Raw genomic sequence first — 113,946 nt, forward strand, 5'->3', positions numbered from 1 at the left:
CCCAACCGCTCCATCACGCTCAACGTGGACGACGCCACTCTCGTTGCGCGCCGCGCCGCGCAGGACGCCGCGGGGTGGGCGCCGCAGGCCCGCGAACGCGAGGTCTCCACGGCCCTGAAGATCTACGGCATGCTGGCGCAGTCCGCGGACAAGGGCGCGGCCCGCAAGCTCTCCTGAGGGCTGTGGAGGAGAGCGCTACAGCCAGCCCTTCAGCTTGAACACCGTGTACATCCCCACGCCGGTGACCAGCATCAGCGCCAAGGCGAACGGGTAGCCCCACACCCAGGCGAGCTCCGGCATGGTGTGGAAGTTCATGCCGTAGGTGCCGGTGACCAGGCTCGGCACGAAGAGCACACCCGCCCAGGCGGCGATCCGGCGCGTCTCCTCCGCCTGCTTGAGGCTGGCGGCGGTCATGTTGCTGATCTCCTCGTTCTGCCGCTGGGCCTGGAGCGAGATGTTGAGGTCCAGCGTGCCCTTCAGGGTCTCGCGGAGGGCGTCGATCCGCTCGATCATGGCGATGGCGTGGTCCTCGATGTCGCGGAGCTCCTGGCGTCTGCGCTCGCCGGCTGAGGCGAAGACCCGATCTCCCCGGACTCCCTCGATGATCTGTTTGAGGGGCCGAACCGCGCGCTGGAAGTCGATCACCTCGCGGGAGAGCTGATAGATGCGCCGCGACACCCGCGAGCTGCCCGTGAACACCTGCGTCTCGATCTCGTCGATGTCGTTCTCGATGCCCATCGCGACGGGGGTGTAGTCGTCGACGATCCCGTCCAGCAGCCGGAGCAGCACCACGCTGGGACCTTTGGCCAGCACCGACGGCGTGCCCTCCAGTTCCTGACGGACGCGGGTGAGGTCCGGGGTCTCCGAGTGCCGCACCGTGACCACGAACCGGTCGCCGACGAAGGCGTGGACCTCACCGAAGTCCACCGTCTCGCTGCGGTCGATGTACTGCGCGGCTCTCAGGACCAGGAACAGCACGTCCTCGTAGCGCTCGAACTTGGGCCGCTGATGCGCGGTGATGGTGTCTTCCACGGCCAGGGGGCTGAGCCGGAACTCCTCGGCCAGCAGCGACATGTCGGAGTGGCGCGGGCGGTAGAGCCCCATCCAGGCGAATCCCTCGGGATGCTCGTCGAGCAGGCGGAACGCCTCCTCGAACGTGCCCGGCGTGGCGATCCGCCGACCCGACACGTAGATCCCCGCGTCGACGATGCAGCTGGCCGCCGTGCGGGGCGCAGTATCGGGGGCGACCGGCTCCGGGGTGGGTCCGTCAGGGGACGGGACGGTGGGCCGCAGGCGCAGCGAGCGCAGGAGCCGATCCGTGCGACCCTGGTCCGCCATGACGCCTCCTGCCGCAGTGGTTCAACGGGGTGAGACTACTCCGCGGGAACCGCAGCCGGGACGCGATCGCGACGGGCGAGCGCCCAGATGATCCCCGCCGCGGCCAAGGCCACGAGGGCGAGCGTCAGCGCAGGGGAGCGACCCCACAGCGCTTCGATGGCCAGCCATCCGATGAACCCCACGGTGCCGTACATGAACGCCCACAGCACGCAGCCGACGGTGACCGCGGGAAGGTAGCGCCGCAGCGGCATCTGGGCCACCCCGGCGGCGAGGTTGACCATGGTCTGGATGCCGATGGTGAGGAACGACAGCGACACCGCCGGCGCGCCCCACCTGTTGAGCCACCGTGCCCCGGTGGCGTAGTGCTTCGATTCGAGGAGCCTCTCCCACCGGCTGCGCCGGGCCCCGGCCGCCAGCGCCCGCCCCAACCAGTAGGTGCCGTTGGCGCGCAGCATCACGATCACGAAGAGCGCCAAAACCACGACGGCGAACGGTGCATCCCATGTGGTGGGATCGAACATGGTGCTCCCAGGAGAATGGCCGGCGGAGCCGCCAGTCTACCGGCTCACCGCAAGAGGGCCCCGGCCGCGACGATCACGGGCACGCTGAGCAGCATGGACCAGAGCGTCGTGGCCTGCACAAGGCGCACTCCCACCCCGTAGCGCACGGCGTGCACGAAGACCACCTGTGCCGTGGGGAGCGCCGCCAACACGACGGCGGCACGCAGCGGGGTGCCAGACAGCCCGAGGGCGAGTCCGAGCAGCAACGCCACGGCGGGGACCACGAAGGACTTGGTGAGGATCGCCGCCACCGCTCTGCGTGACAGCTGACGCGGCAGCGGGCTCGAATGCAGCGACATGCCGAACGCCAACAGCATCGCCGGGATGCCGAGATCGGCCAACAGGCCCACGGGCGCCCACACCATGGCGGGAGGCTGCAGGCCGCTGAGGTTGAGGGCCAGCCCGCCTACGCCGCCGAGGACCAGTGGATGGGTGACGAAGCTGCGCACCACGGAGCGTCCCCGCCCTGAGGGGGACGACTCCAGCACGGCCACGGCGGTCGGCTGCAGCACCAACACCTGGAGCAGCATGGCGGGCGCCGCCCACGCCGGGTCGCCCAGGACGAAGGCGGCGATGGGGATGCCGAGATTGCCCGCGTTGACGTAGCTGGTGGCGAGGTACCCCATGGTGGCTTCGGCGCGGCCCGTGCGCCACCGTCGGGCCATGACAAGCGCGAACGTGAGCCCGGTGGCGATGCAGGCCCCGCCGAACGTCACCACGTGCCATCCGAACAGGAGCTCCAGGTCAGCCTCCGCGACCGCGACCAGCACCAGGGCGGGCTGGCCCACGAAGAATGCCACGTCCCCCAGGGCCCGCTGGGCCGAGCGTCCCACCAGGCGGGCGCGTGCCAGCACGAACCCCACGGCCATCACCAGGCCGATCGTGCTGAATCCCTCGAGCGCTGCCCACATGCCGCTCAGCCTAGGCACCAGCGCGGACGCTGGTGTTTGCTAGGTTGACGCAGGAGGAGGTGGAGTGACCACCATGGCCGACTATCAGGACTTCGATTTCGACGTCACCCAGAGGCACGCCTGGGCGGAGTTCACCCTCCGCCTCGACGAGGTGCTCTCGGTGATGGACGCCAGCGCAGACCTCACCATCTCCGTGGCCAACACCGACGCCGCCGCGCTGCGCCCCGGCCTGCGTTTTTCGATGACCTCACCCCTGGTGGTGACTGCTTACGTGATCGGCGCAGACGACGGTGCGCCCTCTCCGGCGGAGGCCGCCGCCCTGCGGGAGCTGGGTTGGGGCGCGCCGGATGAGAGCTCGGACAGCTACCACACGGAGGCGGACCAGGAGTCGTCCTCCACCCTCGCGGAACTGGCCACCCAGACGCTCACGGGGGTGTTCGGGGTGCTGCACCCCGTCTTCCTCGAACCGGACCAACTCGCCGAGATCCTTCAGGGCAACACCGCATGGGCGCCGCTGTCCCCACGGAAGCTGTCGCGGGAGGAGACCGCCGTCATGCCGGGGTCGCGGGCGGAGCTGGACTCGCTGGTCGACGAGGAGCTCCGTCGGACCTACCGGCACCCCACGCTGCGCAACGAGCTGGGCGACGTGGCCATCCGCGTGGGCTCCACCATGGTGTTCCTGCGCTCCACCCCCGACGGCGCCGAGCTGGTCCTCTTCTCGGCGCTGGTCCACGACGTCACGGGCCGGTCGAGGGCCTGCGAGGTGCTCAACGACCTCAACGTCGAGTCCCGGTACGGGCGGTTCGCGCTGCACCGGGACCGGGTCTTCGTCCAGCTGTCGGTGGCGGCCCAACCCTTCGTGCCGGCTCATCTCCACCAGGCCCTCTCCGCCCTGAGTCAGATCGCCGACGGCATCGACGACGAACTGGCCACCAAGCTGGGTGGCCGCACCACGTTCTGACGGCCGCAGCCGCCTCTGGTGAGCACTAGAGTGGAGTCATGACGACGGACCCCCAGGCAGTGACCTACTTCTCCCGGCTCGACGCCGATGAGTGCTGGGCGCTGGTCTCGGACGCGGTGGTCGGGCGCGTCGCGTGGAGCTCCCCCGAGGGGATCTCCGTGGTGCCGGTCAACTTCCGTGTCGTCGAGGGCGTCATCGTCTTCCACACCACGCACGAGTCGTTCCTTGCGGGCCTGGCGGCGCCCACGGAGGTGGCCTTCCAGGTCGACGAGATCGACCAGGAGACCGCAACGGGATGGTCCGTGCTCGTGCGCGGGATCAGCGGGCCGGCGGACGCCGCGGTCTCCAGCATCAGCTGGCTCGAGGGCGGCCTGACCGTAGGGCTGGCCATCACGGCAAGCACGATCGCCGGCCGCGTCGTCTCGGGAACCTTCAAGAGTTAGGAGTCCACCATGACTGAACGCACCTCACCGCTGGTGGTGGTCGGAGTCGACGGAAGCGACGACGGTCTGCGCGCCGTCCGGTTCGGCACCGGCACCGTGCTGCGTTACGGCGGGGAACTCCTGCTCGTCAACGCTGTCGACGACACCCTGATGGCAGGCGCCTGGGGCGTGGTCTACGACCCGGAGATCCTGCAGTCCGCCGGCGCCACCGCCAACGAACAGGCCAAGGATGTCGCCATGGAGATGGGCCTCGCCGAGGACAAGATCAAGACCGAGGTGGTGATGGGCTCGCCGGGCGGCGTGATGTCGCGGCTGAGCGAGGTCGCGGACCTCGTCGTGGTGGGCCGCCGGGCCGCCACCGGCCTGGAGCGCATGTTCGTGGGCTCCACCTCCGTGGCCGTGGTGGCTAACGCGGCATGCCCGGTCGTTGTCATCTCGGCAGCGGCCCACCCGAATCCGGTGGGCGGTAAGGGAGTCGTGGGCGTGGGCCTGCAGACGGATCCCGGCTCGGAGACGATCCTCGAGGCAGGCTTCCTTCAGGCCGAGCGGCTCGGCGCGAAGCTGGAGATCGTGCACGCCGTCCAGCCCCCCGTCGGCCTGTTCGCCCGCAAGCTGAGCCCCAACCAGCTCGACGAGCAGGTGCGCTTCGCGAAGGGCGGCATCGAGGCCATCGCCAAGACTGTCGCGGAGAAGCACCCCGGCGTCGCCTACGAGGTACTCGTGGCGGCGGACAGCCCCATCAACGAGCTCGTCAGCCGCAGCGCCGGCTACGACCTGCTGGTGCTCGGGGTGGGGGAGTCCCACATTCCGGGCTTCAGCCTCGGTGGGCTGATGCGAGGGCTGATGGCCCACGCTGAATGCCCGCTCTTCATCACTCGATGACGCTGCCGCCACCCACGGACCAGCCCGTCATCGAAGTCGTCGCGTCGCTGCCGATCGCGGCGGAGGCCGAACGCATCGCGGGGCTCATCCGCGACCATCAGGTGGTGGTGGTGGCCGGGGAGACCGGCTCCGGCAAGACCACTCAGCTGCCCAAGATCTGCCTCCTGGCGGGGAGGGAGCGGATCGCCCACACCCAGCCGAGGCGGATCGCGGCCCGCACCGTGGCGCAGCGGATCGCGGTGGAGTGCGGCGTCGAGCTGGGCGATTTCGTCGGCTACCAGGTGCGTTTCACCCGGAAGGTGACGGCGCAGACCAGGGTCAAGGTGATGACCGACGGCATCCTGCTCTCCGAGCTCACCCACGACCGCCTCCTCAGTCGCTACGACACGATCATCATCGACGAGGCCCACGAGCGCAGCCTCAACATCGACTTCCTGCTCGGCTACCTCAAGCAGCTGCTGCCGCGGCGGCCCGAGCTGAGAATCATCGTGACCTCGGCCACCATCGACACGGCCCGCTTCTCGGAGCATTTCGACGGCGCGCCCGTGGTCGAGGTGTCGGGGCGCACCTTCCCCGTCGAGACGCGCTACCGGCCGCTCGAGGAGGACCAGGACGAGATCGACGCGATCGCCTCCGCTGTGGAGGAGATCGTCACCGAGTCCGCGGTGGGCGACATCCTCGTCTTCCTCAGTGGGGAGCGGGAGATCCGCGACACCGCCGAGGCCATCGACAAGCTGGGCACCGGCCTCGACGTGTTGCCGCTGTACGCCCGGCTCTCGTCCGCCGAGCAGCAGCGCGTGTTCCACCCGCACAGCGGCCGGCGGGTGGTGCTCGCCACCAATGTGGCCGAGACCTCCATCACGGTGCCCGGTATCCGCTACGTGGTCGACGTCGGCACGGCCCGCATCTCGCGCTACTCCGCGCGCACGAAGGTTCAGCGGCTGCCCATCGAGCCGGTCTCGCAGGCCTCCGCCAACCAGCGCGCCGGCCGCTGCGGTCGCCTCGGCCCGGGCATCGCGATCAGGCTCTACAGCGAGGAGGACTACGAGTCGAGGCCGCTGTACTCGGAACCGGAGATCCTGCGCACCAACCTCGCCACCGTCATCCTCCTCATGGCGCAGGCCGGTCTGGGCGATGTCGAGTCGTTCCCGTTCGTCGAGGCGCCGGTGGTCTCCCAGATCAACGACGGTGTTCGGGTGCTCACCGAACTGGGCGCGCTCCATCCCCGCAAACGTCACGACCACGTCCGGCTCACCCGCACCGGACGCATGCTGGCCCGGCTGCCGGTGGACCCGCGCCTGGGCAGGATGCTGATCGAGGGGTCCAGGCGCCACACCCTCGGCACGGTCCTCGTGGTGGTGGCCGGTCTGACGGTCCCGGACGTCCGTGAGCGTCCCGCGGCCTTCCAGGCGCAGGCGGACCAGTCCCACCGTCGTTTCTGGGGCGTCGAGGACGCCGCCCAGCCGGCCACGGACGGCGCGCCCCTGCGCCACACCGCCCACAGCGGCACCCGCAAGGACAGCCCCGCCAAGCCCACCCTGGAGGGCGGCGACTTCGAGGTGCTGCTCAACATCTGGACCTATTTGAGAAAGCGTCGCCACGAGCTCTCCGGCAACGCGTTCCGGCGGATGTGCCGCGAGGAGTACCTCAGCTTCATCCGGTTCCGCGAATGGGAGGATCTGGTCTCGCAGCTGCGGGAGGCCGTCAAGGAGCTGGACCTGGACGCCTCAGGCCGGGGCCCGATGCCGGACGTGCTCACCTGCCTGCTGACCGGGCTGTTGTCCAACGTGGGGCTGGTGGAGCAGGAGAAGGCCAAGCCGCAGCCGGGCAAGCGCCGCCCGCTCACGCTGTATCAGGGCGCACGGGGGGCGCGGTTCGCCATCCAGCCCGGCTCGTCGCTGGCCCGCTCCACCCCGGCGCTGGTGATGGCCTTCGAGTTGGTGGAGACGTCTCAGCTCTGGGCGCGCACGGTGGCGGAGGTGCGGCCGGAGTGGATCGAGGAGGTGGGCGGGCACGTGCTCACCCGCACCCTGTCCGAGCCCCGATGGTCCTCTCGCTCCGCGAGCGTGGTGGCCAGCGAGCGGGTGACGCTGTTCGGGGTGCCGATCGTCGCGGGCCGTCGCGCGGACTACGCCTCCGAGCACCCGGTCGAGGCGCGTGAGATCTTCCTGCGCAGCGCCCTGGTCGAGGGGGACTGGGAGACGCGCCAGCCGCTGGTGGCGGCCAACAGGGCAGTCCTGGACGAGGCCACGAAGATGACCGACAGGATGCGGCGCCCGGACCTCCTCATCTCCGACGAGGCGCTCTACGAGTTCTACGACGCCCGCATCCCGCCAGACGTGGTCTCGGGCGCCACGCTGGACAAGTGGCTGCGCGGGATCCCGCGCGAGCAGTGGCCCACCCTCATGATCGACGACGCGGTGGTGGACGCCACCCAGCTTCGGCCATCGGACTTCCCGGACAGGTGGACCGTCGGTCAGCACAAGCTACCCATCCAGTACGTCTTCGATCCGGGAGCAGGCGGCGACGGTGTCACCATCACCGTGCGGCTGGAGCTCCTCAACCAGCTCGACGGCGCCCGCTTCAGCTGGCAGGTCTCCGGACTGAGAAGGGAGCTGGCCACCGAGCTGATCCGCTCCCTGCCCAAGGCCCTGCGGACCAGTTTCGTGCCCGCCCCGGACTTCGCGGCCAAGGCGCTGGCCTGGCTCGCCGGGCGCGAGGAGGTCGGACAGGGGAGCTTCACCGACGCGCTCGGGCGGGCCCTCACCGCCCTCACGGGCACCGTCGTCGACGGCGCGAACTTCCACCCGGAGCTGCTCGGCAGCCACCTGCGCCCCACGTTCGTGGTGATCGACAACGGCCGCGAGGTCACCCGCGGCGACGACCTGGACGCGTTGGCGGCCCGGCTGGCACCGAAGGTCGCGGCCAAGCTGACCGCCTCCGCGGGGGAGCGGGCCAGCACCGGCCAGCGGGCCTGGACCTTCGGGGCCATCTCCAAGGAGACCGCCGTGGGGAGGGGGGTGGTGGGGTACCCGGCCCTCGTCGATGAGGGCACCACCGTGGGGCTGCAGGTCCTGGACTCCCCGCAGAAGGCCGCACGCTCGCACACGCTGGGCGTCCGCCGGCTCCTCACCCTCACCAATCCTGACCCCACGAAGTGGGTGGTGGGACACCTGGGCAGGCAGGAGAAGCTGTCCCTGGCGGACTCGGCCTACCCGACGGTGCCCGAGCTTCTCGCCGACGCCTGGTTGAAGGCGGGGGAACAGCTCGCCGCGGAGCAGGGCCCCATCGTCGAGGTCCGGACCGAGGCGGACTACGCGCGGGTCGCCTTGGCTGTGCGTCAGGAGTGCCCCGGGCGCACCCGCCAGGTGGTCTCCACCGCAGCGCAGGCCTTGGCTGCGGCCACGCAGGCCCGGCTGCTGCTGCCAGGTTTCCCTGAGCAGGCCCCGGTGCGCCGCGATGTCGCCGCGCAGCTGGACAACCTCCTGTTCAACCGCTTCATCTCAGCCACACCGGACCCATGGTTTGCCCACCTTCCCCGCTACGCGCAGGCCGCGGTCGCCAGGCTGCGCGCGGCGGCCGAGCAACCGGAGCGCGACGCCCGGCTCCAGGCGGAGATCGACGAGGTGGAGGACGCCTACGCCGAGCTGACCGACTCCCTGCCCAGCGGCCCGCTGCCCCCGGCCGTCGAGGAGATCGCCTTCCTCCTGGAGGAGTTCCGGGTGAGCCTGTTCGCGCAGCAGCTGCGCACCGCGGTGCCCGTCTCCGCCAAACGCATCAGACAGGCCATCCGCCAGGCCCGATGAGTGGCACTCACGACTCCTGGCGGCCCCAGAATCCCTCACTTGAGAACAGGCCTTCCACTATTGCGTCGAGAAGACCGGCCTCGAAGACCACATCCAGGACCGTGTAGCGCTTCCGAATGGTCTGGGCGCGAAGGTACGTCTGGCGAAAGCGATCCCAGTCCAGGCCGATGTCTGCAGGATGAGCCGGCGCTCCGGCTGCCCTGAGCCGACGCTGCAACTCGTCAGCTGGCAGAAGTTGCTCGCGCAGCCGTGGCACGATCCGGTCCCAGCTCTCGACCAGCTTGATCAGCCGGGCCCTCAACTCGACCGGTGAGATCCACTTGGAGAGCGTCTGTTCCACCGTTTCGTCGACCAGTTTCGGGTTCGGGTTCAAGGTCCGCACGTACTCTTCGAGGTCACCGTGCGAACGCCACGCCGCCACCGCCGAGTCCACATCGAACTGTGACATGTCGAATCTGAGCAGCTCCTCGTAGAGGGCCGCGATCGCCACGGTTCCCAGGCCGACCTTGAAGCCGTGCGACAGCCGCGGCACCTGGTCGACGCCGTGCCCCTCCATCTCCCACAGATGGCTGAACTGGTGTTCGGCGCCGGAGGCCGGCCGTGAGGACTGGTGCGCCTGCATCGCAAGCCCGGACATGATCAGCCCCTCAGCCAGGCGGCCAACGGCGTCCGGTTCACCCATGGCCAGCGCCGCCGGTTGGGCGACGGCTGTTCGGAGGCTGCCCTGGACCTTCTCCCAGACAGCGGGATCAATCTGCTCAACCTCGAGGGCGTCGGCCAGAATCCAGTCTGCTCCCGAGGTCACCTTTCCCAGCAGGTCGCCGTAGCCAGAGGCCGTCATGACGCGGGGCGCCGCCGCCATGACGTCCAGATCGGCGATGCACGCTTGGGGCGCGGGGCAGGCCAGGGTCTGCTTGAACCCGTCGACGGCGATCGACGCGCCGAAGGCCGTGTACCCGTCCATCGACGCCGCGGTGCCGACGATGATGTAGCCACGCTGGAGCTCGAAAGTGGCCCGCTTCACGATGTCGTTGAGGGTTCCTGCACCCACCGCGATCGGAACCGCATCGACCTCGGCAAGACGGCCACGCAGGGCGGCGATGTTCTCATACTGGGCATAGAGCTCGGGCTCACCGGGGAACACGTGGGGTTCACGGCAGTCGATCCCGGATTTGGCGAGCACGCGAGCGACGGCTTCGCCGGCCACAGACATTGTCCGCTCGTCTGCGATGATGACGGCCGCACGTCCAGGGAAGAGGTCGGTGAAGACCTCCGCCACGCGGTCGATTGCGTTCGCGCCCAGAACGACACGCTTGGTGTCGTCAGCGTCAGCGAGGGCAGCCTGGATCAGATCGGACATGTGTTTCTCCTCTACTTCGAAGCTTCGTGGTCGACGACCTGGTGGGTGAGGTCGGCCAGTTGGGGGTACGACTCGCAATACCGGTCGACGTAGAACTGGTACTCCTCGTGACGCTCAAGGTCCGGCTCCAACCGTTCGACCTCGTGCACCATGTGATCGGACGCGTCCTGGATGTCGCGGTAGATCCCAGCGCCGACGGCGGCCAGCATGCACGTGCCAAGGACCACAGCGTCGCCGACCTCCGTGAGGGTGACCGGCACGCCGGTCACGTCCGCGTGCATCTGCATCCACTCCCGCGAGTTCGTGGCCCCGCCGCACGCGACGATCTCCGACACCTCGAATCCCTGGCTCTTCATGGCCCGAAGGTTGTGCGCCGTGCCGTAACACACCGACTCCTGGATGGCGTGGTAGAAGTGGGCCGGTGTGTGGTGCAGGGAGAGTCCCCACACGATGCCGCGTGCCTTCGAGTCCGTGTACGGGGTGCGGTTGCCCTGGAAGTACTCATTGATGATGAGCCCGTCAGAGCCAATAGGGATGTCGCGGGACTTGCGGTTGAGGATGTCGTAGGCGTTGAGACCGCTGGTCTCCGCGGCGGCGACCACGTCCTTTGCGAAGTTGTCCTTGAACCACTTCAACACAGAGCCGGTGGAGACCTGACCTCCTTCGACCGTGTATTGGCCCTTGATGACCCCATCGGTGTAGGCGCCGAAGAAGCCGGCCCCGTGGATCTCGGTGTCTGTCTGGCCGGTCAGCACATGGGACGATCCGGTGATCAGCGCCATCTTGCCCGGCGTCACCACGCCCAAGCCGATCTGGCCGGCCCAGGCGTCCGCCGGACCTTGCGCGACGGGGATCCCGGGCACGAGGCCGAGCGCCGAGGCGGCTGCGGGGGTGAGGCCTCCGACCGGAGTGCCGAGGTCAAGCACGCGATCCGGAATCTTGTCGAAGACATCCCCGCATCCGATGGTGTCGTAGAAGTCCTCAGGCCATCCGTTGTGAGCGCGGTTGTGGTACATGCGCAGGGCTGCGGAGTTGATGTTGACGCTCCACTCGCCTGTCAACTTGTGCGTGACCCAATCGGGTGCGTCTACCAAGCGGTGGGCCGCCCGGTAGATCTCCGGCTCGTTCTCCTTGATCCAGGCTGCCTTGAACGGGTACCACTCTGCGGTGGCCGGGGCTGTGCCCGCCCCGTTGTATAGACGGGCCACGGAGTCGGACAACTCTGCGCGGGCTGCCTGCTCAGTAGCGCGGACGTCCATCCACATGATCGCGGGCCGCAGCGCATCTCCGCGGGCGTCCATCGCCACCACGGTCATGGTGGTGGCGTCACAGGAGATGCCCGCGATGGATGCGGCCGGGATCCCGGAGTTGGCGAGCGCCTTTCGGGAGGATGCCTGAAGGGCCTCCCACCAGACATCGGGGTGCTGCTCAGCCCATCCCGGGCGGGGATGGTGGGTTCGGTAGGCGGTCGCGGCGAACGTCACGGGCCGCCCCGCCAGGTCGAAGATGGCGACCCGGCAGCTTTCGGTGCCGAAGTCGATACCCATCAGGTAGGGGCCGTCAGTGCTCATGGTCAAGAACCTTCCTCGTTGAGTGTTCAGGGTCAGTTGTGGTCGTTGTCCTCGGTCCACCCGAGCTCATCCCAGAGTTGGGCTGGAATGAGTCGGTCGATGCGGTCCAGGACGTAGGTGGGTCGTGTCGTCAAGGGGAGTGCCGCGACATCGTCGGCCGTGGCCTCTCCCGTCAGTACAAGGGCTGAGGGCATGCCGGCATCAAGGGCCATCTGGATGTCGGTGCCGAGTCGGTCGCCCACCATCACGGCGTCGGACAGGTCGACTCGCAGCCCGGCCATCGCCTCGTGCAGCATGATGGGCGACGGCTTGCCGAGGCTGACGGCGCATGTCACCCCGGTGCAGGCCTCGATGGCCGCCGTGATCGCGGCGCAATCGGGCTCCCCGCGTCCCTCGGGAAACGGACAGTACCGATCGGGGTTTGTCTGGATGAGGAAGGCGCGTTTGTGGTACCAGATGGCGTCGAACGCGATCTGGAGCTTGCGGTAGTCGAACGATCGATCGTAGGAGGCGATCACGATGTCGATCTCGGCTGGGTCTTCACTCAGCCGAAATCCCGCCTCCAACAGCGCTGCCCTCAGCGGCTCCTCACCGATACAGAAGAGAACGGCGAAGGGATGGTTCTCGGTCAACCAGCGGACCGTGGTGATCACCGTGTTGGCGATATCCTCGAGGGGTGTCTGGAGCCCGAGCCGGGCAAGCTTGCGCTGGTATTGCGTCGGGTCCTTCGTCGGATTGTTCGAGAGGAAACGAACCGGGATGCTTCGTCGACGTAGCTCACGGATCATCCGTGCGGCACCTGGCAGCAGGTGATCGCCGAGATAGATGGTCCCGTCGAGATCGAAGATGTAGGCACCCTTCAATGTCGTCGGAGTGGTGACACCTGTTGGCACTTCGGCCATGACTCTTTCCCCGTTCCGCTCAGCTGAAGATGCTGGCGAGCGTCAGCACGATCGTCGTGGAGACCCAGATCGCCATGGCGGGAGGGTCAATGTGGGTCGTGCCACGGACGTGCACGAGATTGGATTGGAACTCGGCGAGAAACGCCGACAGCATGCCGAACAGCGCTGCGACAAGCAGTGCGGCCACGGCAATCCAGCTGAGGCTCTCGCCCCACTCACCCCACTCGAATCCGGCACCGGCGAGGATGGGCATGAACCTCACTGCGGCGAGGCCACCGATGATGGTGATGTGGTGCTGTACCGGCATCTCGTGTCCCAGGATCAGAAACAGGATCACCACTGCCGAGAATCCGAAGGCGAAGGTGTGGGCCCATGCCTCTGCGCCGGGGAAGAACGTGGCCAGGGCGATGGACGAGCCCCCGCCCAGGATGCCGAAGAAGGCTCCGATCGTCAGGTACTGCGAGGGACGCTGCTGCCATTTCAGCCAGAAGTGCTCGTCGTTGGAGGCGATCCTTCCCCACAGGCCGGACGCGGTCCGGTTCATGCCTTCGGGGTTCACCAGGCTGCCGCCGCCGAAGATGAGACGAGCCGTGACGGCCGACACGACGACGGTCAATGCGACCGAGTCCGTGTGGGTGCCGAACCATGGCAGCTTGGAGATGCCGATCTGGGTGAGGTAGCCCAGAAGGCCGAAGGCCGCCCCCACCAGGAGCACGCTGGGTCGACCCAGGCGGGCAAGCGGTTCGGAGACGTCCCGGCCGTTGGCGTATCCGCGCTTGTGCGCGAAGGCCGCTGCGGCGACGCCACCGGCAAATGCGATGTGCGGACCCATGAATGGCCCGAAGGCGAGGAAGTCAAAGCCTGCGCCAGAACCCGTGGCGGCGAACAGGCCCCATGCGACGAAGACGCAGATACCAGTAACGGCGAACGCGTAGTTGGCCCCGATGGCCGCGCCGGCGAAACCTCCGGCGAGGGCGACCACCAGTCCGAGGAGGAAGACCCCCAGAGTTGCAGTGAACATCGTTGTTCTCCTAGAAGACCTGAAGTGACGTGGTGGACGAGGGTCAGGGGGCGGGCGGCTCGTAGGAGCACAGGGCGTCGACCTTGTCGGCAGAGGCCGATGTGGGGTCGAACTGGTAGCCGAGGAATTCGTTCGCCAGCCGCAGCGCCAGCTGCTCGCCGATGACGCGTTGCCCCAGGCAGAGGACCTGCCCGTTGTTGGAGAGCACTAGACGCTCCACAGAGAATGAATCGTGCGCAGTACTGGCGCGCACCCCGGGAACCTTGTTGGCAGCCATGGCGACACCCATGCCGGTCCCGCAGACGAAGATGCCCCGGTCGGCTTCACCATTGGCGATCTTCCTCGCCCCGGCCACGCCGAGATGGGGGTACGCCGTCGGGTCGGTATCGGCATTCACGCCTACGTCGATGACCTCATCGACGCGCGGGTCGTTGTGCAACATGTCTTTGATGGCGTCCTTGTAGGAGACGCCCGCCTGGTCGGCGGCCAGCACCACTCGCAGTCCCATAATCCAGCTCCTCAATCCCGCAGCTGCTCTGCCGCGTCTTTGAGAAGAGTATCACCAAAGATGATAGAAATACCACCCCGCGTGGTAAAATTTTCACAAGTGGTGTGAAGTGTGGGTTCAGCCCGCCTATGGGCTCGCGATCGTGACCTGAGCCCCCCACTCCGTAAGCCGTTGAAGGTCGGTGGGCTCGATTCCGGGGTCCACGATCACGTGGTCGAACTCGTCCAGGCGCGCGAACGTGTGCAGCGCCTTTCGCTGCAGCTTGGTGTGGTCGAGCGCCAACACTTTCGTCCGGGCCGACCGCATCATCGCCTTCTTCACCTGGACGACTGACTCGTAGGGATGGAAGCATCGGCCGTCGGATATCCCGGAGGCGGACAGCACGCAGAAGTCGACGTCGAGACCCGCAAGGGTGGAGATCGCTGTTGGGCCCAGGAGTGCGTCCGCCCAGCCCTCGTATGTGCCGCCTGTGACGAAGAGGTGCAGGTCCTGGGTCTGAGCGGCCTCGCGGGCCACCAACAGCGAGTTGGTGATCACCGTCATCGGGGCGGACCTGGCCAACTCCCGGATCACATAGACCCCGCTGGTTGAGTCATCGAGTGCCACCGAACTGCCAGTGGGGATGAGCTCCGCGACGCGTCGGGCAATCTTCGCCTTGCTCTCCGGCTCCTGGTCGAGCCTGAACACGGCGCTGGCCTCCTGCAGCCCGCTGGCGGCCGCCGAGACCTGGCCTCGATGCAGCTGCAACAACCCGGCCTCCTCGAGGGCCCGAACGTCGCGATAGGCGGTCATCGTGCTGACCCCGGTGTGTTTGACGATGTCGTCAATCGTGACCGATCCGTGCTTGATCACAAGCTCGGCGATCACGAGGTGACGGGCACGTTGTGGCGCGGAGCCCGGCTGCTTTGCTCTGCTGTCATCGACCATGGTGGGGCACTCCTGCGTAGGCACGCCTCGTGTGTATTGGGCAGTTGCACCCTACTCCGGGTGGCACGATGGTGACCGTGCCTAAGGACGTTGCCGAACTCATCGCGTTGTTCGACCTGCAGACCACCGGCGAGAACCGGTTCCGCGGGCCGCACCCCACCACGTTGCTGCAACGGCTCTTCGGCGGGCAGGTGCTGGGGCAGACGCTGGTGGCCGCCGCCCACACCGTGCCGCCGGACCGGCTCGTGCACTCCCTGAACGCCTACTTCCTACGCCCAGGGGCCATCGACCAGCCCCTGGACTTCGAGGTGGAGGTGATGCGCGACGGCAGCACCTTCAGCAACCGGCGCGTGGTGACCCGTCAGGGGGATTCGGTGATCTTCCAGATGACCGCCTCGTTCCAGAAGCCCGAGGAGGGCCTCAGCCATTCGGCGTCCCCGCCCGGCGACGTCGGCGTGCCGGAGTCCTGTCCCTCGCTGCACGAGGTGCTGGAGCGTCGCTTCGGTGCCAGCGTGCGGCTGGTCTCGGAGTGGGACGCCCTCGACGTGCGGCTCGCGGCCAGGCCGGACCTGGTTGAGGGCGGCGGCAATATGAAGGCGTGGATCCGGACGAAGGAGCCGATGCCGGAGGATCCGCTGCTGCACGCGGCGGTGCTGGCCTACCTCTCCGACATCACTCTGCTCAGCGTCTCGACCGTTCCCCATGCGGTGGAGTTCCTGTCCCCGTCGATGCAGGCCGCTTCGATCGACCACGCCATGTGGTTCCACCGCCCGGTGCGCGTCGACGAGTGGCTGCTCTACGACATGACCTCGCCGTCTGCGTCCCACGCGCGCGGCTTCGCGATGGGGCGGTTGTTTCAGGACGGGCAGGCGGTGGCGTCGTGCGCCCAGGAGGGGCTCATCCGGGTCCTGTCCTGAGCCCGGACGAACCGTGGCCCGCACCCCGGGGGAGGGGGTACGGGCCACGGCGTCTGGAGGAACCAGCTAGCGCAGGGTCAGGCAGCGAGTCCCTGGCCGGCGCGCAGGGTGGCCAGCGCCTGCCGCTCGATCTGTCGGACCCGCTCGGCGGTGATGCCCCAATGCACACCGATGTCGGCGAGCTTGGCTTGGCGGCCGTCGAGGAGGCCGTAGCGGCGGCGCACCACATCCTGGGACCGTTCGTCGAGGCTGGAGAGCATGCCCTCGAGCCGGGCACGGTCCTCGGCGTCCAGCACCATCTCGTCCGGACCGGGCGAGGTCTCGCGGGCGATCAGGTCTCCCAGAGCCGTGTCGCCGTCGGCCTCGACGGGGGCGTCGAGGGAGACGTGATCCCGCGAGTAGCGGATCAGGTCCACGATCTTGGACTCCTCGAGGCCCAGCTCATCGGCGATCTCAGCCAGCTCCGGCTCGCGGCCCAACTGGCGTTCGAGGTTGCGGCGCACGGCGGAGACCTGGTTGACCTGCTCGGCCACATGCACGGGAAGCCGCACGATCCGGCCCTGCTGGGCGATGCCCCGCGAGATGGCCTGACGCACCCACCATGTGGCGTAGGTGGAGAACTTGAAGCCCTTGGCGTAGTCGAACTTCTCCACAGCACGGATCAGGCCGGTGTTTCCCTCCTGGACAAGGTCCAGCATGGGCATCTGGGAGCGCCCGTACTTGCGGGCGACGGAGACCACGAGCCGCAGGTTGGCCTGGATGAAGCGCTGCATGGCGCGCTCGCCGAGCACGGCAAGCTCCTGCAGCTCGTCATCGGTGGCCTGCACCTCGGAGGTGGCAACCCCGTCGAGGATCTGCTGGGCATAGAGCCCCGCCTCGATCTCGCGGGCCAGGTCTACTTCCTCGAGGGCGTTGAGCAGGGGAGTCTTGGCGATGGCGTCGAGGTAGAGGCCCACCGCATCCTTGCCGTCGATGCCGTCGTTGGTTCGTGTACGCGCAGTCGTGATCATATCTCTGGTTACCTTTCGCACAGTCGTCACCCGGAACAACGCGCGAGAGGCCCCGAGGGTTCCCGCGCCGGGTAGTCGAACGAAGAACTGCGACCTGGGTCTGACCCGCGGGGGCCCGGACCCTGACCAGGGACGGGGGTTTCCCTGGTCGATCCGTTTGAGTGGCCGGTTTTCGCGTGCAAGAATGGAGCGCGTCACCCTTGACCAAAGCGGGGCGACGCACGCGCTGAAATCCCTAGTGGCCCGCGAGAGGACCAATGTGACCCAGGACGCTGAAGGAACCGGCAAGCCTACCCGCACACGCAGGCCCGCCGAAAGCGCGACGTCCGCAGTTCCGGCCACCCCTCGTCGCACACGGGCCGCTGCCAAGCCGGCCACCGCGGGCCAGGCCGCACCCAAGACCGCTACTCGCCGCGGGAGAACCGCGAAGGCCGAGGAGCCCACCATCGCCCAGGCCTCCACTGGTGAGGTCGAGGTCCAGTTCAAGCGCGAGGGGGAGGACGTGGTTCTCACGGTCGGCGGCAAGAAGCGTTCCCTCGACGAGGTGGACGACTCGTCGTTCAACGAAGCCAGCGAGGCGCCGCTCGTCAAGGAACTCGTCGAGGAGGAGGGCTTCGCGCTCTCTGATTCCGACGACGCCGACGAGCCCGAACAGCAGGTCGTGTCCGCGGGCGCCACGGCTGACCCCGTCAAGGACTACCTCAAGCAGATCGGCAAGGTGGCGCTCCTCAACGCCGTCGAGGAGGTGGAGCTCGCCAAGCGCATCGAGGCCGGCCTCTTCGCCGACGAGCGTCTGCACTCCGCCGAGACGAAGGTCAGCCCCGGAGACGTCGAGGATCTGGAATGGATCGCCGAAGACGGGCGCCGCGCCAAGAATCACCTCCTCGAGGCCAACCTCCGCCTCGTCGTCTCCCTCGCCAAGCGCTACACCGGCCGCGGGATGCTGTTCCTGGATCTCATCCAGGAGGGCAACCTCGGCCTCATCCGTGCGGTCGAGAAGTTCGATTACACCAAGGGCTACAAGTTCTCCACCTACGCCACCTGGTGGATCAAGCAGGCCATCACCCGCGCCATGGCGGACCAGGCCCGCACCATCCGCATCCCGGTGCACATGGTTGAGGTCATCAACAAGCTGGCGCGCGTGCAGCGGCAGATGCTGCAGGACCTCGGCCGCGAACCCACCCCCGAAGAGCTCGCCGTCGAGCTGGACATGACGCCCGAGAAGGTCGTCGAGGTGCAGAAGTACGGCCGCGAACCCATCTCGCTGCACACGCCCCTGGGCGAGGACGGGGACTCGGAGTTCGGCGACCTCATCGAGGACTCCGAGGCCGTGGTGCCCGCAGACGCGGTCAACTTCACGCTGCTCCAGGAGCAGCTCAACGACGTGCTGGACACGCTCAGCGAGCGGGAGGCCGGCGTGGTCTCGATGCGCTTCGGGCTGACCGACGGTCAGCCGAAGACCCTCGACGAGATCGGCAAGGTCTACGGCGTCACGCGCGAGCGCATCCGCCAGATCGAATCCAAGACCATGTCGAAACTGCGCCACCCGTCGCGCTCGCAGGTCCTCCGGGACTACCTGGACTGAGCCGCCAGCTCCACGAAGTTGCGCAGCATGCCGTGCACGGCGTGGGTGATCGTCGAGGACTCGGCGAACGCCACCAACTGCTCGGTGTCGGCCGGGTCGAAGTACCCCGCGTCGCGGTAGATGCGGATCCGGGCGGCAAGGCCGGCCGAATCCAGCTCCGGATGGAACTGGGTGGCATAGACCCGCCGCCCGATCCGGAACGCCTGGATCGGGCACGCCGCGCCGGTGGCGAGCACGGTGGATCCCGCAGCCGGGACCCGGCAACCCTCCTTGTGCGCGGTGAACGCATGAAAGGAGTGGGGGACGCCCTCGAAGAGGGGATCCTCGCGGCCGTGGGCGGTGAGTGTCGCGGTGACCACGCCCACGTCCTCGCCGACGCTGCGGTCCACCACGCCGCCCAGCTGCGCGGTGATCGCCCCGACGCCGTAGCAGAGGCCGAGGAACGGGAAGTCCCGCTCCACCACCTCGGCAATGACGCGGCTGAGGTCTGCTTCGACGCGCTGCTGCAGCGGTGACTTGTCGGTGTCGCTGGCGTTGTAGGGTCCACCGCCGAGGAACACCCCCGAGAACTCGTCCAGCCGCGGCGGCGCCATCGGGGCTTCCTCCACGCGGATCTGGAGCAGTTGGTCATCCCGGAGGCCGGCGAGGCGAGCGATGGCCTCCCACTCGCCCAGGGCGGCGTCGTCCTCCGGGCGGGTGCTGAGCAGCAGGAAGGGCTTCATGTGGGCTCCTTGAATGAGGGAGCGCCGGCGCGTAGCTCCTCTATGACCGCCCGGGTCACGGCCACAGGGTCGCCGCCGTTGGCCGCGGCGACCCGGCGCTGGCGCAGGTAGCTCGGGCCGAGACGGACCAGGTCAGCCACGTGGGCGAGGTTCTCGGCGCAACCCAGCTGGTCCGCGATCGGGGTCAGCTCCTCCACCCAGCGCAGGATGCCGTCGCTGATGTGGATGAGGTATTCATCCTTGCGGGGCGTGATGATGTCTGCCGCAAGGCCGTACCGGGCCGCGCGCCACTTGTTCTCGCGCATGAACCAGAACGGCAGGCGGTCGATGGGCTCGCCCGAGGCTATGGCCCGGGACATGCGCTCCACCAGGCACTGGTTGAAGGCGGTCAGCGCGCCGAGCTCCATCAGGGTGGGCACCGAGTCCATCGTGCGGTTCTCGACAGTGCCCCAGGTGGAGGGCCGCACGTCCCACCTGATTTCAGAGGGGTTCTGGATGAGGCCCACACCCTCGAGCTGCGAGGCGTACCGCTCCAACTCCTCCCAGTCGCTCATGTGGTAAGGAAGGCCGTTGGTGGGCAGCTGCTGGAAGACCATCGTGCGCTGGGACGCGAACCTGGTGTCCTCGCCGATCCAGAACGGCGACGAGGCGGACAGCGCGATGAAGTAGGGCGCGAACCGTGCCATGCCGTAGACGATGGGCAGCGCCTTGGCCCGCTGGTCGATGCCGGTGTGGATGTGGAGCCCGTTGATGGCCATCTGCCGGCCCCACCACGCGTTGCGCTCGGTCACCCGCCGGTACTGGGCCTTGTCTCCCGGCAGCTGTCGAGTGGGATCGCCGAACGGATGCGCACCCGCGCCCAGGAGCGTCAGCCCCTTCGGCTCCAGCAGCTCCAGCGCGAAGTCCAGGTGCTGGCGCATCTCACGCACCGCTGAGGGCACGGTCTCGTGCACTCCCGAGACCAGCTCGATCATGCTCGTGAGGTACTCGGAGCGGATCGGCCCGTCGACCGCGTCCTCGACCTTGGACAGCACCACATCAGCGGCCGGCACCTGCTCCATCGTGTGCGCGTCGACGACGGCGAGCTCCCATTCGATGCCGATCGTCGACTGCTTGGACTGCCCGAACTTGATCCTCATTGAGCCCCTCCTCGCTGCAGGCGCTGGTTGCAGCGACAGTCAGAGCCCCAAGTCTGACACCTCGGGCCCCCTCGCGGCGGGCGGTGTGCGGGGATCTGGACAGCAGGCCAGTTGCATTAGGCTGGCCACCGAGGAAAGAGGTGCCCACCATGAAGCTGTTCGATCGTGTCGAACTTGCCCCCGCTGACCCCATTCTCGGACTCACCGAGGCCTTCGTCGCCGATCAGCGCCCGGAGAAGGTCAACCTCGGGGTGGGTGTCTACCTCGACGAGACGGGCAAGATTCCGCTACTGGAGTGCGTGCGCACAGCCGAGCAGCGGATCGCGGCAGAGTCCAAGCCGAAGGGGTACCTGGGGATCGACGGGATGCCCGCGTACCGCGAGGCCGTCAGGTCGCTGGTGTTCGGCCCAGGGGCTGAGGCCGTGGCTGAGGGGCGCATCGCCACCGCGCAGACCCTGGGCGGGACGGGCGCGTTGAAGGTGGGCGCGGATCTCCTCAAGCAGATCGAGCCGTCGGCCACCGTCCTGATCTCCAACCCCAGCTGGGAGAACCATCGCGCCCTCTTCACGCGCGCCGGGTTCAGGGTGGACTCCTACCGCTACTACGAGGAGGCCCTGCACGGCATCGACTTCGACGGCATGCTGAACGATCTGCGCCTGGCGGACCCCGGCACCGTCGTGTTGCTCCACGCGTGCTGCCACAACCCCACCGGATACGACCTCTCAGCGGAGCAGTGGGACCAGGTCATCGAGGTGCTGCGCGAGCGAAACCTGATGCCCTTCCTGGACATGGCGTACCAGGGCTTCGGCTTCGGCATCGAGGAGGACGGCGCCGTCGTCGCCAAGTTCGTGGCCTCGGGGTTGGAGTTCTTCCTCGCCACGTCCTTCTCGAAGTCGTTCAGCCTGTACGGAGAGCGGATCGGATCGCTGTCGGTGATCACGTCCTCGCCGGACACGGCCCGCCGGGTCCTGTCGCAGCTGAAGATCTGCATCCGCACCAACTACTCCAACCCGGCCACCCACGGCGCCGCGTTGGTCACCACCGTGCTGGAGGACCCGGAGCTGCGGCGCGGATGGGAACACGAGCTGGCCGGGATGCGGGACCGCATCAAGCAACTGCGGCGCGGACTGGTGGGCGCGCTCGAGGCGCGCGGCGTCAACGACATGGGGTTCATCGCGGCACAGCTCGGCATGTTCAGCTACTCGGGCCTGACCAAGCCCCAGATGGTTGCCCTGCGCTCCGAGTACGGGATCTACGGCACCGACGCCGGGCGCATGTGCGTGGCCGCGCTCAACGACGGCAACCTCGCCTACGTTGCCGACGCCATCGCGGCGGTGCGCACTTCCGGGCGCTGATCGGTCCAGGCGGGTCAGTGTCGGGCCAGCCCGCTGGCCCGCCGCACCGGGGTGGCGATCGCCTCCTCGAGGCGTTCCCAACTGCCGTAGAGGCGGACCCGTCCCCGCGCCCTGGTGACCGCCGTGTAGAGCAGCTCGCGGGTCAGCAGGGCGGAGCCCGACGGCGGGATCACCACCGACACCGTACCGAACTGGCTGCCCTGAGACTTGTGGATGGTCATCGCGTGCAGGTCTGCCGCGTCGTCCAGCAGGGCCGGTGCCACCCACAGCGGCCCGTCCGGCCGGTCCACCACGGCCACGAGGTCGCCGTCGGCTCCCTGGAGCACCACCGCCGTGTCGCCGTTGTGGTAGAGGTCCGTGTTGCGCTGGATGAGCAACGGTTGCCCCCCGTAGGGCCTGCCGTCGAAGCCGTAGTCCGGCAGCTGGGTGGCGAGCCACGCCCGGGCGGAGCGCGCCCAGTGCCCCACGCCGAACGGGCCCTCGCGATGTCCACACAGGACCCGGTGGGTGCCGAGCGCCGTGAGTGCGCCCACCGCCTCGCCTCGGACGGCCGCGGCCACCACACCGGAGGCGGTGGCCAGCACGTCCTCGCGCACGGTGGGCAGGGAGACGGGGTCCGCCGTGCCGTCGAAGCCGATCAGCTCGATGCTGTGGGACTCCTGGATCACCTGACGGGCAGCCGCGGGGTCGCCGGCGAGAATGGCCTCCGCGAGGCGGTTGATCTCCTGGTTGGAGCGGAAATTCGTGCGCAGGCGGGCGATGTGGCCGCCGGGCTCTGTCACCAGCGTGCCGGCCTGTTCGATGTCTGCCAGGACAGCCCCGGCCTCAACCGAGCGCAGCTGGTGCGGATCCCCCAGCAGGATCAGGCGCGTCTCGGGGGCCAGTGCCGCCACCAGGTGCCCCATCAGCTCCAGCGACACCATCGAGGTCTCGTCGACCACCACCACGTCGAACGGCAGTGGGCTGGCCGGCCCGTACTCGAGATGCATGGAGCGGGGCCGCGCCCCGAGGAGTTTGTGCAGTGTGCCGCCCCAGAGGCGCAGGCTGCCCGTGAGCCGCTCCGCGACGGCCGACTGCAGCCTGGCCGCAGCCTTGCCGGTGGGGGCTGCCAGGGCCACCCGCGGATCTGAGGGGGCGAGCGAGTCCAGGATCCTGGCCACGATGCTGGTCTTGCCGGTGCCGGGCCCGCCGGTGATCACAGTGGTGCCGTGGGAGAGGGCGGCCGCGACGGCCGCCTCCTGGTACTCATCGGGGGTTTCGCCGGCCGCCGCCGCAACTGCGGCACAGGGGACCGCGGGGGCCTCCATCGAGCTCCGCAGCCTCAGCGCCCGCGACAATCGACGCTCCTGCTTCCAGTACCGGTCCAGGTAGAGGAGGGAGCCGTCCAGCCGGAACGGGCGCGTCTCGGCTTCCGGGACCCCGACGGCGGGGGAGGCCGCCACGCGGGTGACCCACCCGCCCGGTTCGGGCCAGGCCAGCACGGGGAGATCCCCAGGGGTGGCCTGACCGTCGAGGTCTGCCTCGGGGAGCAGGGCGAGCGATGCCGTGGACAGATCCACGCACACCGACCCCAGCCGCAGCTCGCGCGCGGCCATCGCGAAGGCCAGCTGCACCTCGGGGTCGGTCTCGCCGGCCAGCGTCGCGAGCCGGCGCGCCAGATGGAAGTCGATGGGTTTGAGCATGCCGGCGGCGCAGAAGCTGGCGAGCAGGCCGGTGGCCGCGACGGGAACCTCATGCATGAGTGCCTCCCAGCAGCTCCGAGGCGGCCACCACCAGGTCCGCCGACGGTCGCCACGCCATCACGCCGCAGGCCGTGCCGTCCACCACAGGGGTGGTCGGGCCGGCCATGCCACGTACGAACAGGTAGCCGACGCCGCCCAGGTGTCGCTCAGGGGTGTAGCCCGGAAGGCGGGTGGACAGGTAGCGGTGCAACGCCACGCAGTAGAGGATGGCCTGCAGCGGGTAGTGGGCCTGCATCATCGCCTCCGCCATCGCCGGGGCCACGTAGTGGCCCACCGTCACCTCGGCCTCGCCGGCGGGGGCGAGTCTGTTGGTCTTGTAGTCCACCACCAGGAAACGGCCGTCGGCGAGCTGGAGGACGGCGTCGATGGAGCCGGTGAGGAACCCGTTGAGCACGGAGTCCGCGGCGTCTGATGAGCGCAGGCGCTGCGGATACTCCGCCAGGGGGTCCGCGTTCGGAAGATGGACCGCCATGAGGTCCGCGAGCATGCGCAGCGTGGCGGGCGCGCCCCGGTCTGCCAGCGGAAGATCGAAGTCCAGCTCGGGGAGCCGTTGATCGGTGGGGATGTTTGCCAGCGCTGCGGCGCTCAGCGGCAGGAGCGGGGTGCGGCACACCGCCACCAAAGCGGCGCTGAGCGTGTTCTGCAGCCCCGGGTCCAGGGCGTGCTGCGGGCCGAGCTCCGCCACGACGGCGGCGGCAGAGGACTCCAGGGACTCCGGCCCCCAGTCCAGGCGTTCCAGGGCCTCGTGCGTCAGAGTGCCGAACGCGGCACCAGCTGGGAGCCCGTTCATGGGCGAGGGGGCGGCGAGCGTCTGCCCCGCGGGGGTGGGCAGCGCGACATCGACCACAGCAGCCTCATCCATCAGGACGTGCGCCGCCGCCTGCTCGTGGAGCCCCTGGGTCAGCCCCGAGTAGGACGTGCGCCGCCAGGTGGTGTCGATGTCGCGCTCGAGCACCGCAAGCTCCAAGGGAGGCGCAGAGCGCGGTGCCGGCGGGGATGACCGGGGCGTCTCCGGCAGTAGATCCATGTCGGTGCGGGACACCGCGGTGCCCGTCACTGCCCCGCGGCGCCGTCGTTCCCAGGCCCGCAGCAGAGTGCCCAGGGGCCCGCCCCGCTGTTTCCCGGAGGTCTCGACATGCCAGGCGACGCAGAAGTGCTGCGCCCTGGTGAAGCCGACGTAGAGGAGTCGTAGCTCCTCCGTCAGGCTCTGGTCGTCCAGGGTCCGCGCCAGGGGGTCGTCGAAGCGGGGCACCGGGCCGACGTAGAGATGACGGCGGCCCTCGTGCACGAGCGTGAACGGCTTGGACCGGCTCGCCTTCACCCCGTCGGTCTCCGGCAGGAGAACGATGGGGAACTCGAGGCCCTTCGCGGCGTGGATGGTCATCACACGCACGGCTTCCTCATCTGAGGCCACCCGAATCGCGTCCCCCGAGTCCTCATCGGCGGCCCGCTCGTCCAATACCGCCAGGAGGCCACTGAGCGACGTCGCGCCCTCCGCATCGAGTAGTTCGGCCACGTGGAGCAGGTCAGTCAACTCGCGTTCGCCGTCCGGCTCGGCCAGGAGACGCCCGTCGAGACCCTCCGCTGTGCGCAGGTGGCCCAGCACCGACGAGATGCCACCCTCGGCGAACCGTAGGCCGAGCGTGCGCACCAGGGTGGAGACGCGGGCCGGCTCTGAGGAAGCCGGGTCCAGCAGCGCACCCAGGTGCGAGCCGATGAGCGCGGTCAGGGCAGCCAGCCGGATCGTGGCCTGGGCCGGATCCGACATAGCGGTGAGGAGTGCTGCCCAGTCGCGGGCCGCGGGCTGGGTCCAGACTGACTGGCTCCCGGTCAACACGGCCGGGATCCCGGCATTCTCCAGCACGGCGCGAAGTTCGCGGGCGCGTGCCCCGCGGCGCACGAGGATGGCTATGTCGGAGTACCTGACCCGGGGCTCCGCCCGGCTCGTGAACTCCGCTCGGGAGATCAGGTTCTGCACCGTGACGACCAGATCCTGGTCGATGGCTGCCCCGGAGGAGTGCGTCCCGAGCTGCCGAGGGGTGGCGGTGCGTAGCCAAAGGCGGTGCGGTCCGGGCACCTGGAGCCGGGGTTGGGCCTCATGCGCGCTCACGGGGCCGACGGCGACCGACTCATGACCCAGGCTGACCCCCTCGAACAGCTCAAGGACGCCGTCGACGAGCGCCTTGTCGCTGCGGCGGTTGACCGCCAGGCTGTGCACGTCCGCCGCCTCCTTGGCATCGAGATAGCTCTGCAGGTCGGCACCGCGGAAGGCGTAGATGGACTGTTTGGGGTCCCCGATGAGGATGGTGGCGCGGCCATCGCTGACGAACGCCTGCTCGACGATGGCCCACTGCTCTGGATCCGTGTCCTGGAACTCGTCGATCAGCACCACGCTGAACCTGCGCCTCAACTCCGCGACGACGGCCTGCCCGCTGCCCTCCGCGCGGGTCAGCCGCAGAAGACGGGTGATGACGTCGTTGTAGGTGCACACGCCCTCGGCGGTCTTGCGCTCCTCGTACAGCCCGCGGACGGCCTGGGCGAAGTGGTGGTGGGGGCCCTCGGGGGGGAGCAGGTCCAGAGTGGTGGTGCAGGCTGCCTCACCGATCCGCAGCGCAGCCTGGGGGGGCAGCGGGGGCTGCGGATCTGTGCGATGCAGCCGCAGGTAGGTGTCTGCCGCGCACTGTCGCACGAGGTCCATCGGGTCTGCGCCCACATCTTCGGCCGGGTCCCAGTCCCCGAGTATGCCGAGCTCGTGCAGCATCGCCTGACAGAAGGAGTGGGTGGTGAGGATGGTCAGTTCGTTGAACCGCGCGACTGCATCCGCGAGACGGGAGCGGTGCAGCGCGACATCCCAGGAGGCCAGGTGCGCTGCGACGGCGTCCGTCGGGTCTGGGAGCCGGCCGCCCGCGAGGACCTCATCGAGGGCCCGCACGGTGCCGGTGAGGCGTTCGAACACGCGGGAGCGCAGCTCGCCGGTGGCGTGCCGGCCGAACGTGATGAGGAGCAGCTGCCCCGCGTCGAGTCCGTCCTCAGCGAGGTAGCGCGCCGCGAGAGCGGCGATGGCGTAGGTCTTGCCGGTCCCGGCGCTGGCCTCCAGCAAGGTGGTGCGCCGGGGGAGCGGCCCGGTGAGGGCGAAGGGTGATCCGCTCATGACTGTGTCCTCACGAGAGGGGTGTAGAGGGCGAGCGCCCATGAGGCGAAGGCCGAGGGGTGCGTGCCGGGATCCTGGGGCAGCGGGGGATCCTGGGGCAGCGGCGGGTCCTTGAACAGCTCGGACACGTCTGAGTCGAAGAAGAGGGTCCAGGACGGCCCCGGCCAACTCCACTTCTTGTGGTAGCTGCGGAACGGCCCGGCCCATTCAGCCTTGTTGAACGCGCCCTGGTGGACGTCCCGGGCGTAGGCGAGCGCGGCGGCGGCCGGCACCGCCAGGAGCCGCTGCTGACCGAGGACGTAGGCACCGGTGATCACCCCGAGATGGGCGAGGGCCTCCTCCGGATCCGTCGGCGCGAAGTCCTGCGACCGCGGCTTCAGCTGCCCGAAGTCTCGCTCCAAGCGGTGCAGCCGCGCGGGGGCGGTGTGTCCGGCTGCGGCGAGGGCGAGCGACTCCAGCCAGGGCCGGATGACCTGTTCCTCGCCGGTGCTCGCGCTGACGGTGACCGCGGTCCCGCCGCGGGTGCGGACCTCGTCGACCAGACGCAGCGTGCCCAGACCGGGGGCCTCCACCGGCAGGGAGATGGCGTGTTCGGTGAGCTCGGCGTCCCAGTCCTGCTGCGCGCAGGCCCACAGCGCGGCGGCATCGGTCCGGGCGGCTTGGAACGCGAGGCGACCGACCTCCAGCGGCGGGTGTAGCTCCCGCTGCCTGAGCTCCACTTCCACGGACTCCCCGCTGAGGCCGGACTTCCAGGCGTCAAGGAGGTTGTTGACGATGCCCCACCGGTCCAGGCCGCGCGTCTCCAACGGGATGTCGTCGGTCAGCTCCGGCGGCTGCCGGAAGTTGATCCCCGCCGCCGACTGGAGGAAGGCGCGCGCCGGGTCGGCGAGGAAACGGGCGAGCTGGGTCAGGCTCACCTGGGCCGGGATGGCGCCGACGGGCCGGCTGCGGGCCTCAGCTCGCCGTCGCTCATGGCGCCGGGGCAGCGGCTGGCGGCGGCGCCGGGCCAACGCCCCGGCGTAGGCGGCTGAGTCGAAGCTGGGCTCGGTGACGAAGTTGCCGGCCGAGGTGGCGGTGGGCGGGTGCTGCCGCGGCTCCGGGGTGGTTCCCACCCGCTCCAGCAGCCAGTCGACGGCCACCGGCAGGGCGGACGGGCCGTTCGTGCGCTCCGACCGGGCCTGGCGAACGATGAGGAGGCGTTCGGCGGACCGGGCGTGGCTGAGCAGCTGCTCGCGTCGCTGTGCCCGCGGATCAGGCATGTCCTCCGCGAGGTCCAGGCAGTCCGCCGGGGCGCCCGCCCGGCCGGGGACGGCGTCGTCGGTGACGCCGAGCAGCGCCACCACCCTGAACTCGACGTGTGGCAACTCCCCGAGCGGAACCACCGCCAGTGACCCGTTCCCGGCCGCCGGACGCCGCCGGTAGCCGGCCGCGTCGTCCGCCAGCAGGAGCGAGAACTCGTGGCGCGTCAAGGTGGTGTCATCCGCCGCGTGGTTGGTTTCCAGCCTCGTCAGCGCCCGCGCGGCGGCGGTCAGCTGCCACTCCTCGGTGCGCGGGAGGCCCACCAACGAGTCCAAAGCGGCCCGGCAACGCGCCACCCAGCCGGGGATGGTGGCCGGAGCTGTGGTGCCTGCGACGAGGAGACGGAGGCGCGACACGATCTCGCAGAGGGACCCCACCGTGTCCATGTCTGAGGCGGTGACCACCTCCGTGCCGCTGAGACCCACGCCGGCGTCCTCTCCGGGCGCCACGGCGAGCCCGACGAGCAGGCGGTCCAGGCCGCGGATCCACGTGTTCTGGCTGACGTCGCCGAGCCCGAACTGCGCGCGGTGCGCCGCGTCCATACCCCACCGGACGCCGGCGCCGCCGATCAGCTCGACCATCGTGGCCCGGTCTGTCAGCCGCCAGCGGTGGGCGATGGGCGGGCGGAGCAGCAGCTCGACCAGCCCGTTGGCGGTGGCGCGCGAGCCCCCCAACCGCATGAGGTCCACCAGGAGCAGGACCAGGGGATTGGGTGGGGTGAGGCCGACGGAGTGGACGCGGAGTGACCGTCCGGGATGGGACGCGCCCCGCACTCCGGGCGCGAAGGCGGCATCCAGCAGCGGGGCGAAACGCTCCGGCTGTGGACACACCACCACCACGTCCCGAGGCTCCAGCGTGGGATCCGCGGCGAACAACCGGGTGAGCTCGTCGCGCAGCACTTCCACCTGACGGGCCTCGCCGTGGGAATCGTGGAGCGCAACCAGAGGCGCAGGGGCTTCGTCACCGGGGAGTTGCAGCGTGCGGGTGGCAAGCGAGGCGGCCCAGTGAGCCCCGGGGGTACCGGCCTTCTGGATGAGCCGCACCTCCCGCCGCGAGGCCAGCGATTCGATGACGCGCAGCTCGGAGGCGCTCACGTGGTCGATGCCCACCAGCATCGTGGGCGTGGTGTCGCGACCCGCCGCGTCCCCGACTGCCGCCAGCACCGCGAGGGGATCCAGCTCCAGCCGGGCCACAGCCGCCCGCATCAGCTCAGGCTGCCATGCGGCCACCTCAGGCAGTTCGGCTCCGCCCGGACCCGTGGCACCGCCGTCGAGCCACGAGGCGACGAGCTCCGGCGCCAGCTCGACGTAGCTGCGCAGCAGCCGTGCGAGGCGGATGGCGGTGGCGCGCCGCCGGCCGGGGCGCCGGGCGTCTGCCTCGAGGGCCCCACGCAGCAGCGGATACCCGTCAGCCACTTCGTCGAGGGCCTTCTGGACCGCCAGGTCAAGCGGCGTGCCGAGCCACCTCCCGCGTTCGCGGTGAACCCCCGCGGCGTCGGCCAGCTGCCGGGTGAGATCCGCTGGCGTCAGGTAGTCGATGCCCGCGGAGATGCCCACTCGGGCCGCCACCTCCTGGCCGACGAGGCGGCCCGTCTCATGGGTGGCCACGAGGACGCGCGCAGCGTCGAACGGGCCGAGCGCCAGACCGTGCAGCGTCTCGACGAGATGGTCCATCAGCGCACCCCACCGAGCGCCCAGCACCGCCGTCACCGCCATCCCGAACTCCCCCTCATCCACCTCGCCAGTCACCTTAGCTGGCCCCACCGACAAGACCGGATCGGTGCCTCGACGCCATCGATGAAGTGCGGTTTGTCGGCGGCGCCCGCCAGAATGGGGGGATGCGCGACCATATCCTCGAAGCCCTGGACCCGGAGCAGCGCCGCGTGGCCACCCTCCTCGACGCTCCTGTGGTGGTGCTCGCAGGCGCGGGCACCGGGAAGACCCGCGCCATCACGCACCGGATCGCGCACGCCGTCAGCCAGGGCCGCTACCAGCCCTCCGCCACCCTGGCGGTGACCTTCACCACGCGCGCCGCGGGCGAGATGCGAGCCAGGCTCGCCTCGCTGGGGGTCCGCGGGGCCCAGGCCCGCACCATCCACTCGGCGGCGCTGCGCCAATGCCAGTTCTTCTGGCCCCAGGCGTACGGGGTGGAGTTCCCCCGCGTGGCGGAGAACACGTTCGGTCTCGTGGCACGCGCCGCCCATCAGGTGCTCGGCAAGTCGGACACGCCACTGGTCAGGGACCTGGACAGCGAAATCTCCTGGGCCAAGACCAGCAACGTCTCGGCGTCCCGGTACCCGGACGTGGCGCAGAGGCGCTCGGTGGCGGGCGCCTCCGCCGCCCAGGTGTCCGCCGTCATGGCTCTCTACGAGAAGCAGAAGGTTGCGGAGGGCAGCGTCGACTTCAACGACATCCTCATGTGCAACGCGGTCCTGCTGACCGAGCACGAGGAGATCGGCGCCACCATCCGCCAGACCTACCGCCACTTCGTCGTCGACGAGTACCAGGACGTCTCCGCCCTGCAACACCGCCTCATCACGCTCTGGGTCGACGGCAGGCAGGACGTGTGTGTGGTGGGGGATCCCAACCAGGCCATCCACTCCTTCGCCGGCGCGGATGCCTCGTACCTCCTCGGGTTCGCGGCGGGCATCGAGGGCGCCGAGACGCTCCGGCTGTTCCGTAACTACCGCTCCACGCCTGAGGTCATCTCCTCCGCCAACAAGGTGCTGCGCGTGCGGCCCGGCGGCCCGGGCGCGCTGACCCCGACGCGCGCCTCCGGACCGAAGCCCACCTTCAGCGGACACCCGGACGAGGCGTCTGAGGCAGCGGCAGTGGCGGACTGGCTCAAGCAGCGGCACGCGGCCGGCACCTCCTGGTCCGAGCTCGCCGTGCTCTACCGGATCAACGCGCAGTCCCCGGCGCTCGAGGCCGCCCTGAGTGAGAGGGCCATTCCCTACTCGGTGCGCGGCACGGAGAAGTTCTACGACCGGGCGGAGGTGCGCCAGGCGCTGCTGGAGTTCGGCAGGGCCGTCGAGCGTGGGGGTGAGGCCGCGGCTCCCGACGTGCTGGAGGCCGTGCTCGGCTCGCTGGGGTGGCGTCCCGAGGCGCCGGCCGGCCAGGGCCGGCAGCGCGAGCGCTGGGAGTCGCTGTCCGCCCTGAGGGGCATGGTCGTCGACGAGGCCGCCGCCAGGGGCACTTGGCCCGCCTCGGAGGCTGCGGAGTGGCTGCGCGAGCGCTCCGCCTGGCAGGCCGGCCCGGTGGCCGAGGCGGTGACGTTGGCCACCCTGCACGCCGCCAAGGGACTCGAGTGGGACGGTGTGGCCATCGTCGGCGTGCGCGAGGGCATGATCCCGTTCGTGTTGAGCCAGGAGGAGCCGAGCCTCTCCGAGGAACGAAGGTTGCTCTACGTCGGCTTCACGCGGGCGAAGCGCGAGCTGCGGGTCAGCTGGGCCGCCGGGAAGGGAAGCGCCACCCGATCGCGATTCATCGCCGATCAGGTCTCGGGACCCTCCACCGTCGCCCGGAAGCCCAAGGAGAAGGCCACCTCGGCCCGCTCCCGGACCTGTCGGGTCTGCGGCCTCCACCTCCATACCGCCGCGGAACGGAAGCTGAGCCGGCACCCGGACTGTGAGGTCAGCTACGACGAGGGTCTGTTCGAGGCGCTGCGGGCCTGGCGCAAAGCGGCCGCGGACGAAGCGTCCGTGCCGGCTTTCGTGGTGTTCACCGACGCCACACTGCAAGCCATCGCCGAGGCCGCCCCCGCCACGGAGGCGGATCTGCTGCGTCTTCCCGGCATCGGGCGGGTGAAGGTTGAGCGCTACGGGGGCGGCGCGCTGCAGGTGGTGCGCAGCCATCAGGGCTGAGCGCAGCCCACCGTCGGGCACCCCGCCTTCCTGGTCCACGCGGTGAGGCTCAGCCCCGGGTGCTCGAGCCGCCAGACCCAGCCGACCCCCACCAGGTCCGTGCTGCCGCGGAGTACGTCACGGACCTGGAGCGCGGCCAGGGAGCTGGCCCAGCTCACCAGCGCCCGGTGGGTTCCACCGCCCGCCGGTGAGCCGCCCTGGGCCAGGCAGCTCGGGCATGGGCCGTGGCCGGGGGCGACGAACGGCCCGACGAGCGCGCCAGAGGCATCCCAGGCGACATGCAGCGCGCCGACCTCCGCGGCGTAGACCTCCGCCTCAAGGGTGGGCTGCGTTCCGGGCGGGGAGCAGAAGACCGTGAGCGCGCAGCCGGAGATCAATCCGGGGGAGCGGAGAGCGGCCGCAGGCTCGACGGGGATACTCCGGAGCTGCGCCCGACGCAGGGCGGCCTCCAGTGGACGGGTGGCGGTGGGGATCCCCACGACGGCGATCTGCTGGGTGTGCATGGGCCAAGCCTCGCCGTCGAGGCTTCTCAGCAGCAGGCACCGCGGGGCGACGGACAACACATCGTCTGAGTCGGACAACACCGGGCCGGTTCCGGACAACACCGCGGCCGTTCGGGACAACACCTCGGGAGGGCCTGGGCCCGGAGGTGTGAGGGCAGCACAATGGGGCGGTGCCGACGGCTGCCGCCCCATTGAGTGCCCGCATCGGGCTCGATCCGGCCTTGCTCAGGCCTTACCGAGGATGCGGTTGAGGTTGGTGCCGCACTCGGGGCACTTGCCCTTAGCCATCTTGGTGCCCTTGGCGTTGACCACAACCTCGCCCTTGGCGTCGCGCTTTTCCTTGCACTTGACGCAGTAGAAAGAGCCTTCCCAGATCTCCGCCGTCATTTTTTCCTCCTTGTTTTGGGTGGTTGCTGCGGTCAGCAACCCCGTTCACTCTAGGCGCCGCCCGGAGCGCTCACAATGAGACACACCGTCCGGACGTGGTGGAGCCCGGCAGCTCGATCCGCCTTCCCCTGCGTAACGAGCTACCGGGACTCTCCCTGCAAGTTAAGCGTCACCGGATCCGCCACGTCAAGGTTGGGCGAGACACTCAGGCCCCTGAGCCTCCGAGGAGCTTGCGCAGCTCAGCGTCAAGGGCGTCCTCAACTGGCTCCGCGGGCGAGACTCCGGCGGCGAACGAGAGGGGATCCGCCAGGTGCGCCCGACTGGGAAGCAGGTCCGGGTGGCCCCAGACCTCGTCGCGGCCGTCAATCCCGCGGTGGTGCTCGACGGCGGCCCACAGGTTCTTCGCGTCTCGCACGAGCCGGGGCCGCAGGTCGAGGCCGAGCAGCTCCGCGAAGACGCTGGTGACCGGAGTGGCGGAGGCGCGGCGGCGGTGGATGACCTCCTCCAACTGAGGGGAGTTGGGCATCCATGGGGCCGTGGCCCGACCGACCACGTGGTCCACCCACCCTTCCACCAGGGCAAGCAGGACCTCAAGGCGCTGCAGGATCTCCACCTGGGTGGGGGTGCTCGCAGGCTGGAAGAACGAGCCCCGCACCGTCTCGCCGACCGCCACCACCTGCTCGATGGACAGGTTCTGCAGGTTCTCGGGCTGAAACTGGCTCGCGATGGCGTCGAAGTCGATGGTGATCTCGCGGGCGAAGTGGCCGAGCAGTGCGCTGAGCTGGGGAGAGAGCCAGGCGACGTGATGGAAGAGCCGCTGCCTGGCCGCCTCGCGCAGGAGGAGGAACAGGGTCACATCGCGGTCGCCGGCGGCCAGATCCTCGGTGAAGTGCGCCACGTTGGCGGGAATCATCACCACGTCAGCCGAGCCCAGCAGGTTGAATCCGATCTCGGTCCCGGTGAGGATGTCACCGGCCACCTTGGACAGTTCACGCTTGAGCCGGTCCCGGTAGATCAGCGACGCCGACTGCTTCATCATCGGCGCAAGGAACTTGCCCATCGGTTCCAGCTCACCGCCCGAGTCGTCGACGGTGCCGCGCTTGAGTGCCTCCGCCAGGCCGTCGATGATCGGTTCGATCACCGCTCGCCACCCGTCCCCCGTCTCGTCGAGCCATGCTCCGCGGGTGATGGCACGCGCAGGCCGACCGGTCTCGGGGAAGGCTGTCTGCGGGGTGAGCCACGCCTGGGCGAGCCGCTCGGCATCGACGATGGCGGCCTTCTCTTCCGGCTTGAGCAGCGGATCAGCGCCGGCGGCCGACGCGAGTTGCTTGGCCGCGGTCAACGTGGTGCGCCACGCGGCGTCCGGGTCCAGATCGGCGTTGGTCATCCCGAACATTCCGGATCCCGACTGCTGCATCCGCTGGACGTGGGCGAGCAACTCCTCAAGGTTCAGCTGGTCTGCGTCGGCGAATCCCATCGACTCCAGCATTTTGCGTAGTTGCTCGAAGTCGAACGCTCCGAACGGGTCAGGGTTTGACATCAGGAGACCTCCTTGATGCCCATTCTTCCCCATCGTGCAAGCGCCGCGCGACGGCTTGCCGCCGGTTGCTAGGGTGAAGCGGAAGACGATGAAGGGAGTCTCGGTGTCGCGCAACGCAATGGCGATCGTTTCCTCCCTGCTTTTCGTGATGCTGGCGGCGGCTCTGGTCGTGATTCCGGTCCCCTATGTGGCGTGGCGCCCGGGGCAGACCGTCGACGTCCTGGAGACCACCGAGGAGGGTGGCGCCGTCATCGAGATCTCCGGCCTTCCCACGTTCGACACCGCCGGTCAACTGCTCATGACCACCGTGTCCACCACCCGGGTGGACTCCACTCTCAGCCTTCCCGAGGTTGTCTTCGTTTTCACAGCCAACGATTCGGACGCGATGCCCAGGGAGGTCATCTACCCGCCTGGCAAGTCGTCGTCGCAGGTGCAGGACGAGGCGGTGGCGATGATGGACAAGTCGCGCATCAACGCCACCGTCGCGGCACTGCGGGCGGCCGGCGTAGCCGTGACCGAACTGCCCCGGGTGGAAAGCGTGGTGCTCTCGGGCCCCAGTGTCGACCGTCTTCAGCCCGGGGATCTGATCACCGCCGTTGACGACATCGAGATGAAGACCCGCGAGAATGTGATCGCCCAGGTGGCCACTCACGCCGTCGGCGACGTGATCGTCTTCACGCTGCTCCGCGACGGGCAGGAACTCACAGAGAGCGTCACCTCCAGCGCCAGCAACACCGACGCCCGCCGTCCAGTGGTGGGGATCTCCCTGGACACGGGCTTCCAGTACGCGCCCCAGGTGGACTTCGGCGTGGACCAGGGCGTCACCGGCCCGAGTGCGGGGCTGGTGTTCGCGTTGGGTCTCTATGACCGGATCACCGAAGGACACCTGATCGCCGACGGGGTGGTGGCCGGCACCGGAGAGATCGATCCCGATGGGCGGGTCTCGAGGATCGGGGCCGTGCGGGAAAAGATCAAGGGGGCGGAGCGCGACGGAGCCACCATCTTCCTCGTGCCCGAGGACAACTGCTCGGACGTCGGCAACCTGGCCACAGACGTCATGCTGGTCAGGGTAGGCACCCTGAAGGACTCCATTGCGGCGCTCCAGCTCATCAACGAAGGAAAGACTGCGGAGGTGCCCACCTGTGGCTGACTCGTCGAAGCTCATCGCCGCCCTCATGGACGTGGAGCGACACGTCTCATCTTCAGGGTGGGACCAGCCGGCCCGCCTGTTCGCCCTGGTCACCACCCGCACGCTGCTCGATGTCGAGCCGCAGCTGCGCGGCCGGGTGCCGGAGAGCAGCCCAGACGCGCTCACCGCCATCGAGCAGGACGAGTTCCACGCCACGGAGAACGTCGTCGAGCGCCTGGCCGGCATCTTCTGGCCGGACACGGTCGAGGGCTGCGCGCTGGCGATGGAACGCGCCTTCCTTCCCCCCGAGCACGAGGCCGAGCTGCCTCAGGAGCCTGAGGCTGCTGCCGAGTTCGTGGCCGCCCATCCGGAGAAGACTGATGTACGCATCGTCGTCGGGGTCCTCCGCGATGGCACCCGCCACGGCCTGGCCCGGCTGGTGAGCAACCCCGATGATCTGCTGGGAGCCGAGGACCTCGTCCCCGGCCTGGCAGACGCCCTCGTCAATACCTTCAGGAGTGAGTTGTGAGCGCCACCACCGCCAACCCCGAGGCCCCGGCCGGGCGCGGGCCCATCCTGTGGACCGTCATGATCGTGGGCGGCCTACTGCTGGTGGCCGTCATCGCCTCCCGGGCCGTCACCGACTATCTGTGGTTCCGCAGCATCAACTTCCAGACGGTTTTCACCACCCAACTTGCGGCGCGGGCCGGTTTGTTCGCCGTGTTCGGGCTGCTGATGTTCTCGGTGGTCTTCTTCAACATGGTGATCGCCTACCGGCTGCGCCCCAAGGTGCGGCGGGCGAACCTGGACTCGGAGTTCCTCATCCAGTTGAGGGACGCGTTGGACCGCAGGTCGAAGGTCCTCATGGCCGTGCCCTCCGTGGTGCTCGGGCTCCTCGGTGGGATGGCGGCCGCCGGCGTGATCGAGGTGTTCCTCGCCTGGTGGAACGCGACCCCGTTCGGATGGGCCGATCCCTACTTCGATCTGGACGCCAGCTTCTACGTCTTCACGCTGCCCTGGCTGGGGTTCGTGGTCGGGTTCCTCCTGTTCACCATGATCGTCGGGATGGTCGCGGCGGCCGCCGTGCACTTCATGACCGGGGCGCTCACCTCGTCGGCACTGAGGGGCCGGGGCAACACCGCCGCCGGGCTGGGCGCCCAGCGGCACCTGTCCATCCTCCTGGGCATCGTCATGCTGCTCATCGCCGCCAGCACACTGCTGGACCGCTACGCGCTGAGCATCACCGCCAATAGGATCTTCACCGGGCTCTCCTACACCGACGTGACCACGCGCGTGCCTGTGGCCGCCATCATCGCCGCCATCTGCGTGATCACGGCGATCCTGGCGTTCATCAACGCCTGGAAGGTCAGGTGGAGTGTTCCTGGCGCCTCAATCGCGCTGCTGGTGGTGTCCACTCTTCTGCTCTCCATGCTGTACCCGTGGATCGTGCAGAGCTTCGAAGTGATCCCGGACGAGCAGGAGAAGGAGCGCCCCTATATCGCCAACAACCTCGCGGCCACCAGGTACGCCTACGGCATCGAGGACGTGGAGATCGAGGACTACGAGGCCACCACCACGGCCGGCGCGGGGCAGCTGCGGCAGGACGCCGAGGCGCTGCCCGCCATCCGCCTCATCGACCCCGCGGTGGTGCCGGCAGCGTTCGAGCAGCTCCAGCAGGTGCGCGGCTACTACACCTTCCCCGACACCCTGGATATCGACCGCTACGTCATCGACGGCAAGGCAACGGACTCGGTGGTGGCCGTCCGGGAACTGGACCTCGACTCCGTCGAGTCCGGCGACACGTGGAACAACCGTCGCACCGTCTACACCCACGGCTACGGCATGGTGGCGGCGTACGGCAACCAGCGCGAGGCCAACGGCGAGCCGGTGTTCTTCTCCGGCGGGATCCCCACTGTGGGGACGCTGCCGGAGCACGAGCCCCGCATCTACTTCGGCGAGAAGACCGACTACTACGTTGTGGTCGGAGCGCCGGAGGGCATGGACCCGGTTGAGCTGGACACCCCGTCGGGCGGAGAGGGCCGCACGGAATCGCTCTACACCTACAGCGGCGACGGAGGCGTGGGCATCGGCAACATCGCGGTGCGCGCTGCCTACGCGCTGCGGTTCGGCGACATCAACCTCATGCTCTCGGACCGGGTCAACGAGGAGTCGAAGATCCTCTACGACCGCCTGCCGGTGCAGCGCGTCCAGGAGGCGGCGCCGTGGCTGACGGTGGACTCGGATCCCTTCCCCAGCGTGGTCGACGGGCGGGTGGTCTGGATCATCGACGCCTACACCACCACGGACAACTTCCCCAACTCGATGCGCAGCGACTGGACCCAGTCCATCTCGGACTCGCGCACCTCGGCCGACAGGCTGCTGATGGGTCAGCAGGTCAACTACGTGCGCAACTCGATCAAGGCCACCGTGGACGCCTACGACGGCACCGTCACGTTGTACGAGTGGGACGAGACAGATCCCATCCTGAAGACCTGGGAGAAGGTCTACCCGGGTGTGGTCACGCCGAAGTCGGAGATCTCGCAGGAGCTCCTTGAACACCTCCGCTATCCTCAGGACCTGTTCAAGGCGCAGCGCGAGATCCTGGGGCGCTACCACACCATCAGCCCAGACACGTGGTACCGGCAGACCGACATCTGGCAGGTGCCCAACGACCCGGTCCGTGCCGGGCAGCAGGGCCTCAAGGAGCCGCCGTACTTCCTCACGATCCGTTGGCCCGGCGACGAATCACCCCACTTCGCCAACACCACCGTGTTCGTGCCGAAGGACCGCGAGAACCTCAGCGTCTACATGTCGGTCAACGCGGACGCCACGACCGAGGATTACGGCCGGATGAGGGTGCTGAAGCTCTCGGACGCCGAACAGATCGCCGGCCCCGGACAGACGTACAACTTCATCGCCACCAACCCGTTGGTCGCGGACAAGCTGTTGCCCTTCAACCGTCAGGGAGCCTCGGCCGCCGCCATTTACGGCAATCTGCTGACCCTGCCACTGGGCGGCGGGCTGCTGTACGTGCAGCCCATCTTCACCCAGACCACCGGGACAACCGGCGCCTACCCGGCGCTGCGATTCATCGTGGTGCGCTTCGGTGAGCAGATCGGTATCGGCGAGACGTTGCAGTCGGCGCTTGATCAGGTCTTCCAAGGAGACGCAGGTGCGGACACCGGCGAACAGCCCACGGAGGAGCAACCCACCGTCGATCCGTCACAACCGACGGTTCCCGCGGACGTCCAACAGCGCGCCCGGAATATGCTGGATGAGGCTCAGTCCCTGTTCGAGGCGGCGGAGCAGGCGCTCCGCGACGGCGACCTCGCCGACTATCAGGCCCAGGTCAAGGCCGCGGAGGCGAAGATCGCGGAGGCCGCGGAGGCGCTCGGCTGAGCCGGCGCCTCAGCGGCGCAGGTCTACAACCTCCGCGACCAACCCGACGGCGGCAAGGGCCGGAAGCAACGCGGAGGCGTCTCCCATCACCGCGACAGTCACGTTCCGCGGCGACACCAGCGTCCTGAAGGCGGCCGTCGCGTCGGCGGGAGTGACCGCCGCCAGGTCTGAGAAGTGGCGGTTCATGTAGCCGGGGTCCAGACCCGCCGCGGCCAGGGCGGAGGCCTGCGCGACGATGTCGGCGGAGGTTTCGGTGGCAAGGGGTGCCACGCCGATCAGGTACCTCCGCGCGTCGTCGATCTCGTCGTCGCCGAACGCCTCTGGCAGCGCAACGCCCTCCAGCAGTCGGGCGACGGCGTCGGCCGCGACCTCGGTGCGGACGCTGCCGCCGACGGTGAAGAGTCCCTCGTCCGGGCCGGGGGAGAAGCCGCCACCGATGCCGTAGCTGTAGCCGAGGCGCTCCCGGAGTTCGAGATTGAGCCTGCTCGCGAAGGCCCCCGCGACCGCGTGGCCGGCCAGCCGCAGGGAGGCCCAGCGCGGGTCGGATCGGGTGACGGTCCGTCGGCCCACCACCACCGTCGCCTGAACTGCCCCCGGCTGGTCCACCACGACGATCCGGGGCTCCCGCGCCGGGGCTGCCGCCAGCAGGGTGGGCTGAGGTGGCGGAGCCGTCCAGGGTCCAAGCGCGGCCTCGGCCTGCGTCACCGTGAGGTTCCCCGCGACCACCAGGGTCGCCCCTTGGGGGGAGAAGTGCGCCCGGTGCCAGCCGTGGGCATCTGCCGGTGTCACGGCGGCGAGGGTGGCCGGGGTGCCTGCGGCGGGGCGCCCACCGCGATCCCCGGTCCCGAACAGCTCGCGGCGAAGCGCCATCCTCACCGCGGAGGAGGGGGAGGCGAGCGTGGACTCGTAGCCGGCCACCTGCGCCTCGACGTGGTGGGCCACGTCGCGATCGTCGAAGGTGGGCTCGCTGAGCACCTCCGTGAAGAGCGGCAGCACCTGGGGGAGCCGACGGGATGGTGCCTGCCCGCCGAGGGTGGTGTAGCGCTGGCGGGCGGTGCCGTGCAGGGTGGCGCCCTGGTCCTCGAGCAGCTCGCCGATGGCGCCGTCCGGATGGGTGCGGGTGCCCTCGTCGATGGCGTGCAGCGCCACGGTGCCCACGCCCTCCCGATCGGCGGGTTCCGCGGCCAGCGGTGCAGGAATCATCACCTCGAAGGTGGCGATGTGCTGCCCGGGGAGCTCGAAGTGCCACATCGTGAGCCCCGAGCCGAGCGTGCTGACGGTGGGGGTGGGGAAGTGCCAGGGAATGCCGAGGGTGACGTCGGGGCGGTTCATCGGGTTTCCTCGGCTGCGTAGTGGAGCTGGTGGGCCGACGATGGTGCCAGCCAACGTCCGGCGGCGGTGGCGATGTGTTCCGGGGTGAGCGCCAGCACGTCCGCGAGGTGGGTGTTGATCTGGTGCGGCGATCCGTGCATCAGCCAGGCCTCGTTGATGGCGTCGGCCCGGCCGCTGGTGGTGGCCAGTTCCCAGAGCCAGTCGCTCTCGTACTGGGCGACGGCGCGGGCCAACTCTGCATCGGTGGGGCCATCGGCGGCGAGACGGCCCACGCCCTCGAGGATGGCCGCCGACATTGCCTCGAGCGAGATTCCGTCGGCGGGGCGGCCCAGGATGGCGGCGATCGACGCCGCCGAGCGGTGGGTGAGCGAGGCGCTGTGCACCTCGTTGGCCACGTCGGCGTGTTTGACCAGGGCGCGGTGCAGCCGGGAGGAGTGGCCGTCGGCGAGGATCGACAGGGCCAGGTCGATGGCGGGCTGATCCGCGTGTGAGGCGGGGGGAGTGGGCCAGGAGAGGTAGGCAAGGGAGTGGGGGACCTGCCGGCTCACCGCGACAGTCGAGGCCTGCGCGACGGGGCGCTCCGTCATGGGCAGGCGCTCCGGCTTGGGGAGGGCGGGAAGGTCTGCGAAGTAGCGCCCGGCGAGATCGAGCGCCTCGTCCGGGCCGACCGGGCCACACACCACCAGGCGCAGGTTGCACGCCCGGTACCAGGCGTCGAAGAACTCGGACACGTCCTGCAGTGAGGCGGCATCCAGGTCCGCCATCGACCCGATGGTGAGGTGCCCGTAGGGGTGGGTCTCCGGGAAGTGCTGCGCAGTCAGCAGCTGCAGGAGGTCGCCGTAGGGCTGATTGTCGTAGCGCTGGCGCTTCTCCTCCTTCACCACCTGGCGCTGAGCCTCGAAGTTCTCCGGGGTGATGGCCAGGGACGAGAACCGGTCCGCTTCCATCCAGAGCGCGAGCTCCAGCGCGCCGCGGGGGACCGTCTCGAAGTAGTTGGTGCGGTCCGTGGAGGTCGTGGCGTTCACGGTGCCGCCGAGGGACTCGACGGTGGCCATGTGCTCGCCGCTGGCCAGGTGGGCCGAGCCCTGGAACATGAGGTGTTCGAAGAGGTGCGCGAACCCGGTCCGGCCGGGGGCCTCGTCGGCCGATCCCACCTCCACCCACAGGTTCACCGCGACACCCGGCGCGTCCGGATCAGGCGCCACCACCACTTGGAGGCCGTTGTCGAGGCGCGCTTGGGTGAGCTCGTACTGGAGGGCCTCGGTCATGCGCGCAAGGGTAGCCGACGCCGTCGAGGGGTCAGTGCAGCGTGGAATCGGCTGGTCCCGTGGTCCATTCGTGGAATCGGACGACAAGCCCGGAACGCGTGGGGGCGCAGGTGAACGGCCCTGCGGCGGCGCGTGCGTCGCGGGGGAACGGGGCGAGGCGGACGAGGCTGAGGGGGTCGCCGTCGAGGCCGGCGCGGATGGTGAGCGCGTCGCCGGAGCGCGAGACGCGCACCCGGACCCGGCGTCCGTGCCAGGCGTCGACGGGGGCGGATGACCAGTCGGAGAGCGGGTTGGTCACCACCGCACCCAGCTGCGGATGGCCGTCGGCGAACTCGACGCCCGCCTTGACCCAGCAGTCGGCCGCGGACACGACGAACAGGCCGGCCTGATCGAACTGCTCGGAGTATCCGGCGGTGAACACCACCTCCATGGCGCTGTCCGTCGGGAAGGGGGCGACGAGAGCGTGCTCCGTGTCGTGGGTGAAGCCGTAGGACGTGACACGCCACGCATCCGAGCCCTCCTCGGCGGTGACCACGAGATCGGGTCCGTCCTCGTGGACGTCGACGGGTTGGGTGGTCCAGGTGCCGGAGGTCCACGGCAGTGGCAAGGTGTCCATGGCGATGACGCTATCGGTGGGCTGGCCGACCGGAGTAGGTTTTGTTGTATGAAGTATCGCTATCTGGGCAATTCTGGACTCAAGATCACCGAACTCACCTACGGGAACTGGCTGACCCACGGCTCGCAGGTGGAGGCCGACACCGCGACAGCCTGCGTGCGCGCGGCGCTGGACCACGGCATCACGTCGTTCGACACGGCTGACGTCTACGCCAACACCGCCGCCGAGGTGGTGCTGGGGGAGGCTCTCAAGGGTGAGCGTCGGGAATCCTTGGAAATCTTCACCAAGGTCTACTGGCCGGTCGGGCCCAAGGGCGCCAACGACGTCGGGCTCTCACGCAAGCACATCATGGAGGGCATCAACGGCTCGCTGCAACGGCTGCAGACGGACTACGTGGACCTGTACCAGGCCCATCGCTACGACGTCGAGACGCCGCTGGAGGAGACGATGGTGGCCTTCGCCGACGTCGTCCGGCAGGGCAAGGCCCTCTACATCGGCGTGTCGGAGTGGCCGGCTGACAAGATCCGCGAGGCTGCGCGCTACGCCAAGGAGCTCAGGATCCCGTTCGTGTCCAACCAGCCGCAGTACTCCATGCTGTGGCGGGTGATCGAGGACCAGGTGGTGCCCGCATCCGAGGAGGTGGGCGTCTCGCAGATCGTGTGGTCGCCCGTCGCGCAGGGCGTGCTCACCGGCAAGTACCTGCCGGGGCAGCCGGCGCCGGAGGGGTCGCGGGCCACCGACACCAAGGGCGGCCAGGGCATGATCAGCCGCTGGATGCGCGACGACGTGCTGACCAAGGTGCAGAACCTGAGCCCGATCGCCGACGAGCTGGGCCTCACCATGGCGCAACTGGCTGTGGCGTGGGTGCTGCAGAACGACAATGTCGCGGCGGCCATCATCGGGGCCTCGCGCCCGGAGCAGATCGCCGAGAACGTCAAGGCCAGCGGGGTGGAGATCCCCGATGAGCTGATGGCGCGCATCGACGAGGCGCTTGAGGGCATCGTCGAGCGCGATCCCGCGAAGACCACCGTGCCGGAGGGGCGCCCCTGATCCCCCCCCGCGTCGCTCGTCGATTTGGATTGTCCGCGGACAATCCCTATAGTTATCAGAGCGACGCGGGGTGGAGCAGCTCGGTAGCTCGCTGGGCTCATAACCCAGAGGTCACAGGTTCAAATCCTGTCCCCGCTACGAAAAGTGGCCCTGACAAGCAGAAATGCTGTCAGGGCCACTGGCTTTTCCAGGCTTGTTCCCTACTTGTTCCCCACCGGCGACGCGAAGACGCCCTCCGGCTGGCACGGACCTGGAGTCCGGGCGTGAGCGTGCCGACGGCGGCAAGGCCAGTAGCGGCAACCGGACACGGCTTCTCCTTCCTCGCGCCATCGCTCCATGCCTCGTCGGGCAGGGCTACGCTCCCCGCAAGGTGCGGAAACAATCTCAGCAAAGAAGCAGAGGTGACTTCATGTCAGAGGCCAGCAACAGGGCCAGCGAATACCCGCCCGTCGTCACGATGTTCGAGTTGTACGGCGCGGGCGCCGTCACGATCGGCGAGAGGGTCTCCCAGAGACTCGGCCTGCCGTTCCACGGGCAGGCGTTCACCTCCGGTGCGATCGCCGGACAGGCAACCGGCGACGACGAGGAGAACCGTGCGGTGCTCGCGAATGTGCTCGCCCTCCTCGGGGGTGCCTACAGTGCGCTGGAGGACCGCGAGATCGTGCGCACCCAAGGTGACAAGTACTCGCTCATCGAGGACAACACCCGGAACGTGAAGCAGTTCGCCCAGGAGGGCGGAGTCATCGTGGGTCGCAACGCCACCGTGATCCTGGCCGACCGTCCCAATACCCTGCACGTCCTGCTCACCGGCGACGTCGCGGACCGGGTCAAGCGGGCTGCCCAGAGCCTGGGCATCTCGGAGGCCGAGTCAGCGAAGCGCCGAGCCCACGAGGAGGACCTTCGTCGGCAGATGTCAAGGACCCTGTACGGCTGGGACCCTGCGCTCCCAGACCGCTACGACATGCTGCTCAACACCAGCCGTGTCTCCGTCGATGCAGCAGTGAACGCCATCGTCGACGCGATCCAGCACCAGACCGCCTGACCGGCGCCTGAACAGAACGGAATCGACACCATGTCTGCAAGCTCAGTCTCGGCGCCGGCTGTCACGGCCCAGCCCCTCAGCATGAAGAACTACCTCGCCTACGCGGCGGGTGACGCGGCCAACAACGTGTCTTTCACCATGGCGGGCATGTTCCTCATCCTCTACTACACCAACGTGGTCGGTATCGAGGGTGGCGTCATCGGCACCATGTTCCTGGTGCTGCGCTTCATCGACGCCATCACGGATGTCTTCATGGGCCGCATCATCGACATGAAGAAGCCCGGCAGACTCGGCAAGTTCCGTCCGATCATCCTGTGGTTCTCGGTCCCGCTGCTTGTCTCGAGCTGGATGCTCTACGCCGCGAAGTGGATCATGCCCGACGCGAGCACCACGGCCTACACCATCTACATGTACGCCTTCTACATCCTGATGGGTTCGGTGTTCTATACCGCCGTCAACATCGCGTACGGCTCCATGGCCCCCTCGTTGACGCAGGTCCCCACGGAGCGGGCGAAGCTGGCCAGCTTCCGGATGTACGGCGCGGCCCTCATGATCCTGGCGCTGTCCTGGGTCATCGCACCGCAGATCCGGGCGAACGTGGGCAACGCCGACGCGCTGCAGAACTCGATCGCGATCTCCGTCGGCATCCTGTCGATCATCGGCGCCGGGCTGTACCTGTTCACGGTGTGGGGGACGAAGGAGCAGGTCGCCCGCGACCCGCGTCCGGTGACGATGAAGGAGAGCTTCGGCTCCCTCGCCGTCAACCGTCCGCTGCAGGTCCTCTCCGTCGCCGCGGTCTTCTTCCTGCTCGGGACCACCGTGATGGGCACCCTGGGCGCCTACATCGCGATCTACGTGCAGAACGACGCCAACTACATCGCCATCAACCAGACGGCCCAGGTGGCGGCGCTGTTCCTTGTCGGCCCCATCATCCCGGTGCTCGTCCGCACCATGGGCAAGCGCCTGGGCTACGTCGTCCTCGCGTCCTTCATGTACATCGGCGCCCTCATCCTGTGGCTCGCCCCCCTCGGTACCTACCCGTGGCTCGGGTCGGTGGCGTTCTTCGTTATGGGCATCGCCATGTTCGGCGTCAACACGCTCATGTGGGCTCTCGAGGCGGACTGTGTGGAGTTCGGCGAGTGGAAGATCGGGCAGCGCACCGAGGGCACCACCTACGCGGTGTTCTCATTCACCCGCAAGATGGGCCAGGCGCTGGGTGGATTCGTCGGCGGCTGGGCGCTCGGGTGGGCGGGCTTCGTCGCAGCCGAGGTCGCGGCGGGTGGCGAGGTCTCCGACGAGGTGGCCGGCAACATCCGCATGTGGGCCGCGGTCTTCCTGATCGGCTCCACCCTCCTGACCCAGCTCGCGATGTTCTTCTATCCGTTGACGGAGAAGAAGTACCTCGAGATCGTCGGCGAGATCGCCGCGCGGCGCGCGGCCAGGGTCGACGCGTAGGGCTGACCCCTCGGCGAGCGTCCTCCACTGCGGGAGCAGCCATGTGCAAAGTGTCGGCGCAGGATGGGAGGGTGGTGGCATGACGCAGCCGCCCGCATGGTTGGACGAGCCACCACCAGACCCGGAGACCCTCCCGCCGGACGACCTCGACGAGGCGTGGGCGCGTGAGCCCGTGGCGCCCACCCGACGGCGGCCTGACACGGTTCGCAGGGAGCCCGCCCGGGCGGTGCAACGATCGGCGGCCGGTCTTCGTGACGAGGCTCTGCAGATCCTGAAGGCCCTCACCGGGAGCGCGGAGGCCGATTTCCACCCCGGGCAGTACGAGGCGATCGAAGCCCTGGTGGCGGATCACCGTCGGGCCTTAGTGGTCCAGCGCACGGGATGGGGCAAGTCGGCGGTCTACTTCATCTCCGCCCTGCTGCAGCGCAGGGCCGGGTCGGGGCCGGCGCTGATCGTGTCTCCCCTCCTGGCGCTGATGCGTGACCAGGTCGCGGCCGCTGAACGGGCCGGCGTCCGAGCCTCGGCGATCAACTCGGCCAACGTGACCGAGTGGCGCGACATCGAGGAGTTGCTGGCCGCAGACTCGATCGACGTGCTCTTCGTCTCACCCGAGCGCCTCGTCAACCCGATTTTCCGGGCGGAACAGCTGCCCCGGCTCGTCGCGACCTGTGGCCTTCTGGTGATCGACGAGGCACACTGCATCAGCGACTGGGGTCACGACTTCAGGCCGGACTACCGGCGCATCCGCGACCTCATCGCCGACCTGCCCGATGGCGTCCCCGTCCTGGCCACCACCGCGACAGCCAACGCCCGGGTTGTCGACGATGTGGCCGAGCAGATGGCCGCCGGTGGGCGGGAGGTGTTCACCCTCCGTGGCGCGCTGGGCCGCGACTCGCTGCGGCTCGGCGTCCTCGATCTCGGCACGCCCTGGCGCCGCCTGGCCTGGCTCAGCGAGCATCTCGCGGCGCTCCCGGGGAGCGGGATCGTGTACTGCCTCACCGTCGCTGCCGCCGAGGACACGGCCGCGCTGCTCGCGAAGGCAGGCCACCGCGTCCTCGCCTACACCGGTCGGACGGATCCGGCTGAGCGACTGGTTGCCGAGGAGGCGTTGAAGCGCAACGAGGTCAAGGCGCTGATCGCCACCTCGGCCCTCGGGATGGGCTTCGACAAGCCTGATCTCGGCTTCGTCGTCCACCTCGGCGCTCCGAGCTCGCCTGTGGCGTACTACCAACAGGTCGGCCGGGCCGGCCGCGCCACCGAGAGCGCTGACGTGCTGCTGCTGCCTGGCGCCGAGGATCAGGCGATCTGGCACTACTTCGCGACGAACGCGATGCCAACCCAGCGCAAGGCCGACGCGGCACTGGCGGCCCTCGCCGACGCTGACCGCCCGCTGTCAGTGGCTGCCCTGGAGGCCCGCGTGGACATCAAGCGGGGTCCGCTCGAGCTGCTGCTCAAGGTGCTGGCGGTCGACGGTGCGGTGGAATCGGTCAAGGGCGGGTGGGTCTCGACGGGGGCCCCGTGGACCTACGATGCCGACCGCTACGGGCGCATCGCCGCGGCCCGCCAGCAGGAGCAACGCGCCATGCTCGCCTACGAGCAGCTCGACGAATGCCGGATGGCGTTCCTGACCGCGGAGCTGGATGACCCGCACGCCGCGGCCTGCGGTCGCTGCGACTCCTGTGCCGGTCCGTGGTACCCGACGGGGGTGACGCTGGCCGCCGGCCAGGGCGCCCAGACGGCACTGGACCGGGTCGGAGTCCCGCTGGCGCCGCGCGTGCTGTGGCCCACCGGGCTCGACAGGCTGAGCGTCCGCATCGACGGTCGTCCGGTCAAGGGCAAGATCCCGCCCGAGGAGCAGCTCGCGGCGGGGCGGGCGGTCGCGCGTCTCTCGGATCTGGGATGGGGCGGGCCGCTGCGTGAGCTGTTCGCGGCCGACCGCGACGGCAACCCTATGGACGCCGAGGTGCCGCCCGAGCTGGGCAGGGCGTGTCTTCGCGTCCTCAAGGAGTGGGGATGGGACGCGCGTCCGGTTGCGGTGGCGTGGGTGCCGAGCCTCGGGCGTCCTCGTCTGGTTGAGTCGGTCGCCACGGGCATCGCGGCAGCCGGACGTCTGGAGGTCCTCGGCCCGCTCGGGCTCAGCCCAGGCGCTGAACGGCTTCGGGGCTCCACCAACAGTGCCTACCGCGTCCGCGATCTCTGGGACCGCTTCGTCGTGCCTCCGGCCATGACAGAGCGGCTCGCGAGTCTCGACGGCCCGATCCTCCTGGTGGACGACCTCGTCGATTCGCGCTGGACCATGACGGTGGCCGGGCGGCTCCTTCGCCGGGCGGGGGCCACTGCGGTGCTCCCGCTGGCGCTCGGGTCGGTGGGCTGACGGAAGGGCTGATCCCACGCTGAGCCCGCCCAGTGGTTCCGGGGCGGCCCGGCAGAGACGGATCGACGGCCCCATCGGGGCCGCGCCGGCGAACTTGCCAAGGCCGGACCGGAGCCGTGGCGATGGTCGTACGCTGGAAGGATCCCGACTTCAGGAGGATCCATGGACCTACTCAACCGCTCGGACATCCAGTCGCTCGTCGCGTCCGAGGCCGACGGAATCCACGTGTCGCTGATGCTGCCCACCCACCGCTTCGGCAGTGGAATCCAAGCTGATCAGGTGCAGTGGAAGAACCTCGTGCACGGTGCTGAGGCCGTCTTGCTCGAGGAGATGCGTCGGCCAGACGTCGAGGCCCTCCTGGCCCCAGCGCGCGAACTGCTCAACAACAACCTGGCCTGGCAGTACATGAGCGACGGCCTGGCGATGTTCCTCACCCCGGCCGGTTCCCAGATGGTCCGTATCCCGGCGTCCCTACCCACCCTCGCCGCCGTCGGTGAGCACTTCGTGACCGCCCCCCTGATGCGGCTGCTCTCCGGCGACGCGCACTTCCTGCTGCTGGCCATCAGCCAGGGCTCCGTGCGACTCATGGACGGCAGCCGGCACACTGTGCGCCAGATCGAACTCGACGACGTTCCCACGAGCCTCAGAGACGTGGTGGAGCCCAGCGGACGCTCAGACTCCATGGCCCGGTCGTTGACCGCTGGGCGCGGGGGCAGGGCCGTCTTCTACGGCCACGGCGTGGGCGCGGACGAAGCGAAGAAGGACGATGTGATGCGGTTCTTCCGCGAGGTGGAGGCAGGCCTCCGCGAGGTGCTCGCCGGCCAGACGGCCCCGCTGGTGCTAGTTGGCCTGGAACAGAACGTGTCCGCCTACCGGGAGCTCAACACCTATGCCGAGGTGCTCGACGAGGCAGTGCTCCGCAGCCCCGACGAGCTGTCGGCCGACGAGCTGCACCAGGTGGCGTGGCCGCTGGTCGAGGGCCGGCTTCGAGCCGATCGGACCCGGCTCATTTCGCGCTTCCACGACCTGAAGGGCACCGGCGGCCAGGTGTCCAGTGATGTGGATGCCGTGAGCGACGCTGCGGAGCAGGGCCGGGTCGAGACGCTGTTCATCCGCTCGGATCCGTGGTGCTGGGAGCGGGTCGAGGACGGTGGCGACCCTCCCGTCGTCCGTCTCGGGACCGACGACCGCTTCGCCGCGTGCGAGGAGGTGGAGTCCGCGGCCAGGCACACGCTCGCGTACGGGGGCATGGTCCACGCCACGTCGCAGGAGGTGGTGGCCGACAGCGAGTTGGCCGCGATCCTGCGCTACTGAGCCCGGCGGGTCACTCCTCGCGCCCGTCGGCCATGAGGGCCGCCCTGGCGAGCCGGAAACCTGAGGGTCCCGTCGCCAGGCCCGAAATGCGCTGACGGAGCGTGGGGGAGTCACCCAAGTTCAGCAGCACCGGTGAGAGCTCCTGGTAGAGGTGGTGACCCAGGATGGGTCCATGGTCACCGATCTGCCAGCCCAGCCGGGTCAGCATCGAGGCGACCTTGTCGACGGGGACGGCGCCCATCTCATCGGTGGCCGCGTAGGCCAACATGAGGAGGGCCGCGTCGCGTTCGAAGCCCTCGGCCGACGGGATGACCAGTCCCGCCAGGCCCGCCCACAGTGCGGCCGGGTCCTTCTGAAGCTTCTTCCCCAGCCTCGTGGACTTCAGCCTGCCGTTGTGCACCCTCAGCAGCCCCAGGCGCTGCAGCGTGAGACGGAAGCGCAACAGGGGGAGGGCCGAGCCCTCCCGGTTCACCGCACCGATCCATCCACTCATGCCGGGAAGCATGGCCGCGGCCTCCGAGACGCGCGCCGGCTTCAGGTAGCCGGCGCTCGTCATCTCCAACCCGTTGCCCGCCGCGGCGTCGAGGAACCACTGGATCGGGGCCAACGCCTCGACCGGGACCGGGTCGTCGTCCATCTCCGGCAGATCGATGAGGCGTTCGAGCAATTGAAGCGCCGCCTCGTCGTGCGACAAGCTCATCAGCATGATCACCAACCGGTGCGGCAGCGAGGTCATCGTGGCCCTGAATCCGGGATCGAGCAGCCAGGCGTTGAGTTCGGCGGCGTCGAAGAGTTCGGGGTCGTAGAGAAACTCGGCCAGCGCCTCAGCGTCGCGCAGCCCGCCGCAGTCCTCGGGCGGGGCTGCTCGCGCACCGTCGACCACCAGCGCGGGGGCATCGCCCGGCAGCATCGGCAGAACCTGCTCCAGGCGGAGGGTGATGTCCCAGTGGTCGCCGTAGTCGTACACGTAGTTCAGGACGTCGCCCGGCTGCTGGAGGACCTCGTCCAACCTGACGTCGGCGGCGGCCGCGGATTCGCCGTCGGCCGGATCCTCCTCCTCAACGTCGAACTCGCACAGGAAGATCTGGGCCGAGCGATCGAAAGGATCGCCGCCGAGCGAGAACCGATACAGGTGGGCGCCACTCCACACAAACGCCATCTGCAGCGTGTGATGGACCATCTCAAGAGGCAGATCTGAGCGGAGCGCGAGGGTTCGCCAGATCGGCGGGTTCGAATCGCGAAGCTCGGCGCGGACGTGATAGATCATTGGCCCCGCGAGCCGCGGCCGCCGGAGTTCCGGGCGCACAGGCGTGGCGAGATCGCTGGTCAGGACCGTGGCGAGCCGTCGTAGGTCGGCCAGCTCGGTTCCTGAGACCGCCTGCTCGAATCGACGGCGAAACTCGGCTTCTGCTGGGTCGGTTCCGGTCATGGCTCAACGCTAGCGGCTCGTGGAAGCTCCTCCGATCCGGAATGGGCAGCCACCAGCGCCCTGAAGCCCACGTGGGGCCTCTTCTCGGCCGACGCTCAGCGAGAGACCGTCGTCTCGCCCGACGAACCGAGGTGGTGCTACCTCACGTGCGTAGGCTACTGATGTGAGAGCAGGAAGGGACGCTTCAGCGATGATGGCGCCTGCACGATCTCACGCGTGGGCCGTGGCGGCAATCGGCTCAGCTCTGCTGGGCGCGGCAATCGTCGCGGCATGCCTCTTGGCCGTAAGGCTGGAGCTGACAGGGCTCGGGCGCCCGCGGGACACTGCGCCGCGGCTCGGATATCTCCTCCTTCTGGGCATGGGAATCGCCAGCAGTCTTGGGATCCCCGCGTGGCTGGCCTGGAGAGGCCTGGGGAAATGGTGGCCGATCGTCCCAGTGGTCATGATCCTGGCCACCACCGCCACCTGGCGGGTTCTGGGCGTGTGAAGTACGCGACGGGTGGTCCCCGTCGCCGTGCTGGTGGTTGCTCGTGGCCGAGCGAGTCGTCCCGCCGTTAGGCGAGCATGCGGGTGCCGCTGGGGGTGACTTCGTAGCGGTAGCCCAGGGGACTGGACCAGTAGAGCTGACCTGGTCTGGGTTGGTCGGCGCGCCAGGTGCGGGCGGTGCCGGTGAGGTGGCCGAGGGCGTCGGTGTGGAGGTGGACGGCGAGCTCCAGCTTTTCTAGTGGCCGGTCCTTTCCCGGTCCCTGACCGGTCCTTTCCCGGTCCCTGAGGAGGGCCGCCCGCGGAGCGGCGTGGCCCGTCTCGAAGGGTCGTGACTACCACCTTCACGGGATCTGGTGGTCGGGTGCGGTGAGCCGGGAGACGATGCCCGGTCGGCCGTGATCCAGAGTCTGGTTGTGGGCTACTGGTCACACCGTGGTCGGGTGGTTGAGGCCGACCGGGCATCGTCTCCCGTCTCCCCGCACTCGTCGTGCCTGTGGCGTGGTCTTGTCCGGGTGCGGGCCGGAAGGGCGGCGTTGGGGTTGGGTCTGCTTGAGCGGGATGCCAGCGGGGTGATCGTCGGGTTGGGCACCGCGGCGCGGTGCCGCCCTGCCGTCCCTCACCCTTGCGTTTGGCCGCGGGTTCTCGATCCTTGGAGACGTCCTGCGGTTGCTTCGCGACGCGGGCGAGGGCCGTCCCCTCTCCAGTTGCCTCAGGTGACGGCGTCGGCCCCCTCGGCGGGTAGCTCGCGGCACAGGTCGGCCGCCTTACAGGCCCTGGCCGCCTCGATCCGGCCCTCCTGCACCGCCCCATACAGCCGCGGGTGACGATGCTTCAAGCTCAAAGCATCAGCCAGCTTCGAGGCAGCCACGATCGGTGGGCAGCGCAGCAACCCGGCCAGTTCCAAGCCGATGAACTCCGACACCGCCGGGGTCCCGATACCCCCGACCACCACCCTGCGCTCAGCGAGCACCTCCAGCACCTGGTCGTAGTCCACCTCGTAGTGTTCCGCCAGATCACACAGCAGGGTCAGGGTCTGGGCCTCGGCGAAACGACGCAACTCGTCGGCGGAGCGCAACTGCTCCGCGATCTGACGCGCCTTGTCCTTCATGGGTTCCACGCTATGTCCGACCACTGACATTTTCTGCTCCCAGCAGGGGCGCCGGGCAGAAATTCTTTGAGAAGTTTTTCTGGGGGTTGCGGTGGGGTCGGCGACGGTGTCGAGGCCTCGACGCGTCGGGCGAGTTGGCTTGCCAGCTAGCGTTTCTTAGGCTTCGAGGCCGCTGCGCGGCACCTCAGCCAACGGTGAATGCCCTCGCCGCCGATCGGCGGCTCCTCAGCCAGCGGGAAGGGCTCCAGCCCGCTTCGCGGCACCTCAGCCGTCGGGGAGGGCTCGAGCCCGCTTCGCGGCACCTCAGCCGTCGGGGAGGGCTCGAGGCCGCTGCGCGGCTCCTCAGCCAACGGGAAGGGTTCCAGTTCCTTCGCGGCACCTCAGCCAACGGTTGATCGCCACCTTCTCGGCCAGCAGTGCGTGACGGTCACTGCGAGTGTGGGGTGGCAGGACCAGGTGCCTGACGGCATCGTCGGTGGGTGTCAGAACGGTAACGATTCGGCCGTTGTCGTTGACACCCGAGCGGCGGGGGTTGGAGCATGGCGGCACCTTGAACGATCAACGGAGGCCCAATGAAGAAGCCGACGCTCGCCAGCCTGGCCGCGGAGCTGAGGGTCTCACGCCAGACCATCTCGAACGTCATCAACTTCCCTGACCGAGTCAGGGCCGAAACCAGGGCCCGGGTCCAGGCCGCGATCGACAACTCCGGCTACCGGCCCTCCGCCGCCGCCCGAGCGCTGCGCAACCAGCGCGCCATGGCCGTGGGCATCCGGCTCAGCCCGCCCCGCAACGGCATCTCGGGTGCCTTCATGGACGACTTCCTCCGCGCACTCGTCACCGTCGCGGACGAGCGCGGTTACCGCGTCGTCGTGTTTCCGGCCGAGTCCAGGGACGAGGAGGTGGAGCGGCTGGTGGAGTTGCGCGCCAGCCTCGCCATCGACGGGGGGATCCTCACCGACACCTGGACAGGCGACGATCGCCCCGCCTGCCTGGCCGAGGCCGGTGTGGCGTTCGTGGCGTTCGGACGGCCGTGGGGCGCAGAGGACCACGGCCAGTGGGTGGACGTCGACGGTCGCGCCGGGGCGGAGGAGGCCGTGCGCTTCCTGCAGGCCCGCGGGCACGAGCGGATCGGATTCATCGGCTGGTCCGACGGGTCGCCGGTGGGGGCCGATCGCCACGCCGGCTGGCAGGCGGCCATGGAGCTGAGCGACGACGAAGCCCGTCAGCTCACCGTCGAGGGCGAGGATTCGGTGGATGCGGGGGGCGCGGGCATGGCCGAGCTGCTGGCACGCGGGGCAACTGCCGCGGTGTGCGCCTCGGACGCGCTGGCGCTGGGGGCCTTCATCGCGAATCAGGGCGTGACGCGGACGCACGTGGTGGGCTTCGACGACAGCCCTGTGGCTCGGGCAATCGGAATCCCGAGCCTTCGGCAGCCCGTCGACGAACTGGCCCGGCTGGTCTTCGAGAGGGCCTTGGCGCAGATGACCGGGGTGGATGGCGAGGCGGGCGGGGTCCTGCTCAAGCCGGTCCTGGAGACCCGCGGGAACTGAGGCGAAGCTGCGTCAGTCCATGTCAGGGACGGCGTCCCTGGCGTCGGTGTAGTCCTCCCCACACAACTCCAAGAGGTCCACCAGCATCGAGCGGACCTGGGCCAGCACCACGGTGGAGGAGAGCTTCGGCAGGATCGGCACGTGGGCCGACCGCTCGGCCAGCGCGCGCAGCGCGTCCAGCTTGGCTGTGGGGAGCCTGCGGGCGAACAGCTCTGCCGCGCACTCGTCGATCACCTGCGCGAACTCGGCCAAGAGCTCCAGGTATTCCTCCGGCACGGTCTCACCCCGGTGCGCGGCCACCGCACACCGGCGCGCCAGCACCCGCAGGTTGCGGATGAACCGGTCCAGCGGGACGACGAGGTCCGCCACCTGCAGCGCGGCGTCACGATGCCGCCGGAGGAAGGGTGAGGTGCGGACCACGGCCATGCCCTCCGACGACGCGGCAAGCAGCGCGGACAGCTCACCCTCCGTGGCGCGTGCCCGGGTCAGAAGCTGCTCCGCCGCGTCGACGTCGTGCCTCTGCAGGGCGCCCACCATCGCGCGCACCGTGATGGCCGCCTCGTGGAGCACCTTGGCCGCGATCATCCTCGGACGATCGATCGGTGAGGTGGGCGCCACCGTGGCGAACAGGAGCGCCACGGCGCATCCCACCAGAGCGTCCTGCCACCGGGAGATGCCGGCGTCGACGCCGGGGAGCACCGTGAGGACCGCCGCCGCCTGGACCGCCGACTGCGTCACCATCAGGGTGCGCGCCCCCAGCCAGGTGGTGATGGACATCGCTACGGCTACCACCAGGATGATCTGCCAGACGCCGGTGCCGAAGTAGTGCACGAACACGTCGCCCACGAACACCCCGATGGTGACCCCAACGGCCACCTCGACCACGCGGCCCAGACGCTGGCCGAAGGAGAAACCCAGACATATGATGGCGGCCACCGTGGCGAGGAACGGTTCCTCATGGCCCAGAAGACGCCGGGCGATCCACCACGATGCTCCGGCCGCCAGCGAGATCTGCAGGATCATGAACAGCCGCGACCGCCACCGTCCCACGCGCCGCTGCTGAGAGCGCCACCCCCGCCTGGCGGTGCGCTCCGACACGTCGAAGGCCCTGATCGAGGCCCGTTGCAGCGCGCGCCCCGTGTCATGCCACGAGAACCCGTGCCCCTGCTCCTCCGCCATGGCGCCTATCCTGCCGTCTCGGCCATGTTTGCGCCCGTGGAGAGCGTCGCGGGTGTGAGAGGTGCCCGGTGGGTAGACTGAACCAGCCGTTGACCGTTGCCGGAAGGGAACCCAAGAAATGCGCCGAGCCCGCACCCTGGGGATCGTCATGGTCCTTCTGCTGTCGACGGCACTGGGGGCCTGCACGCGCCCGCCCATCGAGGAAGAGGAGGAGGCGCGCACCCTCACCATCGGGGCCACCGGTGAGCCCGCCGGTCTGGACATGATCACCGTCTCGGGCGCGGGCACGCCCTTCGTGCTCCTCTACAACGTCTACGAGACCCTGGTGAAGCTCGACGGCGAGGGAACGATCCGGCCGCTGCTCGCCTCAGAGTGGCTCACCTCCGAGGACAACACGGTCTACACCTTCACCATCGACTCGGGCGCCCGCTTCGCCTCCGGCACGGACGTCACCGCTGAGGCGGTCGTCGAGAGCTTCGAACGAAACCGGGGCGCCGCGGCCACCGACCAGATCAAGGGCAAGTGGGCCGCAGTGGACACCATCGAAGCCCTCGACGAGGACACCGTCGAGGTCACGCTCAACCAGCCGTCGAACCAGTGGCTCTACGAGATGACCGGCCCGGCCGGGATCGTCACGGACCCCACCGGCGCCGCCAACCTGGACACCACCCCCGCCGGCTCCGGCCCGTTCCAGTTCGTGGCGTGGGAGGAGGGATCCTCTGTGGAGCTCAAGGCCAACCCCAGCTACTGGGCCACACCCAGCAGGTTCGGATCGGTCATCTTCCGCTACTACGCAGACCCCAATGCCATGAACACCGCGATGCTCGCCGGGCAGCTGGACATCATCTCCAACCTGACGGTGCCCCAGGCCATCGGCCAGTTCGACGACGAGGAGCGCTTCACCGTCCACGAGGGCACCACCGACGGCGAGGTGGTGCTCGGGTTCAACCACCGCACCCCCGCGCTGCAGGACCTCAAGGTGCGCCAGGCCATCAACCACGCCATCGACCGTGAGGCCCTCATCGACGCCGCATGGGGCGGCAAGGGCACCCTGATCGGCTCCATGGTGCCGCCCACGGACCCCTGGTTCGAGGACCTGTCCGACACCTACCCCTTCGACCAGGCCAAGGCGCGCGAGCTCCTCGCAGAGGCGGGCTACGCCACCGGCCTCACCCTGCGGCTGCGGGTGCCGAACCTTCCCTACGGGCCCCCGGCCGGCCGCTACATCGCGGCCAAGCTGCAGGAGGTGGGGATCACCGTCGAGCTCGACGAGCTGGAGTTCCCCGCCCGCTGGCTGGATCTGGTCTACACCGCGCACGACTACGACATGACCATCGTGGCCCATGTCGAACCCCGCGACATCGGCGCCTTCGCCAACCCCGAGTACTACTGGGGCTACGACAACCCTGAGTTCCAGGAACTCGTCACCGAGGCGGACGCCGGCACACCCGAGGAGCAGGTGGCCAAGCTCAGGCAGGCCGCCCGCATTCTCGCCGACGACGCGGCGGCAAGCTGGCTGTTCCTGCTGCCGAACCTCATCATCACCACCCCCGAGATCTCCGGCATCCAGGCCAACCAGATCAGCCTCGCCTTCGATCTCACCACGATTGCCGCCAGGAGCTAGCCCATGGCCCTTCGCCGGGCGGCCACGCGGGTGGCGTGGCTGCTCGCGAGCCTCCTGCTCGCCTCCCTGCTGATCTTCGCCGCCACCAACGCGCTGCCCGGCGACATCGCCCAGGTGATCCTCGGCACCAACGCCTCACCCGGCGAGGCGGAGCGGCTGCGGGCCGAGTTGGGCCTCGACCGCCCCTTCCTCACCAGGTATCTCGAGTGGCTCTGGGGGGCGGTGCGGTTCGACTTCGGGGTGTCCTACTTCAGCCGCCGACCCATTGCACCGCTGATCGCGTCGCGACTGGAGGTGTCGGCGTGGCTGATCCTCTTCGGCATGCTGGCGGCCATCCTCATCGCGCTCCCCGTGGGCGCCTATGCCGCCGTCCGTCGCCGCCACGCCGACGGGGTGGTGGTCTCGGCCCTCTCCCAGGTGGGTCTCGCGGTGCCCGCCTTCTGGGCCGGTATCTGGCTCGTGGTCCTCTTCGCGGTACAACTCCGCTGGCTCCCGGCCGGCGGATACGTCTCCTACTGGGATTCGGTGGGGGAGTGGATCCGGCACCTGATCCTGCCCGTCACATCCCTGGCCATCGTGCAGGCCAGCGTCATCTCCCGCTACGTCCGCAGCTCGGTCCTGGAGGTGATCCATGAGGACTACTTCCGCACGGCCCGCGCCGTCGGGTGGTCATACACCGGAGCGCTGTGGCGCCACGGGCTGCGCAACGCGGCCATCTCGCTACTGACCGTCATCGGGCTGCAACTCGCGACACTCCTGGTGGGAGCGATCATCATCGAGCAGGTGTTCGCGCTGCCCGGGCTTGGATCCTCCCTCCTGTTGGCGGTCTCGCAGCGCGACCTCGGCGTGGTTCAGGCAATCGTCCTGCTGCTGGTCTGGGCGGTACTGGTGATCAACTTCCTCGTCGACATCGCCTACCAGATCATCGACCCGCGGCTGCGGCGAAGCGGTGACGCCCGATGAAGCGCGGCACGCTCTACCTGGGGGCCATGCTCATCGGGATCGTGGTCGTGATGGCCGCCGTCGGCCTGGTCTGGACCCCGTTCCCACCCGACGCGGTGGTGTCCACGGGGCTGCAGCCCCCCGGCTGGCCGTACTTGCTGGGCACCGACGGCCTGGGTGGGGACATCCTCTCCCGGCTCCTCAGCGGCGCCAAGATATGCCTGCTCGTCGGCATCGTCTCTGTGGCGGTGGCGGCCGGGATCGGCGTGCCGTTGGGCATCGTCTCCGGCATGGTCCGCGGCTGGCAGGGAGAGATCCCCGCGCGCCTCGCCGACATCCTGTACGGGTTCCCCGCACTGCTGCTGGCCATCCTCTTCGCCGCGGCGCTGGGGGGCTCCACCTGGACCGCGATGATGGCCATCGCGCTCGCCTCCGTCCCCGCATTCGTGCGCATCGCGCGGGCGGCCACGCTGCAGGTGATGAGCCAGGGCTACGTGGAGGCGGCCAGGCTCAGCGGCACCCCGCACCTCGCCGTCGCGTGGCGGCACGTGCTGCCCAACATCGCCCCCATCGTCGGCGTGCAGGTCTCGGTGAGCATCGGCATCGCGATCCTCGCCGAGGCGGGCCTGTCCTACCTCGGTCTCGGCTCAGGTCCCGAGGCCCCCACCTGGGGGCGGATGCTGCGGGAGGCGCAGGGCTACATCTTCAACGCCCCGCTGCTGGCGCTGTGGCCAGGGCTGGCCATCGCGGTGGCCACCATGGGGTTCAACCTGCTGGGAGACGGGCTGCGGGACCTGCTGGACCCGAGGCTGAGGGAGATCCGATGAGCTACCTCGAGGTCACAGACCTCCGCGTCGAATTCGGCGGAAGCCGGCAGCCGGCGCTGCGTGGGATCAGCTTCGCCGTCGACGAGCGTGAGCGGCTGGGCATCATCGGCCAGTCGGGCTCCGGGAAGTCCGTGACGGCGCTCGCCATCATGGGCCTGCTGCCAGCCCACGCCCGGATCACCGGCAGCATCAAGCTCGACGGGCGCGAGCTCGTGGGCCTCCCCGAGCGCGAGCTCCAGAAGCTGCGCGGCGACGAGATCTCCATGATCTTCCAGGAACCGATGACGGCGCTGGACCCCACCATGAAGGTGGGTCGTCAGGTGGGCGAGGTGGTGGCGCTGCACCACGGCGAGCGTCGCGGCGCCATCCACGACGAGGTGCTCACCTGGCTGGGCCGCGTCGGCATCACCGAGCCCGACCGCATCGCCGACTCCTATCCTCACGAGCTCTCCGGAGGGCAGCGGCAACGGGCGCTGATCGCGATGGCGCTGGCCAACCAGCCCGGCCTGGTGCTCTGCGACGAGCCCACCACAGCCCTCGACGTGCTGGTGCAGCGCCAGATCCTGCTCCTCCTCGCCGAGCAGCTCGCGGACCGGGCCGCGGTGTTCGTCTCGCACGACCTGGCCGTGGTGCGGCAGGTGTGCCAACGGGTGGCGGTAATGCTGCAGGGCGAGATCGTGGAGCAGGGCACCATCGACGAGGTCATCGCCCAGCCCCGTCACCCCTACACGCAGGGGCTCATCGCGTCGGCGAGAATAGACCGGGTGCAGCCGGGGCAGCCGCTGCCCAACGTCGAGGACTACTACCCTGGAGTCACCTCATGAGCCTGGTGGAGCTGCGTGACGCCGAGGTCACCTACCGCAGGGCGGGCAGGCCGTTCGTCGCGCTCCACGGCATCGACCTCGAGGTCGGTCGGGGGGAGCGCATCGGCATCGTCGGCGGCTCCGGATCCGGCAAGACGACAATGGCGCGCCTGATGCTGGGGTTGCAGCCGCCGTCGCACGGCGACGTTCTGTTCGACGGCCGATCCATCGTCGGGTTGAAGGAGAGGGACCGTGGCTTCATGCGGTCGGCGGCGTCGATGGTGTTCCAGGACCCGAACTCCTCCCTGAACCCGAGGATGCGCCTGGGCGACATCGTGGCCGAACCGCTGCGGTCTCCCGTCCTCCGCGGTCGCGGCGACGTGCCGGAGCCCACCCGGGACGTCGTCGCTGGGGCGCTGCTCGGCGTGGGGCTGACGGAGGAGATGATGGACCGTTTCCCACACCAGCTCTCCGGCGGGCAGCGGCAGCGGGTGGCCATCGCGCGGGCATTGATCAGCGACCCGTCACTCCTGGTGGCCGACGAGCCGGTCTCGGCGCTCGACGTCTCGGTCCGGGCGCAGGTGCTGAACCTGCTCACCGCGGAGGTCCAGGAGCGCTCGCTCACTTTGGTGCTCGTCTCCCACGATCTGTCGATCGTGCGGCACCTGTGCGAGCGGGTGGTGGTGGTCAACGCTGGACGGATCGTCGAGCAGGGCACCGTCGCCGATGTGCTGGGCGCGCCCAGGCACCCCTACACCGCGGCCCTGGTGGACGCCACCCTGACCCTCTGACTTCAGGGAACCACTGATCAATCATGTCCTGGCTGCGGCGCACCGGATCGGGCGATCTGGCGCCCCTCCACCTGGATATGGACGTCAAGTACACGCACCAGCCGGAGTGGTGCCACCTCATCCCGCCCGGCACGTCCTCGCCGAGAACAGCATTGACCAGTGCTTCCCTACGCCGCGAGCGGACGGGTTCGGGGCACCGGGGCGCGCGGGCCTAGAATGCCCAGCGTGAAGGCACTGCTACTTGAGAACATCCACGCCGACGCCGTCAAGGCTCTCCAGGCCAAGGGCTACGAGGTCGACTCCCGGCCCGGGGCGCTGGCCGAGCGGGACCTGATGGCCGCCCTCAAGGGGGTGGACTACCTCGGCATCCGATCGCGCACCTACGTCACGCGCGCCGCCCTCGAGTCGGCGCCGCAGCTCAGCGCCATCGGCGCCTTCTGCATCGGCACCAACCAGATCGACCTGGAGGCGGCCACGGACCATGGTGTCGCGGTGTTCAACGCGCCCTACTCCAACACGCGCTCCGTCGTGGAGCTGGCCATCGCCGAGATCATCTCCATGGCCCGCCGGCTCACGGACCGCAACCGCGATATGCACGCAGGGATCTGGGACAAGTCCGCAGTCGGCTCGCACGAGGTGCGCGGCCGTACCCTCGGCATCATCGGGTACGGCAACATCGGCTCCCAGCTGTCTGTGGTGGCGGAGTCGCTGGGGATGCGCGTGATCTTCTACGACCTGGTGGACCGTCTGGCGCTCGGCAATGCGCGCCGCGTCGATACCCTCGAGGAGCTGCTCGGAGAGGCGGAGACGGTGTCTCTGCACGTGGACGGTCGCCCGGAGAACAAGGACATGTTCGGCGCCGAGCAGTTCGCCGCCATGCGGCCACGGTCGCTCTTCCTCAACCTGTGTCGCGGGGCCGTGGTGGACCTTGACGCGCTCTACGACAACCTCGTCTCCGGCCACGTCGCCGGCGCCGCGATCGACGTGTTCCCCTCGGAGCCGAAGGCCAAGGACGAGCCGTTCGTCTCCAAGCTGCAGGGACTCAGCAACGTGATCCTCACCCCTCACGTTGGAGGCTCGACGCAGGAGGCCCAGGTGGATATCGGCCGCTTCGTCGCAGGCAAGCTCAACGACTACGAGACCCTCGGATCGACATCGATGAGCGTCAACCTCCCCGAGGTGCCGGCCGGCCCCACGTCGACGGCGCGCGTGGTGCACCTGCACCACAACGTGCCCGGCGTCCTGGCGCGGCTGAACCAGCTGTTCGCCACGCACAACATGAACATCGGTTCCCAGACGCTGGCCACCCGCGGCCAGTTGGGCTACGTGGTCACCGACGTGCAGGGCGAGAAGTACGACGGGCTGCTGGCGGACCTTGAGGCGCTCGACGAGACGGTGCGCGTCCGCGTCCTCTGACGCCTCTGGGTCGCTTGTCAGGTTGCGATTCGACCCTTCGAGACGGCCGACGGTCGCTTCGCGACGTAGGCCTCCTCAGGGATCGGTGGACTGAGCTGCGGGGCTCGTGCCTTCGTTCCCGAGGAGAGCCGTCCGCGGAGCGGCGGGGCTCGTGCCTTTCGTTCCCTGAGGAGAGCCGCCCGCGGAGCGGCGGGGCTCGTGCCTTTCGTTCCCTGAGGAGAGCCGCCCGCGGAGCGGCGGGGCTCGTCTCGAAGGGTTGTGACGCGACCGTCCAGCGGAGCGCATGGGTTATCCACAGCCACCCGTTGACCCCTTGAAGACTCGCGGGGCCGCTGGTCTGATCGCTACATGGCATGGACATACATCCTCGAGTGCGCCGACGGGTTCTTCTACGTCGGGTCGACGCGCAATATCGAACAGCGCGCCTGGGAGCACGGCTTCGGCGGGTCCCGATTCACATCGAAGCGGCTACCGGTGAAGATGGTGTGGGCGCAGGAGTTCGAGAACATCGGTGAGGCCTATGACATGGAACGTAGGCTCCACGGCTGGAGTCGAGCGAAGAAGCAGGCGCTGATCGACGGGCGATTCGAGGATCTGCCGCGGCTGGCGCGTCGAGGAGGTCCGGCCGACAGTGGCCCCGCCGGAACAACTGCGAGCTGACATTTCTCACGGGGCTCGTGCCTTTCGTTCCCTGAGGAGAGCCGTCCGCGGAGCGGCGGGGCTCGTGCCTTTCGTTCCCTGAGGAGAGCCGTCCGCGGAGCGGCGGGGCTCGTGCCTTTCGTTCCCTGAGGAGAGCCGTCCGCGGAGCGGCGGGGCTCGTGCCTTCGTTCCCTGAGGAGAGCCGTCCGCGGAGCGGCGGGGCTCGTGCCTTCGTTCCCTGAGGAGAGCCGTCCGCGGAGCGGCGGGGCTCGTCTCGAAGGGTTGTGTCTGGCCCTTGGGTGGGGTCGCTTGCCAGGTTGCGATTCGACCCTTCGAGACGGCCGACGGTCGCTTCGCGACGTGGGCCTCCTCAGGGAGCGAGGGGGAGGGGCCGAGGGGTCGCTTCGCGACGTGGGCCCTCAGGAGTCGGTGGACTAAGCGACGGGAGCGCGCAGGAACTCCATGGCGGCGTGGTGGAGCAGACCGTTGGTGGCCAGAGCCCCCGGGCCGCCCACGCCGTCGACGCCGTCGAGGTTGCTGAACCGGCCGCCCGCCTCGCGGACGATGACCTCGAGCGCAGCCATGTCGTACAACTCCAGGTCCGGCTCGCACGCCACGTCCACGGAGCCTTCGGCCACCAGCATGTAGCTCCAGAAATCGCCGTAGGCCCGCGTCCGCCACGAGCTGCGCATCAGGTCGATGAAGCCCTGGCCGCGGCCGGTGTCCACCCATTCAGCGATGTCCGAGTAGGACAGCGACGCGTCACCGATGGTTTCGACGCGGCTCACCCGAAGCTCGGTTGAGCTGAGCAGGGAGCGTCCCGTGTAGGCGCCGCCGCCGGTGCTCGCCCACCACCGCCTGTTCAGCGCGGGGGCCGACACCACGGAGGCGGCGATCTCACCATCCACCTCCAGGGCGATCAGCGTGGCCCAGACCGGCACGCCCCTCAGATAGTTCTTGGTGCCGTCGATGGGGTCGATGATCCAGCGCCGCGACGACTTTCCGGTGTCACTGAACTCCTCGCCGTGGACCGCATCGCGGGGGCGGGTGCGGGCAAGGGTGCGGCGGATGGACTCCTCGACGGCGGTGTCGGCCTCCGTCACCGGGGTGTTGTCCGGCTTGCTGGTGAACCTCAGATCCTGAGCCTTGAACTTGCTCATCGACAGCGAATCCGCGTCGTCTGCCATGAGGTGCGCCAGGCGCAGATCGTCCGTGAGGTCCTTCGAGACAGCCATGCGCCAAACCTAGCGCGTCGGGCGCTCGATTCAGGTGAACGCCCGGCCCATCCTGCGGAACGAGGCGAGCCGCTCGGGGGCCAGCGTCCCCGCCGCGACCGCGTCGTCGAGAGCGCACTCGATCACGCCGGTGAGGTGGCTGCAGCCACGGGGGCAGTCCTCGGCGAACTCCGCCAGGTCCGGGAAGGCGCCCAGGATCGAGGCGGTCTGCACGTGGCTGATCCCGAACGAGCGCACCCCGGGGGTGTCGATGATCCAGCCGCCGCCTGGAAGCTCCATCGCGATGGCCGACGTGGAGGTGTGCCGACCCTTGCCGGTCAGCTCGCTCACCTCCGCTGTTGCCCGCCCCGCCCCGGGGATCAGGCGGTTGACCAGCGTGGACTTGCCCACCCCGGAGTGACCGACGAACACCGTCACCCGGTCCTTGAGCGCCTCCCTCACGGCGCTCAGGTCTGCCTCCGGGTCGGTCACCAGGATGGGGACCCCCAACGGCTCGTAGGCGTGCCGCAGCTCGACGGGGCTGGCCAGGTCCGCTTTGGTGAGGCACAGCACAGGCGCGATGCGGGCGTCGAAGGCCGCCACCAGGATCCGGTCGATCATGCCCATCCGTGGGGGAGGATCCGCGAGGGCCGTCACGATGAACAGTTGATCCGCGTTGGCGACGATGGGCCGTTCGAAGGTGTCGGCGTCGTCTGCCGAGCGGCGAAGTACCGTGGTGCGCTCCAGCACCTCCACGATGCGCGACAGCGTGCCCTCCTCGCCGGTGGAGTCCCCGTCCAGCCGGACGTTGTCTCCGACGAGCACGCCGCCCTTGCGGTCGATCAGCCGTCCACGCACCGCCGTGACGTCGTTGCCGTTGAGGGTGCAGCGGTAGCGGCCGCGGTCCACGGAGATGACGCGGGCCACGGGGAGCTCCGAGTAGTCAGGCCGTTCCTTGGTACGGGGCCTCGAGCGACGGCGGGGCCGGTCGAAGCCGCTGTGGTCGTCCTCCCGCAGGGACTTCACCGCTGCCTCACGCGTGGACCAGCCCGTTCCAGTCCCGCGCGAAGTGCGGCATCGTCTTGGAGACGCACTCGATGTCCGTGACCTCGATCCCGCGCACCGTGAGGGCCAGGAGCGCGGCGAAGTGCGCCATCCTATGGTCGGCGTAGGTGTGCAGCACGGCCGGCCGAAGCTCACCGCCGCCGACGATCCTGAGCCCGTCCTCGGTCTCCTCAGCCTGGGCGCCCAACCGGCGCAGCTCGGTGACCAGGGCCGCGAGCCGGTCCGTCTCGTGCCCACGGATGTGGGCGACCCCGCGGATGGTGGTGGTGCCCTCGGCGAGCGCCCCCAGCGCCGCCACCACGGGGGTGAGCTCGGAGGCGGTGGTGAGGTCCACGTCGATGCCCGTGAGCCGACCCGTCCCGGCGACCGTCGCGGTGCCCGCGGAGCGTTCGACCGTCGCACCCATCGCCGTGATCACGTCGAGGAACACGGCACCCGGCTGCAGGCTGCGCCTCGGCCAGCCGGGGACGGTGACCCTTCCTCCGGTGACCGCAGCGGCCGCGAGGAACACCGCGGCATTGGTGAGATCCGGCTCGATGGTGCGACTGCGGGCCGCGATCCTGCCGGGGAACACCTGCCAGGTCCGGTCGTCCTGCTCCACGACCTGCACCCCGACGTCGCGCAGCATGCTGGCCGTCATCTCGATGTGCGGCCGCGACGGCAACCGGTCTCCCGTGTGTCTCAGCGTCAGGCCGCGGGGAAGCCGGGCGCCGACGAGCAGCAGACCGGAGATGAACTGGCTGGAACCTGAGGCGTCGATGTTGGCCGTCGAACGCGGCTCAACGGGGGGGCTGAGGGTGAAGGGAAGGGCATCGCCGGAGATCACCGCGCCCAACTGCCGCAGCCCGTCCAGGAGCGGGCCCATGGGGCGCTGGCTGGCGTGCGGGTCACCGACGAAGGATGACGGGCCCTCTGCCAGCAGGGCCAACGGCGGCACGAATCTCATCACAGTGCCGGCGAGCCCGCAGTCGATGAGCGCTGCGCCCTTGAACCGCTGAGGAGGTGACACGACCAACGTCTCCCCACGGTCCTCGACGCGCACGCCCAGGGCCCGGAGCGCCCCGATCATCAGCGCGGAGTCCCGCGACTCCAACGCTCCGGTGAGGGTGCTGGACCCGTCCGCGAGGGCGGCCAGCACGAGGGCCCGGTTGGTCTCCGACTTCGAGCCGGGCACGAGCACCTCCCCCTCGACGGGGGTCAGGGCACGGGGGAGCGGGTACGTCATCAGCTGACGGTGGCCTCGATCTTCCTGCTGAACGCCTTGGCCGACCTGCGGGCCCGCTTCGCGAGCTGCTTCGCCCGCTTCTCCGCGCGATCGGCGGCCTTCTGGGCGGACCGGCTCACGTCACCGCCGAGGGCGGCGGCTTTCTTCTCGGTGACCTTCGCGGCGTGATCAGCCCGCCACGACAGGCTGGGCTTGCCCTCGGTGTCCTGTGCGGCGAGCACAGCGGCGCCCAGGAGTGCAGCGTTGCGCAGCACCTCCGGCCGGGCGGCGTCCTTGGCCACCTTCGTGGCGTCCTTGTCCGGCAGGGCGATGGCGAGATTGAGCACCGACGCCTTGGCCAGAAGCAGCGCCCCCAGACGGCGGCCGATCCCAGTGGCGTACATCGCGCCGCCGGCGATCTGAGCCATGCCCGCGAGGCGCACCCACGTCTCAGCCTTCTCGGGCACGTACGAGGCGACGTCTGCCGGCACCACACGCTGGAGGAGCGGCGAGACGGCGGAGGTGAAGCGTTCGGCGTCCGGCGCGAGCTCAGCGGGCCTGGTGACAGCCTTCACCCCCTCGGCGATGAAGTAGCTGGCGAACAGACTCCGGGCAACAAATCGCAGCAGACTCATGCGGCCACACTACTACTAGGCTTCGAGCATGTGCGGACGTTACGCGGCCACCGCGAATCCCGACGAGCTGGTCGAGGAGTTCGAGATCTCCTTCGTGGCCGACGAGATGGCGGAGGTGTGCGCCCCCCGCTACAACATCGCCCCCACGGACCTGGTGCCGGGCGTCCTGGACCGGGCCTCCGACGGGCAGGTGACGCGCAAGCTGGTGCCGCTCCGATGGGGGCTGGTGCCCAGCTGGGCCAAGGCTCCGGGCTCCACCATGATCAACGCCCGCGTGGAGACCGTCACCGAGAAGCCGGCCTACCGCAAGGCGGCGGCGGCCCGCCGCTGCCTGCTGCCCGCCGTCGGCTACTACGAGTGGCGCTCTGAGACGCCCGAGGGCGCAGCCAAGCCGGTCAAGCAGCCATACTTCCTGCGTCCGTCGTCAGGCCTTCTGGTGATGGCCGGCCTCTATGAGTTCTGGAGGGGGCCCGACGGATGGCTGACCTCCACCACCATCCTCACGACGGAGGCCACCGACGAGCTCGGCTGGGTGCACGACCGGATGCCCATGACGGTTCCTCGCGAGGCCTGGGAGCACTGGTTGGATCCAGGGCTGACGGACGCGCGGACGGCGGTGTCGCTGTTGCGGGCGCCGACGTCGCTGGCCCATCTGAAGGTGTCGCGGGCGGTCAACACGGTGGGTACCGACGGCCCGCAGCTGATCGAGGCACTGCCCGACTGACCTGATTGGCACCGCCGGGAATAGACCCCCGGGGGTGTGCGTTGTGGTGCTACATGAACGTCAAGCCCCTGGTGCCCCGTCGCGCCCGGCCCGCAGCCGGCGCCGTTGTGGTGGCTGAGGCGGAGGCGATTGTCGCGGGGGCGCTATTCTCTCTTCTGATGGACAGCGAGCTCGCCGCGGCCCCCGGGGACGCAGACACCCTCGACGCCGAAGCAGAGGCGTTCGAGGAGGAAGCGCTGAGCCATGTTGACCGGCTCTACGCCGCCGCGATGCGGATGACCCGCAACCCTGCCGACGCCGAGGACATCGTCCAGGAGACCTACGCCAAGGCGTTCGCTTCGCGCCGCACCTTCACGCCGGGCACCAACCTCAAGGCCTGGCTGTACAGGATCCTGACCAACACCTACATCAACGCCTACCGCAAGGCGCAGCGATCCCCACAATCCAGCAGCGACGAGGCGGTCTCGGACTGGCAACTCGCCCGCGCAGCCTCGCATGATTCGGCCGGACTGCGCAGCGCCGAGATGGAGGCCCTGGATCAAACCCCGGACGGGGCCGTGGCCGAGGCCATCGCACAGCTGCCTGAGAACTTCCGGATGGCGGTGCTGCTCAGCGATGTGGAGGGCTTCTCCTACAAGGAGATCGCCGAGATCATGGGCACACCCATCGGCACGGTGATGAGCAGGCTCAACAGGGGTCGCTCACAGCTGCGGGATCTGCTGGCAGATTACGCGCGCGACAACGGCATCGGGCGCAGGAGCGGGGGACGGTGATGGCGGATCCGGACATGTACTCGCACGAGCACGACGAGATGGACGAGTGCGTGCAGGCGCTCTCGCAGGTCCATTCGTTCCTGCGCAACGAACTCCTCGAGGGTGACGCAGACCTGATCCGGCTGCACCTGCACGCCTGTGAGCGATGTATGGAGAACTTCGAGATCGAATCCACGATCACCGAGATGATCCAGCGCAGTCAGCTGGCGGCCAAGGCGCCGGCCACGCTGAGTGCGCGGATCCAGACGATGCGAGCGACCCGCAGCCACTGACGGCAAGGATGACGCAACAGCCCCCGCAGGGATCCGCGGGGGCTTATTGGTTTTTCGGGCCTCGGCTCAGGTGTTGGGACGCTTGCCGTGGTTGGCCTTGTTCTTGCGGCGAGCGCGACGCTTGCGTCCGGTCTTACCCATGAGAGTCTCCTTGTATTTCAGTAGCTGTAGGACACCACATTGTGCCAGATCGACCCCCGCGCATGCTAAAGCCCATCCATGGCAAGCTGGGTCCGTGATGCGAGACCTGGGACAGTTGACCGACGACGAGTGGCTGGACGCCTTCGTCTCCCAGTGGCATCTGCTGGCAGACCTCAGTTTCTCGGACCTGGTGCTGTGGAAGCCCCTCACCGAGGAGGGCGACGTGTTCTCGTGCACCGCGCAGGTGCGGCCGGTGACCGGGCCGACCGCCCTGGAGGAGGACATCGTCGGGGAGACGATCGAGTTCGAGCCCGATCATCAGGTGACGGTCGCGTTCATGACGCACGCCATCGCCGAGACCAGCGACAACGAGCTGGGCGCCGGGATCCCGGTGGACGTGTGGGCCATCCCCGTGCTGCGGCACGACCGCCCCATCGCGGTCATCGAACGCCACACCAACCAGATGGGGATGCGCGCCACCGGCGCGCTGGAGGAGAACTTCATCGAGGCCGCTGAGATCCTCACCCAGATGCTGATGCGCGGCGAGTTCCCGCTGGTCACGCCGTCGGACAAGGCGTTGGCGCCGCGCGCGGCCGACGGTGTCCTCAGGGTGATGCCGGACGGCGTGATCTCGTACGCCAGCCCCAACGCCGTGACCGGCTTCCGTCGCCTCGGTGCCGTCGGCGACATCGAGGGGGAGCACTTCCGCGACCTGACGCGCCAGCTGCGCGACCGCGTCGAATCGATGGGGCAGACCGTGGACGCCGACCTCGACGGCCGGCTCACGCTGGAGTTCGATGTCGAGTCGCGGGGCGCCTCGATGCGCTTCGTGCTGCTCCCGCTGTGGCTCGAATACACCTCCGCCGGCATGCTGGTGCTCTGCCGTGACACGACAGACCTCCGCCGCCGCGACCGGATGCTCGTCACCAAGGACGCCACCATCCGCGAGATCCACCACCGCGTGAAGAACAACCTGCAGACTGTAGCCGCGCTGCTGCGGATGCAGTCGCGCCGGCTGTCGTCGCCGGAGGGCAAGGAGGCGCTGCGCGACGCGATGCGGAGGGTGTCCTCCATCGCGATGGTGCACGAGACGCTGAGCTACAGCCTGGGCGAGGCGGTGGCCTTCGACGAGGTGTGCGACAAGATCCTGGACATGGTGGGGGACCTGGCTGCCTCCCACGGCATCGTCAAGGCCGTGCGGCGTGGATCGTTCGGGGTGATCCCGGCGGAGATGGCCACCTCGCTGTCCATGGTGGTGACCGAGCTCTGCCAGAATGCCGTCGAGCACGGCCTGGACGGCGCTTCCGGTTACGTCGAGGTGCTCCCCGAGCGGGTCGGTGGTGCTCTGACGATCCGGATCGTCGATGCGGGCCATGGACTGCCTGAGGGCTTCATCCTGGGCAATCAGACGTCGCTCGGGTTGGCGATCATCTCCACCCTGATCAAGGACCTGCACGGCACGCTGACCATCGAGAACCGGCACGACACGCAGGGGGCGGTGGCCACGATCGCCCTTCAGGTGCCCGCCGTCGTCGCCTGACCGGTCAGCGCAGAGGAACGAAGCTGAACAGGCCCTTGGCCCGACGCCGACGGACGGCCCCGTCGGGGCGCCTGTGCACCACCACCATCTCCCGGTCCGCCGGGAGGACCATGCGCCCGCCGGGCGCGAGCTGGTCCTCGAGTTCGGCGGGGACCCGGCCCCCATCGGCCGACACCAGGATCCGGTCGAACGGCGCCTCAGCGGGCCACCCCAGCACACTTGGTTGCGCCAGCTCGACGCGGGCCCACGGCCGCCCGCCGCCCAGGTTCGTGCGGCCCATCGACACCAGCTCAGGGGTAATGTCGACGCCGATCACCAGCCCATCGGCGCCCACGAGCTCCGCGAGCAGCGCGGTGGTCCACCCGGAACCGCTGCCGACGTCAAGCACGCGTTGCCCGGGCTGCGCGTCCAGGAGTTCGAGCATGAAGCGCACTGTGGACGGCTGCGAGTTGGTGGCTCCGTGGCCGATGGCCAGCGGGGCGTCGAGGTCACTGAGGTGGCGCTGATCCGCAGGGAGGAACTGCCTCCGAGGGGCTGCGTCGAAGGCTTTCTGAAGCCTGTCGGTCATCCCACAAGTGTGCCGCGCAGCGACGGCTCAGGAGTTACGCAACCGCGAGCGTGCGGCGCGCCGCTTGATGGCTCGACGCTCGTCCTCGCTCAGACCGCCCCACACCCCGTGATCCTGACCCGCCTCCAGCGCCCATGAGAGGCACTGTTCCCGGACGACGCAACGCATGCAGATCTTCTTGGCTTCCTCGATCTGCTGGAGCGCCGGGCCCGTGTTTCCGACGGGAAAGAACAACTCCGGATCCTCCGTGAGGCAGGCGGCCTTGTGGCGCCAATCCATAGTGGGGGCTCCTTCGTGTTGGGGATGATCGAGGGCAAGGATAGCCGTCAAGCTCAAGCAGGCTACCCCCGCGACCTACGATAGGCAATAGCTGCTGGCCACGCGGTGATCCACACCCAATGGCCGGGCAACTTGTGGTATTTCGTCCGAGTCGGGCAGGCTCGGGGCGTGAACTCCGTCTTCCGAAGCCCCCTGCTCGCGATCTGCGTGATCCTGACCGCCGCGGCGGGGGTGGCCACCATCGGCATCGGGGTGGCCACCGTGGCGGCCAACGCGAGGCTGTTCGGCGTCGGGATCGCGGCGGTGCTGATCGCCTACGGGGCGGGGCTGCTGCTGATCGCCTGGCTGGTGGTCAAGCGTGTTCCGTGGGCGCTCGGACTGATCGTGGCCTCGTCGCTGCTGCACCTGATGGTGGTGGGCAGCTTCCTCACCACCGCGGACCGGGCCCAGTTCGTCGGCAGCCTGATCGTGGCCCCGTTCGTGCTCGCGACGGCGGTCACAGCGGTGCTCGCCGTGGGCCGTCGAGAGCTTGAACGGCGCCCCTGACCTGGTGTGAGGCCCCTGTCAGTGGCCCGGGAGCCGCCCGGCTCCGGGCGCCGGGGTGGCTGAGAACCACTCCGGGGTCCCGTAGCCGGCCTCGGCGAAGGCCCCCGCGACAGCCCTGCCGATCCCATCGGCCTCGCCCGCGTGCGTCAGGGCGATGATGCAGCCACCGAAGCCGCCACCGGTCATCCGGGCTCCGAGGGCGCCGGCGGCCCGTGCCGCCTCCACGGCGAGGTCGACGGTGGGCACCGTGATCTCGTAGTCGTCGCGCATCGAGGCGTGGGAGGCGTCCAGGAGGGGCGCGAGGCCGGGCAGGTCTCCGCGCTTGGCCAGCTCGAAGGCCTGCAGCACCCGCTCGTTCTCCGTGACGACGTGGCGGACGCGCTTGCGCAGCGTCTCATCCTCCAGCTGGGACAGGGCCTCCTCGAGGTCCGTCACGTCCCGCAGGGCGGGGACCCCGAGGATGGCCGAGGCCTCCTCGCAGGAGGCACGACGGGACCCGTACTCGCCGTCGACGTGGCTGTGCGGGGTCTTGGTGTCCAACACGAGGATCTCGTAGCCCTGCTCTGCCATCGGCAGCGGAACGTGCTGGGTCTCCAGCGTCCGGCAGTCCAGGAACAGGCCGGAATCCGCCTCGCACAAGGTGCTGGCCGCCTGATCCAGCAGGCCGGTGGGGGCGCCGACGTAGGCGTTCTCCGCCACCCGGGCGAGCTTGGCCCGGTCCATCTTGGGGATGTCGAGCCCGTACAGGTCCGCCAGGGTGGCGACGGTGGCGCACTCGATGGCGGCAGAGCTGGAGAGGCCCGCACCCAGGGGCACGTCCGAGGTCATCACCAGGGTGGCCCCGCCCACGTCGTGGCCCGCCTCGCGAAGGGCCCACGCCACGCCGGCCAGGTAGGAGGCCCACCCCTCGGTGCCGGGGGCCAGGTCAGCGAGCGCGACACCCACCTCGTCGTCGAGCTCGAGGGAGACCATCACCAGGCGGTCGTCGTCGCGGCGTCCGCCGGCGATGACGGCTTTGCGCTCCAGGGCGAACGGCAGCACGAATCCGTCGTTGTAGTCGGTGTGCTCGCCGATCAGGTTCACCCTGCCCGGGGCGAACCACAGGCCCTCGGGATCCGCCCCGGCCACGGTGCGGTAGCGCGCGATGAGCGCTTCCAGGTTCAACATCAGTCGTCCTCCTCGTCGTCCAGCCTTGCCAGCCAGGAGGCCAGGCGCTCAACCGGAGTCTCGAACTCCGGGTTCAGATCCACGAATGTGCGCAGCTGGTCGGCGAGCCACTCGAAGGTGAACTCCTCGTGGCCGCGCCGATGAGCGAGCTCCTCGAGCCCGCGGTCGGTGAAGTACACCGGATCAGCCTAGCGCCGCGTCCAGGAGTATTTCCTCCTGGGCCTTGTGGACCTTCAGCGACCCCACCGACGGTGCCGATGACCACTCCCGCGACACCAGCTGCATCCGCAGCTCGTAGTCCGGCAGGTGCCGTTTGACGCCCCTCGGGAGGTGCGCGGACAGGAACGGCCAGCCGCCCTGGTTCTCCGGCTCGTCCTGCACGAAGCGGACGTCCTCCACATGCCGGTAGCGCTGCAGCACGGCCGCCAGCTCTTCGCTGGGCAGCGGGTAGAGCCGCTCCAGCGCGACGATGGCCACCTTCCCCTGGAGGCCCATCTTGTCGCGACGAGCCACGAGGTCCCAGCGGACCTTGCCCGAGCAGAGGACGACCCGTTGTACGCCGGCGGGATCCTCGACGGTGGGATCGTCCAGGACGGGGTGCCAGGCGCCTGAGGTGAAGTCCTCCGGCATCGAGGTGGCCAGCTTGCTGCGCAGCATGGACTTCGGCGTGGCGATCACCACGGGCCGGTGGAAGTTGACGTAGGCGTGCTGGCGCAGCAGGTGGAAGTAGCTGGCGGGCGTCGACGGCTGACACACGGCAAGCGCGTTCTCGGCGCAGAGCTGGAGCCACCTCTCGAGCCGCGCCGAGCTGTGATCCGGTCCCTGGCCCTCGAAGCCGTGGGGGAGCAGGAGCACGACGCCGGACTTCTGGGTCCACTTCGCGTTGCCGGAGGCGACGAACTCGTCCGAGATGATCTGCGCGCCGTTGACGAAATCACCGAACTGCGCCTCCCACAGGACCAGCGCATCCGGGCGCGCCACCGAATAGCCGTACTCGAAACCGAGCGCGGCGTACTCGCTGAGCAGGGAATCGAACACATCGAAGGTGCCCTGGTCCCCGGTGAGGTGCTTCAGGGGCACCCATGCCTCGTTGGTGACCCGGTCCACGATGGCGGCGAACCGCTGCGAGAACGTGCCACGCCGCGAGTCCTGGCCAGCCAACCGAACGGGTCGGCGCTCCATCAGGAGCGAGCCGATGGCGATCATCTCCGCGGTGGCCCAGTCGATGGGGCCCTCCAGGATGGCCTGCGCCCTCCGCTCCAGCTGGGGCATCACCTTCGGGTGCACCATGAACCCGTCCGGGAACTGGGTGTGCACGTCTGCGATGGTCCGCAGCATCTCGGGGGTGATCTCCGTGAGCCGGGCATCGGGCTTTGTGGGGTAGTAGGGCACCTTGCGGTAGTCGTCGTCGGTCTCGGTGCTCTCGCGCACCTCGCGGAACACGTTCTCCAACCGGGAGCGGAACCGGTTCATGACGTCCTCGGCGTCGGCGAGGGAGATGTCGCCACGGCCGATCAGCGACTCGGTGTAGAGGCGCCTGGTGGAGCGCTTCTGCTCGATCAGGTCGTACATGTTGGGCTGCGTGAAGCTGGGGTCGTCGCCCTCGTTGTGACCACGCCGACGGTAGGACACGAGGTCGATGACCACGTCCCTGTTGAACTTCTGACGGTAATCGAACGCCACCCGCGCAGCCCGGATGCAGGAGTCCGGATCGTCGCCGTTGACATGCAGCACGGGCGCCGAGATGGACTTGGCGACATCGGTGCAGTACGTGGAGCTGCGGGACTCGGTGGGAGCCGTGGTGAACCCGACCTGGTTGTTGACCACCACGTGGATGGTGCCGCCCGTCTTGTAGCCGCGCAACTGACTCATCTGCAGGGTCTCGAAGACCACCCCCTGGCCCGCGAACGACGCGTCGCCGTGCAGGGTCAACGGGAGCACCGGGTAGTCGTCGGCGTCCAGGGTGTCCTGCTTCGCGCGGGCGATGCCCTGCAGCACGGGATTGACCGCCTCCAGGTGAGACGGGTTGGCGGCGACGGAGGCCTTGATGGTGGCGCCGTTGGCCGCGACGAACGTGCCCTCGGCGCCTAGGTGGTACTTCACGTCGCCCGTGCCGCTGCGGTCCACCTGGCCGTCGAACTCCTTGAAGATCGACGCGTACTTCTTGCCCACGACGTTGGCCAGCACGTTGAGCCGCCCGCGGTGGGGCATGCCGATGCAGACTTCGTCCAGCGAGTCGTTGGCGGCCTGCTGGGCGATCTCGTCGAGCAGCACGATCAGCGACTCGCCGCCCTCCAGCGAGAAGCGCTTCTGGCCCACGAACTTCGTCTGGAGGAACGTCTCGAAGACCTCGGCCTCGTTCAGCTTGTCCAGGGCGTGCATGTGTTCCTCGTGCGCCAGCGGCGTGTGCGGCCGCTCGGTGCGTTGCTGGAACCATGCCCGCTGGCGAGGATCGGCGATGTGCATGTACTCCACGCCGATCGTGCGGCAGTAGGAGTCCTGCAGGATTCCGATGATGTCGCGCAGCGGGAGGTACGCACGGTCCTGACCGCCGAACACCCCGACGGCGAACTCCCGATCCAGGTCCCAGATGGAGAGGCCGTGGGTCTCGAGACGCAGGTCCTCGTGGGAGCGCTGCCGGTACTCCAGGGGGTCGGTGTCTGCCACGAGGTGGCCGAAGGTGCGGTAGGCGTTGACCAGCTCCAGCACGCGGGCGGTCTTGCTGACCTGAGAGTCGCGGTGCGCCGACACATCCGGTGACCAGCGCAGCGGCTCGTAGGGGATGCGCAGGGCCTCGAAGATCTCGTCGTAGAAGCGGTCCTGCCCCAGCAGCAGCTCGTGCATCTTCTTGAGGAACTCGCCCGAGGTGGCGCCCTGGATGACACGGTGGTCGTAGGTGCTGGTGAGGGTGGTCACCTTGGACACGCCCAGGTCCGTCAGCCGGGAGGGGCTCATCCCCTGGAACTCGGCCGGGTAGTCGATGTTGCCGACACCCAGGATCACGCCCTGCCCGCTCATCAGGCGCGGCACGGAGTGGTTGGTGCCGATGCCTCCGGGGTTGGTCAAGGAGGCGGTGGTCCCGGCGAAGTCGCTGACCTGAAGGTCACCGGCGCGGGTCTTCTGCACCACCTGCTCGTAGGCGGACCAGAACTGGAAGAAGTTGAGGTTCTCGCAGCCCTTGATGTTGGGCACCAGGAGTTGGCGGGTCTCGCCCTTCCTGACGTCGATGGCGATGCCCAGGTTGATCCCGGGATTCTCGATCAGCGTGGGCTTGCCGTCGACCACGTCGTAGGCGTTGTTCATGTCCGGCAGCGCGCGCAGGGCCTTGATCATGGCGTAGCCGACGAGATGGGTGAAGGAGACCTTCCCGCCCTTGGAGGTGCGCAGGAAGTTGTTGATGACGGTGCGCTGGTCGATGACCAGCTTCATCGGCACCGAACGCACCGACGTGGCCGTGGGGACGGCCAGCGACGACTCCATATTCTTGGCGGTGCGCATGGGCGCCCCGCGCAGCACCGTGTACTTGGGCTCCACCACCGACGGCGCCGGGCGCAGCGCCGGGTTGGGCGCGTTGGCAGACAGCGTGGAGCCGGTACCCGGATTCGCGGGGGAGCCGGTGCCCTTGCGGACCTGTTCGACCTGACTCTTGGAGGACTTCGACGGCGCGGGGGCGGCGGCCGGCGTTGCTGGAGCGGGCGTCGTTGCCGGTGCCGGGGCCGGCTTGGGGGTGGGGTCCGGCGGTGTTGAGGGGGGCGCCTGAGGTGCGGGAGCCTCGTCTGCGGCGAAGAGCTCGCGCCATTCGGCGGCCACCGAGTGGGGATCAGCCTCGTAGGCCTCCCGCATCTCGTCGATCAGCCAAGAATTTGCCCCGAAAGCGTCCAGTGAGTCAGGTGCTGACATGTGTGAGTGGCCGTGGCCACGATCCCCTCTGTGAGTCCTGGTGGCCGCAGACGTCTGCGGCTGCTGCTTACGGGCAGCTTACCCACATCAGAGGGGCGTTGCGGATCTCTGACCAGCGGGGAGGATGGACGCGCCCGGTGCTTCGGAGACGTCCGGAGCAGGCCGGCTGGCCATGATGGTGAGGGCGAACGAGTACCCGGTCAACACCACAAGGGCGAGGTTGCGCAGCAGCAGGATGGAGGTCTCCGGCCCTGACCCCAGGGGGATCGCCATGATCCCGTAGGCGCCCCACGGGTACGTCAGCTGGGTGAGCAGGCCCACGATCACCAACGAGACGGCCAACACGATGAGGGGACGACGCAGCCAGTGACTCGTCCGGGCCACCAGGAGCGCGGCCACCGGACCGCCCAGCCACAGGATGTACTGCGGAGAGAGCGTCTTGTTGGCCACGATCGTGGCGAGCACGATGGTGAGGATGGCCAGCAGGATGGCCTCATGCAGGCGCTCGTCGTCGTCGTGCATGTGACGCATCAGCCGGTAGCTCAGGTAGCCGGCGAGGATCAACGACAGTGCGGTCAACACCGTGGACACGGTGAGGAGGCCCCCCACGTATGGACCCTGGAGCTCAAGGGCGTTGTAGGGGGACAGGAAGATGTTCCACGACGGGTTGTCGGTGAAGGTTCTGAGGAACATCAGCGGCGAGGCGGGTACCGACTCGATCTGCAGACCGCGCTCGCCCTGCCACGTGACAGGGGAGGCGGAGCGGGCCCACCCGCTGGTGAGCAACGACGCCAGCGCAAGCCCGAAGCCCACGACGGCGAAGCCGATCACCCTGCCGCGCGCCCGGGCCGACCGCCAGGGGTGCGGGGCCAGCATCGGTCCGATGAGGAGCGCCGGCCACAGCTTGATCGCCGCCCCCAGACCCACGAGGCCGCCGGCCAGCCTCGGGAACCGGGTCACGAAGACGCACGCCCAGGCCACCAGCGCCGCTGGGATCAGGTCGAAACGGAACCACACGATGGGTCCCTGGATGCCGGTGAACAGGATCCAGAAGAGCGCTCCGGCAGCGTTGTCGCGGCGGTACAGCGTCAGCGCGACGGCGGCGTCCAGCAGGACGAACACACCCACGTAGACCGCCGTCCAGGTCTGCCACCCTCCGCCCAGTCGGTAGACGGCCTGCAGTATCCACACCGCGGGCACGGGGTACTCGGTCATCACCCCCGACTCGCCCTCATCCAGGCGGAAGAGGTGGTAGCCGTAGTAGGAGACGTCGTTGGCGACGAAAGCAACAGCGTCCAGGCCCAGCAGGAGGTGTGAAACGAAGCGGGTGAGGATGAACGTCGCGATGAGCGCGAGGGCCACCGGCCACCTGGTGAACGGGCCGGCGGGTGCCGGCGACCGCGTGTGGGTCATCTCGGAACTCCTGCCAGCCGGCGCTGAGCGCCCCCGCGAGGATTCGAACCTCGGCTCCCGCCTCCGGAGGGCGGTGCTCTATCCCCTGAGCTACGGGGGCTGGACCACGAAAGGTTAGCACCTCCTCAGTGGGGCTGTAAGTTCCGGCTACGGTGGCCGGGTGCGCACGATCCTCTCCGTATCCTTGACGGTCCTGATCCTGACCGCGTGCGTGGCGCGCCCAGACCCTGCCCCGGCGGTGCTCCGGGAGACGGCTCCGCCGTGGGACGCCCCGCGTGACGCCGTCTCCTACATCCGTGCGGCCGGCCTCCCGGAACAACCGTTGGGCACTGACACAGACCCGTGGGTGCTCGACCTCACGGTCACCGTGGACGGCGAGCCGGTGGACATCCCGGCCTTCATCGGAGCCGACCGGCTGCGCGCGGTCCAGGCGCCCGTCCACACCCACGACCCCGGCGGCGAGGTGTGGCTCGAAGGCGACGGCAACCGCGACATCACGCTGGGGGAGTTCTTCACGCTCTGGGGGGTGCGGTTCGACGACGAGTGCCTGGGCGCCGCGTGCGGAGACCTCATGGTGACCGCGGACGGTCGCCGGGTGGAGGCCCCCGCGGAGCTGGTGCTCCGCGGCCTCACGAGCGTCTCAGTCACGGCCTGAGGCGCGCGGATGGCGGCGGGGCGCGGCGCTCTGGCAGGCTTGGCGCCATGACGCACATGCACATCGCCGGGTCCATCCACGCGGACGCCGCGCACGGGGGGCCGCAATGGCTCGACGTGCCCGCGGATCTCAACGCGTTGGAGACCAAGCTCTGGCCGCGCGGGACCCACCGCGACGACCGGGGCCGCATCGTCGTCGCCGGCGTGGCCCTGACGGAGGTGGCCGAGGAGCACGGCACGCCCGTCTACGTCATCGACGAGGCGGACTTCCGCTCCCGCGCCGCGGACTTTCGCACCGCGTTCCCAGGGTGGGACGTCTACTACGCGGGCAAGGCCCTGCTCACCCGCACGGTGGCGCGCTGGGCGGCCGAGGAGGGCCTCAACCTGGACGTCACGACGATGGGCGAGATGCGCATCGCGCTGGCCGGCGGCATGCCGGCGGCCCGCCTGGGCCTGCACGGCAACAACAAGTCCGACGAGGAGATCGTGTTCGCCCTCGCCCAAGGCGTGGGCCGCATCATCGTGGACTCCTTCGACGAGATCGCCCGCCTGGAACGCGCCTGCGCCGACGGTGGTCACCGGGCGAAGGTGATGGTCCGGGTCACCACGGGCGTGGAGGCACACACGCACGAGTACATCGCCACCGCCCACGAGGACCAGAAGTTCGGCCTCTCGATCACCGGGGGCCAGGCCCTCACCGCGCTGGTGCGCTGCCACAGCTCGCAGTACCTGGATCTGGCCGGCATCCACAGCCACATCGGGTCGCAGATCTTCGACACCCACGGCTTCGAGGTGGCGATCCGCCGCACCATGCGGCTCGCCTCCCAGTTCCGCACCGCCACCGGCGTCGAACTGGCCGAGCTGGACCTGGGTGGCGGGTTCGGCATCGCCTACACCTCCGCCGACACCCCCGCGGCGACGGCGGACATCGCCGCCGGATTCGAAGAGATGATCGACCTCGAATGCCGGGGATTCGGGTTGAAGCGCCCCCACCTGTCCATCGAGCCGGGGCGCGCGATCTGCGGCCCGGCAGGGGTGGCGGTCTACCGTGTCGGCACCGTCAAGGTGGTGGATCTGGAGGGCGGCCGGTCCCGCGTCTACGTCAGCGTCGACGGCGGGATGAGCGACAACATCCGCCCGGCCCTCTACGCGGCCGAATACTCCGCGGCGATCGCCAACCGCACCTCCAGCGCGGGGCCGGTGCTGAGCCGGGTGGTCGGGAAGCACTGCGAGGGCGGCGACATCCTGATCCGCGACGTCTTCCTTCCCTCAGATGTCTCCATCGGCGACCTCATCGCGGTCCCGGGCTCGGGCGCCTACGCGCGCAGCATGGCCAGTAACTACAATCAGATCCCGAAGCCCCCCGTCGTCTCGGCACTGGACGGCGTCACCCGGGTGATGCTGCGTCGCGAGACACTTGAGGACCTGATGAGATTGGACGTGGGAGAGTGAGCAAGCCGCTCAAGGTGGCGCTGTTGGGCGCCGGCGTGGTGGGGTCCCAGGTGGCCCGCATCATCCTCAGCGAGGGCGCCACGTTGGAGTCCCGGATCGGGCGTCGGCTGGAACTGGTCGGCATCGGCGTGCGGCGGCTGGACGCGGAGCGTCCCGGCATCGACCCCGCGCTGCTCACCACAGACCTCGAGTCGCTGGTTGCGCGCACGGATCTCGACATCGTCATCGAGTTGATCGGCGGGATCGAGCCCGCCCGCTCCCTGCTGCTGACCGCGATCTCCAACGGAGCCTCGGTGGTCTCGGCCAACAAGGCGCTGCTCGCCGACGACCTGGGGGAGCTCTCCCGCGCGGCCGAGGCCAAGGGCGTGGACCTGTACTACGAGGCCGCTGTCGCTGGGGCCATCCCGATCGTGCGGCCGCTGCGTGAGTCGCTCGTGGGGGACGACATCACGGCCGTGATGGGGATCGTCAACGGCACCACCAACTTCATCCTGGACAAGATGGTCACCGACGGCAGCAGCTTCGAGGCGGCGCTCGCGGAGGCCCAGGCGCTCGGATACGCGGAGGCGGACCCGACGGCGGACGTGGAGGGCCACGACGCCGCGGCCAAAGCGGCGATCCTGGCCGGGCTCGCCTTCCACACGGAGGTCAAGCGCGACGAGGTGTTCTGCGAGGGGATCGCGGACGTCACCGAGGCTGACATCGCGGCAGCGGAGCAGATGGGCTGCACCATCAAGCTGCTCGCCATCGCCAAGCTCACCGACGACGATCGCGTGATCGTCAAGGTCCATCCCGCGATGGTGGCCAACAAGCACCCCCTCGCCAGCGTGTCCGGCGCCTACAACGCCATCTTCGTCAAGTCACGCGAGGCGGGCGAGTTGATGTTCCTCGGCCAGGGCGCCGGCGGCGCCCCCACCGCCAGCGCCGTCATGGGCGACGTGGTCACGGCGGCCCGCAACCGGCACCGCGGCACCGCCGCCCACGGAGGCTCCAGGTACGCCCGCCGCCCCGTCGCGCCGATCGGCGAGTCCCAGGCACAGTTCTACGTCAGCTTCGACGTGGTGGACCGGCCCGGGGTCCTCGCCCGGTGCGCCGCCATCTTCGGCGAGCACGACGTGTCGCTGCGCATCGTGCAGCAGAGCTACCGCGAGGGGGGAGACCACGAGGCCGGCTTCGCGGCGAGCCTCGGGGTGATGACGCACCTCACCAGGGAGAGCGACCTCGCCGTCGTCACCGACGAGCTGCGGAGGGCGGACTTCGTCGGCTCGGACGTGCGCGTGATGCGCGTCGAGGGCTTCTGATCCATGACACGGCTCACCGTCCGGGTCCCGGCCACCACCGCGAACCTCGGCTCGGGGTTCGACTGCGTCGGCATGGCCTTCGACTGGTTCGACGAGCTCACGCTCGACCTGGTGGAGAGCCCGGTCCTGGAGGTGGTCGTCACCGGTGAGGGCGCCGACGGCGTGCCCCTGGACGACAGCCACCTGGTGATCAGCTCCCTGCTCGACGGGTTGGCGGAGTTCGGTGTCGAGCGCCCCGCGGGGATGCGTCTGACCTGCCGCAACACCATCCCCCATTCGCGCGGGCTCGGTTCCTCCGCCGCTGCGATCGTGGCCGGGCTCACCCTGGCGTGGGGGATCGCCCGTCCGGGCGAGCCGGTGGACCGCGCGGCGATCACCAGGCTGGCCACCTTCGCGGAGGGGCACCCGGACAACGCCGGGGCCGCCGTGTGGGGCGGGGCGATCCTGGCCTGGGCGCGGGAGGGTCGGGTGTCGCTGGTGCAGCTTCCGCTGCCGGAGGGGTTCGAGGCGGTGGCCTTCGTGCCAGACTTCGAGTGCCGCACCGACGACGCGCGCCGGGTCCTGCCCGAGACCGTGGCCCGGGCGGACGCCGTCGCCCAGGCCATCGCGGCGGCGGCGCTGCCGCTGGCGCTCACCCTCCGGCCGGACCTGCTGCTGGACGCCACCGCGGACCTGTTGCATCAGCAGTACCGGGCCGATCTGATGCGCCCCGCCCACGAGCTGATGCTCCGGTTGCGCGCCGCCGGAGTGCCGGCGGCCATCTCCGGGGCGGGGCCCACCGTCATCGCCGTGGGTCTGCCCGAACAGTTGGCGGGCATCGCGGGGGTCGCGGCGGACGGGTTCGAGGTTCGTCGACTGGTGCCGGCGGGCGGCGTCGAGCTCACCACCGGGTGAGGCCGCACGCCGCAGATCCCGGGTTTCTTTGGTTGTGGCCCTCGCAGTTGCTAGGCTGAGGAACGGTTTACCCGAAGGCGCCGCCGTGGACTTCTTTTCACACCGGCTCGTTGGCGCCCAGTACTCCACCACTTTGACGCTGTCGGCGCGCCTCCTCAGGTGCCCCCACGGCTCCATGGAAGGAACCATTCGTTGAGCGAATCCAATGACCTTGCCGCTTTGAAGCTGGTCGAGCTCAAATCCGTCGCCGCAGGCCTGGGGATCAAGGGCGTCTCCGCCATGCGGAAGGGGGACCTTGTCAACGCCATCCAGACCGCCGGCGGACAGGGTGCTCCCGCCGCCCAGGGCGCCCCCTCGGACGCGCCAGCCGCGCCCAGTCAACGTCGCCCCCGCAACGAGAAGCCGGCCGAGCAGCCGGAGGCCGCGCCCCAGCAGCGCGAGCCCCAAGCCCAGACCCAGGCGCCCGTCGAGGCGTCCAGTCAGCAGGGCGAGCAGCAGGAGGGCGGACGGAACCGCCGTCGTCGTAACCGCGAACGAGGGCCCCAGCAGGAGACCCTCAACGAGGTGGGCGAGCTGTTGGAGGCCGCCATGGGGGGCGGAAAGCCGGCCACCGCGCCCCAGCAGCAGGCCCCGGCCCCTGCGTCGACCTCGGTCACCATCGAGCCAGGTGGCTACGACGAGGATCAGGGCGGATCGCGCCGCAGCAGCCGCCGTCGCCGCAACCGCGAGCGCCCCACCAACCGCCGCCCCGCACGCGGATCCCAGGGCATGGAGCGCATGGAGGCCGAGCCGACGGTGGGGGAGGGCGACGTCCTGGCCAACATCTCCGGCATCGTCGACATCCTGGACAACTACGCCTTCGTCCGCACCACCGGCTACCTGCCGGGACCCAGCGACGCCTACCTCTCGACCTCCACCCTGCGACGCTACGGGCTGCGCCGCGGTGACGTGATCACCGGCGCCATCAAGACCACGCGCGAGGGTGAACGCAAGGAGAAGTTCAATCCCCTCGTGCGCCTGGACACCATCAACGGCGACGACCCGGAGAAGGCCAAGGCCCGCCCCGAGTTCGCCAAGCTGACACCCCTCTACCCGCAGGAACGGCTGCGCCTGGAGACGGTCCAGACCAACATCGCCGGGCGGATCATCGACCTGATCGCCCCCATCGGCAAGGGCCAGCGTGGGCTGATCGTCTCGCCGCCCAAGGCCGGCAAGACGATGGTGATGCAGGCGATCGCCAACGCGATCGCGGCCAACAACCCGGAGGTCCACCTCATGGTGGTTCTCGTCGACGAACGTCCCGAGGAGGTCACGGACTTCCAGCGGACAGTCTCCGGCGAGGTCATCGCCTCCACGTTCGACAGGCCCGCGGAAGACCACACCATGGTCGCCGAGCTGGCCATCGAGCGGGCGAAGCGACTCGTCGAGCTGGGCCACGACGTCGTCGTGCTCCTCGACGGCATCACCCGCCTTGGCCGCGCGTACAACCTGGCGGCCCCGGCCTCTGGTCGGATCCTGTCCGGTGGCGTGGACTCCGCGGCGCTGTACCCGCCGAAGAAGTTCTTCGGCGCGGCCCGCAACATCGAGAACGGCGGCTCGCTCACCATCCTCGCCACCGCTCTCATCGAGACCGGCTCCAGGATGGACGAGGTCATCTTCGAGGAGTTCAAGGGCACCGGCAACATGGAGCTGCGGCTGCGCCGCGAACTGGCGGACAAGCGCATCTTCCCGGCCATCGACGTTGACGCCTCCGGCACACGGCGCGAGGACCTGCTCCTCGGCCGCGACGAGCTCAACATCATCTGGAAGCTGCGGCGGGCGCTCTCGGGCCTCGACGATCAGCAGGCGCTGGAGACCCTCAAGTCCCGGATGATCAAGACGGCCAGCAACCACGAGTTCCTGCTGAGCGTCCTCAAGACCACTCCCGCTGCCGACGGCTGATCGGCCGACTTGGAAATGCTGGACCGGCGGGGCACAATTGGGGGTCGCGCCGGTTCACGCATCCTCCAGGCCCATCGGGCCAGCGACCCGGCCACCGGATAACAAGGAGTCCATCATGAAGCAGGGAATCCACCCTGACTACGTCGAGACCCAGGTTCACTGCACCTGCGGTAACGCGTTCACCACGCGCAGCACCAGCAAGAAGCCGTTGAGCGCTGACGTGTGCGCCGAGTGCCACCCGTTCTACACCGGCAAGCAGAAGATCCTCGACACCGGTGGCCGCGTGGCCCGCTTCGAGAAGCGCTACGCCAAGAAGTAGTTCCACGCTCGGGCGTCGGGAGGGTAATACCCGCCCGGCGCCCGTTTCGTTTGCCGCCCCGGAAGGAGCCGTCATGTTCGACAACGCCCAGCCCCTGGTGGACGAGTTCCGAGACCTGGAGCGGCAGCTCGGGGAGCCGGAACTCCACTCGGACATGGCGCGCTCCCGCAAGGTGGGCAGGCGCTACGCGGCGCTGCGCCCCATCGTCGAGGGAATCGAGGCGTTCCGGAGGCTCTCGGAGGACCGCGGCGCCGCGGCCGAGCTCGCCGCCGACGACGCCTCCTTCGCTGACGAGGTGGCGGACCTGGACGCCCAGCTGGAGGTGGCCACGCAGCGCCTCACCAAGCTTCTCGCTCCGCGGGACCCCAACGACGACACCGACGCTCTGATGGAGATCAAGTCCGGCGAGGGCGGAGACGAGTCCGCGCTGTTCGCCGGCGACCTGCTCAAGATGTACTCCAAGTACGCCGAACAGGTGGGCTGGAAGATCGAGGTGCTGGACTCCCAGGAGACCGATCTCGGGGGCTACAAGTCGGTCACGGTGGCGGTCAAGGCGGGCACCGGCACCGAGTTCGGGCCCTACGGCCGGCTCAAGTTCGAGGGCGGCGTGCATCGCGTCCAGCGCGTTCCCGTCACCGAATCCCAGGGCCGCATCCACACCTCGGCTGCCGGCGTGCTCGTGTCGCCGGACGTGGAGGCCGACGAGGTGGAGATCAACGACGACGATCTACGCATCGACGTCTACCGCTCCTCGGGCCCCGGGGGTCAGGGCGTCAACACCACCGACTCCGCGGTGCGGATCACCCACCTCCCCACCGGCACCGTGGTGTCCTGCCAGAACGAACGTTCGCAGCTGCAGAACCGCGAGTCCGCCATGCGGATCCTCCGCGCGCGGCTCATCGCCCTGGCCGAGGCGGAGGCCGCGACAGCGGCGTCGGCGGTCAGGAAGTCACAGGTGCGCACCGTCGACAGGTCGGAGCGCATCCGCACCTACAACTACCCGGAGAACCGGATCACGGATCACCGGATCGGCTACAAGGCCCACAACCTGGACCAGGTGCTGGAGGGGGCGCTGACGCCGCTGCTCGACGCGCTGGCGGAGCAGGACCTCGCCGAGCGGCTCGCAGGAGTGGGTGGGTGACCGAGGTCGCCCACCGGGTCGCCCAGCGGCTTTCCAAGGCCGGCTCGCCCAGCCCGGGGCCCGAGGCGAGGCTGTTGGTGGCCCACGTGCTGGGCGTGGAGCCGTCCCAGCTGGTCCGCGTCGACGCCGTCACCGACGAGCAGCGGTCGGCCATCGACGAGCTCGTCACGCGCCGCGCCGCCGGGGTCCCGCTCCAGCACCTCACCGGCGTGGCGTACTTCCGCTACGAAACGCTGGCGGTGGGTCCCGGGGTGTTCATCCCCAGGCCGGAGACCGAGGAGATGGTGGGCTGGGCGCTGCGGCAGCTGGACGGCCGCCCCGTCGAGGAGCGTCGCGTCGTCGAACTGTGCGCGGGGTCGGGCGCCATCGCGTCCGCGCTCGCGCGTGAGCTGCCAGGGGTGCGCCTGCATGCCGTCGAGCTGTCCGCCGAGGCCATGGCCTACCTGAGCCGGAACCTTGCCGGGCTGGACGTCGAAGTGGTGCACGGCGACATGGTCGAGGCCTTTCCGCACCTGGACGGCTCGGTGGATCTCGTCATCGCCAACCCGCCCTACATCCCGGAGAACCACCGGGGGCTCCTGCCCGCCGATGTGGTGGACCACGACCCCGGTATGGCCCTCTTCTCGGGCCCCGACGGGCTGGACGCCCTCCGCGTCGTGGTCTCCGTCGCCGAGCGGCTGCTCCGCCCCGGAGGGCTGCTGGCCACCGAGCACGACGACAGCCACGCCGACGCCGTCGTCGATCTGGTGGCCGCGGCCGGGTTCGGCGAGGTGCTCAGCCACCAGGACCTGACAGGTCGCCCGCGGTTCGTCACCGCCGTGCGGCTTCCCGCACATGGCAGGATGACCCCGTGAGCACAGTGTTCGACCTCAGCACCGGTCCCGAGACGGGCCTCGCGGAGGCGGTGGCGGCCGTCCGCGAGGGACGGTGCATCGTCCTACCCACCGACACCGTCTACGGCATCGGAGCCAACGCGTTCGAGGCCGCCGCGGTCCAAGGGCTGCTGGATGCCAAGGGCCGCGGCCGCGACATGCCGCCGCCGGTGCTGATCGCCGAGCCGTCGATGCTGCGTGCCATCGCCGACGTGGTCCCCGCCGGTGCGACGGCATTGGCCAAGGCCTTCTGGCCCGGCGCGTTGACGCTCATCCTCAAGGCCCAGACCCGTTCCGGCATGTCGCTGGGGGAGACCAAGGGCACCGTCGCGGTGCGCGTGCCGGACCACGACGCCGCCCGCGCCCTGCTGCGCCGGACCGGGCCCCTGGCCGTCAGCTCGGCCAACCTCTCGGGCCGGCCCGCGGCGTTGACCTGTGACGAGGCCAGGGAGCAGCTCGGCGAGAGTGTCGCGGTGTACCTCGACGGCGGACCTGTGAGTGGGGGAGTGGCCTCCACCATCGTGGACTTCGCCTCGATTCCTGAGGGGCGGGTGCTCAGGGCGGGTGCGCTGTCACTCGAGGCGCTCCGCGAGGTTGCCCCGGACATCGAGTCGCAGGGCTAGGCCCCTGTGCGCGAGTACCTCCTTGTGCTGCTGGTAGCGGCCGGCACCACCTATCTGCTGTCGGGGCTGGCCCGCAGCCTCGCGGTGCGCACCGGCGCGCTGGCCACGGTCCGCAGCCGCGACGTGCACACCCAGCCCATCCCCTACTTCGGCGGGTTGGCCATGTTCGGCGGGCTCGCGGTGGCGTTCCTGCTCGCGCTCCAGATGCCGTTCCTCGGCCGCTACACCACCGTCGAGCACGACGCGTGGGCCGTTCTCTGGGCCGGGCTGGTCATCACCGTCATCGGGGTGCTGGACGACAAGTACGACATGCCGGCGCTGGTCAAGCTGGGTGGCCAGGTGCTCGCTGCAGGGGTCGCGGTGCTGCAGGGGGTGCGGATCTACTGGATCCCGCTACCTAACCGGATCGTGGCCCTCGACGACGCGACCAGCATCCTGATCACCGTGTTCTTCATCGCGCTGTGCGTCAACGCGGTCAACTTTGTCGACGGGCTCGACGGGCTGGCCGCCGGGGTCGTGGCCATCGGCTCCGGTGCCTTCTTCAGCTACACCTACGTCCTGGCCTACGAGCAGGAACTCGTTCGCGCCACGACGGCGAGCCTGATCACGGTGGCCACCTGCGGGATCGCGATCGGCTTCCTCCTGCATAACTTCCACCCCGCGAAAATGTTCATGGGTGATTCCGGCGCCATGCTGCTCGGTCTGCTGATGGCGATGAGCGCGATCTCGTTCACCGGTCAACTGGATCCGGGGGCCACGGAGCAGGACGGCAGCCTCCTCCCGGCGCTGCTGCCCATCCTGCTGCCGCTCGCGGCCCTCGCCCTCCCCATCCTCGACCTGATCCTCGCCTGGGCGCGGCGCACCTGGAAGGGGCAGCACGTCTTCCATGCCGACAAGCAGCACCTGCACCATCGCCTGCTCGAGCACGGACACTCGCATTGGGGAGCGGTGCTGCTGATGTACGGGTGGACGGCTGTGGTGTCGGTGGGTCTGGTGGTGGTGGCCCTGTCGCAGTGGCCCCACACCGTCTGGGTGGTCATTCTCGCGCTGCTGGTGGTGCTGGTGCTCACCCTGCGCCCTGCCAGTCGGGAGGTGGAGGGTGGCTGAATCGCGGATCACCGACGCGACCAGGCGCTCCCGGCAGATGATGATCGGGGGACTGGTCGGTGCTCACGCGGCCGGCGGGCTCATCCTCCTGCTGGCCGTTCTCGTCGGAGGTCCCGGCGCCGTCCTCACCACCGTGCTCGGCTTCGCCGCCGTCGTCATCTTCTACTCCGTCGGGCAGGCGCTGGAGGTGGTGGCCTCGGAGTTCGGCGACATGCAGGGCATGGCGCTGGTGCTGGTCAGCTACGCGGTGCGGGTGGTGGGGATCGCCGCCGGGCTGTGGTTCATCCTCGGGCATCCTGCGGTGGCGCCGCAGGTGCGCGACGGCTGGCTGCTGCTGAGCGTCGTGGGCACAGTGTTGGCGTGGGTGACCGGGGTGGTTCTGGTGGCCTCCCGGCAGAGGGTTCCGGTCTACGACACCGAGTACCGGCCCCCGTCCGATCAATGACCGGGAGAAATATGATTCACGGACCCGTTTCCGCTAGGCTCACACACGACATGGGCAACTCACCGTCAGAGAACGCGCCAGAAGGACCTTCGCGCACCGATGACGGCATGCTCGTGCTCAGCTACCTGCTCAGCGGGATCATCTTCTACGGTGGACTCGGGTGGGTCGGGGACTACCTGTTGCACACCTCGTGGTTACTGCCGCTGGGCCTCATTCTTGGCCTGGTGACCAGCATCTACCTCATCATCAAGCGATACGGGAGCGGTACGTGACACTGGGGCTACTTCCGATGGAGACCGGCGACGGAGGCGGATACCACCCTCCTGGCACAGACGATTTCCTGTGGTACTCGGTCTGGCCGGGCGTGCTGCCCGACTGGATGAACAAGCCGTTCTTCCAGGCCCTCATCGGCGCGGCCATCGTGATGATCCTCTGGTGGCTGGCCTCCCGCAACCTCAAGGTCAAGCCCACGAAGACGCAGTTCTTCGCCGAATACGTCTACGAGTTCGTCCGCAACGGCATCGCGCGTGACATCCTCCACCACGACTTCAAGAAGTTCCTTCCCTACCTGTTGGGCCTGTTCTCGTTCATCCTGGTCAACAACTGGTTCGGCGAGTTCTTCCTCTTCATGTACCCCACGTTCTCCAACGTCGGCTACGCCTACGGCCTGGCGATCCTGTCGTGGCTGATCTACGTGGGCGCCGGGTTCAGGAAGTGGGGGTTCGGCGGGTTCCTCAAGAAGTCGCTGATTCCGGACGGCGTGCCGGGCTACCTGCTCGTACTGGTGATCCCGCTGGAGTTCCTGGCCACGTTCATCACGCGCCCCATCACGCTGGCACTGCGTCTCTTCGCCAACCTGTTCGCCGGTCACCTCGTCGTGCTCGTGTTCGTGGTGGGCGGCGGGTACCTCCTCACGGTGCAGGACAACCTGTTCTTCAACGTCGCCGGCGGAGTGTCGTTGGCGTTCAGCCTGCTCATCCTCTGCCTCGAGCTGTTCATCGGCGCGCTGCAGGCCTACATCTTCACGGTTCTCACCGCCCAGTACGTGTCCACCTCGATCGCCGAGGCGCACTAAAGTCAATCCGACTCCTGAGAAACAAGCCCGTTCTCAGAAGCCATCCGAAAGGAAAGTAATGTCCCTCCTCGAAATCACCGGCTCGCTGAACATGATCGGCTACGCGATCGCCACGATCGCCCCGGCCCTGGGTGTCGCCTGGATCTTCGCGTCGGTCATCAACGGCACCGCCCGTCAGCCCGAGGCCCGTGGCGCCATGATGGGCACGGCCTTCATCGGCTTCGCCGTGGTTGAGGCGCTCGCCATCATCGCCATCGCTCTCGCCTTCGTCCTCTGAGCAGCGTCATGTTCCCCTTCACCGGGGCGCTTCTCGAGATCGATCTGGGGCCGCTGTTGCCCCACTATCTCTCGGAGATCGTCGTCGGCATCGTCCTGATGCTGCTGATCTACGCTCTGATGCGTAAGGCCGTTGTACCGGCCTTCGAGAAGATGTACGAGGAGCGCTCGAACAAGATCGAGGGCGGCATGCAGCGTGCGGCGGCGGCGGAAGCCAAGGCTGAGGCTGCACTCGCCGAATACAACGACCAGCTGACGGCTGCCCGCGAGGAGGCCGCGCGGATCCGTGAGGATGCCAAGAACCAGTCGGCCACCATCGTGGCCGAAGCCCGGGACAAGGCGGCCAAGGAATCCCAGCGGATTCTGGAGTCCGGACGTGTCCAGCTTCAAGCGGAGCGCGCACAGCTGGTCAAGGACCTGCGAGGCGAGGTCGGCGGCATGGCCACCGTCCTGGCCGGCAAGATCGTGGGCGAGTCGCTGAGCGACGACGAGTTGGCCATGCGCACCGTTGACCGGTTCCTGGCCGAACTCGAGTCCGCGGGTCAGGCCCGATGATGGCCCGCGGCGCCGCACCCGCTGGACTCGATGCGTCCGTCGACGGCATCCTCACCGATGCGTCCACGGCCTCCGAGCTGTTCGCCGTCGTCGATCTGATCGACGGCCAGCCGGTGCTGCGTCGTTCGCTGTCGGACCCGTCGTCGTCCTTCGACGACCGCGCGGGCCTGGCGAGGCGACTTCTCGGCGGCCGCGTCTCGGCCGCGACGATGTCCGTCCTGTCGGAGGCCCTCCGGGCGTCCTGGGGCAGCGGCGTGGACCTGGTGTCCGGATTGGAGCGCCAGGGCATCCGCGTGGCGCTGGCATCGGCCCATCGGGCCGGACAGATCGACCAGGTCTCCGACGAGCTGCACGCTCTGTCCTCCACCATCGTCGGTAGCCCGGAGTTGGCGGCCACCCTGCGCAACCAGACCTATCCCGTCGAGGCCAAGCAGGCTCTCGTCGATGGGCTGATCGAGGGTCGCGTCCATCCCGTCACCCGCACGCTGGCGGCTCGCGCGGTCAAGGCCCGCCGTCGCAACATCGCGCAGATCTTCTCCGCCATCCTTGAGATGGCTGCGGACCTGTCCGGAGAGAAGATCGCCCGGGTCACAGTGGCCCGTCCGCTGGACGAGGGTCGCATCGCCCGCCTCAAGGCGGCGTTGGAGGCCCAGCTGGGCACCACGGTGTCGCTCCAGATCGAGGTGGACCCCTCGGTCCTCGGTGGCATGAACGTGGCCATCGACGATGACGTCATCGAATCAACAGTTGCTGCGCGGCTAGACCAGGCCCACCGGCAACTCACCACTCTGTAGACGAAAGTAGAAACGCAATGGCTGAACTCACCATCAGTCCGGACGAGATCCGCAGCGCGCTGGACGACTTCGTCCAGGCATACCAGCCCCAGGCCGCGTCCCGGACCGAGGTCGGCACCGTCGTGACCTCCGGCGACGGCATCGCCCGGGTCGAGGGCCTGCCCTCGGCGATGGCCAATGAGCTGTTGCGGTTCGAGAACGGAACCCTGGGCATCGCCCTGAACCTCGACGAACGCGAGATCGGCGTCGTCGTCCTCGGAGACTCCGAGGGCATCGATGAGGGCTCCGTCGTGCACGGCACCGGCGACGTGCTCTCGGTGCCCGTTGGCGACGGCTACCTCGGACGCGTCGTGGACGCCATGGGCAACCCCATCGACGGACTCGGCGAAATCGACGGCATCGACGGCCGTCGTGCGCTCGAGCTTCAGGCTGCCGGTGTGATGGACCGGCAGGAGGTCCGGGAGCCACTGCAGACGGGCCTGAAGGCCATCGACGCCATGATCCCGATCGGCCGCGGCCAGCGTCAGCTGATCATCGGCGACCGCAAGACCGGCAAGACGGCCATCGCGCTGGACACGATCATCAATCAGAAGGCCAACTGGGCCTCTGGCGACAAGAAGAAGCAGGTGCGCTGCATCTACGTGGCGATCGGCCAGAAGGGCTCGACCATCGCCGAGGTGCGCAGCACCCTCGAGGCAGCGGGCGCCCTGGAGTACACCACCATCGTGCACTCGCCGGCCTCAGACCCGGCCGGCTTCAAGTACATCGCCCCCTACTCCGGCTCGGCCATCGGCCAGCACTGGATGTACCAGGGCAACCACGTCCTCATCGTGTTCGACGACCTCACGAAGCAGGCCGAGGCCTACCGCGCCATGTCGCTGCTGCTTCGCCGGCCCCCGGGCCGTGAGGCCTACCCCGGAGACGTCTTCTACCTCCACTCCCGCCTGCTGGAGCGCTGCGCCAAGCTCTCCGACGAGCTCGGCGGGGGTTCGATGACCGGCCTTCCGATCATCGAGACCAAGGCCAACGACGTGTCGGCCTACATCCCCACCAACGTGATCTCCATCACCGACGGCCAGATCTTCCTGCAGTCGGACCTGTTCAACGCCAACCAGCGCCCGGCGGTCGACGTCGGCGTGTCCGTCTCCCGCGTGGGTGGCGCCGCGCAGGTCAAGGCGATGAAGGCGGTATCGGGCTCGCTGAAGATCAATCTGGCGCAGTACCGCGACATGCAGGCGTTCGCCATGTTCGCCTCCGATCTGGACGCGGCGAGCCGCCGCCAGCTGGCCCGGGGCGAGCGCCTCACCGAGCTCCTTCGGCAGGGTCAGTACGCCCCCTACCCGGTCGAGGATCAGATCGTGTCGGTGTGGTCCGGCATCGAGGGGCACTTCGATGACGTGCCCGTCGACGACGTGCTGCGCTTCGAGGGTGAGTTCCTGGACTACCTCCGCCACAACACCACCGTCCTGCAGTCGATCGCGGACACCTTCCTGTTCGGCGACGAGCTGAAGGCTGCGACGATCACCGCCTTGGCCGATTTCAAGCGCGTGTTCCGCACGTCCGAGGGCAAGCTGCTCGTCGGACGCGAGGAGCACAAGCCGCTCGAGGACGAGGAGATCGGCCAGGAGACGATCGTCCGTCAGAAGCGGAGCTGATCGATGGCTAGCAGTCTGCGGGAGCTTCGCGAGCGCCGGAAGTCGGTGAGCACGACGAAGAAGATCACCCGTGCCATGGAGCTCATCGCCGCGTCGCGCATCATCAAGGCGCAGAACGCGGCCCGGTCCGCCCTGCCCTACGCGCGGGAGCTGACCAGGGCCGTCTCCGCCCTGGCCAGCGCCCACGACCTGGAGCATCCGCTCCTGGTGGACGTCGAGCAGCCGCAGCGGTCGGCCATCCTGCTGATCACCTCTGATCGCGGCCTCGCTGGCGCCTACTCGGCCAACGTCATCAAGGCGGCCGAGCAGCTGTACGCGAAGCTCAAGGGCGAGGGCCAGGACGTGGCGATGTACATCGCGGGCCAGAAGGGCGTGGCGTACTACGACTTCCGTCACCGCTCCATCGAACAGAGCTGGACCGGATTCTCCGATCGCCCCAGCTACGCCGAGGCTCGGGAGATCGCCGGGGTGCTGCTGAAGAAGTTCATGCAGCCCACGGAGGAGGGCGGGGTGGACCAGCTCCACGTCGTCAACACCCGGTTCGTGTCCATGCTCACCCAGACCGCCGTGGCCCGCAGGCTGCTGCCGCTCGTCGTCGAGGATGCCCCGACGGATCCGGACCCGGATCCGGAGGAGCTCAATCCGTTCTTCCACTTCGAGCCGGACATCGCCACCGTGCTGGACTCTTTGCTGCCGCTGTTCGTGGCCGAGCGCATCCACAGCGCCCTTCTCCAGTCCGCTGCCTCGGAGCTGGCAAGCCGTCAGCGGGCGATGAAGTCCGCCACGGACAACGCCCAGTCGCTCATCGAGCAGTTGACCCGTGAGGCGAACCAGGCCCGCCAGGCCGAGATCACCCAAGAAATCACTGAAATCGTCGGTGGCGCCTCGGCGCTGTCCGAGTAGCCGAACGAATGAGGAACTAATGACTGCCACTGTTAGCGAGACGCAGCCGGCCACCACAGGTGGCGTCGGTCGAGTTGCCCGCGTCATCGGCCCCGTCGTGGACGTCGAGTTCGCGGCCGACCAGATCCCCCCGATCGGCAACGCGCTGCTGGTCGAGACGGAGGTCATGGGCGAGAAGCGCACCATGACCATGGAGACCGCCCTGCACATCGGTGACAACCTGGTGCGCGCCATCGCGCTGAAGCCCACCGACGGCATGCGGCGCGGCGCCGAGGTGCGTGACACGGGCGCTCCCATCACGGTCCCCGTCGGGGACGTCACCAAGGGGCACGTGTGGAACGTGACCGGTGACGTGCTCAACGTGGACCCGTCGACCATCGAGATCACCGAGCGGTGGCCCATCCACCGCTCCGCCCCGAAGTTCGACGCGCTGGAGCCCCGCACCGAGATGCTGGAGACCGGCATCAAGGTGCTGGACCTCCTCACCCCGTATGTGAAGGGCGGCAAGATCGGCCTCTTCGGCGGCGCCGGCGTGGGCAAGACGGTCCTCATTCAGGAGATGATCTACCGCATCGCCCACAACTTCGGCGGCACCTCGGTGTTCGCGGGCGTGGGCGAACGCACCCGTGAGGGCAACGACCTCATCAACGAGATGGAGGAGGCCGGCGTCCTCAAGGACACCGCGCTCGTCTTCGGCCAGATGGATGAGCCGCCGGGCACCCGCCTCCGGGTCGCCCTCTCGGCGCTGACCATGGCCGAGTACTTCCGTGACGTCCAGAACCAGGACGTGCTGTTGTTCATCGACAACATCTTCCGGTTCACCCAGGCGGGTTCCGAGGTCTCCACGCTGCTCGGCCGCATGCCGTCCGCCGTGGGCTACCAGCCCACCCTGGCAGACGAGATGGGTCAGCTCCAGGAGCGGATCACCTCCACGAAGGGGCACTCCATCACGTCGATGCAGGCCATCTACGTGCCGGCGGACGACTACACCGACCCGGCGCCCGCCACCACGTTCGCGCACCTTGACGCCACGACGGAGCTGTCGCGTGAGATCGCCTCGCGCGGCCTCTACCCGGCCGTGGACCCGCTGACCTCGTCGAGCCGCATCCTCTCCCCGCAGTACATCGGGCAGGAGCACTACGACACCGCGGTGCGCGTGAAGCAGATCCTGCAGCGCAACAAGGAACTCCAGGACATCATCGCCATCCTCGGCATCGACGAGCTGTCCGAAGAGGACAAGATCATGGTGAACCGCGCCCGTCGTCTCCAGCAGTTCCTCTCGCAGAACACCTACATGGCGGAGAAGTTCACCAACATCCCAGGCTCCACGGTGCCGCTGGCCGACACCATCGAGGCGTTCCAGATGATCACCCGCGGCGACGTGGATCACATCTCGGAGCAGGCGTTCTTCAATGTCGGCGGCATGGACGACGTCATGGCCAACTGGTCGAAGATGCAGAAGGAAGACTGATCGTGGCCCGACCCCCGCTCCACGTCGAGGTCGTGGCGGCAGACCGTCTGGTCTGGTCCGGCCAGGCGGTCAACATCATCGCGCGGACTGTCGAGGGTGACGTCGGCATCCTCCCCGGGCACGAGCCGTTCCTGGCGGTGCTGGTGCCGTGTGTGGTGGAGATCGTCACGGCAGACGGCAGGAGCGAGTCCCTCGCCGTCGACGGTGGATTCATCTCCGTCGCCAACGGGAGGGTGTCGGTGCTCAGTCAGTTGGCGAGGCTCGGGCATGAGGTAGGCCTTGAGGAGGCCCGCCGCGAGGCGTCCACCCTGGAGGCCAAGGCGATGCAGGGTGAAGCCGACGACGACGAACTGCACCACCTGCGCATCCTGCAGGCGCAGATCCGTGCCGGTGAAAGGGCAACCACGTAGCCCACACAGTCGAACCGCTCAGGGCGGCTCTCCGCACCAGGGGAGCTGCCCTGAGCGCATACCGGGGTCAGAACCTGGGAGGAGAGGGAGGCACCGATGGTGTGGCAGTTCGCCATGACGACCCTGATCGTCATCGCCATCGTCCTGCTGCCGTTCGTGCTTCTCTACCTCCGCCGCCGCTGGCTCACTGGCCAGGGTGGCCTCTTTGACTGTGCGCATCGGGTCCGCGACGATGCTCCCGGCGTGGGTTGGGTGCTGGGGATGGCCCGTTTCCGGGGCGAGAGCCTGGAGTGGTTCAGGTCCTTCTCGTTCAGCCTGCACCCCAAGCTCGTCCTCCAGCGCGCGGGCACGGCCTACCTGCACCAGCGCACACCGGAGGGTATCGAGCTGATCGCGCTGTTCGACAACTCCGTGATCGTGACGGTGAAGGACCGCAGTTCCTCCCATGTGCACACCCTGGCCATGGCCAGCGACGAGGTGCTCGCGCTGATGAGCTGGCTGGAGTCCGCCCCGCCAGGGAGCCACTACTTCCCCGCGAGCGCGGACTCGCCCTTTTAGCTGGCTGTGTCTCCCGGCTTGACCCGGTCCGTTCCGGGCACCCACAGGATCTCACCGGCCGTGCCGTTGGCCGCGCGGGACATGATGAACAACAGGTCCGAGAGCCGGTTGAGGTACGTGATGGCCAGCAGGTTCACTCCGCCGTCGGCGGCCGTCCCGTGGCGCTCCACACACCGCCAGGCGGCGCGCTCGGCCCTCCTGGCCACGGTGCGGGCCACGTGCAGCTGGGCGCCGGCCGGGGTGCCGCCGGGGAGGATGAAGCTGCGCAGCACCGGTAGGTCCTCCTGCAGCTCGTCGCAGAAGGCCTCCAGCCTGTCCACCGAGGGCTGCTCGATCCGCAGCGGAGGCCAGGGGGGTGCTGGGTTGAGCGGCGTGGACAGGTCCGCACCCACGTCGAACAGCTCGTTGCTGATCAGCGCCAGCATCTCCTGGAGCCGCATCGGAAGGCCCCCGGTGGCCACCGCGACGCCGATGGCGGAGTTGGCCTCGTCGACGTGTCCGTAGGCCTCCACGCGGAGGTCAGTCTTGGACACCTCCGAGTTGTCGGAGAGGCGGGTGGTGCCGGCGTCGCCGGTGCGTGTGTAGATCTTCGAGAGGGTGACCATGGCCCCAATCTATGCCAAGCTGTCATCCGTGCGCATCCCACCCCTCCCGCTGCTGACCGTTGCGGCGCTGCTGTCTCTCAGCGCCTGCCAGAACGCCAACGAGTCCAACCCAGGATCAGTGCAGGCAGCCACCGGAGTGACCTGCGAGTACCCCTCGGACGGTGACCCGGCGCGCCCCGTCGACCCGCCGGTGGGTGAGAACGTCCCGGATCAGGGCACCGTCGGCCTCACGCTGCACCTCACCGCCGGGGACGTGGACCTGACTCTGGACCGCGCGAAGGCCCCCTGCACCGTCAACTCGTTCGTGTCGCTGGCAGAGCAGGGCTACTTCGACGAGACCCAGTGTCATCGGCTCGTCGACTACGGCATCTTCATCCTCCAGTGCGGGGATCCCACCGCCACGGGCACCGGCGGTCCGGGCTACACGATCCCGGACGAGTTGGACCCGGCGCCCACCTATCCGGCGGGCACCGTCGCGATGGCCAAGCGTCAGCCGCCGGACACCGGCGGCTCCCAGTTCTTCCTGGTGTGGGCGGACACGCCGCTGCCGCCCGAGTACACCGTCTTCGGCACCATGGACCAGGAAGGCCTCGACGTGGTGGCGGGGATCGCGGCGCAGGGCGTCGACGGCACGGATCAGACTTCGCCCAACGCCGAGGCGAGGATCGAGTCAGTCACGCTGGGCTGAGGCCGCGTCACCGTAGTCGGTGAGGAAGTGCCGCACCACCGTCACGAAGCCGTCCGGGTCGTCCGAGTGCACCCAGTGCCCGGCGCGCTTGAGCGTGAGCTGCAGGACGCGGGGGAACAGGCGGCGCATCGGTTCCAGGTGCTCGGGCAGCACGTAGGGGGAGCGGCCTCCGTTGACCCACAGCACCGGGCCGTCGAACGTGGCGTCGATGGCCGGCCACCCTCCCACGGTGTGCAGGGAATCGCCCAGCAGGTCCAGGTTGGCCTGCCACGACCAGTGCGCGCCCTTGTGCCGCAGGTTCTGCAGGAGGAATCGACGCACCACGACGTCCGGGATGAGTTCGGCCAGCTCCTCGTCGGCCTGGGCGCGGCTGGTCAGGGAGTCCATGTCCAGCGTGCGCAGGGCTGCCACCAGGTTGACGAAGGTGGCCGCCGCGACATTGCGGGCCGGCGAGATGTCCAGCACCATGAGGCGGTCCACCAGCTCGCCGCGGGTCAGCGCCAGCCGCATCGCCACCTTCCCGCCGAGGGAGTGCCCGATCAGCGCCACCGGGCCGTCGAACCGGTGCGCCAGCCAGTCCGCGACCACCTCGGCCTGTCCGTCCAGGGTGAACTCCTCGGTCCACGCGGAGCGCCCGTGGTTGGGTAGATCGACGAGGTGGCAGGTGGCGATGTCGCCCAACCGGGCGGCGACGGTGCCGAAGTTCTTGCCCTGACCGAACAGGCCGTGCAGGAACACGGCCTCCACAGGCCCCGAGCCGACGACCATCTCGTGCAGGGTCACCTGTTCAGCCCCCAGCAGTGCGTGTGCCAATGGCGACGGACCTCCAGCCCTGAATCTGCGCCCAGTGGCGGGGTGTCCGGCCAGGCCACCACGTGCGCCGTGCTGGGCTGGATCCGCTGCTCACAGCCGGGGCAGCGGTACTCCTTGCCCGCGCGGTGCGCGGGCACGTCGCGGACGATGTAGTCCGTGCCACGTCGTCGCTCGCGGCGCTGCGCGCCACCCGACAGCAGGGGCCGCGGCGCGCGGAGGTGCTTCGACGGGCGCCGGGCCATCAGAACAGCCGCTCCTCGGCGTTGTCCAGGCCGCGGAGCACGTCGTAGTCGATGAGGCGCCACTCGATGTTGCGGTCCGCCGCCAGGGTGCGCGCCTGCGGCTTGATCTGCTGCCCGGCGAAGATCCCGCGCACCGGCGCGAGGTGGGGGTCCCGGTTCATCAGCTCGAGGTAGCGGGTGAGCTGCTCGACGCCGTCGATCTCGCCGCGCCGCTTCACCTCCACCGCCACGTAGCCTCCCCGCTCGTCGCGCAGCAGCAGGTCCACCGGGCCTATGGGGGTGAGGTACTCCCGCTGGATGAGCTGCAGCCCGTCTCCCAGGGTGGCGGGATGCTCGGCCAGCAACGCCTGCAGGTGTGCCTCGACGCCGTCCTTCTGCAGGCCTGGGTCGATCCCGAGCTCGTGGGCCGAGTCGTGGAACACCTCGGCGAGCGCGATGCGCAGGGTGTCTCCGTCCTTGGCGCGGACCTGCCACACCTGCGTGACGCCGAGCGAGGCCGCGGACTCCGCGTCCGGCTCATCGACGACGAGCGTGCAGGGCGGGCTCATCCAGTTGAGGGGCTTGTAGGCGCGATCATCGGCGTGCACCGACACCGAGCCGTCCGCCTTGACGAGGATCAGCCGGGTCGCCATCGGGAGGTGGGCCGTCAACCTTCCGACGTAGTCCACCTGACACTTCGCTACCACCAAACGCACGGGGCCAACATAGCGTGATCTCAGGCGGCGTCCAGCGCCGGCTGCACGATCTCGCGGTAGAGCAGCAGCATCGCGGCCGTGGTCGGGATGGCGATCACGGCCCCGATCACCCCGAACAGCATGCCGCCGATGATGGCGGACAGGACCACCAGCGCCCCTGGAATCCGGACGGTGCGCTTCAGCACATTGGGGTAGAGGACGTAGGCGTCGAACTGCTGGTAGATGAGGAAGTAGATGATGGTGGCGATGCCGATGGTGGGGTCCACCGCGAACGCCACGATGGCCACGGATGCCATAGCAAGCGACGAGCCCACCAGGGGGATGAAGCAGAACAGGGCCACCACGAACGCGAGGGCCAGCGAGTAGCTGCCGAGGCCGGCGAAGTTCATGAACACGAAGGCGCAGATGGAGGCCACTGAGACGATGACGAACATTCCCGTGATGTAGCCGGAGACGCCCCTGAAGATCTCGTCGGCGAGATACCGGGTGCGGGCGCGACGGCTCCCCGGGGAGAAGGTGTAGAGCGTCTCCTTGATGGTGGGGAGGGAGGCGAGGAAGTAGATGGTCAGCACCAGCGTGACGATGACCGAGAAGACGAGGTTGGCCACCAGCCGCCCCGCCCCCCACAGCCCGCCGAAGAGGTTGTTGATGAGCGCGCCCGAGGAGAAGAAGTCCGTGATGGTCTGCGTGATGTCGTACTGCTCCTCCCACTGTGCGATCTGCGGGTGACGGGCCAGGTTCTGCAGCAGCGTCGGCAGGTTCCTCGTCAGCGCGGCGGTCTGCTGGGTGAGCACCGGGACCAGGGCTGTCACGCCCAGCGCTATGACGGCCAGCAGCGCGATGGTCACGATGGTCACCGCGAAGGGTCTGGGGATCCGCCTCCTGGTGAGGAACTCGACGGCGGGGCTCAGCCCGAGCGCCAGGAAGAGCGCCATCACGACGAGAATGAGGACGCTCTGGACGGTGATGACGGCTTGGGCGAGCGCCACCGCCATCAGGACGCCGAGGGCGCCCATGAATCCGAACACGAACGGCGAGGGCCAGGGGGAGCGGGCGAGCGGGTCCACGGGCGCCGGCGGCACCGGCACCACCACGGGCTCCGGGGTTGGGGTGAGCAGGGTGCGGGTGCCGCGGGCGACGAGGCGCACGCCCCGCCCCAGGAGACTGCGCCGTCTGGCCGCGGGTGTGGGCGCCGGGGCCACGGCCTCGTTCGCCTGCTCCTCCCCGTCTGCGGGTGGTTCGGTCACTGGGGTGGGTTGTCCTTCTGGATCACGGCTGTGAGCTCCTCCTCGAAGCGGGCGGACTCCTCGGCCAGCGCCCTCAGGTTGCTGAGCTGGGCCAGGGCGGTGGCGCGGCGGCTTTCCAGGGTGGCGATGTCGCGCTCCAGCTGCTCCTTGCGCCAGGCCAGCTTCTCCTCCAGGGCGGTTTCGGCGTCGAGGGCGCGGGCGCGCATGGTGGCCAACGTCTCCTCGCTCTGCCTCGTTGCACCCAGGCGGATGGACTCCGCCGACGCGACCGCCTCGGCGCGGATCCGCTGGGCCTCCTCGCGTGCTTCGGTCACCCGGTTGTCCGCGGCTGCCGTCTCCGCGTCCGCCTGCGCGAGCCGGTCCGTGACCGACTCTTCGGCCTCGCGAGCGGTGCGCGACGCAGCCGCCAGGGTCTCCTCGGCGGCCTTCTCGGCGGCCAGCTTGATCTCGGTGGCGGCGCGTGAGGCGTCCTGGGCGCGGCGCGCGCCCTCGATGGTGGCAGCCTCCAGCTGTGTGGCGGCCTGCAGGGAGGCCGCGTCCAGGATGGCCTTGGCCTTCAGCCGGGCGTCGGCGATCATCATGTCCGCGTCGCGGCGGGCCATCTCCAAGGTGGACTTGCCGGCGTCGGCCTGCTGCTGGCGCAGTTCCCGGAGCCCGGCCAGGCCGGTGAGGCGCACGTCGTCGGCCTCCTGCTGCGCCGACTCGCGCAGCGCCGCGGCCGTCCGGCGGGCCTCGGTCTTGATCCGTTCGGCCTCCTGCTGCGCGGAGTTGACGATGTCTCCGGCCTGCGCCTCCGCCGAGCGCAGGAGCCCGGTGGCGTGCGCGCCGAGGCGGGTGAAGTCCGTGGTGCCCTGCTCAGCCTTGATGAACGCGATTTCGCGGGTGCGTTCGCGCACCTGCATCTTCAGCTGGCTGACCGAGGTCTCCACTTCGCGCACGTAGGTGTCCACCGCATGCTTGTCGTAGCCGAGCATCGAGTGGGGGAAGCTCCCCGCCGCGGTGGCCCGGTCGTCGAACAGGTTGAGACCGGTCTCTTCGCTCTCGAAGTCGCTTCTCGGTGTGGACACCGGCACTCCTCTCCTCGACGGGGGATCGTCACGTCCGAGCCTAGTCGCTCCGGAAGACGGGCGAGGGCCGGGTGCGCTCACCCGGCCCTCGTCATTCAATCCGCGCGAACTCAGTGCGCGGCCGGTTCCTTGGGCAGCTCGACGAGCTCGAGCAGCACCCCGCGGGCGTCCTTGGGGTGCACGAAGTTGATCCGCGACCCGCCGGTCCCGCGCTTGGCCTCCGGGAACAGGAGGCGCATGCCGCGCTCCTTGAGAACCTCGGAGACGTGGTCCAGGTCCGCCACGCGGTAGGCCAGCTGCTGCATGCCGGGGCCGTTCTTGGCCAGGTACTTGGCGATGGTCGAGTTCTCGTTGAGGGGGGCCAACAGCTGGATCTTGCCGTTCTCCTCGCCCTGCTCGCCGGTGCCCATCATGGCCTCGGCCACGCCCTGCTCCTCGTTGACCTCGCGGTGCAGCTCGCGCCACCCGAAGGTCTCGGTGTGGAACTTGACGGCCTCGTCGAGGTCCGGGACGGCCAGGCCGACGTGATCGATGCAGATGAAGAGGTCAGTGTTGTCCATGCCGCCAGTTTTTCACACCGGCGGCCGCCGCGGGCGGTGGGGGTCGGGGAAGACTCGGCTGCTTCGGCGCGTCGCGACGGGGCCCTTCGGTGCGTGCGGCACACTGGCAGCTGACGACGCGAGGAGGACGCCGTGCTTGGTTGGCTGAAGAAGGCCCTGTTGGTATTGGTGGCCGCCTTCGTGCTGTTCTACCTGTTCACCCGCCCTGAGGCCGCCGCAGAGGCGGTCAAGTCGTTCTTCGGTGCATTCGAGGCGATCGGAGTCTTCTTCACCTCGCTGGCCGCATGAGGTGAACTTCTTCCGCAGCCTGGTTGAGCCGGACGTCCAGGGTCACCTTCTGGTGGACGAGGGCGAGGTGATCATCGACGAGGTGCGCAAGCACTGGGCCGCGACGATCTGGTGGTACGCGCTCGCCAGCCTCAGCATCCCGTTGTTCATCTCGGCGATCGGCGCCGGCAGCCTCTACTGGGTGCCAGTGATACTCGCGTTGGGCACCCTCAGCACCGGGCTGTGGAAGGTGCATGTGGCGCACATGGACCGATTCGTCATCACCAACATGCGGGTGTTCCGAGTGCACGGCGTGTTCGACAGGTCCCTGGCCACGATGCCGATGACCCGCATCCTCGACATCTCGATGTACCGCTCCCTGGTGGGGCAGCTGCTCGGCTACGGCCACTTCGTGTTCGAGTCCGCCGCCCAGGGCCAGGGCTTGCGCGAGATCCGCTATGTGGGGGACCCGGACAGCCGCGACCTCACCATCCAGCGGGTCATCCAGCGCTCGGGGCTGCGGCAGACCATGCGGATGGACACCGCCGTGCTGAACATGGACCCGGTCAGCCTCGACAGCCCCAACGAGGCCGACGGCGTCTGACCGGGTCCGCCCGTCTCAGCCTGCCAGAGCCTGGTCCACCAGCGCCTTGGCGGCCTGCTGGACCTCGATCAGGTGGTCTGCGCTCTTGAGGGATTCGGCGTAGATCTTGTACTTGTCCTCCGTGCCGGACGGGCGCGCGGCGAACCAGGCGCTGTCCGTGGTCACCTTGATGCCGCCGATGGCCGCGCCGTTGCCCGGTGCGTGGGAGAGCACCGCGGTGATCTGCTCACCGGCCAGCTCGGTGACCGTGACGTCCGAAGCGCCGAGGTGGCCCAGCCGCGCCTTCTGCTCGCGGCTGGCGTCGGCGTCCACGCGGGCGTAGTACGAGCGGCCGAACTCGGCCTCCAGCTCGGCGTAGTGCTGCGAGGGGGTCTTGCCGGTGACCGCGATGATCTCGGAGGCCAGCAACGCCAGCAGCAGACCGTCCTTGTCCGTGGTCCACGTGGAGCCATCCATGGCCAGGAACGACGCCCCGGCCGACTCTTCGCCACCGAAGCCGATCGAGCCGTCCATCAGGCCGGGCACGAACCACTTGAAGCCCACCGGCACCTCCACGAGGCGGCGGCCGAGCTTGGCTGCCACCTTGTCGATGATCGACGACGACACCAGGGTCTTGCCGATGCCGGCGTCGGCCGCCCACCCCGGGCGATGTGCGAACAGGTAGTTGATCGCCACCGCCAGGAAGGCGTTGGGGTTCATCAGTCCGTGGTCCGGGGTGACGATGCCGTGGCGGTCGGAGTCCGCGTCGTTGCCCGTGGCGACGCTGAATGAGTCGCGCTGCGCCACCAGCGAGGCCATCGCGTTGGGGGAGGAGCAGTCCATCCGGATCTTGCCGTCGGTGTCCAGCGTCATGAAGCTCCACCGGGGATCCACCCGCGGGTTGACCACCGTGATGGGCAGGCCCATCTCGGCGAGGTGCTCCCAGTACTGCACCGACGCCCCGCCCATGGGGTCTGCCCCGTGCACCAGCCCGGAGGCCTTGATGGCGTCGAAGTCGATGGCGGTGGACAACTCCTGGCAGTAGGGGGTCCGGTAGTCGTACCGGTTGACCTCCGTGGACCCGTAGCTTCCCCGGCGGATGCCGGAGGGATCGCCCATCAGCTCGTTGGCGCGGGCGGCGATCACCGAGGTGGCGTCCGAGTCCGCGGGGCCCCCGGTGGGCGGGTTGTACTTGAAGCCGCCGTCGCGAGGCGGGTTGTGCGAGGGGGTGACGACGATGCCGTCGGCCTTGGCCGAGTTGAGGCGGTTGTAGCGGATGATCGCCCGCGACACCGCGGGCGTGGGCGTGTACTCGTCCTCGCGCTCGGCGCAGATCTCGACGCCGTTGGCGCCAAGCACCTCGATGGCCGTCTTCCACGCGGGCAGTGAGAGGGCGTGGGTGTCCTTCCCGATGAACAGGGGGCCGGTGGTGCCCTGTTCGGCGCGGTATTCGACGATGGCCTGCGTGGTGGCCGCGATGTGGAGGTCCTGGAAGGCGGTGTCCAGCGACGATCCGCGGTGCCCGGAGGTGCCGAAGACCACCATCTGGTCTGGGTTGGTGGGGTCCGGGGTGCGGTCGTAATACGCGGCGAGTAGCTCGTCGACGTTGATGAGGTCCTGTTCCTGGGCCGGCTGGCCGGCTCGCTCATGTGCCATGGGCCCATCCTTCCACCCCGAAGGCCGGGTTGCATGCGGTTGCCCTGGGGTGGGTCCTGGTGGGCTGGCCGTGGCACCGCTCGCCCGGCATCGCCTGGCGCTGAGTCAGGTCAGAACAGGACCGTGGCCAGCCTGCGACGGGCCTTGAGGACTGCGGGATCAGTGCGGCCCACCACCTCGAACAGCTCCAGGAGCCGCACGCGGATGGTGTCGCGGTCCTCGGGGCCGGATTGCGCGGCCAGCCCGAGCAGCCGGTCGAAGGCCTCCGGGTAGCGGCCGCTGATGATCTCAAGATCCGCCGCGTCGAGCTGGGCGGCGAGATCCTCTGGGTTGGCGTTGGCACGCTCCACGATGGCGGCCGGGTCGAACGAGGCGCTGCGATCCAACAGAGCTGATTGGGCGCGCCCGGCGATCACCTCGGCGTCGCCAGGGGTCTCCTTCAGCAGGACGTCGAACTCGCGCACGGCGGCCGCGTAGTCCCCGGCCTCCAGCGCGGCGTCGGCCTTCGCGAAGCGCGGGTTCGCGACCGGCGCGGCGGGCGCACCCTCGGCGGCCGGGGCACCGGACACGGGCTGGGCGCGCCCCGTCATCCCGTTGGCGACGGCGAGCTGGGCGATCTGGTCCAGCACCGCCGAGATCTCCTCGCGGGACTTGGTGCCCTGGAACAGCGGCGCCATCTGGCCGCCGATGACCGCCACGACGGTGGGCACGGCCTGGATCTGGAGGGCCTGGGCCAGGCGAGGCTCTGCGTCCACGTCGACCCGGCCCAGCAGGAATCGGCCGCCTGCGGCGTTGACCAGCTCTGCCAGCGCGGCGGAGACCGCCTGGCCGTTGGGGTCTCGCGGGGAGTGGAACTCGAGGATGACCGGATGCTGGGCCGACATCGCCGCCAGGCCCTGGAAGTCCGCCTCCGACACCTGGGTGACGTAGCCGCCGCCGCTGCTGCTGGGGCGCGCGGGCTGGGAGAGGGCGGAGAGGTCCACGGCGCCGGGGCGCGAGAAGTTGGCATCAGTCATGGCCCCCATCTTGGCCGCACACCCGGCCTCGTTCAACTGACGGCGATCACCGCGCCAGGTCCGCGCAGCCGGTACCGGCCCCCGCCCAGGTCCGCGCCGTCGTCCCACGAGGCGAGCAGGCGCCCACCGAGTTCCACGTCGCGGCCGGCGCCCCGGGTGGCAGCCACCCGCACGTTGCCGCGGTGCAGGACCACGGTGTCGTCGTCGATGATCTCCACCCGCGTGGCGCTGAGGTCCGGGGAGCCGACGCCGGGCTCGGTGCGGCGCAGCTGCAGGAGCCGCCGGTACCAGCGCAGCATCCTCGCGTGCGCTGGCTCGCTCCGCTCATCCCAGCGGAGCACCGCCGAGCGCCAGGTCTCCTCGGCCTGCGGGTCCGGCGTGGGCACCGACCACCCCGTGGCCTCGAACTCGCGGGCCCGGCCCTCCGTCACGAAGGGGCCCAGCTCCGGGCCGAGGTGGCTGAAGTAGGGGAAGGGGGTGGAGGCGGCCCATTCCTCGCCCATGAACAGCATCGGCGTGAACGGTCCGAGCAGGTAGAGGGCCGCGGCGGCCGCCTGCAGGTCCGCCGAGGCGTGCTGGGCGAATCGGTCGCCCACCGCCCGGTTGCCCACCTGGTCGTGGTTCTGCAGGAACACCACGAAGGAGTGCCCGTCGTAGTGGGGGCTGTCCGGATCCACCGGCGCGCCCCACTCCTGGCCGCGGTAGGTGGACAGGGCGCCGTCGTGGACGAAGACCCGGGTGAGCGCCTTGGCGAGGACCTGGGCGGACCCGAAGTCCACGTAGTAGCCCTGCTGCTCGCCGGAGAAAAAGCTGTGCAGCGCGTGATGCACGTCATCTGCCCACTGCGCGTCCATGCCTGCCGCCCAGGTACCGGACCCGGCAGGGGCCATCATGGAGGGCTGATTGAGGTCCGACTCGGCGATCAGGCTCAGCGGCCGACCGGTCTCATCCGCCCACCTGGCCACGTTGAGGGACAGCTCCGCGAGGAAGTGCTCCTCGGAGTTGTCCTCCAGCGCGTGCACCGCGTCCAGCCGCAGCCCGTCCACGCCGACGTCGACCAGCCAGTGCCGGGCCGAGTCCAGGAGGAACCGGCGGACCTCCGCGCTGCCCTCCCCGTCCAGGTTGACCGCGTCGCCCCAGGGGGTGGTGTGCTGATCCGTGAAGTAGGGCCCGAAGAGGCTGAGGTAGTTGCCCTCGGGGCCGAAGTGGTTGTGCACCACGTCCAGCACCACGCCGAGCCCGCGATCGTGGCAGGCGTCGACCAGCCGCACCAGCCCGGCGAGGCCGCCGTAGTTCTCGTCGGCGGCGTACAACGCCACCCCGTCGTAGCCCCAGCCGCGACCCCCGGGGGCCGCCGCCACCGGCATCAGCTCCACGGCCTCGATGCCCAGCCCCACGAGGTGATCAAGCCGTTCGATCGCCGCGTCGAAGGTGCCGGCCTCGGTGAAGGTGCCCGCGTGCAGCTCGTAGAGCACGGCGCCGCGCAGGTCCAGCCCCGTCCACGTCGTGGCGCGCTGGAGCAGCGACGGGTCCACCACGGCTGAGGGGGCGTGGACGCCGTCGGGCAGCCACAGGGCCCGCGGGTCCGGGAGCGGCGGGCCGCCGTCGAGGCGGAACGCGTAGCGCTCCCCGGGGGCAAGATCGACCTCCGCGGCGAACCAGCCGTCGCCGCGACGCACCATCTGGTGCTCGCCGGACGTCGTCACCATCGCCACCTCGCGGGCCAGCGGGGCCCACACCTCCGGCCTCATCGGGCCACCAGCAGCGCGACGGGGAGGGTGGCCAGCACCTCGGCCAGGGAGGTGGAGCCGCCCGGGAACTCGCGCCCGGTCAGCGCATCCACGAACGGCGCCTCAGGCAGGATCACCTGATGCTCGCCCCATCCGCCCCGCTCCGCCAGCAGCGCCGGGAGGCGCGTGGCCACCGCGACCGCCGCGACACCACCGTCGCGCACCCCCCGGGCGAACGCGACGGCGTGGCCGCTGGTGCTGGGCACCGGCGAGTAGGTGGCGGACTCGCCACGGAACGCGTCCGGGAGGTCCCGGCGCAGCCGCAGCGCCCGGCTGGTGACGAGCAGCTTCTCCGCGTCCAGGCTCTGCTGCGCGGAGCCGTCGACGGCGGCGAGCAGGTCTGCGCGCGCGACGTAGTCCACGGCGCGGCGGTTGTCCGGGTCCACGAGCGAGAGGTCCACGATCTCGCACCCCTGGTAGACGTCCGGGACGCCCGGCATGGCGAGCTGGATCAGCTTGGCACCGAGCACCACGCAGCGCACCGACTCGGCGACGGTGGCGGTGAAGGCATCCAGGGCGGCGCCGCAGCGCTCGTCGGCGAGCACGGCGTGCGCCAGCCCGAGCACCGCCTGCTCGTAGGCGGGATCCGGGGACGGCCAGGTGGTGTGCAGCTTCGCCTCGCGCATCGCCTTGGTGAGGTAGCCATCGAGCCGTTCGGCCGTGATGGGCGCCGCGCCGGCGGTGGTGCCGGGCAGCCGCCAGGTGGCGGCCAGGGTCTGCCAGAGCAGCAGCTCGGTGGCGCCGTCGACGCCGGAGCGCTGCGTTTCGGTGGCCGACCGCAGCTCCGCGACGCACGCCTCCCATTCCTTCGCGTGCTCCAGGAGCGCGGCCAGGCGTGCGCGGACGTCCTCCGATCGCTTGGTGTCGTGCGTGGACAGGGTGGTCATGGTGGAGGGCCAGGTGCCGCTCAGGTCCTCGCAGAAGCTGTGGAACGCGTCGACGGAGACGCCCACCAGCGTGGGCTCGCTGCCCACCTCGTTGACGCCGACGAACCGGTTCCAGCGGTAGAAGGCGGTGTCCTCCTTGGACTTGGCCATCACCGGCCCGCAGGTCTGGGCGAAGCGGACCATGAACTCGGCGCGCAGCTCCGCGACCCCGTGCCCCTCGGCAGGCAGCTCCGTGGTGACGGACCCGGAGCCGACGGTGGGTAGGTCCTCGGCACCACCCGGCACGCCCGGCCTGGTGTCGCCGCAGGCCAGCGCGACGATGAGGTCCAGGGTGGCCTGCTCGTCGTCGTCGAGCTGGGGGCGGGCGCGGTCGGCCGCCTCCAGGATGACGGCACGCTCCTCGGGTGGCGCGGGGAGGCCCGGCTCCACGTAGGCGCGGTAGCGGTCCATCGACACCAGGAGCGCCCGGATGGCGCGGTCCAGCTGGCGGCGGGTGTGGTCGCGCAGCCGGACGTCGGCCTCGCACACGGCCACCGCGATGGAGACCAGCCGGTTCACCTCGGCGAACAGCATGGTGCGCACCACCTCGTCCTTGGCGCGCAGCAGCATGGCCCCGAACCAGCCCTCGTTGCCGGCCACCCGCTCCCACAGGTCGTTGAGGCGGGGCAGCTGCGCCGGATCGTGGAACAGGCCGTCTACCCGCAGCAGCGCGTCGTAGCCCGTGGTGCCGGCGCAGCGGGAGCCGGCGGGCAGGGTCTCGTGTGGCTCCAGGATCTTCTCCACCACCACCCAGCAGCCGCCGGTGGCGCGGTGCAGCTTCTGCAGGTAGCCGCGCGGCGTGGCCAACCCGTCGGGGTGGTCGATCCGGAAGCCGTCGATCAGGCCCTCGTCGTAGAGGCGAAGCAGCAGGGCGTGGCTGGCGTCGAAGACGGACTGGTCCTCCACCCGGATGGCGGCGAGGGTGTCCACGTCGAAGAAGCGGCGGTAGTTCAGCTCCTCGTTGCCCACCTTCCAGTACGCGAGCCGGTACCACTGCTGATCCAGCAGCTCGTCCAGGGGGAGGTCCTCGGTGCCGGGCCGGATGGGGAAGACGTGATCGTGGTAGGCCACCACTGTCTCCGTGCCGCCGTCGATCTCCCGCTCTACCACCTCGATGGTGCCCTCGGCCAGCTCGTCGCCGATCCGGCGACCCAGCATCGGCATCAGGATGGCCCGGGAGCGGCTCACGTCGATGTCGAACCAGCCGGCGAACTCGGACTCCGGCCCCGTGCGCAGCACGTCCCACAGCGCCCGGTTCAGCCACAGCGGGGTGGGCACCGCCATGTGGTTGGGTACCACGTCGACGACGATGCCCAACCCGTGTTCGCGCGCGGCAGCGGCGAGGCGCCGGAAGCCCTCCTCGCCCCCGGTCTCCGTGGAGACGCGGGCGTGGTCGACGACGTCGTAGCCGTGCACCGACCCGGGGGCCGCCTGCAGGATGGGGGAGCAGAACAGGTGGGTCACCCCCAGTGAGGCCAGGTACGGCACCTGCGCCGCGGCGTCGTCGAACGTGAAGGACGCGTTCAGTTGGAGTCTGTACGTGGAGGCTGGGGTGGCTGTCACACCCCCAGCCTAGAAGGCCACGCCGCCGGAGTCGATCAGCCGCGCCTCCTGCGCACCGCCTTGACCGCCTCCTCGACGAGGATCACCACCAGCCCGGCCCCGGCCGCGACACCCCAGTGCGCCCAACCGAGCGACGCCGTGCCGAAGGCGTTCTGCAGCACCGGAAGGTAGACCACCGCAACCTGCGCCAGGAGCGCGCCGGCCAGCGAGAGCCACAGCCAGGCGTTGGTGAAGAGGTGATCGACGATGCTCGCCTTGTCCGAGCGGCTGTTGAGCGCGTTGGCCAGCTGCATCACCACCAACGAGGTGAACACGGTGGTCCGGGCCAGGTCGAGCTCGCCTCCGGCGGGCGCCAGGTGCTCGAGGCCGCCGATCAGCCCCCCGGGCAGGGTGAGGTCGTAAGCCACCAGGGTGAGCAGGCCCATGAGGGCGCCGATGACGAGGATGCGCTGCCACATGTGGCGGTCGATGATGCGTTCGTCGAACCGCCGCGGCGGGCGGCCCATCACGTCGTCGATCTCCGGATCCACCCCCATCGCCAACGCCGGACCCGAGTCCGTGACCAGGTTGATCCACAGGATCTGCGTGGCCAGCAGGGGAACCACCGCGGCGCCCGGCGCCGACGGGTCCGCCAGGCCGATGACGCCACCCAGCGTCACGCCCAGGAACACGGTGGCGATCTCGCCCATGTTGGAGCTCAGCAGGTAGCGCATGAACTTGCGGATGTTGTCGAAGATGACCCGTCCCTGGCGGACCGCGGCCACGATCGTGGCGTAGTTGTCGTCGCCCAGGATCATCTGCCCGGCTTCCTTCGTGACGGCGGTGCCGGTGATGCCCATCGCCACGCCGATGTCCGCGGACTTCAGCGCCGGCGCGTCGTTGACGCCGTCGCCGGTCATCGCCACGATGTGCCGTCCGGCCTGCAGCGCGTCGACCACCCGCAACTTGTGTTCGGGGGCCACCCGCGCGTACACGCGGGCGTCGACGGCGGCGCGCGCCAGCTCCTCGTCGTCGGATTCGTCGACCTGGCGACCGGTGACCACGACGGGGCTGTCGGTGCCCGAGATGCCCAGGTCCGCCGCGATCCTGGCCGCGGTGACGGGGTGATCCCCGGTGATCATCACCGTGCGGATGCCGGCCCGGTGAGCCTCGGCGATGGCCGCGGCGGCCTCCTCGCGCGGTGGGTCCAGCAGGGCGACGACGCCGAGGAAGGTGAGGTTGCGCTCGGCGGACTCGCCGAAGGTGTGCGACTCGGCGGCGGTGGCGCCGCGCCACGCCACGCCCAGGGTGCGATAGCCCTCGGCCCCAAGCTCCTCGATCGTGTGAGCCAGCTCGTCGCGCCGGGCCGGCGTGAGCGGGGTGGTGTCCTCGCCCACCTGTTCGTCGGTGCAGCGCTCCAGCAGCACGTCCGGGGCCCCCTTGGCGTAGAGCACGTGGCCCCGCGACGGGTGCGTGCTGAGCACCGACATCATCTTGCGCTCGGACGTGAACGGCACCTCGCCGGTGCGCGCGTGGCCCGAGATGAGTTCGGCGGCGCCGTCGAGCTTCCGGGCGCCGACGAGGAACGCGGCTTCCGTCGGGTCGCCCTGGATCTGCCACGAGCCCTCCAGGTGGGTGAGCTGGGCGTCGTTGGCCACGGACCCGGCCACCAGCGCCCGTCGGGCCTCGTCCAGGGTTGGTTCGACGTCGCCCTCCACCAGCACCTCGCCCACGGGGGTGTACCCGGTGCCGCCGAGGGTGACCCTGCCGGAGGCCGTCACCACCTCGCGCAGCGTCATCTCGTTGCGGGTGAGGGTGCCGGTCTTGTCCGAGCAGATCACTGAGACCGACCCCAGCGTCTCCACCGAGTGGAGGTCCTTCATCACCGCGTTGCGGCGCGCCATGGCCTGAACCCCGATGGCGAGCACGAGCGACAGGATCGCGGGCAGGCCCTCCGGGACGGCGGCCACGGCCAGCGAGACGCCCATCAGCAGGATCTCGACGGCGCCCTCGAGTGTGTTGACCCGGTTGACCAGGGCGGTGGTGAGCATCACCACCACGGCTATCCCGACCACCAGCAGTCCTAGCGTCTGGGAGATCCTGCCGATCTCCGCCTGCAGCGGGCTGGGCTCGGCCTGGGTCTCGTCCAGCAGGGTGGCGATGCGCCCCATTTCGGTGTCCATGCCGGTGGTGGTGACCACCGCGCGGCCCACGCCGCGGGCCACGGAGGTGCCCTTGAACACCATGTTGCGGCGGTCGCCGATGGCCGCGGGCTCCGGGAGGGCGGCCGGGTCCTTCTGGGTGGCCTCCGATTCGCCGGTCAACGAGGCCTCCTGCGTGAGGAGGGACGTGGCGGTGAGGAGGCGGGAGTCCGCGCCCACGGCGTCGCCCTCGGCGAGGACGAGCACGTCCCCGGGGACCAGCTCCGCGGAGGGGACGGAGGCGAGGAGTCCGTCGCGCAGCACGGTGGCGCGGGTGGCGGTCATGCCGGCCAGGGCGGCGACGGCGCGTTCGGCCCGATTCTCCTGGACGAAGCCGATGACGGCGTTGGCCACCACGATGACCGCGATGACGATCGCGTCCACGGGCAGCCCGGTGCCGCCCTCCACCACCCAGGCGATGATCGAGATGACGATGGCGGCCAGCAGGAGGTAGATGAGGGGGTCGGCGAACTGGCGCAGGAACCGGCGCCAGGCCCGCTCTGGGGGAGTGGCCCGCAGCTCGTTGCGCCCGTACAGGTCCTGGCGGGCGGCCACCTCGGCGGGGCTCAGCCCCACCGACGGGTCCACGCTCAGGGCGAGGGCCACCTCGTCGGAGGGAAGGAGGGTGACGTCGCGGGTCGCGAGGGGCATAGCCCCATTGTTCCCCCCCGTTGGCTGAGGTGCCGCGGAGCGGCCTCGAAGCCTGAGAGACTTGAGCGGACGACGTTGCGCTTTCTAGGCTTCGAGTCTCGTCGCTGCGCTCCTCGAACCTCAGCCAGCGAAGTTCGCGAGTCCTCAGGGGACAGGGTGGCCGTTCTCGGTCATGCCGCGGTAGCCCGTCAGCATCAGGGCGATCCTCCGCGCGGACAACTCCGTCACGTGGAGGTGCACGTCCCCAGGCTCCACCCAGTGGATGGCGCGGATCTCCCGGTCGTCGGTGCCCAGCTCGGCCGCGACCTCCGGCGCCAGGACCCCGCCGTCGAAGATGAACTCCACCGCGTCCGACCACCCAAGGTAGGGCGGCATCCAGTCGGTCAGCAACGGCTGCCCGAACGTGACCTCGATGCCCAACTCCTCCATCGTCTCCCGCTCGCCCCCGGCGCGGGGCGTCTCGTGCGGCTCCACCACGCCGCCGGGGAGCTCCCAGTCCTCCTTGTAGGAGGTCTCGAGCAGGAGCACCAGGCCCTGCTCGTCGCGGAACAGGGCGTGGGAGATCACCCGCTTGGTGGGAAGTATGGAGTCCAGGACCCCGGAGAACCCGTGCGGGCCGTAGACCGTGTCCACGGCGAGGCGCGAGTAGATGAGGATGTCGCGGAAGACGCCTGGTTCTGGCTCGACGGCGGAGCGCAGCCGCCCCTCCAGGCGGAAGCCGCAGCGGTGGAGGGCCACCCGCGCGGCCGTGTCCCACTCCGGCAACTCCACCTGCAACCGGCGCAGCTCGTGCGCGAGGATGGCGTCGTCGGCGGCCAGTGAGAGCGCGCGGCGCAGTGTGTCCACGTCGACCTCCTGCTCGGCCCACCGCAGGGTGCCGACGCCGCCGACGATGTCCACCGACACCTTGAAGTCGCTCACGTCACGACCGTACCCGGTGGGTCCCGCGCCACGCGACACGGGGGCACCCACCGGGGAGACGGATCAGTCGGCCTGCCGACGCAGCCAGATGGAGCCCAGCGGGGGCACGGTGACGCGTGCGCGGGCGGGGAAGTGGCCCCAGGGCTCGTCGTAGGCGGTGACCTCGCCGAGGTTGCCGAACTCGCCGGACCCGTCGTAGGTGGGCGAATCCGTGTTGAGGATCTCCTCCCACGCACCGGCGGCGGGAAGTCCGATCTCGTAGTCACGCAGCGGCTCCGGGGAGAAGTTCGTCACGCACGCGATGTGGTTGTAGTCCTCGTCGTGGCGCACCCAGGAGAGGGCGTTGCGGCCCGCGTCGTCGGCGTTGATCCAGCTGAAGCCCTTCGGCGAGCTGTCCAGCTCGTAGAGGGGGCG

The 113,946-nt window shown here is 69.2% G+C and carries 102 protein-coding genes, 2 tRNA genes and 1 pseudogene (2 of these 105 running past the window's edge); 55 read left to right on the forward strand and 50 right to left on the reverse strand.

The features are described 5' to 3' along the window. Positions 1-177, forward strand: the final stretch of a protein-coding gene (ilvD, locus tag ACZK39_RS03620; RefSeq protein WP_463612549.1) for a dihydroxy-acid dehydratase. The gene continues 1,662 nt to the left of window position 1, outside the view; the window shows 177 of its 1,839 coding nt (coding positions 1,663-1,839); its start codon lies beyond the left edge, outside the window; it ends in the stop codon at positions 175-177. 18 nt (positions 178-195) lie between these two features. Here ilvD and ACZK39_RS03625 read toward each other — a convergent pair whose 3' ends face one another. Genes ACZK39_RS03625 through ACZK39_RS03635 form a run of 3 tightly spaced genes read right to left on the reverse strand, consistent with a single transcriptional unit; the run spans position 196 to position 2,809 of the window. Continuing rightward, positions 196-1,338: a magnesium and cobalt transport protein CorA gene (locus tag ACZK39_RS03625; RefSeq protein WP_463612550.1), complete on the reverse strand. Its 1,143-nt coding sequence runs from the start codon at positions 1,336-1,338 to the stop codon at positions 196-198. 35 nt (positions 1,339-1,373) lie between these two features. Beyond that, a complete protein-coding gene (locus ACZK39_RS03630; protein ID WP_463612551.1) occupies positions 1,374-1,859 on the reverse strand; it encodes a DedA family protein in 486 nt (161 codons plus the stop codon). Positions 1,860-1,903: 44 nt separating this feature from the next. Then, the gene (locus ACZK39_RS03635) at positions 1,904-2,809 is read right to left on the reverse strand and encodes an AEC family transporter (RefSeq protein ID WP_463612552.1); all 906 of its coding nucleotides are present in this window, start codon (positions 2,807-2,809) and stop codon (positions 1,904-1,906) included. A gap of 73 nt (positions 2,810-2,882) precedes the next feature. Between ACZK39_RS03635 and ACZK39_RS03640 the strand changes: the two genes are divergently transcribed. The 4 genes from ACZK39_RS03640 to hrpA are packed head-to-tail and all read left to right on the forward strand — an operon-like array spanning position 2,883 to position 8,901. Further along, on the forward strand, positions 2,883-3,770 hold the full coding sequence (locus ACZK39_RS03640; RefSeq protein WP_182784371.1) for a T3SS (YopN, CesT) and YbjN peptide-binding chaperone 1: 888 nt from the start codon (positions 2,883-2,885) through the stop codon (positions 3,768-3,770). Positions 3,771-3,808: 38 nt separating this feature from the next. Further along, positions 3,809-4,213, forward strand: a complete 405-nt coding sequence (locus ACZK39_RS03645; protein WP_182784232.1) for a pyridoxamine 5'-phosphate oxidase family protein — start codon at positions 3,809-3,811, stop codon at positions 4,211-4,213. A gap of 9 nt (positions 4,214-4,222) precedes the next feature. Further along, positions 4,223-5,095, forward strand: coding sequence for a universal stress protein (locus ACZK39_RS03650; RefSeq protein ID WP_463612553.1), 873 nt, complete (start codon positions 4,223-4,225; stop codon positions 5,093-5,095). Next, positions 5,092-8,901 (forward strand): ATP-dependent RNA helicase HrpA, encoded by a 3,810-nt coding sequence (gene hrpA, locus ACZK39_RS03655; RefSeq protein WP_463612554.1) that lies wholly within the window; start codon positions 5,092-5,094, stop codon positions 8,899-8,901. The genes ACZK39_RS03650 and hrpA overlap by 4 nt, the downstream gene beginning before the upstream one ends. Positions 8,902-8,908: 7 nt before the next feature. On the opposite strand, the gene ACZK39_RS03660 is transcribed toward hrpA, so the two are convergent. The 6 genes from ACZK39_RS03660 to ACZK39_RS03685 all read right to left on the reverse strand — a co-directional run bounded on the left by ACZK39_RS03660 (position 8,909) and on the right by ACZK39_RS03685 (position 15,190). After that, positions 8,909-10,261, reverse strand: a complete 1,353-nt coding sequence (locus ACZK39_RS03660; RefSeq protein ID WP_459054559.1) for a sn-glycerol-1-phosphate dehydrogenase — start codon at positions 10,259-10,261, stop codon at positions 8,909-8,911. An 11-nt stretch (positions 10,262-10,272) separates the two neighbouring features. Continuing rightward, entirely contained in the window at positions 10,273-11,832 is a 1,560-nt protein-coding gene (locus ACZK39_RS03665) for an FGGY-family carbohydrate kinase (protein WP_463612555.1), read from the reverse strand. Positions 11,833-11,864: 32 nt separating this feature from the next. Beyond that, positions 11,865-12,734, reverse strand: a complete 870-nt coding sequence (locus tag ACZK39_RS03670; RefSeq protein WP_459054557.1) for an HAD-IIA family hydrolase — start codon at positions 12,732-12,734, stop codon at positions 11,865-11,867. Between the two features lie 19 nt (positions 12,735-12,753). Beyond that, positions 12,754-13,755: a DUF7973 family transport facilitator gene (locus tag ACZK39_RS03675; protein WP_459054556.1), complete on the reverse strand. Its 1,002-nt coding sequence runs from the start codon at positions 13,753-13,755 to the stop codon at positions 12,754-12,756. A 43-nt stretch (positions 13,756-13,798) separates the two neighbouring features. Further along, on the reverse strand, positions 13,799-14,263 hold the full coding sequence (locus ACZK39_RS03680) for a ribose-5-phosphate isomerase (protein ID WP_459054555.1): 465 nt from the start codon (positions 14,261-14,263) through the stop codon (positions 13,799-13,801). A 126-nt stretch (positions 14,264-14,389) separates the two neighbouring features. Next, positions 14,390-15,190, reverse strand: coding sequence for a DeoR/GlpR family DNA-binding transcription regulator (locus tag ACZK39_RS03685; protein WP_459056581.1), 801 nt, complete (start codon positions 15,188-15,190; stop codon positions 14,390-14,392). Between the two features lie 68 nt (positions 15,191-15,258). Between ACZK39_RS03685 and ACZK39_RS03690 the strand changes: the two genes are divergently transcribed. Next, complete coding sequence (locus ACZK39_RS03690) at positions 15,259-16,107, forward strand: acyl-CoA thioesterase (RefSeq protein WP_463612556.1); 849 nt, start codon at positions 15,259-15,261, stop codon at positions 16,105-16,107. 77 nt (positions 16,108-16,184) lie between these two features. Here the strand turns inward: ACZK39_RS03690 and ACZK39_RS03695 are convergent, their stop codons facing one another. Further along, positions 16,185-17,117, reverse strand: coding sequence for a sigma-70 family RNA polymerase sigma factor (locus ACZK39_RS03695; RefSeq protein ID WP_182784224.1), 933 nt, complete (start codon positions 17,115-17,117; stop codon positions 16,185-16,187). A gap of 184 nt (positions 17,118-17,301) precedes the next feature. Between ACZK39_RS03695 and ACZK39_RS03700 the strand changes: the two genes are divergently transcribed. Further along, positions 17,302-18,702 (forward strand): RNA polymerase sigma factor, encoded by a 1,401-nt coding sequence (locus ACZK39_RS03700; protein ID WP_459054552.1) that lies wholly within the window; start codon positions 17,302-17,304, stop codon positions 18,700-18,702. On the opposite strand, the gene ACZK39_RS03705 is transcribed toward ACZK39_RS03700, so the two are convergent. Next, a complete protein-coding gene (locus ACZK39_RS03705; RefSeq protein ID WP_182799801.1) occupies positions 18,690-19,424 on the reverse strand; it encodes a glutamine amidotransferase in 735 nt (244 codons plus the stop codon). The genes ACZK39_RS03700 and ACZK39_RS03705 overlap by 13 nt on opposite strands. Further along, on the reverse strand, positions 19,421-20,563 hold the full coding sequence (locus tag ACZK39_RS03710; RefSeq protein WP_182784218.1) for a carboxylate-amine ligase: 1,143 nt from the start codon (positions 20,561-20,563) through the stop codon (positions 19,421-19,423). The genes ACZK39_RS03705 and ACZK39_RS03710 overlap by 4 nt, the downstream gene beginning before the upstream one ends. Positions 20,564-20,712: 149 nt before the next feature. On the opposite strand from ACZK39_RS03710, the gene ACZK39_RS03715 reads away from it, so the two are divergent. After that, entirely contained in the window at positions 20,713-21,918 is a 1,206-nt protein-coding gene (locus ACZK39_RS03715) for an amino acid aminotransferase (RefSeq protein WP_459054551.1), read from the forward strand. 14 nt (positions 21,919-21,932) lie between these two features. Here ACZK39_RS03715 and recD read toward each other — a convergent pair whose 3' ends face one another. From recD to ACZK39_RS03730, 3 genes are read right to left on the reverse strand one after another with little or no spacing between them, the layout of a single operon-like run. Then, the gene (gene recD, locus ACZK39_RS03720) at positions 21,933-23,657 is read right to left on the reverse strand and encodes an exodeoxyribonuclease V subunit alpha (RefSeq protein WP_463612557.1); all 1,725 of its coding nucleotides are present in this window, start codon (positions 23,655-23,657) and stop codon (positions 21,933-21,935) included. Then, on the reverse strand, positions 23,650-26,811 hold the full coding sequence (locus ACZK39_RS03725; protein ID WP_463612558.1) for a UvrD-helicase domain-containing protein: 3,162 nt from the start codon (positions 26,809-26,811) through the stop codon (positions 23,650-23,652). The genes recD and ACZK39_RS03725 overlap by 8 nt, the downstream gene beginning before the upstream one ends. Then, the gene (locus tag ACZK39_RS03730) at positions 26,808-29,846 is read right to left on the reverse strand and encodes an exodeoxyribonuclease V subunit gamma (protein WP_463612559.1); all 3,039 of its coding nucleotides are present in this window, start codon (positions 29,844-29,846) and stop codon (positions 26,808-26,810) included. The genes ACZK39_RS03725 and ACZK39_RS03730 overlap by 4 nt, the downstream gene beginning before the upstream one ends. A 101-nt stretch (positions 29,847-29,947) precedes the next feature. On the opposite strand from ACZK39_RS03730, the gene ACZK39_RS03735 reads away from it, so the two are divergent. Then, positions 29,948-31,972: an ATP-dependent DNA helicase UvrD2 gene (locus ACZK39_RS03735; RefSeq protein WP_182799806.1), complete on the forward strand. Its 2,025-nt coding sequence runs from the start codon at positions 29,948-29,950 to the stop codon at positions 31,970-31,972. Here the strand turns inward: ACZK39_RS03735 and ACZK39_RS03740 are convergent. The 3 genes from ACZK39_RS03740 to ACZK39_RS03750 all read right to left on the reverse strand — a co-directional run bounded on the left by ACZK39_RS03740 (position 31,963) and on the right by ACZK39_RS03750 (position 34,402). Continuing rightward, positions 31,963-32,475: a hypothetical protein gene (locus tag ACZK39_RS03740; RefSeq protein WP_463612560.1), complete on the reverse strand. Its 513-nt coding sequence runs from the start codon at positions 32,473-32,475 to the stop codon at positions 31,963-31,965. The genes ACZK39_RS03735 and ACZK39_RS03740 overlap by 10 nt on opposite strands. Positions 32,476-32,700: 225 nt before the next feature. Further along, positions 32,701-32,862: a DUF5679 domain-containing protein gene (locus tag ACZK39_RS03745; RefSeq protein WP_182784204.1), complete on the reverse strand. Its 162-nt coding sequence runs from the start codon at positions 32,860-32,862 to the stop codon at positions 32,701-32,703. A gap of 205 nt (positions 32,863-33,067) precedes the next feature. Beyond that, positions 33,068-34,402 (reverse strand): zinc-dependent metalloprotease, encoded by a 1,335-nt coding sequence (locus ACZK39_RS03750; protein ID WP_182784202.1) that lies wholly within the window; start codon positions 34,400-34,402, stop codon positions 33,068-33,070. Between the two features lie 88 nt (positions 34,403-34,490). Between ACZK39_RS03750 and ACZK39_RS03755 the strand changes: the two genes are divergently transcribed. The 3 genes from ACZK39_RS03755 to ACZK39_RS03765 are packed head-to-tail and all read left to right on the forward strand — an operon-like array spanning position 34,491 to position 38,930. Then, a complete protein-coding gene (locus ACZK39_RS03755) occupies positions 34,491-35,552 on the forward strand; it encodes a YlbL family protein (protein WP_182799809.1) in 1,062 nt (353 codons plus the stop codon). Then, entirely contained in the window at positions 35,545-36,060 is a 516-nt protein-coding gene (locus ACZK39_RS03760) for a PPA1309 family protein (protein WP_370585802.1), read from the forward strand. Before ACZK39_RS03755 ends, ACZK39_RS03760 begins: the two co-directional genes overlap by 8 nt. After that, positions 36,057-38,930, forward strand: coding sequence for a UPF0182 family membrane protein (locus ACZK39_RS03765; protein ID WP_463612561.1), 2,874 nt, complete (start codon positions 36,057-36,059; stop codon positions 38,928-38,930). The genes ACZK39_RS03760 and ACZK39_RS03765 overlap by 4 nt, the downstream gene beginning before the upstream one ends. 9 nt (positions 38,931-38,939) lie before the next feature. Here ACZK39_RS03765 and ACZK39_RS03770 read toward each other — a convergent pair whose 3' ends face one another. From ACZK39_RS03770 to ACZK39_RS03780, 3 genes are read right to left on the reverse strand one after another with little or no spacing between them, the layout of a single operon-like run. Then, a complete protein-coding gene (locus ACZK39_RS03770; RefSeq protein WP_463612562.1) occupies positions 38,940-40,262 on the reverse strand; it encodes a M16 family metallopeptidase in 1,323 nt (440 codons plus the stop codon). Then, a complete protein-coding gene (locus ACZK39_RS03775) occupies positions 40,259-41,530 on the reverse strand; it encodes a M16 family metallopeptidase (protein WP_463612563.1) in 1,272 nt (423 codons plus the stop codon). Before ACZK39_RS03775 ends, ACZK39_RS03770 begins: the two co-directional genes overlap by 4 nt. A gap of 31 nt (positions 41,531-41,561) precedes the next feature. Further along, the gene (locus tag ACZK39_RS03780) at positions 41,562-42,146 is read right to left on the reverse strand and encodes a DUF1349 domain-containing protein (RefSeq protein WP_182799812.1); all 585 of its coding nucleotides are present in this window, start codon (positions 42,144-42,146) and stop codon (positions 41,562-41,564) included. A gap of 48 nt (positions 42,147-42,194) precedes the next feature. On the opposite strand from ACZK39_RS03780, the gene ACZK39_RS03785 reads away from it, so the two are divergent. The 6 genes from ACZK39_RS03785 to ACZK39_RS03810 all read left to right on the forward strand — a co-directional run bounded on the left by ACZK39_RS03785 (position 42,195) and on the right by ACZK39_RS03810 (position 49,381). After that, entirely contained in the window at positions 42,195-43,196 is a 1,002-nt protein-coding gene (locus ACZK39_RS03785; RefSeq protein ID WP_182799813.1) for an aldo/keto reductase family protein, read from the forward strand. 64 nt (positions 43,197-43,260) lie between these two features. After that, positions 43,261-43,334 (forward strand) — tRNA-Met (locus tag ACZK39_RS03790). A 271-nt stretch (positions 43,335-43,605) separates the two neighbouring features. Continuing rightward, the gene (locus tag ACZK39_RS03795) at positions 43,606-44,238 is read left to right on the forward strand and encodes a cytidylate kinase-like family protein (protein ID WP_459054543.1); all 633 of its coding nucleotides are present in this window, start codon (positions 43,606-43,608) and stop codon (positions 44,236-44,238) included. Positions 44,239-44,319: 81 nt separating this feature from the next. Continuing rightward, positions 44,320-45,693, forward strand: coding sequence for a glycoside-pentoside-hexuronide (GPH):cation symporter (locus ACZK39_RS03800; protein ID WP_459054542.1), 1,374 nt, complete (start codon positions 44,320-44,322; stop codon positions 45,691-45,693). Positions 45,694-45,772: 79 nt separating this feature from the next. Further along, positions 45,773-48,067, forward strand: coding sequence for a RecQ family ATP-dependent DNA helicase (locus ACZK39_RS03805; protein ID WP_463612564.1), 2,295 nt, complete (start codon positions 45,773-45,775; stop codon positions 48,065-48,067). Positions 48,068-48,229: 162 nt separating this feature from the next. After that, positions 48,230-49,381: a baeRF3 domain-containing protein gene (locus ACZK39_RS03810; RefSeq protein ID WP_463612565.1), complete on the forward strand. Its 1,152-nt coding sequence runs from the start codon at positions 48,230-48,232 to the stop codon at positions 49,379-49,381. Between the two features lie 10 nt (positions 49,382-49,391). Here ACZK39_RS03810 and ACZK39_RS03815 read toward each other — a convergent pair whose 3' ends face one another. Beyond that, a complete protein-coding gene (locus ACZK39_RS03815) occupies positions 49,392-50,810 on the reverse strand; it encodes a plasmid pRiA4b ORF-3 family protein (RefSeq protein ID WP_463612566.1) in 1,419 nt (472 codons plus the stop codon). 1,195 nt (positions 50,811-52,005) lie between these two features. Next, the gene (locus tag ACZK39_RS03820; protein ID WP_463612567.1) at positions 52,006-52,404 is read right to left on the reverse strand and encodes a hypothetical protein; all 399 of its coding nucleotides are present in this window, start codon (positions 52,402-52,404) and stop codon (positions 52,006-52,008) included. A 572-nt stretch (positions 52,405-52,976) separates the two neighbouring features. Between ACZK39_RS03820 and ACZK39_RS03825 the strand changes: the two genes are divergently transcribed. Further along, positions 52,977-53,954, forward strand: coding sequence for a LacI family DNA-binding transcriptional regulator (locus ACZK39_RS03825; protein WP_463612568.1), 978 nt, complete (start codon positions 52,977-52,979; stop codon positions 53,952-53,954). Positions 53,955-53,966: 12 nt separating this feature from the next. Here ACZK39_RS03825 and ACZK39_RS03830 read toward each other — a convergent pair whose 3' ends face one another. After that, positions 53,967-55,133, reverse strand: coding sequence for an FUSC family protein (locus tag ACZK39_RS03830; RefSeq protein ID WP_182784180.1), 1,167 nt, complete (start codon positions 55,131-55,133; stop codon positions 53,967-53,969). Positions 55,134-55,251: 118 nt separating this feature from the next. Here ACZK39_RS03830 and ACZK39_RS03835 point away from each other — a divergent pair, with 118 nt between their 5' ends. The 7 genes from ACZK39_RS03835 to ACZK39_RS03865 all read left to right on the forward strand — a co-directional run bounded on the left by ACZK39_RS03835 (position 55,252) and on the right by ACZK39_RS03865 (position 62,196). Continuing rightward, complete coding sequence (locus ACZK39_RS03835; RefSeq protein WP_459054536.1) at positions 55,252-56,757, forward strand: ABC transporter substrate-binding protein; 1,506 nt, start codon at positions 55,252-55,254, stop codon at positions 56,755-56,757. Between the two features lie 3 nt (positions 56,758-56,760). Continuing rightward, complete coding sequence (locus tag ACZK39_RS03840) at positions 56,761-57,720, forward strand: ABC transporter permease (protein WP_459054535.1); 960 nt, start codon at positions 56,761-56,763, stop codon at positions 57,718-57,720. Next, on the forward strand, positions 57,717-58,526 hold the full coding sequence (locus tag ACZK39_RS03845) for an ABC transporter permease (protein WP_463612569.1): 810 nt from the start codon (positions 57,717-57,719) through the stop codon (positions 58,524-58,526). Before ACZK39_RS03840 ends, ACZK39_RS03845 begins: the two co-directional genes overlap by 4 nt. Further along, positions 58,523-59,350: an ABC transporter ATP-binding protein gene (locus ACZK39_RS03850; RefSeq protein WP_463612570.1), complete on the forward strand. Its 828-nt coding sequence runs from the start codon at positions 58,523-58,525 to the stop codon at positions 59,348-59,350. Before ACZK39_RS03845 ends, ACZK39_RS03850 begins: the two co-directional genes overlap by 4 nt. Further along, positions 59,347-60,120 (forward strand): ABC transporter ATP-binding protein, encoded by a 774-nt coding sequence (locus ACZK39_RS03855; RefSeq protein WP_463612571.1) that lies wholly within the window; start codon positions 59,347-59,349, stop codon positions 60,118-60,120. The genes ACZK39_RS03850 and ACZK39_RS03855 overlap by 4 nt, the downstream gene beginning before the upstream one ends. 225 nt (positions 60,121-60,345) lie before the next feature. After that, positions 60,346-61,536 carry a phosphoglycerate dehydrogenase gene (gene serA / locus ACZK39_RS03860; protein WP_459054533.1) on the forward strand — a complete coding sequence of 397 codons (1,191 nt, stop codon included), beginning with the start codon at positions 60,346-60,348 and terminating at the stop codon, positions 61,534-61,536. A 348-nt stretch (positions 61,537-61,884) separates the two neighbouring features. Continuing rightward, the gene (locus ACZK39_RS03865) at positions 61,885-62,196 is read left to right on the forward strand and encodes a GIY-YIG nuclease family protein (protein WP_182784169.1); all 312 of its coding nucleotides are present in this window, start codon (positions 61,885-61,887) and stop codon (positions 62,194-62,196) included. A 413-nt stretch (positions 62,197-62,609) separates the two neighbouring features. On the opposite strand, the gene ACZK39_RS03870 is transcribed toward ACZK39_RS03865, so the two are convergent. From ACZK39_RS03870 to ACZK39_RS03885, 4 genes are read right to left on the reverse strand one after another with little or no spacing between them, the layout of a single operon-like run. Continuing rightward, complete coding sequence (locus ACZK39_RS03870; protein ID WP_182799829.1) at positions 62,610-63,410, reverse strand: inositol monophosphatase family protein; 801 nt, start codon at positions 63,408-63,410, stop codon at positions 62,610-62,612. A gap of 30 nt (positions 63,411-63,440) precedes the next feature. After that, entirely contained in the window at positions 63,441-64,415 is a 975-nt protein-coding gene (gene rsgA / locus ACZK39_RS03875; protein WP_463612572.1) for a ribosome small subunit-dependent GTPase A, read from the reverse strand. 7 nt (positions 64,416-64,422) lie between these two features. Next, positions 64,423-65,679 (reverse strand): 3-phosphoshikimate 1-carboxyvinyltransferase, encoded by a 1,257-nt coding sequence (gene aroA / locus ACZK39_RS03880; protein WP_463612573.1) that lies wholly within the window; start codon positions 65,677-65,679, stop codon positions 64,423-64,425. Further along, positions 65,679-66,293: a DoxX family membrane protein gene (locus ACZK39_RS03885; protein ID WP_463612574.1), complete on the reverse strand. Its 615-nt coding sequence runs from the start codon at positions 66,291-66,293 to the stop codon at positions 65,679-65,681. Before ACZK39_RS03885 ends, aroA begins: the two co-directional genes overlap by 1 nt. A gap of 28 nt (positions 66,294-66,321) precedes the next feature. Here ACZK39_RS03885 and ACZK39_RS03890 point away from each other — a divergent pair, with 28 nt between their 5' ends. From ACZK39_RS03890 to ACZK39_RS03900, 3 genes are all read left to right on the forward strand, one after another. Continuing rightward, complete coding sequence (locus ACZK39_RS03890) at positions 66,322-67,017, forward strand: SOS response-associated peptidase (RefSeq protein ID WP_463612575.1); 696 nt, start codon at positions 66,322-66,324, stop codon at positions 67,015-67,017. 158 nt (positions 67,018-67,175) lie between these two features. Continuing rightward, positions 67,176-67,790 (forward strand): sigma-70 family RNA polymerase sigma factor, encoded by a 615-nt coding sequence (locus ACZK39_RS03895; protein WP_182784363.1) that lies wholly within the window; start codon positions 67,176-67,178, stop codon positions 67,788-67,790. Continuing rightward, positions 67,790-68,062, forward strand: coding sequence for a hypothetical protein (locus ACZK39_RS03900; protein ID WP_463612576.1), 273 nt, complete (start codon positions 67,790-67,792; stop codon positions 68,060-68,062). The genes ACZK39_RS03895 and ACZK39_RS03900 overlap by 1 nt, the downstream gene beginning before the upstream one ends. Positions 68,063-68,128: 66 nt before the next feature. Here ACZK39_RS03900 and ACZK39_RS16755 read toward each other — a convergent pair whose 3' ends face one another. Further along, on the reverse strand, positions 68,129-68,251 hold the full coding sequence (locus ACZK39_RS16755; protein ID WP_527252181.1) for a 50S ribosomal protein bL37: 123 nt from the start codon (positions 68,249-68,251) through the stop codon (positions 68,129-68,131). Here ACZK39_RS16755 and ACZK39_RS03910 point away from each other — a divergent pair. Beyond that, complete coding sequence (locus ACZK39_RS03910) at positions 68,202-69,743, forward strand: sensor histidine kinase (RefSeq protein WP_527252178.1); 1,542 nt, start codon at positions 68,202-68,204, stop codon at positions 69,741-69,743. The genes ACZK39_RS16755 and ACZK39_RS03910 overlap by 50 nt on opposite strands. Positions 69,744-69,747: 4 nt before the next feature. On the opposite strand, the gene ACZK39_RS03915 is transcribed toward ACZK39_RS03910, so the two are convergent. Together ACZK39_RS03915 and ACZK39_RS03920 are read right to left on the reverse strand one after the other, a co-directional pair. Further along, positions 69,748-70,311 (reverse strand): protein-L-isoaspartate O-methyltransferase family protein, encoded by a 564-nt coding sequence (locus ACZK39_RS03915; RefSeq protein ID WP_459054529.1) that lies wholly within the window; start codon positions 70,309-70,311, stop codon positions 69,748-69,750. Positions 70,312-70,338: 27 nt separating this feature from the next. Next, complete coding sequence (locus ACZK39_RS03920) at positions 70,339-70,590, reverse strand: WhiB family transcriptional regulator (protein ID WP_182784153.1); 252 nt, start codon at positions 70,588-70,590, stop codon at positions 70,339-70,341. Between the two features lie 168 nt (positions 70,591-70,758). Between ACZK39_RS03920 and ACZK39_RS03925 the strand changes: the two genes are divergently transcribed. Continuing rightward, entirely contained in the window at positions 70,759-71,136 is a 378-nt protein-coding gene (locus tag ACZK39_RS03925; protein ID WP_182784151.1) for a hypothetical protein, read from the forward strand. A gap of 18 nt (positions 71,137-71,154) precedes the next feature. Here the strand turns inward: ACZK39_RS03925 and galK are convergent, their stop codons facing one another. The 5 genes from galK to ACZK39_RS03950 form a co-directional block, all read right to left on the reverse strand. Continuing rightward, on the reverse strand, positions 71,155-72,303 hold the full coding sequence (gene galK, locus ACZK39_RS03930; protein WP_182784149.1) for a galactokinase: 1,149 nt from the start codon (positions 72,301-72,303) through the stop codon (positions 71,155-71,157). Next, positions 72,303-72,482 (reverse strand): DUF6104 family protein, encoded by a 180-nt coding sequence (locus ACZK39_RS03935; protein ID WP_182784147.1) that lies wholly within the window; start codon positions 72,480-72,482, stop codon positions 72,303-72,305. Before ACZK39_RS03935 ends, galK begins: the two co-directional genes overlap by 1 nt. A gap of 4 nt (positions 72,483-72,486) precedes the next feature. Then, positions 72,487-76,203, reverse strand: a complete 3,717-nt coding sequence (locus ACZK39_RS03940) for a multifunctional oxoglutarate decarboxylase/oxoglutarate dehydrogenase thiamine pyrophosphate-binding subunit/dihydrolipoyllysine-residue succinyltransferase subunit (RefSeq protein ID WP_463612577.1) — start codon at positions 76,201-76,203, stop codon at positions 72,487-72,489. A gap of 87 nt (positions 76,204-76,290) precedes the next feature. After that, positions 76,291-77,616, reverse strand: a complete 1,326-nt coding sequence (locus ACZK39_RS03945) for a glycosyltransferase 87 family protein (RefSeq protein WP_463612578.1) — start codon at positions 77,614-77,616, stop codon at positions 76,291-76,293. Positions 77,617-77,644: 28 nt separating this feature from the next. Beyond that, positions 77,645-77,716, reverse strand: a tRNA-Arg gene (locus ACZK39_RS03950). Between the two features lie 60 nt (positions 77,717-77,776). Here ACZK39_RS03950 and ACZK39_RS03955 point away from each other — a divergent pair. The 21 genes and pseudogenes from ACZK39_RS03955 (at position 77,777) to ACZK39_RS04055 (ending at position 96,062) form a co-directional block, all read left to right on the forward strand. After that, positions 77,777-78,271 (forward strand): hypothetical protein, encoded by a 495-nt coding sequence (locus ACZK39_RS03955; RefSeq protein WP_182784141.1) that lies wholly within the window; start codon positions 77,777-77,779, stop codon positions 78,269-78,271. Positions 78,272-78,318: 47 nt separating this feature from the next. Continuing rightward, entirely contained in the window at positions 78,319-79,722 is a 1,404-nt protein-coding gene (gene lysA, locus ACZK39_RS03960) for a diaminopimelate decarboxylase (RefSeq protein ID WP_182784139.1), read from the forward strand. Next, on the forward strand, positions 79,719-81,023 hold the full coding sequence (locus tag ACZK39_RS03965) for a homoserine dehydrogenase (protein WP_182799840.1): 1,305 nt from the start codon (positions 79,719-79,721) through the stop codon (positions 81,021-81,023). Before lysA ends, ACZK39_RS03965 begins: the two co-directional genes overlap by 4 nt. Positions 81,024-81,026: 3 nt before the next feature. After that, complete coding sequence (thrB, locus tag ACZK39_RS03970; protein WP_182784135.1) at positions 81,027-81,917, forward strand: homoserine kinase; 891 nt, start codon at positions 81,027-81,029, stop codon at positions 81,915-81,917. Between the two features lie 192 nt (positions 81,918-82,109). Further along, positions 82,110-83,858: a transcription termination factor Rho gene (gene rho, locus ACZK39_RS03975; protein WP_459054525.1), complete on the forward strand. Its 1,749-nt coding sequence runs from the start codon at positions 82,110-82,112 to the stop codon at positions 83,856-83,858. Between the two features lie 115 nt (positions 83,859-83,973). Then, positions 83,974-84,177: a 50S ribosomal protein L31 gene (gene rpmE / locus ACZK39_RS03980; RefSeq protein ID WP_182784131.1), complete on the forward strand. Its 204-nt coding sequence runs from the start codon at positions 83,974-83,976 to the stop codon at positions 84,175-84,177. A gap of 73 nt (positions 84,178-84,250) precedes the next feature. Next, positions 84,251-85,318 (forward strand): peptide chain release factor 1, encoded by a 1,068-nt coding sequence (prfA, locus tag ACZK39_RS03985; protein ID WP_182784128.1) that lies wholly within the window; start codon positions 84,251-84,253, stop codon positions 85,316-85,318. Then, positions 85,315-86,172, forward strand: coding sequence for a peptide chain release factor N(5)-glutamine methyltransferase (gene prmC / locus ACZK39_RS03990; RefSeq protein ID WP_463612579.1), 858 nt, complete (start codon positions 85,315-85,317; stop codon positions 86,170-86,172). Before prfA ends, prmC begins: the two co-directional genes overlap by 4 nt. Positions 86,173-86,201: 29 nt before the next feature. Further along, positions 86,202-86,798 (forward strand): annotated as a pseudogene (locus ACZK39_RS03995) (L-threonylcarbamoyladenylate synthase); the annotation flags it as partial. A 21-nt stretch (positions 86,799-86,819) separates the two neighbouring features. Then, the gene (locus ACZK39_RS04000; RefSeq protein ID WP_459054523.1) at positions 86,820-87,920 is read left to right on the forward strand and encodes an MraY family glycosyltransferase; all 1,101 of its coding nucleotides are present in this window, start codon (positions 86,820-86,822) and stop codon (positions 87,918-87,920) included. Next, positions 87,913-88,365: a hypothetical protein gene (locus tag ACZK39_RS04005; protein WP_182784120.1), complete on the forward strand. Its 453-nt coding sequence runs from the start codon at positions 87,913-87,915 to the stop codon at positions 88,363-88,365. The genes ACZK39_RS04000 and ACZK39_RS04005 overlap by 8 nt, the downstream gene beginning before the upstream one ends. 50 nt (positions 88,366-88,415) lie before the next feature. Beyond that, entirely contained in the window at positions 88,416-88,637 is a 222-nt protein-coding gene (locus ACZK39_RS04010; RefSeq protein WP_182784396.1) for a hypothetical protein, read from the forward strand. A gap of 17 nt (positions 88,638-88,654) precedes the next feature. After that, positions 88,655-89,440 (forward strand): F0F1 ATP synthase subunit A, encoded by a 786-nt coding sequence (atpB, locus tag ACZK39_RS04015; RefSeq protein WP_182784118.1) that lies wholly within the window; start codon positions 88,655-88,657, stop codon positions 89,438-89,440. Between the two features lie 58 nt (positions 89,441-89,498). Next, complete coding sequence (locus ACZK39_RS04020; RefSeq protein WP_182784116.1) at positions 89,499-89,717, forward strand: ATP synthase F0 subunit c; 219 nt, start codon at positions 89,499-89,501, stop codon at positions 89,715-89,717. 8 nt (positions 89,718-89,725) lie between these two features. Further along, positions 89,726-90,271, forward strand: a complete 546-nt coding sequence (locus ACZK39_RS04025) for a F0F1 ATP synthase subunit B (protein ID WP_182784115.1) — start codon at positions 89,726-89,728, stop codon at positions 90,269-90,271. Then, the gene (locus tag ACZK39_RS04030; RefSeq protein ID WP_459054521.1) at positions 90,268-91,065 is read left to right on the forward strand and encodes a F0F1 ATP synthase subunit delta; all 798 of its coding nucleotides are present in this window, start codon (positions 90,268-90,270) and stop codon (positions 91,063-91,065) included. The genes ACZK39_RS04025 and ACZK39_RS04030 overlap by 4 nt, the downstream gene beginning before the upstream one ends. A 17-nt stretch (positions 91,066-91,082) precedes the next feature. After that, positions 91,083-92,720, forward strand: a complete 1,638-nt coding sequence (gene atpA / locus ACZK39_RS04035; protein WP_182784111.1) for a F0F1 ATP synthase subunit alpha — start codon at positions 91,083-91,085, stop codon at positions 92,718-92,720. 3 nt (positions 92,721-92,723) lie between these two features. After that, complete coding sequence (locus tag ACZK39_RS04040; RefSeq protein WP_459054520.1) at positions 92,724-93,623, forward strand: F0F1 ATP synthase subunit gamma; 900 nt, start codon at positions 92,724-92,726, stop codon at positions 93,621-93,623. 19 nt (positions 93,624-93,642) lie between these two features. After that, positions 93,643-95,094, forward strand: a complete 1,452-nt coding sequence (atpD, locus tag ACZK39_RS04045) for a F0F1 ATP synthase subunit beta (protein ID WP_182784108.1) — start codon at positions 93,643-93,645, stop codon at positions 95,092-95,094. A gap of 2 nt (positions 95,095-95,096) precedes the next feature. Further along, complete coding sequence (locus ACZK39_RS04050) at positions 95,097-95,504, forward strand: F0F1 ATP synthase subunit epsilon (RefSeq protein WP_463612580.1); 408 nt, start codon at positions 95,097-95,099, stop codon at positions 95,502-95,504. A 96-nt stretch (positions 95,505-95,600) separates the two neighbouring features. Next, positions 95,601-96,062, forward strand: coding sequence for a DUF2550 domain-containing protein (locus ACZK39_RS04055; RefSeq protein ID WP_463612581.1), 462 nt, complete (start codon positions 95,601-95,603; stop codon positions 96,060-96,062). On the opposite strand, the gene ACZK39_RS04060 is transcribed toward ACZK39_RS04055, so the two are convergent. Beyond that, positions 96,059-96,667: a cob(I)yrinic acid a,c-diamide adenosyltransferase gene (locus ACZK39_RS04060; protein WP_463612582.1), complete on the reverse strand. Its 609-nt coding sequence runs from the start codon at positions 96,665-96,667 to the stop codon at positions 96,059-96,061. The two genes, ACZK39_RS04055 and ACZK39_RS04060, sit on opposite strands and share 4 nt — an antisense overlap. Between ACZK39_RS04060 and ACZK39_RS04065 the strand changes: the two genes are divergently transcribed. Next, positions 96,666-97,355: a peptidylprolyl isomerase gene (locus ACZK39_RS04065; RefSeq protein ID WP_463612583.1), complete on the forward strand. Its 690-nt coding sequence runs from the start codon at positions 96,666-96,668 to the stop codon at positions 97,353-97,355. The two genes, ACZK39_RS04060 and ACZK39_RS04065, sit on opposite strands and share 2 nt — an antisense overlap. Here ACZK39_RS04065 and ACZK39_RS04070 read toward each other — a convergent pair. From ACZK39_RS04070 to mce, 6 genes are all read right to left on the reverse strand, one after another. Next, complete coding sequence (locus ACZK39_RS04070; protein ID WP_370585800.1) at positions 97,338-98,138, reverse strand: alpha/beta fold hydrolase; 801 nt, start codon at positions 98,136-98,138, stop codon at positions 97,338-97,340. The genes ACZK39_RS04065 and ACZK39_RS04070 overlap by 18 nt on opposite strands. After that, positions 98,135-98,410 carry an Rv1322 family protein gene (locus ACZK39_RS04075; RefSeq protein WP_182784098.1) on the reverse strand — a complete coding sequence of 92 codons (276 nt, stop codon included), beginning with the start codon at positions 98,408-98,410 and terminating at the stop codon, positions 98,135-98,137. The genes ACZK39_RS04070 and ACZK39_RS04075 overlap by 4 nt, the downstream gene beginning before the upstream one ends. Next, positions 98,410-99,105 carry an endonuclease NucS gene (gene nucS, locus ACZK39_RS04080; protein ID WP_463612584.1) on the reverse strand — a complete coding sequence of 232 codons (696 nt, stop codon included), beginning with the start codon at positions 99,103-99,105 and terminating at the stop codon, positions 98,410-98,412. Before nucS ends, ACZK39_RS04075 begins: the two co-directional genes overlap by 1 nt. A 20-nt stretch (positions 99,106-99,125) precedes the next feature. Next, complete coding sequence (locus ACZK39_RS04085) at positions 99,126-100,352, reverse strand: AI-2E family transporter (protein WP_463612585.1); 1,227 nt, start codon at positions 100,350-100,352, stop codon at positions 99,126-99,128. Beyond that, positions 100,349-101,419 carry a DivIVA domain-containing protein gene (locus ACZK39_RS04090; protein ID WP_463612586.1) on the reverse strand — a complete coding sequence of 357 codons (1,071 nt, stop codon included), beginning with the start codon at positions 101,417-101,419 and terminating at the stop codon, positions 100,349-100,351. The genes ACZK39_RS04085 and ACZK39_RS04090 overlap by 4 nt, the downstream gene beginning before the upstream one ends. Positions 101,420-101,529: 110 nt before the next feature. Beyond that, the gene (gene mce, locus ACZK39_RS04095; protein WP_182784091.1) at positions 101,530-101,979 is read right to left on the reverse strand and encodes a methylmalonyl-CoA epimerase; all 450 of its coding nucleotides are present in this window, start codon (positions 101,977-101,979) and stop codon (positions 101,530-101,532) included. Between the two features lie 132 nt (positions 101,980-102,111). Here mce and ACZK39_RS04100 point away from each other — a divergent pair, with 132 nt between their 5' ends. Then, positions 102,112-102,267 carry a hypothetical protein gene (locus tag ACZK39_RS04100; RefSeq protein ID WP_182784089.1) on the forward strand — a complete coding sequence of 52 codons (156 nt, stop codon included), beginning with the start codon at positions 102,112-102,114 and terminating at the stop codon, positions 102,265-102,267. Position 102,268: 1 nt separating this feature from the next. Beyond that, positions 102,269-102,850 (forward strand): PH domain-containing protein, encoded by a 582-nt coding sequence (locus ACZK39_RS04105; protein WP_182799855.1) that lies wholly within the window; start codon positions 102,269-102,271, stop codon positions 102,848-102,850. Positions 102,851-102,865: 15 nt separating this feature from the next. On the opposite strand, the gene pgm is transcribed toward ACZK39_RS04105, so the two are convergent. From pgm to glgB, 7 genes are all read right to left on the reverse strand, one after another. Beyond that, positions 102,866-104,485, reverse strand: a complete 1,620-nt coding sequence (pgm, locus tag ACZK39_RS04110) for a phosphoglucomutase (alpha-D-glucose-1,6-bisphosphate-dependent) (RefSeq protein WP_182799856.1) — start codon at positions 104,483-104,485, stop codon at positions 102,866-102,868. A gap of 110 nt (positions 104,486-104,595) precedes the next feature. Beyond that, complete coding sequence (locus tag ACZK39_RS04115) at positions 104,596-105,501, reverse strand: tetratricopeptide repeat protein (protein WP_463612587.1); 906 nt, start codon at positions 105,499-105,501, stop codon at positions 104,596-104,598. A 32-nt stretch (positions 105,502-105,533) separates the two neighbouring features. Beyond that, positions 105,534-107,252, reverse strand: a complete 1,719-nt coding sequence (gene treZ / locus ACZK39_RS04120; protein ID WP_463612588.1) for a malto-oligosyltrehalose trehalohydrolase — start codon at positions 107,250-107,252, stop codon at positions 105,534-105,536. After that, on the reverse strand, positions 107,249-109,780 hold the full coding sequence (gene treY / locus ACZK39_RS04125; RefSeq protein ID WP_463612589.1) for a malto-oligosyltrehalose synthase: 2,532 nt from the start codon (positions 109,778-109,780) through the stop codon (positions 107,249-107,251). Before treY ends, treZ begins: the two co-directional genes overlap by 4 nt. Before the next feature lie 35 nt (positions 109,781-109,815). Continuing rightward, positions 109,816-112,611 (reverse strand): cation-translocating P-type ATPase, encoded by a 2,796-nt coding sequence (locus ACZK39_RS04130; protein ID WP_463612590.1) that lies wholly within the window; start codon positions 112,609-112,611, stop codon positions 109,816-109,818. 144 nt (positions 112,612-112,755) lie between these two features. Beyond that, positions 112,756-113,532 (reverse strand): NUDIX hydrolase, encoded by a 777-nt coding sequence (locus ACZK39_RS04135; RefSeq protein WP_463612591.1) that lies wholly within the window; start codon positions 113,530-113,532, stop codon positions 112,756-112,758. Between the two features lie 63 nt (positions 113,533-113,595). Beyond that, positions 113,596-113,946: the final stretch of a 1,4-alpha-glucan branching protein GlgB gene (gene glgB / locus ACZK39_RS04140; RefSeq protein WP_182799862.1), read on the reverse strand. The gene runs 1,545 nt beyond the window's last position; 351 of the gene's 1,896 nt are visible here — the last part of the coding sequence; the start codon falls outside the window, past its right edge — the gene reads right to left on this strand; it ends in the stop codon at positions 113,596-113,598.

Source organism: Tessaracoccus luoxuelianae, assembly GCF_055326245.1.

Bases quoted from the DNA above. Each gene is read 5' to 3' on its own strand.
- ACZK39_RS03755 (WP_182799809.1), top strand. From the start codon at position 34,491: ATGAAGGGAGTCTCGGTGTCGCGCAACGCAATGGCGATCGTTTCCTCC.
- ACZK39_RS04020 (WP_182784116.1), top strand. From the start codon at position 89,499: ATGTCCCTCCTCGAAATCACCGGCTCGCTGAACATGATCGGCTACGCG.
- ACZK39_RS04075 (WP_182784098.1), bottom strand. From the start codon at position 98,410: ATGGCCCGGCGCCCGTCGAAGCACCTCCGCGCGCCGCGGCCCCTGCTG.
- ACZK39_RS03745 (WP_182784204.1), bottom strand. From the start codon at position 32,862: ATGACGGCGGAGATCTGGGAAGGCTCTTTCTACTGCGTCAAGTGCAAG.
- ACZK39_RS03625 (WP_463612550.1), bottom strand. From the start codon at position 1,338: ATGGCGGACCAGGGTCGCACGGATCGGCTCCTGCGCTCGCTGCGCCTG.
- ACZK39_RS04030 (WP_459054521.1), top strand. From the start codon at position 90,268: ATGATGGCCCGCGGCGCCGCACCCGCTGGACTCGATGCGTCCGTCGAC.
- ACZK39_RS03820 (WP_463612567.1), bottom strand. From the start codon at position 52,404: ATGAAGGACAAGGCGCGTCAGATCGCGGAGCAGTTGCGCTCCGCCGAC.
- ACZK39_RS03645 (WP_182784232.1), top strand. From the start codon at position 3,809: ATGACGACGGACCCCCAGGCAGTGACCTACTTCTCCCGGCTCGACGCC.
- ACZK39_RS03910 (WP_527252178.1), top strand. From the start codon at position 68,202: ATGAGAGTCTCCTTGTATTTCAGTAGCTGTAGGACACCACATTGTGCC.
- ACZK39_RS03635 (WP_463612552.1), bottom strand. From the start codon at position 2,809: ATGTGGGCAGCGCTCGAGGGATTCAGCACGATCGGCCTGGTGATGGCC.
- ACZK39_RS03675 (WP_459054556.1), bottom strand. From the start codon at position 13,755: ATGTTCACTGCAACTCTGGGGGTCTTCCTCCTCGGACTGGTGGTCGCC.
- ACZK39_RS03870 (WP_182799829.1), bottom strand. From the start codon at position 63,410: ATGGCTGTCTCGAAGGACCTCACGGACGATCTGCGCCTGGCGCACCTC.
- ACZK39_RS03785 (WP_182799813.1), top strand. From the start codon at position 42,195: ATGAAGTATCGCTATCTGGGCAATTCTGGACTCAAGATCACCGAACTC.
- mce (WP_182784091.1), bottom strand. From the start codon at position 101,979: ATGGACAACACTGACCTCTTCATCTGCATCGATCACGTCGGCCTGGCC.
- lysA (WP_182784139.1), top strand. From the start codon at position 78,319: ATGACGCACATGCACATCGCCGGGTCCATCCACGCGGACGCCGCGCAC.
- ACZK39_RS03900 (WP_463612576.1), top strand. From the start codon at position 67,790: ATGGCGGATCCGGACATGTACTCGCACGAGCACGACGAGATGGACGAG.
- thrB (WP_182784135.1), top strand. From the start codon at position 81,027: ATGACACGGCTCACCGTCCGGGTCCCGGCCACCACCGCGAACCTCGGC.
- ACZK39_RS03830 (WP_182784180.1), bottom strand. From the start codon at position 55,133: ATGGCGGAGGAGCAGGGGCACGGGTTCTCGTGGCATGACACGGGGCGC.
- ACZK39_RS03780 (WP_182799812.1), bottom strand. From the start codon at position 42,146: ATGGACACCTTGCCACTGCCGTGGACCTCCGGCACCTGGACCACCCAA.
- ACZK39_RS03885 (WP_463612574.1), bottom strand. From the start codon at position 66,293: ATGAGTCTGCTGCGATTTGTTGCCCGGAGTCTGTTCGCCAGCTACTTC.
- treZ (WP_463612588.1), bottom strand. From the start codon at position 107,252: ATGAGGCCGGAGGTGTGGGCCCCGCTGGCCCGCGAGGTGGCGATGGTG.
- aroA (WP_463612573.1), bottom strand. From the start codon at position 65,679: ATGACGTACCCGCTCCCCCGTGCCCTGACCCCCGTCGAGGGGGAGGTG.
- ACZK39_RS03825 (WP_463612568.1), top strand. From the start codon at position 52,977: ATGAAGAAGCCGACGCTCGCCAGCCTGGCCGCGGAGCTGAGGGTCTCA.
- ACZK39_RS04040 (WP_459054520.1), top strand. From the start codon at position 92,724: ATGGCTAGCAGTCTGCGGGAGCTTCGCGAGCGCCGGAAGTCGGTGAGC.
- hrpA (WP_463612554.1), top strand. From the start codon at position 5,092: ATGACGCTGCCGCCACCCACGGACCAGCCCGTCATCGAAGTCGTCGCG.
- ACZK39_RS03770 (WP_463612562.1), bottom strand. From the start codon at position 40,262: ATGAACCGCCCCGACGTCACCCTCGGCATTCCCTGGCACTTCCCCACC.
- ACZK39_RS04055 (WP_463612581.1), top strand. From the start codon at position 95,601: ATGGTGTGGCAGTTCGCCATGACGACCCTGATCGTCATCGCCATCGTC.
- atpD (WP_182784108.1), top strand. From the start codon at position 93,643: ATGACTGCCACTGTTAGCGAGACGCAGCCGGCCACCACAGGTGGCGTC.
- atpB (WP_182784118.1), top strand. From the start codon at position 88,655: ATGGAGACCGGCGACGGAGGCGGATACCACCCTCCTGGCACAGACGAT.
- ACZK39_RS03695 (WP_182784224.1), bottom strand. From the start codon at position 17,117: ATGATCACGACTGCGCGTACACGAACCAACGACGGCATCGACGGCAAG.
- ACZK39_RS03890 (WP_463612575.1), top strand. From the start codon at position 66,322: ATGTGCGGACGTTACGCGGCCACCGCGAATCCCGACGAGCTGGTCGAG.
- ACZK39_RS03705 (WP_182799801.1), bottom strand. From the start codon at position 19,424: ATGAAGCCCTTCCTGCTGCTCAGCACCCGCCCGGAGGACGACGCCGCC.
- galK (WP_182784149.1), bottom strand. From the start codon at position 72,303: ATGTTGAACCTGGAAGCGCTCATCGCGCGCTACCGCACCGTGGCCGGG.
- ACZK39_RS03630 (WP_463612551.1), bottom strand. From the start codon at position 1,859: ATGTTCGATCCCACCACATGGGATGCACCGTTCGCCGTCGTGGTTTTG.
- ACZK39_RS03710 (WP_182784218.1), bottom strand. From the start codon at position 20,563: ATGAGGATCAAGTTCGGGCAGTCCAAGCAGTCGACGATCGGCATCGAA.
- ACZK39_RS04010 (WP_182784396.1), top strand. From the start codon at position 88,416: ATGGGCAACTCACCGTCAGAGAACGCGCCAGAAGGACCTTCGCGCACC.
- ACZK39_RS03895 (WP_182784363.1), top strand. From the start codon at position 67,176: ATGGACAGCGAGCTCGCCGCGGCCCCCGGGGACGCAGACACCCTCGAC.
- ACZK39_RS03810 (WP_463612565.1), top strand. From the start codon at position 48,230: ATGGACCTACTCAACCGCTCGGACATCCAGTCGCTCGTCGCGTCCGAG.
- ACZK39_RS03735 (WP_182799806.1), top strand. From the start codon at position 29,948: ATGCGCGACCATATCCTCGAAGCCCTGGACCCGGAGCAGCGCCGCGTG.
- ACZK39_RS03805 (WP_463612564.1), top strand. From the start codon at position 45,773: ATGACGCAGCCGCCCGCATGGTTGGACGAGCCACCACCAGACCCGGAG.
- ACZK39_RS03815 (WP_463612566.1), bottom strand. From the start codon at position 50,810: ATGACCGGAACCGACCCAGCAGAAGCCGAGTTTCGCCGTCGATTCGAG.
- ACZK39_RS03795 (WP_459054543.1), top strand. From the start codon at position 43,606: ATGTCAGAGGCCAGCAACAGGGCCAGCGAATACCCGCCCGTCGTCACG.
- ACZK39_RS04060 (WP_463612582.1), bottom strand. From the start codon at position 96,667: ATGGTCACCCTCTCGAAGATCTACACACGCACCGGCGACGCCGGCACC.
- ACZK39_RS03865 (WP_182784169.1), top strand. From the start codon at position 61,885: ATGGCATGGACATACATCCTCGAGTGCGCCGACGGGTTCTTCTACGTC.
- ACZK39_RS03845 (WP_463612569.1), top strand. From the start codon at position 57,717: ATGAAGCGCGGCACGCTCTACCTGGGGGCCATGCTCATCGGGATCGTG.
- ACZK39_RS03750 (WP_182784202.1), bottom strand. From the start codon at position 34,402: ATGTCAAACCCTGACCCGTTCGGAGCGTTCGACTTCGAGCAACTACGC.
- ACZK39_RS03700 (WP_459054552.1), top strand. From the start codon at position 17,302: ATGGAGCGCGTCACCCTTGACCAAAGCGGGGCGACGCACGCGCTGAAA.
- ACZK39_RS03740 (WP_463612560.1), bottom strand. From the start codon at position 32,475: ATGCACACCCAGCAGATCGCCGTCGTGGGGATCCCCACCGCCACCCGT.
- ACZK39_RS04025 (WP_182784115.1), top strand. From the start codon at position 89,726: ATGTTCCCCTTCACCGGGGCGCTTCTCGAGATCGATCTGGGGCCGCTG.
- ACZK39_RS03775 (WP_463612563.1), bottom strand. From the start codon at position 41,530: ATGACCGAGGCCCTCCAGTACGAGCTCACCCAAGCGCGCCTCGACAAC.
- ACZK39_RS03690 (WP_463612556.1), top strand. From the start codon at position 15,259: ATGGTGACCGTGCCTAAGGACGTTGCCGAACTCATCGCGTTGTTCGAC.
- ACZK39_RS03800 (WP_459054542.1), top strand. From the start codon at position 44,320: ATGAAGAACTACCTCGCCTACGCGGCGGGTGACGCGGCCAACAACGTG.
- ACZK39_RS03670 (WP_459054557.1), bottom strand. From the start codon at position 12,734: ATGGCCGAAGTGCCAACAGGTGTCACCACTCCGACGACATTGAAGGGT.
- ACZK39_RS03855 (WP_463612571.1), top strand. From the start codon at position 59,347: ATGAGCCTGGTGGAGCTGCGTGACGCCGAGGTCACCTACCGCAGGGCG.
- ACZK39_RS04065 (WP_463612583.1), top strand. From the start codon at position 96,666: ATGGCCCCAATCTATGCCAAGCTGTCATCCGTGCGCATCCCACCCCTC.
- pgm (WP_182799856.1), bottom strand. From the start codon at position 104,485: ATGGCACATGAGCGAGCCGGCCAGCCGGCCCAGGAACAGGACCTCATC.
- ACZK39_RS03835 (WP_459054536.1), top strand. From the start codon at position 55,252: ATGCGCCGAGCCCGCACCCTGGGGATCGTCATGGTCCTTCTGCTGTCG.
- ACZK39_RS03665 (WP_463612555.1), bottom strand. From the start codon at position 11,832: ATGAGCACTGACGGCCCCTACCTGATGGGTATCGACTTCGGCACCGAA.
- ACZK39_RS03680 (WP_459054555.1), bottom strand. From the start codon at position 14,263: ATGGGACTGCGAGTGGTGCTGGCCGCCGACCAGGCGGGCGTCTCCTAC.
- ACZK39_RS04115 (WP_463612587.1), bottom strand. From the start codon at position 105,501: ATGACTGATGCCAACTTCTCGCGCCCCGGCGCCGTGGACCTCTCCGCC.
- ACZK39_RS03850 (WP_463612570.1), top strand. From the start codon at position 58,523: ATGAGCTACCTCGAGGTCACAGACCTCCGCGTCGAATTCGGCGGAAGC.
- ACZK39_RS03915 (WP_459054529.1), bottom strand. From the start codon at position 70,311: ATGACCGACAGGCTTCAGAAAGCCTTCGACGCAGCCCCTCGGAGGCAG.
- prfA (WP_182784128.1), top strand. From the start codon at position 84,251: ATGTTCGACAACGCCCAGCCCCTGGTGGACGAGTTCCGAGACCTGGAG.
- ACZK39_RS04130 (WP_463612590.1), bottom strand. From the start codon at position 112,611: ATGCCCCTCGCGACCCGCGACGTCACCCTCCTTCCCTCCGACGAGGTG.
- ACZK39_RS03945 (WP_463612578.1), bottom strand. From the start codon at position 77,616: ATGACCCACACGCGGTCGCCGGCACCCGCCGGCCCGTTCACCAGGTGG.
- recD (WP_463612557.1), bottom strand. From the start codon at position 23,657: ATGCATGAGGTTCCCGTCGCGGCCACCGGCCTGCTCGCCAGCTTCTGC.
- ACZK39_RS03660 (WP_459054559.1), bottom strand. From the start codon at position 10,261: ATGTCCGATCTGATCCAGGCTGCCCTCGCTGACGCTGACGACACCAAG.
- ACZK39_RS03685 (WP_459056581.1), bottom strand. From the start codon at position 15,190: ATGGTCGATGACAGCAGAGCAAAGCAGCCGGGCTCCGCGCCACAACGT.
- ACZK39_RS03940 (WP_463612577.1), bottom strand. From the start codon at position 76,203: ATGTCAGCACCTGACTCACTGGACGCTTTCGGGGCAAATTCTTGGCTG.
- rpmE (WP_182784131.1), top strand. From the start codon at position 83,974: ATGAAGCAGGGAATCCACCCTGACTACGTCGAGACCCAGGTTCACTGC.
- atpA (WP_182784111.1), top strand. From the start codon at position 91,083: ATGGCTGAACTCACCATCAGTCCGGACGAGATCCGCAGCGCGCTGGAC.
- ACZK39_RS03840 (WP_459054535.1), top strand. From the start codon at position 56,761: ATGGCCCTTCGCCGGGCGGCCACGCGGGTGGCGTGGCTGCTCGCGAGC.
- ACZK39_RS03715 (WP_459054551.1), top strand. From the start codon at position 20,713: ATGAAGCTGTTCGATCGTGTCGAACTTGCCCCCGCTGACCCCATTCTC.
- ACZK39_RS03640 (WP_182784371.1), top strand. From the start codon at position 2,883: ATGGCCGACTATCAGGACTTCGATTTCGACGTCACCCAGAGGCACGCC.
- ACZK39_RS03725 (WP_463612558.1), bottom strand. From the start codon at position 26,811: ATGAGCGGATCACCCTTCGCCCTCACCGGGCCGCTCCCCCGGCGCACC.
- ACZK39_RS03920 (WP_182784153.1), bottom strand. From the start codon at position 70,590: ATGGATTGGCGCCACAAGGCCGCCTGCCTCACGGAGGATCCGGAGTTG.
- ACZK39_RS03650 (WP_463612553.1), top strand. From the start codon at position 4,223: ATGACTGAACGCACCTCACCGCTGGTGGTGGTCGGAGTCGACGGAAGC.